Source organism: Streptomyces sp. NPDC001700 (genome assembly GCF_053596435.1).
The window spans coordinates 400,413-490,437 of sequence record NZ_JBSFGE010000006.1 but is presented as its reverse complement, the minus strand read 5'-3'; the positions used below and the strand labels follow the sequence as shown (position 1 = coordinate 490,437).

Genomic DNA, 90,025 nt, shown 5'->3' with positions numbered 1-90,025 from the left:
TGCATTTGGGGGCTCCGGCTTTGGTGGGTGTTGTGGGTCCGGTGTTGGTGTTTCCGGGGCAGGGGTCGCAGTGGGTGGGGATGGGTGCGTCGTTGCTGGATGCGTCGCCGGTGTTCGCGGGGCGGGTGGCGGAGTGTGAGCGGGCTTTGTCGCCGTATGTGGACTGGTCCCTCACCGATGTGCTGCGTGGGACTGGGGGCGACCTGGGGCGGGTGGATGTGGTGCAGCCGGTGTTGTGGGCGGTGATGGTGTCGTTGGCGGCGGTGTGGGCGGGGCATGGGGTGCGGCCTGCTGCGGTGGTGGGTCATAGTCAGGGTGAGATCGCGGCGGCTGTGGTGGCTGGGGCGTTGTCGTTGGAGGATGGCGCGAAGGTGGTGGCGCTGCGTAGTCGGGCGTTGCGTCAGCTGGCCGATGGCGGGGCGATGGCGTCGCTGGGGGTGGGGGAGGAGCAGGTCGGACAGCTGCTGGCCGGGCTTGGTGATCAGGCGGCTGGTGTGGGTGTGGCGGCGGTCAATGGGCCGTCGTCTACGGTGGTTTCGGGTCCGCCGGAGCAGGTGGCCGTTGTGGTGGCCGCCTGCCGGGAGAACGGTGATCGGGCGCGGTTGATCGATGTGGACTATGCCTCGCACGGTCCCCAGGTTGATGAGATCCGCGACGAGCTGATGCGCGTACTGGACGGCGTGACGCCCGTCGCCGCGCCCTCGGACGACGTGGCGTTCTACTCGACGGTGACCGGCGGCCGAGCCGATACGGCCGGGCTGGACGCCGCGTACTGGGTGACGAATCTGCGGGAGCGCGTACGCTTCGCCGACGCGATCGAGGCGCTGTTGGCCGATGGGCACCGGGTGTTTATCGAGGCCAGCACCCATCCCGTGCTCACCGTCGGCATGGAGGAGACCTTCGAGCGGGCGAGCGTCGACGCGGTGACCGTTTCCACGCTGCGCCGTGACCACGGGGGCAGGGCGCAGCTGGTGCGCTCCCTTGCCGAGGCGTTCGTCGCGGGCGTCCCGGTGGACTGGACGGCCCTGTTCCCGGCCGACCCGACACCGCGCACCGTCGACCTGCCCACCTACCCGTTCCAGCACCAGCGCTTCTGGATGGCCGGATCGGGCGGGGCCGGTGACCCCGGTGACCTCGGGCTGGTCTCCGCCGGACACCCGCTGCTGGGCGCCGCGGTCGAGCTGGCCGACGGCAGTACGCACCTGCTCACCGGAAGGATTACGGCCAGGGGCGGCGAGGGTTGGCTCAGCGACCATGTGGTGGCGGGGGCGGTCCTGGCGCCGGGTGCGGCGCTCGTGGAGTGGGCGTTGCGAGCGGCCGACGAGGTCGGCTGCGGCGGGATCGAGGAGCTGGCGCTTCAAGTGCCCCTGGTGTTGCCCGAGTCGGGTGGCTTGCGCGTACAGGTCGTGGTGGGCGAGGCGGCCGAGGACGGACGGCGTGAGGTCCAGGTGTACTCCCGTCCGGGAGACGCCGACTCCGTAGCGGGGTGGATGTGCCACGCGGAGGGCGTACTGAGTCCGCCACGCGAGGACACCGGAGCCACGGCCGAGGGAGTGCACGGCGCGTGGCCCCCGGCAGGCGCCCAGCCGGTGGAACTGGACGGGTTCTACGAGCAGGCCGCGGCGGTGGGATATGCGTACGGGCCTGCCTTCCAGGGGCTGCGTGCGATGTGGCGGGACGGGGCGGATGTCGTCGCCGAGGTGGCCTTGCCCGAGTCGGCGGGGGACGAGGAAGGCTTCGGCATCCACCCGGCGCTGTTGGACGCCGCGCTGCACCCGGCGCTGCTGAGCGCCTCGTCCGAGCGGGACGAGGACGACGACCAGGTGTGGCTGCCGTTCGCCTGGAACGGCGTGTCCTTGTGGGCCACCGGAGCCACCACCGTGCGGGTGCGGATCTCCCGGCAGCAGCATGGCGTGGACGGCGAGCGGGGACTGCGGATGGTGGTGGCCGACGCCACCGGGGAGCCGGTCCTCACGGTGGACTCCCTGGTATCGCGCCCGGCACGGATCGATCAGCTGCAGGCTGCGGGCGCGCGTGGCGTGGACGGGCTGTTCGCGCTGGAGTGGACGCCGTTGCCCGCCGTGCCGGCCACGGCGGATGACGACGGCTGGGTGGTCCTGGGCCTCGACCAGGCGGACGAGAGCGCATCGAGTGCGGTACGGCACCCGGACCTGGAGTCGCTGGTCGCGGCACTCGACACGGACGATCCGGTCCCATCCGTTGCCTTCGCCTGCCTTCCGCACTCCGCTCCCGATGCCGTGTCGGCGACCGATGGTCTGGCCGCTGTCGAACGTGCGCTGGAACTGGTGCAGGGCTGGCTGGCCGAACCGAGGCTGGCCGATGCCCGGTTGGTCGTGGTGACGCGGGGCGCGGTCGCGTGTGCTGAGGACGTGGACGTGGCCGGTGCCGCTGTATGGGGCCTCGTACGCAGTGCGCAGGCGGAAAATCCGCGACGTTTCCTCCTGCTCGACCTCGAGCACGAGGCCGATGTCCTGGCCGATGGTGTGCGGGACGCGGCCGCGTGTGCGGTGGAACGGGACGAACCCCAGCTGGCGGTCCGGGACGGCCAGGTCCTGGTGCCCCGGCTGATGCGGGCCGACACCGACCAGCCGTCGGACGTCGTCCCGGCCGTGCTCGACCCGGAGGGCACGGTGCTCATCACGGGCGGCACCGGCACCCTGGGCGGACTGGTCGCCGAACACCTCGTCCGTACGTGGCAGGTCGGCCACCTACTGCTGGTGAGCCGCCGTGGGCCGGACGCTCCCGGCGCACGGGAGCTGGCCGACCGGCTGGAAGACCTCGGCGCGCGGGTGCGGATCGCCGCCGTAGATGTCACGGATGCGGGCGCGGTGGCGGAGCTGGTGGCGGGGGTCGACGCGGAGCACCCACTGACCGGGGTGATCCACGCCGCCGGTGCCCTGGACGACGCGGTGCTCACCTCGCAGACCTCGGAGCGCCTGGCGCGGGTGTGGGAGGCCAAGGCCACGGCGGCGGCGCATCTGCACGCCGCGACGGCGGATCTGCCACTGGGCCTGTTCGTGATGTTCTCCTCGGCCGCCGGAGTGCTGGGCAGCCCCGGCCAGGCCAACTACGCGGCGGCGAACGCCTACTGTGATGCCCTCGCCGCCCACCGCCGGGCCATGGGCCTTCCGGCGCTGTCGGTGGCATGGGGCCTCTGGGCCGAGTCTTCCGGCCTGACCGGAAAGCTCGCCGAGGTGGACCGGGCCCGCATGTCCCGCTCGGGCATCGCGGCGATGTCCACCCCCAAGGCACTGGCACTGCTGGATGCCGCGTGCCGGGTCCCGGATCCGTTGGTGGTTGCGGTGGATCTTGATGTGGCGGGGGCGGTGGGCGGTGGTGTGCCTGCGGTGTTGCGTGGGTTGGTGGTGGGTCGTGTGCGGCGTCGGGTGGCTGTTGGTGGTGTGTCGGCTGGTGGGTTGGCTGGGCGGTTGGTGGGGCTGGATGAGGGTGGTCGGTTGGATGTGGTGGGTGAGGTGGTGCGGGGTTGCGTGGCGGTGGTGTTGGGGTTTGGTTCGTCGGGTGAGGTGCGGTCGGGGGTGGCGTTCAAGGAGTTGGGTTTTGATTCGTTGACGGCGGTGGAGTTGCGTAACCGTTTGTCGGCGGTGACGGGGTTGCGGTTGCCTGCGACGATGGTGTTCGACTATCCGACACCGCACGCCCTGGCCACCTACCTGTGCACCCGGTTGGGCGGCGAGACGGCCCGACCCACCATGCCTGCTGTGACCTCGGCGGCCACCGACGAGCCGATCGCGATCGTCGCGATGACCTGCCGGTTCCCGGGCGGGGTCACCTCCCCGGAGAGCCTGTGGGACCTGGTGTCCTCGGGCGATGAGGCGATCGGGGAGTTTCCGACCGGCCGGGGCTGGGACCTAGACGGCCTCTTCCACCCGGACCCCGACCACCCCGGCACGTCCTATGCCCGCAAAGGCGGGTTCCTCTACGACGCGGATGCGTTCGACGCGGGGTTCTTCGGTATCAACCCGCGCGAGGCGCTGGCGACGGATCCGCAGCAGCGGTTGTTGCTGGAGGCGGCGTGGGAGGTGGTGGAGCGGGCCGGTATCGACCCGGTGTCGTTGAAGGGCAGCCCGACCGGCGTCTACGCCGGAGTCATGTACCACGACTACGCGGCCGGGCTCAGCGGTGGCGATCCACGGCTGGAGGGCTACGCCATGCTCGCCAGCTCGGGCAGCGTGGTCTCGGGGCGTGTGGCATACACGCTCGGGTTGGAGGGGCCTGCGGTGACGGTGGATACGGCGTGTTCGTCGTCGCTGGTGGCGATGCATCTGGCGGCGCAGGCGTTGCGCCAGGGCGAGTGCAGTCTCGCTCTGGCGGGTGGTGTGACGGTGATGGCCACGCCGGATGTGTTCACCGGCTTCTCGCGCCAGCGCGGCTTGGCTCCCGATGGGCGCTGCAAGCCCTTTGCCGCAGCCGCGGACGGCACCGGCTGGAGTGAGGGCGTCGGGCTGCTGCTTCTGGAGCGGTTGTCGGATGCGCGGCGCAACGGCCACCAGGTGCTGGCGGTGATCCGGGGTTCAGCGGTGAATCAGGATGGTGCGTCGAATGGTCTGACGGCGCCGAACGGTCCGTCACAGCAGCGGGTGATCCGGCAGGCGCTGGCCGGTGCCGGGCTGTCGGCGTCCGAGGTGGACGCGGTCGAGGCACACGGTACGGGAACGACGCTGGGCGACCCGATCGAGGCGCAGGCACTGCTGGCGACGTACGGCCAGGAACGCACCGCCGATCAGCCACTGCTGCTCGGGTCCATCAAGTCGAATATCGGGCATACACAGGCGGCCGCTGGGGTGGCAGGTGTCATCAAGATGGTGCAGGCCATGCGGCATGGCGTACTGCCCGCCTCGCTGCACATCGACGAGCCGACACCCCATGTCGACTGGGCCAGCGGTGCCGTACAGCTGCTGACCGAGCCCATCGAGTGGCCACAGTCCGAGCGTCCCCGCCGTGCCGGAGTGTCCTCCTTCGGCGCCTCCGGTACGAACGCCCACCTCATCCTGGAGCAGGCCCCGGACGCGCCACCTGAGCCGGAACCGGTCCCCGAGCACGGCGATGTCGTGCCCTGGGTGCTGTCCGCGCGCAGTACGGAGGCGCTGCGCGGGCAGGCCGCGTCGCTGGTGGCGCATGTGGCCGAGGACCCCGCATTGAAGTCGGTGGATGTGGGCTGGTCGTTGCTGAGGTCCCGGTCGCTGTTCGAGCAGCGAGCCGTGGTGCTGGGCAGCGAACGGGCGGACATGGTGGCGGCAGTCGAGGCCCTGGCGGCCGGTGCACCGCATCCGGGAGTGGTGGGCCCGCCCTCGGGCGCGGTCCCGTCCGGGAAGACCGTGTGGCTGTTCAGCGGACAGGGCAGCCAGCGCGTGGGGATGGGGGCCGGGCTGTACGACCGGTTCCCCGTCTTGGCCGAAGCCTTCGACGAGGTCTGCACCCTCCTGGACCCGCACCTGGAACACCCACTCCGCGATGTCGTGTTCAACCAGCAGCACGCACAGCTGCTGGACCACACCACCTACGCCCAGGCGGGGCTGTTCGCGCTGCACATCGCCCTGGCCCGGTTGCTGGACTCGCTGGGGCTGCGCCCCGATGTGGTGATCGGCCACTCCATCGGTGAGGTCGCAGCCGCTCATGTGGCCGGTGTCTTCGACCTGCCGGACGCCTGCCGCCTGGTGGCCGCCCGCGCCACGCTGATGGGCGGGCTCCCGGAAGGCGGCGGCATGGCCACCATCGCCGCCACCCCCGACGAACTGGCCGACGATCTCGCCGAACACGGCGGCCAGGTCAGCATCGCCGCCCTCAACACCCCCGGCAACACCGTCATCTCCGGCCCCAGCGAACTGGTCGTCCGGATCAGCGCCGCCTGGGCCGCCAAGGGCCGCAAGACCAAGACCCTGACCGTCAGCCACGCCTTCCACTCCCCGCTGATGGACCCCATCCTGGAACCGTTCACCCAGGCCATCACGGATCTGACCTATCACCGGCCCACCCTCCCGCTGCTCAGCAACCTCACCGGAGAGCTGGCCGACGAGCGCATCGCCACCCCCGGCTACTGGGCCGAACACATCCGCCAGCCCGTCCACTTCCACCCCGCCATCACCCGCATCGCCCCCGAGACAGGCGTCTTCCTGGAACTGGGACCGGACCCGGTCCTGGCCACCGCGACACAACACACCCTCGCCCACGCGACTACGGACACCAGCCCACTGGTGGGGGCCACGCTGACCCGTAAGCAACCCGACGTACGCGCCTTCGGCCACACCCTCGCACGGCTGCACACCGCCGGGGTCGACGTGGACTGGACCAGCTGGTTCCCGACCGACCCCACGCCACGAACGGTGGCCCTGCCGACGTACGCCTTCCAGCGTGAGCGGTACTGGCTGTCCGCTGCCGGTGGAGTCGGAGATGTGGCTGCCGCCGGGTTGCAGCGTGTGGAGCATGCGTTGCTGCCCGCCGCGGTGGGGCTGGCCGACGGCGGGGTGGTGCTCACCGGCCGTATCTCGGCTGCGGGCACCAAGAGCTGGCTGGCCGAACACGTGATGGCCGGGGCGGTGCTGGTGCCCGGTGCGGCGCTCGTGGAATGGGCGCTGCGGGCAGCCGATGAGGCGGGGTGCGGCGGTGTGGAGGAGCTGGCGCTCCAGGTGCCGCTGGTGCTGCCCGCGTCGGGTGGTTTGCGCGTACAGGTGGTGGCGGGCCCGGCCACCGAGGACCGGCGGCGCGATGTGCGCATCTACTCCCGCCCCGGCCGCGATGCCGAACCGGGCGCCGACCCCGGATGGGTGTGCCACGCGGAAGGTGTGCTGAGCCCGCCGTCCGCCGATGGCGAGGCGGAGGAACTGCCCGGGGTGTGGCCTCCGGCGGAGGCGGAGCCGGTGGACGTGACCGGGTTCTACGAGCGCGCGGCGGCGGCCGGATACGCGTACGGCCCGTCCTTCCAGGGCGTACAGGCCGTGTGGCGGGACGGTACGGACGTCCTCGCCGAGGTGGCGCTGCCCGAGGCTGCCGGTGACCGCGACGGCTTCGGCATTCACCCCGCACTGCTGGACGCCGCCCTGCACCCGGCGCTGCTGCTCGACCCGTCCGAGCCGCAACCCGAGCCCGAGCTGGAACGGGACGGCGCCCAGGTGTGGCTGCCGTTCGCCTGGCGGGGCGTGTCGTTGTGGGCGAGTGACGCGACGACCGTACGGGTTCGGCTTTCTCCCCGGTCGCGGCCGTCGGAGGACGGCGCGGAGGAGGAGCGGGGACTACGGGTCGTCGTGGCCGATGCTGTGGGCGTTCCGGTGCTGACGGTCGATGCGCTGGTGATGCGGTCGGCCGACCCGGAACAGCTGCGGGCCGCCGCAGGGCCCGATGTGGACGGACTGTTCACCCTGGACTGGACGCCGCTGCCGACGCCACCGGAAAGCCACGATGCCCAGTCGGAGACCGCCAACTGGGTGGTGCTGGGCCAGGCGGGGGCGGCGGACCCGATCGGGGAGGACACGGTCTGCCATCCGCATCTGGAGTCGCTGATCGCCGCGCTCGATGGTGGGGCGGCCGTTCCCTCGGTGGGCATCGCCGCTCTTTCGGCGCCCTCCCCGGACGGCGACGTGGCGGATGCCGGACTGGCCCTGACCCAAGAGGCGTTGGCGCTGATGCAGGGCTGGTTGGCCGAGCCACGGTTGGCCGATGCCCGGTTGGTGGTCGTCACCCGGGGCGCGGTCGCGGTCCCGGTCGGCGCGTCCGAGGACGAGGGACAGGGCGACGGTGGTGTGAACGCGGCCGGTGCCGCGGTGTGCGGGCTGGTACGCAGTGCGCAGGCGGAGAACCCGGGCCGCTTCCTGCTGCTCGACCTCGATCCTGCTGGTGAGCCGGTCGGTGCGGTCCCCGGCCACAGCGTGGTGGACGGCGTACTGCGGGCCGTTGCGATGGACGAGCCTCAGGTGGCGCTGCGCGCCGGGCGGATCCTGGTGCCGCGCCTGATGCGCGCCGGTGGGGCGAGCAGCGGGGGAGTGGTGGGGCTCGCGGGGCAGCCCGCGTGGCGGCTGGAGCTGACGGGCACGGCGACGCTGGACAACGTGAAACCGGTGCCCTGCCCCGAGGTACTGGAGCCGCTGGGCGCGGGTCAGGTGCGGGTCGAGGTGCACGCGGCGGGCATCAACTTCCGCGACGCCCTGATCAGTCTGGGCATGGTTCCCGGCCAGACCGGGCTGGGCGGCGAGGGCGCCGGAGTGGTGGTCGCGGTCGGGCCGGGAGTGACCCAGGTGACGGTGGGCGACCGGGTCATGGGTGTCTTCGACCGCGCGTTCGGCCCGCTGGCGGTGACGGACGCGCGTATGGTGGCGCCGATTCCCACCGGGTGGAGTTTCCAGCAGGCGGCCGCGGTGCCGGTGGTGTTCCTCACCGCGTGGTACGGGCTGGTGGAGCTGGGCGGCCTCCGCGCGGGCGAGTCGGTGCTGATTCATGCGGCAGCCGGTGGAGTGGGCATGGCGGCGGTGCAGATCGCCCGCCACCTGGACGCCGAGGTCTACGCCACGGCCAGCCCCGGAAAGCACCCGGTGCTGGAAACCATGGGCATCGACGCCGCTCACCGGGCCTCCTCGCGCGACCTGGACTTCGAGCACGCAGTACGGGAGGCAACCGGCGGCCGTGGCGTGGACGTCGTACTGAACAGCCTCGCCGGTCCCTTCGTCGACGCCTCGCTACGGCTGCTGCACAAGGGTGGCCGACTGCTGGAGATGGGCAAGACCGACATCCGTGATCCGGAGCGGATCGCGGCCGACCACCCGGGTGTGCGCTACCAGGTCTACGACCTGATCGGGGACGCCGGACCGGACCGTATCGCCCGGATGCTGGCCGAGTTGGGCGCGCTCTTCACCGCCGGGGTCCTGGAACCGCCGCCGCTGCGGGCCTGGCCGTTGGACCGCGCGCGGGAGGCACTGCGCTACCTCAGCCAGGCCAAGCACACCGGCAAGCTCGTGCTGGACGTCCCGGCCCCCGTCGACCCCGGCGGCACCGTACTGATCACCGGCGGCACCGGCACCCTGGGCGCCCTGGTTGCCGAGCATCTGGTGCGCACGTGGCACATCAGGCATCTGCTGCTGGTCAGCCGCAGTGGCCCCAACGCCCCAGGCGCGAAGGAACTGGCCGCTCGGTTGGGTGAACTGGGCGCGGTGGTACGGATCGAGGCGGCCGATGTCACCGAGGCCGCTGCGGTGGCCGCCCTGGTGGCGGGAGTGGACCCGGAGCACCCACTGACCGGGGTGATCCACGCGGCCGGTGTCCTGGACGACGCGGTGCTCACCTCGCAGACACCCGAGCGACTGGCCCGGGTGTGGTCGGCCAAGGCCCGGGCGGCGGCGCATCTCCACGCGGCGACGGCGGACCTGCGGCTCGGCATGTTCGTGATGTTCTCCTCCGCGTCCGGAGTGATGGGCAGCCCCGGACAGGCCAACTACGCTGCGGCCAACGCCTTTTGCGACGCACTGGCCGCCCGCCGCCGGGCCGAAGGGCTGCCGGGTGTGTCCGTGGCATGGGGGCTGTGGGCCGCGTCCAGTGAGATGACCGGAAACCTCACCGAAGCGGACCTGGCCCGCATGGCCCGCTCCGGTATCGCCGCGATGAGCGGCGACCACGCCCTGGCGCTGCTCGACGCCTCGGTCCAGCACGGCGGCCACCAGCTGATCGCGGCCGATGTGAACACGCGCGTCCTCGCCGCCCAGCCCCCGGACACCCTGCCCGCCGCGCTGCGCGCCCTGGTCGTGGCGGGCGCCGCTGCGGGGCGTACGGCGGGACGGCGTACGGCGGCGGCCGCCGGTGCGCAGCCGGTCGACTGGGCGGGCCGACTGGCGGGAATGTCCGCCGACGAGCGGCATCGGGTGCTGCTCGATCTGGTCCGTGGCCACGCGACCACCGTGCTGGGCCACGCGGACGCGGAAGCGGTCCAGGCGGACACCAGTTTCAAGGATCTGGGCTTCGACTCGCTGACCGCCGTGGAACTGCGCAACCGGCTCGCAGCCGCCACCGGACTGCGGCTGCCCGCCGCCCTCGTCTTCGACTACCCCGAGGCGGCCATCCTGGCCGACTACCTACTGGAACGCCTCGCCCCCGAGGAGGACGGCTCGCGGGCCCGGTCCGGCGCCGACCCGGCACTCGGCGAACTGGCCAAGCTGGAGGCCACGTTGGCCGGTCTCGACGTGGCGGACGGCGAATCCGGGGCGATCACGGCCCGGCTGGAGAGTCTGCTGGCCACATGGAAGGCGACACGGAACCTGGCGGGACGGAATCTGTCGGAGCGGGATTCGACTGCCGCGGAGCGGCTGGAGTCCGCGTCCGCGGCCCAGGTGCTCGACTTCATCGACAACGAACTGGGTGTGTCCTGAATGTGCCGGGCGCGACGACCGCTTAAGGCCGGGTGAAACCTCATGGTGAATGTGAACGTGAACGAAGAGAAGCTGGTCGAGTACCTGAAGCGGGTGTCCGCGGATCTGCACGATACGCGGCTGCGCCTCCGTGAGGTGGAAGAGCGCTCCCAGGAACCGGTGGCCGTGGTGAGCGTCGCGTGCCGCTTCCCGGGCGGGGTGGACACGCCCGAAGCGCTGTGGCGCCTGGTGTCCGAAGGAGTCGACGCGATCGGCGACTTCCCCACCGATCGGGGCTGGGACCTGGAGGGCCTGTACCACCCGGACCCGGACCACCCGGGCACCACCTATGTCCGCCGGGGCGGATTCCTTGCCGACGCCGATCAATTCGACCCCCAGTTCTTCGGCATCAGCCCGCGCGAGGCCCTGGCCACCAGCCCGCAGCAGCGGCTGCTGCTCGAAACCGCATGGGAAGCGTTCGAGAGGGCCGGTATCGATCCCCTTTCGCTGAAGGGCTCCCCCACGGGGGTCTACGCCGGTACGGCCACCACCGGCGGCGCGGCCTCGGGCGGCGACCTTCCGGAGCAGGCATCCGAGGGATACGCGGGCAACGCGCCGAGCCTGCTGTCGGGACGCGTGTCCTACACCTTCGGCCTCGAAGGCCCGGCCGTCACGGTGGAGACGGCGTGCTCGTCCTCGCTGGTGGCCATCCACCTGGCGAGTCAGGCACTGAGGCAGGGCGAATGCACGCTCGCCCTGGCCGGTGGCGTCACGGTGATGGCCACCCCCGAGGTGTTCACCGGATTCTCCCGGCAACGTGGCCTGTCCCCGGACGGCCGGTGCAAGGCGTTCGCCGCCACCGCCGACGGCACGGGGTGGGGTGAAGGCGTCGGCCTGGTGCTGCTGGAACGCCTGTCGGACGCGCGGCGCAACGGTCACCGGGTGATGGCCGTCATCCGGGGTTCGGCCATCAACCAGGACGGCGCCAGCAACGGCTTCACGGCGCCGAACGGCCCGTCGCAGCAGCGCGTCATCCGCCAGGCGCTGACCAGCGCCCAGCTGGCCCCGTCCGAGGTCGACGCCGTCGAGGCCCATGGCACCGGCACCACCCTCGGCGACCCCATCGAGGCGGACGCGCTCATCGCCACCTACGGGCAGGACCGGCCGGAGGGCCGTCCCCTGTGGCTGGGCTCGTTGAAGTCCAACATCGGCCATACGCAGGGCGCGGCGGGCGTGGCCGGTGTGATCAAGATGGTGATGGCGTTACGTCACGAGATGCTGCCCGCGACCCTGCACCTGGACGAGCCGACCCCGCACGTGGAGTGGGATGGGGGCGGCGTACGGCTGCTGACCCAGCCCGTGGAGTGGCCGCGCGGCGACCGGCCACGGCGGGCAGGGGTGTCCTCGTTCGGAATCAGCGGCACCAATGCGCATGTGATCGTGGAGCAGGCTCCGGAGGTGTCTGAGCGGGTTGAGGTGGTTCGGCCTGTTGAGGGTGTGGTGCCGTGGGTGGTGTCGGGGCGGAGTGTGGAGGCGTTGCGGGGTCAGGCGGGGGCGTTGGTGGCGCGGGTGGCTGATGCGGAGTTGATGCCGGTGGATGTGGGTTGGTCGTTGGTTGCGGGGCGGTCGGTGTTTGAGCATCGTGCGGTGGTGGTGGGTGAGGAGCGCGCGGAGCTGGTGGCCGGGGTGGGTGCGTTGGCGGCTGGGGGGTCGCATCCGGGTGTGGTGCATTTGGGGGCTCCGGCTTTGGTGGGTGTTGTGGGTCCGGTGCTGGTGTTTCCAGGGCAGGGGTCCCAGTGGGTGGGGATGGGTGCGTCGTTGTTGGATGCGTCGCCGGTGTTCGCGGGGCGGGTGGCGGAGTGTGAGCGGGCTTTGTCGCCGTATGTGGACTGGTCCCTCACCGATGTACTGCGCGGTTCCGGGGGCGACCTGGGGCGGGTGGATGTGGTGCAGCCGGTGTTGTGGGCGGTGATGGTGTCGTTGGCGGCGGTGTGGGCCGGGCATGGGGTGAAGCCTGCGGCGGTGGTCGGCCACAGTCAGGGCGAGATCGCGGCTGCGGTCGTGGCCGGGGCGCTGTCGTTGGAGGACGGCGCGAAGGTGGTGGCGCTGCGTAGTCGGGCGTTGCGCAGCCTTGCGGGCGGTGGGGCGATGGCGTCGCTGGGTGTGGGGCAGGAGGAGGCCAGTCGGCTGCTGTCGGGGCTGGGTGACCCAGCGGCTGGAGTGGGTGTGGCGGCGGTCAACGGGCCGTCGTCTACGGTGGTTTCGGGTCCCCCGGAGCAGGTGGCCGCTGTGGTGGCCGCCTGTCAGGAGAACGGTGGCCGGGCGCGGCTGATCGACGTGGACTACGCCTCGCATGGTCCCCAGGTCGATGAGATCCGCGACGAGCTGATGCGCGTACTGGACGGTGTCCGCCCGAACGACACGTCTGGAAGCGGCATCACGTTCTACTCCACGGTGACCGGCGGCCGGATCTCCACCAGCGGTTTGGACACTCCGTACTGGGTGACGAATCTGCGGGAGCGCGTACGCTTCGCCGACGCACTCGAAGCGGCGCTGGCCGACGGGCATCGGGTGTTTATCGAGGCCAGCACCCACCCCGTCCTCGCGGTCGGCATGGAGGAGACCTTCGAGCGGGCGAGCGTCGACGCGGTGACCGTCCCGACGCTGCGCCGTGACCACGGGGGCAGGGCGCAGCTGGTGCGCTCCCTTGCCGAGGCGTTCGTCGCGGGCGTCCCGGTGGACTGGACGACCCTGTTCCCGGCCGACCCGACGCCACGGACGGTGGATCTGCCGACGTATGCCTTCCAGCGTCGGCGCTTCTGGGTGGCTGCCGCGAGTGGTCGAGCGGGGGATGTGTCGGCGGCAGGGTTGCAGCGTGTGGAGCACGCCTTGCTGCCCGCTGCGGTCGGACTGCCCGATGGCGGGTTGCTGCTGACCGGCCGGGTCTCCGCCGGAGGTGGCGGCTGGCAGGCCGAGCATGCCGTCGCGGGTGCGGCGTTGCTGCCCGGTGCGGCGCTGGTGGAGTGGGCGTTGCGGGCGGCCGATGAAGCCGGGTGCGGCGGCGTGGAGGAGCTGGCGCTGCAGGTGCCCTTGACCCTGCCCGAGTCGGGTGGCTTGCGCGTACAGGTGGTGGTCGGTGAGGCGGCGGAGGACGGAAGGCGCGACGTACGGGTGTACTCCCGCCCCGACCGCACCACCGAGCCGGGCGCCGACCCCGGGTGGGTGTGCCACGCCGATGGCGTGCTGAGCCCGCCGTCCCCGAGCGGCCCGGCGGAGGAGCTGCCCGGCGCATGGCCTCCGGCGCATGCGAAGCCGCTGGAGGTGGCGGGGTTCTACGATCGCGCGGCGGCGATCGGGTACGCGTACGGCCCGTCCTTCCAGGGGCTTCGGGCGGTGTGGCGCGATGGCCACGATCTGCTGGCCGAGGTGGCGCTGCCCGAGGCAGCCGGGGACCATGACCGCTTCGGTATCCACCCGGCGATCCTCGACGCCGCCCTGCACCCCCTCCTGCTGGCCGACCGGTTCGCCGCCGCCGACGCGGACGACCAGGCGGAGGCCGGGCAGCTGTGGTTGCCGTTCGTCTGGAACGGTGTATCCCTGTGGGCCACGGACGCGACCACGGTCCGCGTGCGGCTCACGCCGCGCCAGGGGAGCGGGGACGGCGAGCGCGGACTACGTCTCCTCGTGGCCGATGCCGGGGGCGCTCCCGTCCTCACGGTGGACTCCCTCACGATGCGTCCGGCCGACGCCGAGCAGCTGCGGTCCGTGGGCAGGCGCGATGCCGTTGGGTTGTTCACCCTCGACTGGACGTCCTTGCCTGAGACCGAGTCGGTCACGGCGGATGACGACGACTGGGTGGTCCTGGACCGACGCGATAGCGCCAGTGGTGCGGTCTGCCACCCGGACCTGACGGCGTTGGCCGCCGCGATGGACGGCGGTACGCCTGCTCCGGCCGTGGCCTTGGCGTATCTCCCCGCCGTGGGTGAGCCCGCCGACGATGACCTCGTGGCGGATGCGGAGCTGGCCGCTGTCGAACATGCGCTGGAACTGGTGCAGGGCTGGCTGGCCGAACCACGCCTGGCTGACGCCCGATTGGCGGTGGTGACGCGGGGTGCGGTCACGGGTGCCGAGGAGGTGGACTTGGCCGGTGCCGCCGTATGGGGCCTGCTGCGGAGTGCCCAGGCGGAGCATCCGGACCGATTCGTCCTCCTGGACACGGACCCGCATGCCCACGCCGAGGCGACCCATCGCAGCGTGGCCGACGCCGTGGCGCGGGCCGTACGGGCTGATGAGCCGCAGGTGGCCATGCGGGACGGACAGTTGCTGGTGCCCCGGCTGGCCGTCGCCCGCGCGGGCGGTGACGAGTCCACCACCGAGCGGCCAGGGGCGTCCGGTGCTCTCGACCCGGACGGGACCGTGCTCATCGTCGGTGGCACGGGCCTGCTGGGCGGACTGGTCGCCGAACACCTCGTCCGTACGTGGCAGGTCGGTTACCTACTGCTGGTGAGCCGCCGTGGGCCGGACGCTCCCGGCGCACGGGAGCTGGCCGACCGGCTGGAAGACCTCGGCGCGCGGGTGCGGATCGCCGCCGTAGATGTCACGGACGCGGGCGCGGTGGCAGAGCTGGTGGCGGGGGTCGATGCGGAACATCCGCTGACCGGGGTCATCCATGCCGCAGGCGTGCTGGACGACGCGGTGGTGACCTCACTGAACCCGCGACAAGTGGCGCGGGTGTGGGCGGCCAAGGCCACGGCGGCGGCGCATCTGCATGCCGCGACAGCGGGTCTGCCGCTGGGCCTGTTCGTGATGTTCTCCTCGGCCGCCGGGGTGGTGGGCAACGCCGGGCAGGCCGGATACGCGGCGGCGAACGCCTACGTCGATGCGCTGGTCGCCCGCCGCCGGGGTCGCGGGCTGCCCGGGCTGTCGGTGGCATGGGGGCTGTGGGAGCAGGCCAGCGCCATGACCGGGCACATGGGCCACATGGATCTGACCCGGCTGCGCGGAATGCGGCCCTTGTCGTCCGAGCGCGGACTCGCGCTGCTGGATGCCGCGTGCCGGGTCCCGGATCCGTTGGTGGTTGCGGTGGATCTTGATGTGGCGGGGGTGGTGGGTGGTGGTGTGCCTGCGGTGTTGCGTGGGTTGGTGGTGGGTCGTGTGCGGCGTCGGGTGGCTGTTGGTGGTGTGTCGGCTGGTGGGTTGGTTGGGAGGTTGGTGGGGTTGGATGAGGGTGGTCGGTTGGATGTGGTGGGTGAGGTGGTGCGGGGTTGTGTGGCGGTGGTGTTGGGGTTTGGTTCGTCGGGTGAGGTGCGGTCGGGGGTGGCGTTCAAGGAGTTGGGTTTTGATTCGTTGACGGCGGTGGAGTTGCGTAATCGTTTGTCGGCGGTGACGGGGTTGCGGTTGCCTGCGACGATGGTGTTCGACTATCCGACACCGCACGCCCTGGCCACCTATCTGTGCACCCGGTTGGTGGGTGAGTCCGCGGTGGCGCGCGGCCCGGCGATGACGGTGGCCGACTCGGGTGAGCCGATCGCGATCGTGGGGATGACCTGCCGGTTCCCCGGTGGCGCGACATCTCCCGAGACGCTGTGGGAGCTGGTCGCCTCGGGGAAGGACGTGATCGGGGAGTTTCCGACCGGCCGGGGCTGGGACCTGGACGGCCTCTTCCACCCGGACCCCGACCACCCCGGCACCAGCTACGCGAACGAGGGCGGCTTCCTCCACGACGCCGACGCGTTCGACGCGGGGTTCTTCGGTATCAACCCGCGCGAGGCGCTGGCGACGGATCCGCAGCAGCGGTTGTTGCTGGAGGCCGCGTGGGAGGTGGTGGAGCGGGCCGGTATCGACCCGGTGTCGTTGAAGGGCAGCCCGACCGGCGTCTACGCCGGGGTCATGTACCACGACTACGCCACCGGACTGAGCAGCGGCGCCGATGCCAAGCTCGAAGGCTACGCGATGCTCGCAGGCTCGGGCAGCGTGGTCTCGGGGCGGGTGGCGTACACGCTCGGGTTGGAAGGTCCGGCGGTGACGGTGGATACGGCGTGTTCGTCGTCGCTGGTGGCGATGCATCTGGCGGCGCAGGCGCTGCGGCAGGGCGAGTGCACGCTCGCTCTGGCGGGTGGTGTGACGGTGATGGCCACGCCGGATGTGTTCACCGGCTTCTCGCGCCAGCGCGGCCTGGCCCCCGATGGGCGCTGCAAGCCCTTCGCCGCAGCCGCTGATGGTACGGGCTGGGGCGAGGGTGTGGGCCTGTTGTTGTTGGAGCGGTTGTCGGATGCGCGGCGCAACGGCCACCAGGTGTTGGCGGTGATCCGGGGTTCGGCGGTGAATCAGGATGGTGCGTCGAACGGGTTGACGGCGCCGAACGGTCCGTCGCAGCAGCGGGTGATCCGGCAGGCGCTGGCCGGTGCGGGCCTGTCGGCCGCCGAGGTGGACGCGGTCGAGGCGCACGGTACGGGGACGACGCTGGGTGACCCGATCGAGGCGCAGGCGCTGCTGGCGACGTACGGCCAGGAACGCACTGCCGATGAGCCGCTGTGGCTGGGGTCGGTGAAGTCGAATATCGGGCATACGCAGGCGGCGGCGGGTGTGGCCGGTGTCATCAAGATGGTGCAGGCCATGCGGCATGGCGTACTGCCCGCCTCGCTGCACATCGACGAGCCGACACCGCATGTCGACTGGGACAGCGGTGCGGTCCGGCTGCTGACCGATTCCGTGGAGTGGCCGCAGGTCGAGCGTCCGCGCCGGGCTGGAGTGTCCTCCTTCGGCGCCTCCGGTACGAACGCCCACGTGATCCTGGAGCAGGCCCCGGACATGCCGCCCGAGGCGGAGCCGGTGCCCGAGCACGGTGGTGCCGTGCCCTGGGTGCTGTCCGCGCGCAGCGCAGAAGCGCTGAGCGGGCAGGCCGGGGCGCTGGTCGCGTGCTTGAAGGGCGCTGAGGTGACGCCGGTGGACGTGGGCTGGTCGCTCGTCAGCACACGGTCGGTGTTCGAGCATCGTGCGGTAGTGGTGGGCGACGACCGCGCCGAGCTGGTGGCGGCGGTCGAGGCCCTGGCAACAGGGGAGTCCCACCCGGATGTGGCGCACACGGGTGCTCCGGCACCGACGGCCGCCATGGGTCCGGTGCTGGTGTTCCCGGGCCAAGGGGCCCAGTGGGCCGGTATGGGGGCCGCGCTGCTCGACACGTCGCCGGTGTTCGCGGGGCGGGTGGCGGAGTGTGAGCGGGCTTTGTCGCCGTACGTCGATTGGTCGCTTACGGATGTGCTGCGTGGTTCCGGGGGCGATCTGGGCCGGGTGGATGTGGTGCAGCCGGTGTTGTGGGCGGTGATGGTGTCCCTGGCGGCGGTGTGGGCCGGGCATGGTGTGAAGCCTGCGGCTGTGGTCGGCCACAGTCAGGGCGAGATCGCGGCTGCGGTCGTGGCCGGGGCGCTGTCGTTGGAGGACGGCGCGAAGGTGGTGGCCCTGCGCAGCCGGGCGTTGCGCCAGCTGGCCGGTGGCGGAGCGATGGCGTCGCTGGGCGTGGGTGAGGAGCAGGCCGGACAGCTGCTGGCCCGGCTCGGTGATCAGGCCGCCGGGGTGGGCGTGGCGGCGGTCAACGGGCCCTCCTCCACGGTTATTTCGGGTCCCCCGGAGCAGGTGGCCGGCGTGGTGGCCGCATGCCAGGAGAACGGCGACCGCGCGCGGCTCATCGACGTGGACTACGCCTCACACGGCCCCCAGATCGACGAGATCCGCGACGAGCTTTTCCACGAACTGGACGGTATCCACCCGAACGACACCCCCGGAACAGGCATCACGTTCTACTCCACGGTGACCGGCGGCCACGCCGCTACCGCGCATCTGGACACCGCGTACTGGGTGACGAATCTGCGGGAGCGCGTACGGTTCGCCGACGCGCTCGAAGCGGCGCTGGCCGACGGGCATCGGGTGTTCATCGAAACCAGCACCCACCCCGTGCTGACCTTCGGCATGCAGGAGACCTTCGAGGGGACCGGCGCGGAGGCCGTCACGGTCCCCACGCTGCGCCGCGATCACGGAGACCGGGCCCAGCTGCTCCGCGCGCTCTCCCAGGCGTTCATCGCCGGAGTCGACGTCGACTGGACGACCCTGTACCCCGCCTCGCCCACGCCCCGGGTCGTGGAGCTGCCCACGTACGCTTTCCAGCGGGAGCGGTATTGGCTGGCGGGCCACAGCGGTCGCGGAGGCGACCCCGCCGACATCGGTCTGGTGTCCGCGCGGCACCCCGTGCTGGCCGCCGCCGTGGAGCTTGCCGATGGCAGCGGCCAGGTGCTGACGGGGCGGCTCTCGGCGCACAGGCAGACGTGGCTCGGTGACCACGTGGTGGCGGACGCGGTACTCGTGCCCGGCGCGGCCCTGGCGGAGTGGGCTCTGCGAGCGGCCGACGAGGTCGGCGCCGGTGGCGTGGAGGAACTGGCGCTCCAGGTCCCGCTGGTGCTGCCCCCGTCCGGTGGGGTGCGGCTTCAAGTGGTCGTCGGCGCGCCCGGGGACGACGGACGACGCGACGTGCGGGTGTACTCGCGGCCCGATGGCGATGCCGACCCCGGTGCCGCGTGGGTGTGCCACGCGGAGGGCGTACTGAGCGCGCCCGTCGACCGCGCCGACGACGCGGCGGTTCTGGGCGGCGCATGGCCCCCGGCGGGCGCGGAGCCGCTGGAGACCGAGGGATTTTACGCACGTGTCGCGGCCTCGGGATATGCGTACGGCCCGTCCTTCCAGGGACTGCGGGCGGTGTGGCGGGACGGCGCGGACGTCCTGGCCGAGGTGGTGCTGCCGGACGCCGCTGGCGAGCACGGTGGTTTCGGCATCCACCCGGCACTCCTCGACGCGGCCCTGCACCCGGCCCTGCTCATCGACCAGCTCGCCACCGGCACGGACACCGAGACCGCCCCCGGCCAGGTGTGGCTGCCGTTCGCGTGGAACGGCGTGCGGCTCTGGGCGGCCGAGGCGACCACGGTCCGGGTCCGGCTCTCCCCCCACGAGCAGTGCGTGGACGGCGAACGCGCGCTGCGCGTGACCGTGGCCGATCCGGTCGGTGTGCCGGTGCTGACCGTGGATTCGGTGGCGATGCGCCCGGCGAGCGTGGACCAGCTGCGGTCGGTGCACACCCGTAGTACGGACAGCCTGTTCACCCTCGACTGGACCTCCCTGCCCCTCACCGTGGGCACTACTGAACCAGCGGGCGACGACAGCCCTTGGGCCGTCCTGGGCGCCGATTCCCCGTACCTCGCCGGACCATGGGCGAACCACCTCGCGGATCTCACCGCGTTGATCGAGGCGCTCGATCGCGGGGAACCGACCCCGCCGGTGGTCTTCGCCGACGTACCGGCCATGGGCATCGGCGACGAGCTGGCGGCCGAGGGTCTGGCCATGACGGAACGGACGCTGGTTCTGCTCCAGGGCTGGCTGGCCGAACCACGGCTGGCCGACGCCCGGTTGGTGGTCGTCACCCACGGCGCGGTCACAGACGGTGAGGACGTGGCTGCCGCCGCCGTGTGGGGCCTGGTACGCAGTGCCCAGTCGGAGAATCCCGGCCGGTTCCTCCTGCTCGACCTCGACCCCCACCACGACACCGATACCGACACCGTTCGGGCTGCCGTCACGCATGCCGTGGAGAGCGACGAACCACAGCTCGCCATCCGCGCGCGGCGGGTCCTGGTGCCCCGCCTCGTCCGGGCCGGTGCGGGTGGCGCGGGGCTTGTGGGCCCGGTGGAGCAACCGGCCGCGTGGCGGTTGGACACCGTCGGCACGGCCACCCTGGACAACGTGGTGCCGGTGCCCTGCCCGGAGGTGCTGGAGCCGCTGGGAACGGGCCAGGTGCGCATCGCCGTCCGCGCGGCCGGTATCAACTTCCGGGACGTCGTGGTGAGCCTGGGCATGGTCCCGGGACAGACCGGGCTGGGTGGCGAAGGTGCCGGTGTGGTAGTGGACATCGGCCCCGGAGTGACCGAAGTCGCGGTGGGAGACGAGGTCATGGGCGTCTTCGACCAGTCCTTCGGCCCGCTGACGGTCACGGACGCACGGCTGGTGGCCCCCGTACCGGCCGGGTGGACCTTCCAGCAGGCGGCCGCCGTACCGGTGGCGTTCCTCACCGCCTGGTACGGGCTCACGGACCTCGCCGGACTCCGGCCGGGGCAGTCGGTGCTGATCCATGCCGCGACGGGTGGTGTGGGGATGGCGGCGGTGCAGATCGCCCGCCACGTGGGTGCGGAGATCTACGCCACGGCGAGTCCCGGCAAGCATGCGGTGCTGGAGGACATGGGCATCGACGCCGCTCACCGGGCCTCGTCGCGCGATCTGGATTTCGAGCAGGTGGTGCGGGAGGCCACTGGTGGCCGTGGCGTGGATGTCGTACTGAACAGCCTGGCCGGGCCCTTCGTGGACGCCTCGCTGCGGCTGCTGGCCGAGGACGGCATGTTGCTGGAGATGGGGAAGACCGACATCCGTGATCCGGAGCAGATCGCGGCGGAGTATCCCGGGGTGCGGTACGAGGCGTACGACCTGATCACGGGTGCCGGGACGGACCGTATCGGCCGGATGCTGAACGAACTCGCAGAGTTGTTCGCGTCGGAGGCTCTGGCGCCGCCGCCGGTCCGGGCATGGCCGTTGTGCCGGGCGCGGGAAGCGCTGCGGTATCTGAGCCAGGCCAAGCACACCGGCAAGCTGGTGCTCGACATCCCGGCCCCGGTGGATCAGGAGGGCACGGTACTCATCACCGGGGGCACCGGAACCCTGGGCGGTCAGGTGGCCGAACACCTCGTCCGCACCTGGGGCGTCCGCCATCTCCTCCTCGTCAGCCGCAGCGGCCCCGACGCGACCGGCGCCAAGGAACTGGCCATCCAGCTGGGCGAGTTGGGCGCCGAGGTACGCATCGCCGCAGCCGATGTGGCCGACCCCGACGCGGTCAACGATCTCGTCGCGGGCATCGACCCCGCGCATCCGCTGACCGGTGTCATCCATGCCGCAGGCGTGCTGGACGACGCCGTCGTCACCTCGCAATCGCCGGAGCGGCTGGCGCGGGTGTGGGGAGCCAAGGCCACCGCCGCGGCCAACCTGCACACCGCCACCGCACTCCTTCCCCTGGCCATGTTCGTGATGTTCTCCTCGGCCGCCGGGGTCATGGGCAGCCCCGGGCAGGCCAACTACGCGGCGGCCAACGCCTTCTGTGATGCCCTCGCCGCCCACCGCCAGGCCGCCGGTCTGCCCGGCGTATCGGTGGCCTGGGGGCTGTGGGCCGAGGCCAGCGGGATGACCGGGCATCTGGCCGAGGCGGACCTGGCCCGGATGGCCCGGTCCGGAATCGCCGCGATGTCCAGCCACCAGGCGCTGCGGCTGCTGGACGCCGCCTGCTGGCACGGCGACCCTCAACCGGCCGCCGTCGACCTCGATGTCCGCGCCCTGTCCGCACAGCCCGCCGACGCGCTCCCGGCCCTGCTGCGCGCCCTCACCAGCGACGCCCGTGGAGCCACAGCACGGCGAACGGCCGCCACCGGCGCGCCCGCCGCAGGACTGGTCGGTCGGCTCACCGCGCTGCCGCCGGCTGAACAACACCGCGAACTGCTCAGCCTGGTACGCACCCAGGCCGCCGCGGTGCTGGGGCACACCGATGCCGGGGCGGTGTCCAGCGACACCCCGTTCAAGGATCTGGGCTTCGACTCGCTGACCGCCGTCGAGCTGCGCAACCGGCTCGCCGCGGCCACCGGGCTGCGGCTGCCCGCCACGTTCATCTTCCGGCATCCGACGCCTGCGGCCATCGCCGACGACCTCCGCACCCAGCTGTGCCCCGTGGCCGCGGACACGTCCGGCCCCGTCTTCGGCGAGCTGGAGAAGCTGGAGGGAGCGATGGCCACGTTCGCCCCCGACGACGAGGCCCGGGGCAGGCTGACGAAGCGCCTGGAGGCCCTGCTGTGGCGGCTCGGCGACGGTGCGCCGGAGGCCGCCAACGCGGTCGGCCACACCGTGGACGACGAGGCCGTGGAAGCCGCGTCGGACGACGAACTGTTCGCGTTCATCGACCGGGAACTGCCTTCTTGACCACGAGTAGCGTGAGTGAGGACTGATGTCGGGTACGGAAGAAAAGCTCCGCCAATACCTGAAGCGGGTCACGGTGGATCTGGGGCAGGCCCGTCAGCGGGTACGGGACCTGGAGGAGCGGTCCCAGGAGCCGGTGGCCTTGGTGAGCATGGCCTGCCGCTATCCCGGCGGGGTGGGCTCGCCCGAGGAATTATGGGAGCTGGTGTCCTCGGGCGGAGACGGGATCGAGGAGTTCCCCACCGACCGTGGCTGGGATCTGGAGGGCCTCTACCACCCGGATCCCGACCACCCCGGTACCAGCTATGTGCGGCACGGTGGATTCCTGCGCGGGGCCGACCGCTTCGACGCCGAGTTCTTCGGCATCAGCCCGCGCGAGGCGCTGGCGATGGATCCGCAGCAGCGGCTGCTGCTGGAAGTGTCGTGGGAACTGCTGGAACGGGCGGGCATCGACCCTGCGTCGCTGAAGGGCAGCCCGACCGGTGTGTACGCCGGGGTGTCCAGCCAGGACTATCTGTCCCGGATGCCACGGATCCCCGAGGGCTTCGAGGGGTACGCCACCACCGGCAGCCTCACCAGCGTGGTGTCCGGCCGGGTGGCGTACACCTTCGGGCTGGAAGGGCCCGCGGTGACCGTGGACACCGCGTGTTCCTCGTCCCTGGTGGCGATGCACCTGGCTTGCCAGGCGCTGCGCCAGGGCGAATGCGAACTGGCGCTCGCGGGCGGGGTCACCGCGCTGACGACCCCGACCGCGTTCGCCGAGTTCTCCCGGCAGCGGGGGCTGGCCCCGGACGGGCGATGCAAGTCCTTCGCGGCGGCCGCCGATGGCACCGGTTTCTCCGAGGGCGTCGGGCTGGTACTGCTGGAGCGGCTGTCGGACGCACGCCGCCACGGCCACCGGGTGCTGGCAGTGATCCGGGGTTCGGCCGTCAACCAGGACGGTGCCAGCAACGGCCTGACCGCGCCCAACGACGTATCGCAGGAGCGCGTGATCCGGCAGGCGCTGGCCAGCGCGCGGCTCGCCCCCGACCAGGTGGACGCGGTGGAGGCGCACGGCACGGGTACGTCGCTCGGCGACCCGATCGAGGCGCACGCGCTGCTGGCCACGTACGGCCGGGACCGACCGGCCGACCGGCCCCTGTGGCTGGGCTCCCTCAAGTCGAACATCGGCCACGCCCAGGCGGCGGCGGGCGTCGCCGGTGTGATCAAGATGGTGATGGCGCTCCGGCAGGAAACGCTGCCGGTCACGCTGCACGTCGACGAGCCGACACCGCACGTGGACTGGGAGGGCGGCGGGGTACGGCTGCTGGCCGAACCGGTGGCGTGGCCGAGGGGCGAGCGTCCGCGCCGCGCGGGAGTCTCCTCCTTCGGCATCAGCGGCACCAACGCCCATCTGATCCTGGAGCAGGCGCCCGAGCTTTCCGAGCCTGCCGCGCAGGCCACATCGGGCGCGATCACCGGCGTCACCGCGTGGGTGCTCTCCGCCCGCAGCCAGCGGGCCCTGCGGGGGCAGGCGGCGGCGCTGGCGGCACGGGTGGCGGAGGACCCACGGCTGCCCGTGGCCGATGTGGGCTGGTCGCTCGTCACCACACGGTCGCGGTTCGACCACCGGGCCGTGGTGCTCGGCGAGGACCGGGATGCGCTGGTGGCGGCCGTCGCGGCGCTCGCCGCCGGAGAAGCGCACCCGGGCGTGGTCCACCCCGGTGTCGCCACCGTGGCGGGCGAGTCCGGGCCGGTGCTGGTGTTTCCGGGGCAGGGTTCGCAGTGGGCGGGCATGGGGGCCGGGCTGCTCGACGCGTCGCCGGTGTTCGCGGGGCGGGTGGCGGAGTGTGAGCGGGCTTTGTCGCCGTACGTCGATTGGTCGCTTACGGATGTGCTGCGCGGCTCGGGGAGCGATCTGGGCCGAGTGGATGTGGTGCAGCCGGTGTTGTGGGCGGTGATGGTGTCCCTGGCGGCGGTGTGGGCCGGGCATGGCGTGAAGCCTGCGGCTGTGGTCGGCCACAGCCAGGGCGAGATCGCGGCGGCAGTGGTGGCCGGGGCGCTGTCCCTGGACGACGGCGCGAAGGTGGTGGCGCTGCGTAGCCGCGCGTTGCGCCGACTGGCGGGAGGCGGGGCGATGGCGTCGCTCGGTCTGGGCCAGGAACAGGTGGCCAAGCTGCTGTCCGGGCTCGGCGACCGGGGTGCCGAGGTCGGGGTGGCGGCCGTCAACGGCCCTTCCTCCACCGTCATTTCAGGACCCCAGGAGCAAGTGGCCGCCGCCGTGGCCGTTTGCCAGGAGAACGGCGACCGGGCGCGGCTCATCGACGTGGACTACGCGTCTCACGGCCCGCAGGTCGACGAGATCGCCGGTGAACTGACCGAGGTTCTGGCCGGGATCCGGCCCAGCGCGTCGAAGGTGGCGTTCTACTCCACGGTCACCGGCGGACGGATCGACACCGCCGCCCTCGACAGCGGCTACTGGGTGACGAATCTGCGGGAGCCCGTACGGTTCGCCGCCGCCATCGAAGCGCTGCTGGCCGATGGCCACCGGGCGTTCATCGAGACCAGCACCCACCCCGTGCTGACCGTCGGCATGCAGGAGACGTTCGAGCACACGGGCATCGAGGCCGTCACCGTGCCCACCCTGCGCCGTGACCACGGGGGCGGGGCGCAGCTGGTCCAGTCCCTCGCCCAGGCGTTCACCGCCGGGGCCGATGTCGACTGGACGACCCTCCACCCGATCGGCCCGGTGGCCCCGCACACCGTCGACCTGCCTACGTACGCCTTCCAGCGGGAGCGGTACTGGCTGCCTGACTCGGTGCCGTCCGACGCGGCGCCGAGGGCGGACGAGGACGAGGCCCGCTTCTGGGCCGCGGTCGACGGCGGGGATCTGCGGGCGCTCTCCGATGCGCTACGGCTCCCCGACGACCCCGGCGCGCGGTCGTCGTGGGACACGGTGCTGCCGGTGCTCTCCGAGTGGCGGCGCGGTCGGCGTGAGCGGTCGGCCGTGGACTCCTGGCGCTACCGCGTCCAGTGGCAGCCCCTCACCGACCTCGCCGACGACGTCCCGGACGGCGCGGGGCGCACCTGGCTCGTCGTCCGACCGGCCGACCGTGCGCATGACTGGGTGACCGCCTGCGTCCAAGCGCTCCGCGCGGGTGGTGGGCAGGTGGACGAGCTGACCGTCGCCGAGGACACCGACCGGGCGCGGCTCGTAGAGCTGCTGCACACCCGGTACGCCGATGAGGCGCCACCGGCCGGTGTCCTGTCGCTGCTGGCACTCGACGAGTCCGTACCCCACCGGGCCGATGGCGTGGCCACCGGCCTGACCGGCACGCTCACCCTGCTGCAGGCCCTGGTGGACGCGGAGGTCACCGTGCCCCTGTGGTGCGCCACCCGTGGGGCGGTATCCGTGGGCGACACCGATCCGGTGATCGCCCCATCCCAGGCCCAGCTCTGGGGGCTCGGCCGGGTCGCCGCGCTCGAACACCCCACCATCTGGGGCGGGTTGATCGACCTCCCCACGAGCCCCGAGGCGGTGGAACCCGGCCGATTGCGCGCCCTGCTCACCGGGGCGCCCGACGAGGACCAGGTGGCGCTGCGCACCTCGGGAGCGTACGGGCGACGGCTGGCCCCCGCGCCGTCCGGCGGCGATGTGCCACCGCGGACCTGGGCGCCGCGGGGCTCCGTGCTCATCACCGGCGACACCACCGGCCCGGCGGCCCATATGGCCCGGTGGGCGGCGGACAACGGCGCGAAGCGCGTGGTGCTCCTGGGGCGTCAGGACGGTGACGTGGCCGCCGAGCTGAAGGCCGAGCTGGACGCGTACGGTGCCGAGCTGACGATCGCGGACTGGGCGCCCGGCGACCGGGCGGGCCTCGTCCGTGTCGTCGACCAGCTGTCGTCGGAGGGCGTCCGGATCGGGACCGTCGTGCACACCGCGGTCTCCGGCGCACTGGCGCCGCTGACGGAGCTGACCCCGGAGCGCCTGACCAAAGAGATCTGCGCCCAACTGGCCTCTTCGGACGCGGACATGGAGGAGTTGTGCGGCCTCGGACCCGAGGACACCGTGATCTACTGCTCCACCGTCGCGACGGCATGGGGCAGCAAGGACCACGGTTCGTACGCCGCCGCCACCGCCCACCTCGACGCACTCGCCCAGCATCGGCGAGCCGAGGGCCGGGCCACGGTCTCGATCGCCTGGGGGCTGTGGGATCTCTCGGACGGCCACAGTGAGCGCTCCAGGCGTCAGGGGCTGTCGCCCCTGGATCCCCGCTGGGCGCTGAACGCCCTGCGGCAGGTGCTCGACCACGACGATCCGCAGATGACGATCGCCGATGTCACCTGGGAACGCTTCGCGCCCCTGTTCACCCTCGCCCGGCCGAGCAGGCTGTTCGACACGGTCCCGGCCGCCCGCCACGCCATCGAGGCCACCCAGGAGTCCGGCGATAGCGAAAGCGGCCCGGAGGGCGCCGCGGCGCTGCGCGAGGAGCTGGCCGCGCTGAGCGAGGACGACCGGACCGGACGGCTGCTCGCCCTGGTACGCGGCCATGTGGCCGCCGTACTGCACTATCCGGCGGCGGAGGCGGTCGACCCGGGACGGCCGTTCAAGGAACTCGGCTTCGACTCGATCGCGGCGGTGGAACTCAGGAACCGGCTGCGCGCCGCCACCGGGCTGAGCCTGCCGACGACGGTGGTCTTCGACTATCCGACACCGGAGACCCTGGCGGGCTGTCTGCTGACCCAGCTGGCCCCGGAGGAGTCCGCCGCCGCCCACCCGGGGCTCGGACATCTCGACGCGCTGGAGGTGGCGCTGGCCGGAATGGCGGCCGAAGACCCGCGGCGCACCGGCCTGGTGAACCGTCTGCAGGGCCTGCTGTGGAAGTACACGGCCACCGCGCAGGAGGAGGAAGGGGCTTCAGGGGAGGACCTCGCCGCCGCCACCGCCGACGAAGTGTTCGCCCTCATCGACCGCGAACTGGGCACCTGAGCCGCCGCCCTCGCGAAGAACCCCCCGTACGGCACACCGTACGGGGGGTGCTTCGCGAGGCCGGGTCATCGAAGGTCAGGGGCCTGCCGGACGGTACGGGCCAGGTCGAGCAGATCCTCCGCCACCCGCCGGGGGTGCTGGGCGTGCAGATCGTGCTCCGAGTCCAGGTATTCGCGCATGGTCGCCCCGCGCAGCGTGGCCGTGGTGGCTTCGATGCGTGAGCGGATGCGGTCCGCCCACTGCCGGTCCGCGCCCTTGGGGATGGCGGGCATCAGCAGGGTGGGCACCGAGATGGCGGCGTACCAGGGGCTCGGCGGCTCGTCCCAGATGCTGCGCAGCATCGACGTGTGCTGTTCCAGGGACATGCGCCGGGACAGCGAACCGTCCGGGTTCTCCCGCATGGTGGCCACGGCCGCTTCGATCGCCGCCGGCGACCAGTCGGGATGGATGGCCCGGAAGTAGTCACTCACGCTCCGCACCGTGGCGCCGTCCAGCGCGGGCGGGCGCAGCGCGCCGCAGAACGCCTCCCACGACGGGAAGGCCTTGGCGGGTTCGAGCCAGCCGCCGTCGACCAGGGCCAGCCCCGCCACCAGCTCGGGATGCTCGGCGGTCAGCCGCACCGACACGTTGCCGCCGTACGAGTGCCCGGCCACCAGCACCTCGGACAGCCCGAGGGCGGCACAGGCCGCCACCAGGTCCGCCACGGCGGTCGGCGTGTCGTACCCCTTCTCCGGGGTGTCGGACTCGCCGTGGCCGCGCAGATCGGCCGCGTACACCGGGTGGCCCGCGGCGGCCAGCTGGTCGGCGACCTCGTCCCACATACGGGCGTTCGAGGCCATGCCATGCACCAGGAGGAATGCGGGGGATGCGGTTCCAGGCCGGTGTCGGAAATGTAATTTCACATCGTCGGTTACGGGCACGGAAAGATCCATGCGGAAATTCTAGCGGGGTCACCGTGGGTGGTTCGAGAACTGCGGTGGCGCAAGTGTCCGCGCATTAGCGGCACTTAAGGATTCTTTCGCGGATGCCAAGACGCCGGGCGGGAGAGGATGGCCCTCCCGCCCGGCGTCGGCGTATCGCGGCGCACGCTATGCCGTGGCGCCGTCCCCGCTGTTGACCGCCGCGTACGCCTCGGCGAGATAGTGGCCGAGCCGGGCGGGGGTGGGATATTCGAGAATGGCGACGAGGGGGATTTCCACGTCGGTCAGCGTCATCAGATTGCGGGTGAGTTCGAGTGCGGTCAGCGAGGTTAGTCCGTTTTCGAGGAAATTGCTGTCGTCCTCGATGGGGGTGGGGGAGAGGATGTCGGCGAGCTGTGTCCGTACGGTCTCCCGCAGGATGGCCTCGCGCTCTTCGGCCGTGGCGATGGCCAGCGCCTGGTGCAGGGCCGTGCCGTCGAGATGGGTCTCGCTCTGTTCCGTGGGCATCGCGGGTCCGTTCGGTTGAGGGTCGGAGGAATCGCCGGAGGCGCTGCCATTGACCGCGGTGAAGGTGTTCATCGTTTCTCCCGCCTGATGGGTGCTTGCTCGATGTCCGCGATGACGACGGACACCGCGTCCTCCACGACCGCCTGCCGCAGCAGGGCGGCCGCCGATCGTGGGGACAGTGCGGACGTTCCGGTGTGCCGTGGCCGCTCGACGGAGCCCCAGCACACCGAGGTCGCCGGGACGCCCCGCGCGCGGCACTCCTGCGCGAGCGCCTGCAGATAGGCGTGGACCGGGGCCTGGTTGCCCAGCCCCGGGCCGGGCAGCACGCCCACGGCCGAGGAACTGAGCACGAAAGCCGACAGGTCGCTCTTCAAGCTGAGTGCGCACAGGTTCCGCGCCCCCGCCACCACCGTCGGCCACGTGTCCTCGATCCGTGCCACGTCCAGCGGCCCGGCCTCCTGGGGCGGTGGCACCGCGAGATGCAGCACCGAGGTCAGCGGTGCGTCGGACGGAAGACCGGCCACGGCGGTGGCGAGCGCGTCCTGATCGGCCGGGTCGACGGTGGCGACGGACACCTGCGTGCCCGAAGCGGCCAGTTCGGCGAGCAGGTCGTCGCCCGGGGGCGTGGTGTCGAGGAGGAGCAGTCGGTCCGCGCCCGCCCCGGCCACCCACCGGGCGGTGTGCGCGCCCAGGGCGGTGGCCGCACCCGTGATCAGCACCGTGCCGCGCGCCGTCCAGGCCCCCGAAGTGGCTGGCCCGGGTGCGTCGCGTACCAGTCGTGGCGTAAAGCAGCAGTCGGCGCGTACGGCCACTTCGCCCTCGCCGTGGAGGCCCGCCAGCACACCCGCCAGCCGCCGTCCCGCCCGCGCGTCGAACCGGTCCGGCAGATCGACCGACCCGCCCCAGCACCGTGGGTGTTCCACCGCGAGGGCGCGGCCCAGACCCCAGAGCTGGGCCTGCTCCGGGCGGGTCACCGGGTCCCCGCGATCGACACCGACCGCCCCGCGCGTGGCCACCCACACCGGGGCCTCGATCCCGGCCCGCTCCACCGCCTCGACCAGCGAGATGGTGGAGGCGAGCGCCGGGCTTCGGCCGTCGTCGGCCGGAGGCCGCGTCTCGTCCAACGCCGACAGCGAGAGCACACCCGCGACGAACCGCCCGGCGGCGGCATCGGATATCCGTGCGGTGAGGACATCGCGGGCCGACGGGCCCTCCGGACCGAGTACGACGACCTCGGCGCCGTGCTCGCGCAGTGTGTCGGTGACGGCCTCGGCGTACGGACCGCCCCCCGACGCGACCAGCCAGGTGCCGGACAGCCCCGGCGCCACCACTTCGGCCATGGCCTGCCAGGCGATCCGGTGCCGCCACTGCCGCTGCCGCCGCCAGGCGGCCAGCGCGGGCAGGATCTCCGCCAGCAGGCCGTGCCGCTCCGCCGGAACGTCGAGGGTACGGGTGAGGGCCGCCACGTCCGTGTGCTCCACCGCGTCCCAGAACTCGGTGTCCACCCAGGTCTCGGTCACGGGTGCGGCACCGGCCCCGGGTTCGTTCTCCAGCCAGAACCGCTCCCGCTGGAAGGCGTACGTGGGCAGCGGGACGGTACGCGGTGGTGTGCTGCCGCCGCCGAGGAGGGCGGCCCAGCCGACCGTGGCGCCGGTGGTGTGCAGCCGCGCCAGAGCGTACGTCAGCTCGCGCACCTCGTCGTCGCCTGCGAAGGGCGACAGCACCAGCGGCGCCACCCCCTCCGGCAGGTCACGCCCGGGCCCCAGCTCCCAGACCACACCGGCGTCGCCCGGGTTCAGGGCCTCGGGACGTGGCCCGGCCGGGTCGCGGTCGCGCTCGCGGTCGTACCAGTAGCCGGGCGTGCTGATCCGCTCATCGACGGGCAGGCCGGTGCGGCCGTCGAGGAGCGGGACCGCTGGGCGGCGGGGGGACACCGCCCCGATGGCCCGGGGGAGCGCGCCGGGCCCGGCCGCGACGAGGCGGCAGGCGTCCGAGAGGTCGAGGACACCGGCCACCTGCGCGGCGGCGATCTCACCGACGGACACCCCGGCCACCGCGTCGGGCCGTACCCCGGCCGCGTCCAGCAGCCGGGCCAGCGCGATGTACAGCGCGAACAGCCCGGCCTCCGAGTCCGGTGGCGGACGTTCCCCCGCCATCCCCAGCAGCGCGCACACCTCGTCGAAGGCGGCGGCGAACACCGGGAACCGGTCGTACAGTTCGCGGCCCGCCGCCGGACACCGGCCGCCCTCGCCGTCGAAGACGAACACGGTCCTGATCGATGAGGCCGCAACCCCGCCACTACGCACCACACCCGGCCCGACCACGGCCGGATGCGGCTCACCGGCCGCCAGCGCCTCCAGACCGGCCCGTAGCCCGTCCGGCTCCTCGCAGACCACGACGGCCCGGTGGTCGAACACCGACCGTGTCGTGGCCAGCGACCACCCCACATCGCGGGGTGAAACACCCGGGCACGCGGCCACCTGGGCGGCCAGAGCCCGCGCCTGGCCCCGTAACGCCGCCGTACCGCGTGCGGACAGCACCCACGGCACCGCTCCGGCGGGCGGAACATCACCACCGGCGGAAACGACCGGGGGCGGCTGCTCCAGGATCAGATGGGCGTTGGTGCCGCTCGCGCTGAAGGAGGACACCCCGGCGCGCCGTGGACCCTCGTCGCGCACCGGCCACGGCGTCCGCTCGGTCAGCAGCCGCACCGCGCCCCTGCGCCAGTCCACCAGCCGGGTGGGCCGGTCGATGTGCAGGGAGCGCGGCAGCACCCCGCGCCGCATGGCCATCACCATCTTGACGACACCGGCCAGCCCGGCGGCGGACTGGGTGTGCCCGATGTTCGACTTCACCGACCCCAGCAGCAGGGGACGGTCGGCGGGACGCTCCTGACCGTAGGTGGCCAGCAGCGCCTGCACCTCGATGGAGTCGCCGAACGCGGTACCGGTGCCATGCGCCTCCACCGCGTCCACATCGGCCGCCGACAGCCCGGCGTTCGCCAGCGCGTCCCGGATCAGCTGCTGCTGGGCCGGGCCGTTCGGCGCGGCCATCCCCGTACTGGCACCGTCCTGGTTGATCGCCGAACCGCGCAGCACCGCCAGCACCTGGTGGCCGTGGCGCCGCGCGTCGGACAGCCGCTCCAGCAGCACCAGACCGGCGCCCTCCCCGTACACCATGCCGTCGGCCGCGTCCGCGAAGGACTTGCACCGCGCGTCGGTGGCCAACTGACTCTGCCCGGAGGGCACCTGGAACACGCTCGGGGTGTACATGAGGGCGGCGCCACCGGCCAGCGCCAGGTCACATTCCCGCTGGCGCAGCGAGTGCGCGGCCAGATGCATCGCCAGCAGCGACGACGAACACGCCGTGTCCAGCGTGACGGCCGCGCCCCGCAGCCCCAGGGTGAACGCGATCCGGCCCGACGCCACGCTTCCGGCGCTGCCGTTGCCCACATGACTCAGCAGATCCTCCGGGATCTCGCTCAGCCGCGCCGCGTAGTCGTGGTACATCACTCCCGTGTACACGCCCGTGGAACTGCCGCGCAGGGTCTGCGGATCGATGCCCGCGCTCTCCGTGGCCTCCCAGGCCAGCTCCAGCAGCATCCGCTGCTGCGGTTCGATGGCCGCGGCCTCACGGGGGCCGATGTCGAAGAACTCCGCGTCGAACGCGGCCGCGTCATAGATGAAGCCACCCGCGCGGACATACGAGGCGCCATGGCGGCCCGGACCGGAGTGGTGGAGCCGCTCCAGATCCCACCCGCGGTCGGTGGGCAGGCCGGAAACGGCGTCCCGTTCGCCGTCCACCAGGTCCCACAGCTGCTCCGGTGTGCGGACGCCACCGGGGAAGCGGCAGGCCATGCCGACGAGCGCGACCGGGTCCTCCCGCTCCGACCGCAGCTCCCGCAGCTGCCGCCGGGTCTCGTGCAGCTCGGCGGTGGTCCACTTGAGGTAGTCGACGAGCTTTTCCTCGTTCGTCATGACAGTCGCCCGGCCACCGTGCTGCGCGGATTCAGATCCACCAGGGCGAGTTCTTCGGGACGCAGCGGCGGCGCGGTGAGTTCCGGCAGCGGCCGGTCCTGCTGCATCAGCGACAGGAAGCGGCTGGACGCCAGCTCGGACTGCGGCGCGGTCAGGCTGATCACATCGGTCACCACGTCGCATACCGCGGAGGCGCGGATCGCCCGGTCGGAGATGAGGTCGGAGAAGCGCTGCCGCGCCACCACCCCACCGGTCAGCCGCGGATCCGTCACATCCGTACGGCAGTTGACGTATTCGACGTCCTTGGACGCGGCCATGATCCACGGGTCGTCCACCACGGCGCTGACCGCCTGCTGCACCCGCCGGGTCCGCGCCGGGTCGTATCCGGAACGCCCCAGCTCCGCGTCGAGCGCGGCGGCACTGCGCGCGGCGGCGCTCATCCCGTGGCCGTAGATCGGGTTGAACGCGGCCAGCGCGTCCCCGAGGACGAGCAGCCCCTCCGGCCAGGTGTCCAGCCGTTCCGGATACAGCCGGCGGTTGGCGCCGACGCGGGACACCGCCACCGACGTCAGCGGCTCGGCCAGGGTGATGAGGTCGGCGACGAGCGGATGGCGCAGCGTCTGCGCGTACGGCAGGAAGTCGTCGTCGTGCGTGGGCAGCCCGGCGCCACGGGTGCAGGACAGGGTCACCATCCAGGTGCCGTCCTCCTGCGGATAGACCACCCCGAAGCGGCCGGGCTCGCGCACCCGGTGGTCGGCGGCCACGTTGACGGCGGGGAATCCGGCGGTGGCCCCCGGCGGCGCCCGGAACACCCGGGTGGCGTACGCGATGCCCGCGTCGACGATGTCCTCCTCGACCGGGGGCAGTTCCAGCGACGACAGCCAGTGCCGCAGCCGGGAGCCGCGCCCCGAGGCGTCGACCACCAGGTCCGCTTCCAGGGTTTCGAGGGCCCCGGTGTCCATGTCCCGCACCCGCACCCCGGCGACCCGCCTGCCGTCTCCGGCCAGGTCGAGGATCTCGGCGCGCGACCGTACGGAGATCCGCCCGGCCGCCAGGATCTGGTCGCGCACGATCCAGTCCAGGAACGGCCGGGTGCACATGATGGCGTACTGCCGCGGGGGAAAGCGATGCTGCCAGCCGTGCGAGGTCAGCGTCACCAGGTCCTCGTGGAACCCGATCCGGCGGGCACCCGCGCCCAGCAGCCGGTCGATGGTGCCCGGCAGCAGTTCGTCGACGATACGGGCGCCACTCGACCACAGCACATGGACGTGGCGCGCCTGGGGCGAGCCCTTGCGGTGGCGGGGGCCGTCGGGCAGCACATCGCGCTCCACGACGGTGACGCTCTCCAGATGGCGGGCGAGCACATGCGCGGCCAACATCCCCGCCCAGCCGCCGCCCAGGACAATTCCGCGCTTCGGTTCGGTCATGGTTCTGCTTTCGTCCCTTCACCACTTACATCGGACTGGGGCTGCCCTTGGCCTGGACCATCCGAGCGAGGTTCTGGGTGACGGCCATGAAGTGCGCGACGCCGGTGAGTTCGGGGCCATCACCCACTTTGGTGTCCGTGATGCCCCAGAACGCCTGGGCGTGATGGACCAGACCGTCATCACCGAGTTCAATGACGCCGATGATGCTGAAGGTCAGTTTCGTGGGCGCGTAGACCGTGACCGTGGTCGGCACCGCCGCCCACCGGCCGTCCATCGAGGTGACCGGGCGGCCCGGCGTCTCGTGCACCCGGCATTCGATGGACCACGCGATGTGTTCGCGCAGCGCTTCCTTCCCGATCAGCGGCGGAGCGCCGACCGGGTCCTCGAAGACGATGTCATCCGAGAACAGGGCGAGTACGTCCTCCACATCACCGGCGTTCATGCGCCGGGCGTACTCCACCGCCATCTTCTTGAGGGTCGCCTCATCGGCCATGAACGCCTCCTGTGCCGTGGTGGTTGTCATTCCGGGATGCCAATGTCGGACCTCCCCCAGAACTTCTGCAGCTCCTGGATGAGGCCTCCGGCCCCCGCGCGCACCATCAGCACGTAATCCCAGGTGATACGCGCGTTTTCGGGGGCGTCGGGCGCCGTCAGCCATCCCCGGTCGGCGAACCCGGGACCCTTCGGGAGGTAGCCCATGGTGGCGGTGACGGGCACCAGCACCCGCGTACCGTCCTGCCCCGCGACGGGCTCCCCGGGGACCTCGGCGATACCCGCCGCGGCCAGCTCCTCGAAGTGCGCCCGCAGCGCGTCCCGTCCGCTCTGCTGGCCCGAGCCGACCGGGTCCTCGAAGGTGACGTCGTCCGCGTACAGCTCCAGAAGGCCGTCCACGTCCGCGGCGTTCAGCCGACGGCTGTGCTCGAGGATGAGCTTCTTCCTGCTTCGTTCGTCAATCAACGTGTGCTCCCATGTGCTCTCCGTCGCTGTCCCCGCGGCCAAGGTCCCGGTCGATGAACCGGAAGATCTCGTCGGTGCTGGCGTCCTGGATGCGGCCGGTCATCGCCGCGCCGTTCTCCGCCACGCCGTCCTGGGCCGCGCCGCCCTCCGCCGGGGCCGGGCCGCCGTGTGGGGCGTCGTGTGGGGCGCTGTGCAGGGCGTCCAGCTTCGACAGCGTGCTCCGCAGGCGCCCGCGGAGCGCGTCCCAAGCGGCCTCGTCCCGGCCGACGCTGAGCAGCGTGCCCTCCAGCCGCTCCAGCTCGCCCAGCACCGGGGCGAGCGGGTCCACGTCCCCGGGCGCCAGCTCGGTGTGCAGATGCGCGGCGAGGGCGGCCGGGTTGGGCTGGTCGAAGATGAGAGTGGTGGCCAGCCGCAGTCCGGTGACGGCCGTCAGCCTGTTGCGCAGCTCGATCGCGGTCAGCGAGTCGAACCCCAGGTCCAGGAAGCCCCGTCCGGCCGGGATCCGGCCGGTGTCGGAGTGGCCGAGCGCCGCCGCCGCGTGCGTGAGCACCAGGTCGAGCAGTACCCGGTGCTGCTCGTCCCGGGGCAGCGCCGCGAGGTGTCCGGCCCAGTCGGCGTGCGCCCGGCCGGTGGCGGCGGTGCGCCGGACCGGACCGCCACCGGTGAGCGCCCGCAGCGGGGAGGGCAGGGTGAGCGCGGGCTGCCCGGTCAGCGCCCGTACGTCCAGATCGATGGCGACGAGATGCGGCGCCCCGTGCCGTACGGCGGCGTCCAGCAGCCCCAGCGCCCGTTCACCGGACAGCGCCCCGATACCCGAGCGGGCCATCCGGGCCCGGTCCGCCTCGTCCAGGTGTCCGGTCATGCCACTGGCGTCGGCCCACAGGCCCCAGGCCACCGACACTCCCGGCAGACCGAGGGCGCGGCGGTGGGCGGCCAGGGCATCGCAGAACGCGTTCGACGCGGCGTAGTTGGACTGCCCCGACGAACCCAGGACGGCCGCCGTCGAGGAGAACATCACGAACAGGGCCAGCGGCAGATCCGCCGTCGCCGTGTGCAGCTGCGCCGCGGCCGTGGCCTTCGGCTCCCACACCCGGGCCAGCCGCTCCGGAGTCTGCGAGGTGAGGACGGCGTCGTCCAGCACACCGGCGGCGTGGACGACACCGGTCAGCGGGTGCGCCGGATCGACCCCGGCGACCAGGCCCGCCACCTCCGCCGGGTCGGTGACATCGGCGGCTACGGTCTGGACTTGGGCGCCCAACTCACCTAGTCGCTCGGCCAGTTCAGGTGCACCGGGAGCGTGCGGGCCGCGTCGGCTGACGAGCAGCAGATGCTTGACACCCCAGGCGCGCACCAGGTGTTCGGCGACCAGGCCGCCCAGCGTGCCCGTACCGCCGGTGATCAGCACGGTGCCGTCCGGGTCGAGGACATCGCCGCCCTCCAGGGCGTCCGCAGGGAACGTGCCGCCGACACCGGCGCGCCCCAGCCGGGGCACCAGGACGCGCCCCGACCGCACCGCCACCTGCGGTTCGTGCAGATCCACCGCCCGGACGACCGCCTCTGCGGCGATGCCGCTGTCGGTACCGGTACCGGGATCGAGGTCGAGGTCGAGGTCGAGGTCGAGGTCGAGCAGGACGAACCGTTCGGGGTTCTCCGACTGGGCGCTGCGGATCAGCCCCCACGCCCCGGCCCCGACCGGATCCACCGTGTTCTCAGCGGCATCGGGCATCGCCACCGCGCCGCGTGTGACGACCACCAGCCGGGCATCGCCCAGCGCGGCCCGCCCCAGCCACCCCTGCACCGTCCCCAGCAGCTCATCCGCCGCCCGCAAGCCCTCGCGGGCGTCGATGACATCCGGTCCGGACGCGTGGCAGGGCGTCAGAACGATCGAGGGAGCGGGCGCACCCGCGTCGATCGCCGCGAGCAGCGCCTCCAGATCCGGGTAGCGCACGACATCCGGACCCGGGCCGCCCGCCGCCACCGAGGCCGCCAGGCCGAGCGGATCGTCGCCCAGCACCACCCATCCGCCATCACCCACCACCGACTCCGCCGAGGGTGCGGTGGCAGGCACGGGCAGCGGCGTCCAGCCCAGCGTGAACAGCCCGTCCACCCCACGTCCGGCCGAGGTCTCCCGCAACCCGTCGGCCCCGGCCGGGCGGGTGACCAGCGAGTCCACCGTCAGCACCGGTGCACCCACCGCGTCGGCCACCGTCAACCGCAGCGCCTGCCGCGCTTCGTCATGAGCCAGCCGGACCCGCACACTGGTCGCCCCGGAGGCCCACAGGGACACGCCCTTCCACGCGAACGGCAACCGCACCCGGTCGTCGTCCTCCTGCCCCTCCGGCCGCTCCATGAGCAGCGACGGTTGCAGCGCCGCGTCCAGCAGCGCCGGGTGGATCCCGAACCCGCTACGGTCCCCTGCGGCCTCGGGCAGGACCACCTCGGCGAGGACGTCCGAGCCATGCCGCCACGCGGCGGTCAGCCCCTGGAATGCCGGTCCGTACCCGTAACCGGCCGCCCTCACCTGCTCGTAGAACCCGTCGATGTCCAGCGGTTCCGCGCCCGCCGGAGGCCATACGCCACCCAGCCCTGCCGCTTGGTCAGGGGTGGCGGCGGGCGGGGCCAGCACACCCGTCGCGTGGCACACCCACTCCGCGAGACCACCCGCGTCCTCGGGGCAGGTGTACGCGGCCACCTCACGCCGCCCGTCCTCCGCCGCGGCGCCCACCACCACCTGGACGCGCAACCCGCCGGACGCGGGCAGCACCAGCGGCCGCTGCAGCGCCAGTTCCTCCACACCGCCGCAGCCCACCTCGTCGGCCGCCCGCAGCGCCCACTCCACCAGCACCGCACCCGGCGCCAGTACCGCACCCGCCACCACATGCTCACCGACCCACGGGTGGCTCCGCGCCGACAGCCGCCCGGTCAGCAGACGCGTGGTGCCATCGGCCACCTCCACGGCCGCGCCCAGCAGCGGATGGCCCGCGGCCACCAGCCCGAGACCGGCCGGATCGCCACCGGGCCCGGACTCGCCGTCGATCCAGTAGCGCTCGCGCTGGAAGGCGTACGTCGGCAGCTCCACGACGCGTGGCGCCGGGTCGGCCGGGAACCAGCGGGACCAGTCCACCTCGACCCCCGCCGTGAAGGCCTGGGCGATGGCGCGGACCAGCTGGGCACGGCCGCCGTGGTCGCGGCGCAGGGTGGGCACCGTGATGGCCCCGACGCCCGCTTCCTCGAAGGACTCCTGCAGGCCGACGGTGAGGACGGGGTGGGTGCTGGCCTCGATGAACACGCGGTGGCCGTCGTCCAGCAAGGCCCGTACGGCATCGGCGAACCGGACCCGCTCGCGCAGGTTCGTCACCCAGTACGCGGTGTCCAAAGCGCTCGTCTCGATGCGGCCACCGGTGACCGCCGAGTAGAACGCCACCCTGGACCGCACCGGCTTGATGCCCGCCAGGACGTCGTTCAGCTCATCGGTGATCTCGTCCACCTGGGGGCCGTGTGAGGCGTAGTCCACGTCGATCAGCCGGGCCCGGTTGCCTGCCTCCTGGCATGTCGCCACGGCGTGGGCGACCTGCTCGGGGGGTCCGGAGACGACGACGGATCCGGGTCCGTTGACGGCGGCCACGCCGACGCCTTCGGCGCGCTCGCCCAGGCCGGTGAGGAAGTGTTCGGCGTGGTCTTGGCTCATGGCGAGGGAGGCCATCGCGCCGCCGCCCGCGAGTTTGCGCAGTGCGCGGCTGCGCTGGGCCACGATCCTGGCGCCTTCGTCCAGTGACAGGGCACCGGCCACCACGGCGGCGGCGATTTCGCCCTGGCTATGGCCGACCACGGCCGCCGGGACCACGCCATAGTCGCTCCACACGGCGGCCAGCGACACCATGACGGCCCACAGGACAGGCTGTACGACGTCGACGCGGCCGAGGTCGGCGGTGTCAGGAGCGCCGCGCAGCACGTCGGTGAGGGACCAGTCCACGTAGGGGGCGAGGGCCTGTTCGCACTCGGCCACGCGGGCGGCGAACACTGGGGAGTCGTCCAGCAGTGCGGCGCCCATTCCGGCCCACTGCGAACCCTGCCCCGGGAACACCAGCACCGGGCCCGCCCCCGACACGGCGGTGGCCGCCGCGCTGCCGGGCTCGACCACTCCGGGATGGGTGTCACCGGCTGCCAGGGCCGTGAGCCCGGCCATCAGCTGGTCGCGGTTCTCGCCCACGACCACCGCGCGGTGGTCGAACACCGACCGGGTGCGGATCAGCGACCAGCCCACCTCGGCAGCCGTTACGTCCGCGTCGGCGGCCACGTGCTCGGCCAGCGCCCGCGCCTGGCCCCGTAACGCCGCGTCGTTGTGCCCCGACTCCACCCACGGCACCACGCCGACGTCACCGGTGTCCGGCTGCCCGACCGCCTGGTCCGCCTCCTGCGGCGCTTCTTCCAGGATCAGATGGGCGTTGGTGCCGCTGATCCCGAAGGAGGACACCCCCGCGCGGCGTGGGCGGTCGTCCGCCACCCAGGTGACCTGCTCGGTCAGCAGCCGCACCTCACCGGCGGTCCAGTCCACATGCGGGGTCGGCGCGTCGATGTGCAGCGACGCGGGCAGCAGCTCATGTCGCATCGCCATCACCATCTTGATGACACTGGCCACCCCGGCGGCGGCCTGCGTGTGCCCGAGGTTCGACTTGACCGAGCCGAGCCACAGCGGCCGCCCGTCCGCCCGGTCCTGTCCGTACGTGGCCAGCAGCGCCTGGGCCTCGATCGGGTCGCCGAGCGTCGTACCGGTGCCATGTGCCTCCACCGCGTCCACCTCGCGGGGCGCCAGCCGGGCGTTGGCGAGCGCCTGCCGGATCACCCGCTGCTGCGACGGCCCGTTCGGCGCGGTCAGCCCATTGCTCGCGCCGTCCTGGTTGACCGCCGAGCCCCGTACGAGCGCCAGCACCCGGTGGCCGTTGCGCCGCGCGTCCGACAGCCGCTCCAGCAGCACCAGTCCGACACCCTCGGAGAAGCCGGTGCCGTCCGCAGCCGCCGCGAACGCCTTGCACCGCCCGTCCGGCGACAGCGCACGCTGACGGGAGAACTCGGTGAAGCCGCCCGGCGTCGCCATCACCGTCACCCCGCCCGCCAGCGCGAGGGTGCATTCGCCCTGCCGCAGCGCCTGCGCCGCCATATGCGTCGCCACCAGTGACGACGAACACGCGGTGTCCACCGTCACCGCCGGTCCCTCCAGACCGAAGGAGTACGACACCCGCCCCGACACCACACTGCCGAGGTTCCCGGTGGCGACATAGCCCGCCGCGTCGCTGGTCGTCTGGCCGATGAGCGACAGATAGTGGTACGAGTCCACCCCCGCGAACACCCCGGTGTCGCTCCCGCTCAGCGCGTCGCGCCCCAGACCGGCGCGCTCGAACGCCTCCCACGCCGTCTCCAGCAGCAACCGCTGCTGTGGGTCCATCGCCGCGGCCTCGCGCGGGCTGATCCCGAAGAAGTCGGCGTCGAAATCGGCCACATCGCGGAGGAAACCGCCCTCGCGGGCGCTGCTCGTCCCGGCGCGCTCGGGGTCCGGGTCGTAGAGGCCGTCCAGATCCCAGCCGCGGTCCTCGGGAAAGGAGGAGATGACGTCCGTACCCTCGCTCACCACCCGCCACAGATCCTCCGGGGACGCCACGTCGCCGGGGAAGTGGCAGGCCATCCCGATGATGGCGATGGGCTCCCGGGCCCGCTCGTCGGCCTCGCGCAACTGCCTTTTGGCCAGGCGGAGATCGGCCGTCGCCCGCTTCAGATAGCTGCGGAGCTTCTCGTCGTCCGTCATGTCACATCAACCCGATCGTCACGGCCGTCTGGATTCATCGGAGGGTGGGAGAGGGAGGTCAGTGGAGACCGTCGTCCACGGGGGCGTTCAGCTCGCTGTCGAGCACCTGGAACAACTCCTCGTCGGTGGCCGACTCCAGATCGCCCTCGTCGGTCTCCTCCTCGGCATCGCCGTCCACCCTGCGCAGCAACTCCCGCAGCCGCTCCGCGATCCGCGCCCGCTGCTCCCGGTCGTCCGCCACCGCGCCCAGGGCCGCGCCGATGGCGTCCAGATCCGCGAGGAGGGAGCCGCCCCGGGCCGTCCCGGCCGGGATCAGCAGCTCGTCCAGGAGCCGGACGACCGAGGTGGGCGTGGGGTGGTCGAAGACCAGAGTGGCGGGCAGCCTCAGCCCGGTGGCGGCGCTCAGGCGGTTCCGCAGCTCGACGGCGGTGAGGGAGTCGAAGCCGAGTTCCCGGAAGTTCTGCGCGGGATGGATGGCCTCCGCCGCGTCGTGGCCCAGCACGGTCGCGGTATGCCCGCGCACCAGTTTGAGGAGCGCCTGCTGCCGATCCTCCGCCGAGAGCGCCGCGAGCGACTGCGCCGGGTCCGTGGCGGACACCCCGGCCGCTGTGGCGGCCGCCTGCGGAGCGCCGCCGCGCACAAGGGTGCGGAAGAGGGCCGGGGGTTCGGTGTCCCGGGCCTGACGGCGCATGGCGGCCAGGTCCAGGCGGATGGGCGCCAGCGTGGGCAGCCCGCTGGCGAGCGCGATGTCGAGCAGCGCGAGGCCCTGCTCGGTCTCCAGCCCCACCATGCCCGCCCGCGCCAGCCGGGCCCGGTCGGCGTCGGTCATGTCCCCGGTCATCCCGGTCGCCTGCTCCCAGTAGCCCCAGGCCAGGGAGGTGGCGGGCAGGCCCTGGGCGTGGCGGTGCTGGGCCAGGGCGTCCAGGAAGGCGTTGGCGGCCGCGTAGTTGCCCTGCCCTGCCGCGCCGAGCAACCCGGCGGCGGCGGAGAACAGCACGAACACCGCCGGAGCCATCTCACGGGTCAGCTCGTGCAGATTCCACGCCGCGTCCGCCTTCGCCCGCAGGACATCGTCCACCTGAGCGGGGGTCAGTGCCTCGACCGTGGCATCGCGCAGCAACCCGGCGGCATGGACCACCGCCGTGAGCCGATGACGCTCGGGAAGGGATGCCAGCAGCTTGGCGAGGGCCGCCCGGTCCGCGGTGTCACACCCGGCGACGGTGACCTGCGCGCCCAGGTCGGCCAGTTCGGCCGCCAGTTCGGGCGCGCCCGGTGCGTCCAGCCCCCGGCGGCTGACCAGCAGCAGCCTCCGTACGCCGTGGCGGGCCACCAGATGGCGGGCGGTGGCGGCCCCCAGGGTGCCGGTGCCACCAGTGATCAGGACGGTGCCCTCCGGGTCGAGGGCCTGGGGAATCGACAGGACGATCTTGCCGATGTGGCGTGCCTGGCTGAAGTGGCGGAACGCCTCGGGAGCCCGGCGGATGTCCCACACCGTGGTCGGCAGAGGGTGCAGTGTGCCGTCCTCGAACAGCACCGACAGATCGGCCAGCATCTGCTGGATACGGTCCGGACCGGCACCGCTGACGAGGTCGAACGCACGGTAGCGGACCCCGGCGTACTCGGCGCCGACCTGGTCGGGATCACGGAGGTCGGTCCTGGCCATGTCGATGAAGCGACCGCCGGGCGCCAGCAGCCGCAGCGACGCGTCCACGAAGTCACCCGCCAGCGCATTGAGCACCACATCGACGGCCCCGGCGGCCTCGCGGACACAGTCCTCGAAGTCGAGCGCGCGGGAGGAGGCGATGTGGCGGTCGTCGAAGCCACGGGCCCGCAGCGCGTGCCACTTGCCGGGGCTCGCGGTGGCGTACACCTCGGCCCCCCAGTGCCGGGCCAGCTGCACGGCCGCCAGACCGACCCCGCCGGTGGCCGCGTGCAGCAGCAGCTTCTCGCCCGAGCGCAGCCCCGCGAGATCGGCCAGCCCGTAGTACGCGGTGAGAAAGGCCGACGGGATGGTCGCCGCCTGCGCGTACGACCAGCCGTCCGGCATCCGGGTGATGAGCCGACTGTCGGTGATGACCAGCGGTCCGGTGCCGTTGAACAGGCCCATGACCCGGTTGCCCACGGCGAACCGGCCGGTGTCCGGGCCCACTTCGACCACCACGCCCGCGCCGTCGCCACCGAGCGGCCGGGGGTCCTCCACCATGCCCAGCGCCACCACGACGTCATGGAAGTTCACCCCGCCCGCGTGCAGCGCCACCCGCACCTCGCCGGGGCCCAGCGGGCGCGTGTTGTCCGGGCAGTCGACCAGGGCGAGATGGTCCAGGCTGCCGTGCCCGGTGAGCCCCAGCCGCCACGCCGCCGGGCCGTCAGGCGGGGTGAGCCGCTTGGCGGCGTCGTCATGGACGAGCCGGGCCACGTACGCCTGGCCACCGCGCAGCGCGATCTGCGGCTCGCCCGAGGCGACCGCGCCCGCCACTGTCTGCGGCGACAGGTCGTGCTCGTCCAGGTCGAGCAGCAGCAGACGGCCGGGGTTCTCCGACTGGGCGCTGCGCACCAGACCCCAGGCGGCGGAAGCGGGCAGGTCGTGGATGTCGTCCTGGCCGTGGGTGGCCACCGCGCGCCGGGTGACGACGGCCAGCCGGGAGCCGGTGAACTCGGGTGCGGCGAGGAAGCCTTGGAGCAGCGCGAGCACGTCTGTGGCGATGCGATGCGTGTGCTCGACCGGGTCGGCGTCCGGGTCGGCGGCCGGGGGAGTGGCGACGGTGGCGAACACGACGTCGGGGGCCGGTGTCCCCTCCGCCGTGGCCGCCCGGATGGCGTCGAGTCCGGGATGACGGGCGGCATCGGGCAGGGCGGCGGCCAGCGGCTCCGCGCCGGATCCGAGGACGGCCGTACGAAGCACCGGCCCGCCCTCGGGCAGGGGCGCCGGTGCCCAGCCGAGCTGGAACAGCGCGTTGCGGCTCGCGGCCCGGGCGCGGCCGAGCTGCCCGTCCTCCGGTGCGGGCCGCAGGATCAGGTCGTCCACGGTCACCACCGGTGTGCCGACCGGGTCGCAGACCCGCAGCGCGAGCCGGTCCGCCGCGGTCGGGGTGATGCGTACGCGCAGGGCGTCGGCACCGGTGGCGCACAGCCGCAGACCGCTCCAGGCGAAGGGGAGGAGGACCTGCCGCGCCTCCTCGGAATCGGGGGCGACGTCCAGGGCGCGGGCGTGGAGGGCGGCGTCGAGCAGGGCCGGGTGGATGCCGTACCCGGTGGCGGAGGCACGGTCGCCCTCGGGCAGCGCCACCTCGGCGTACAGGTGTTCGTCCAGCCGCCACGCGGCTGTGAGCCCCTGGAACGACGGGCCGTAGGCATAGCCGTGGTCGGCGAGCCCGGTGTAGAAGTCCTCCACGGGCAGCGGTGTGGCCCCCGGTGGCGGCCACGCACCGTCGAGCGGCACGACGGGTGCGGTCGCGGGCGAGGGGGCGAGCACACCGGTCGCGTGCCGTGTCCACGCTGCCGTGTCGCCGCTCTCGGCGGCGGGACGGGAATGGATGGTGAGAGGGCGCTCGCCACTGTCGCCGGGGATGCCGATGGCCACTTGGACGTCGACCGCCTCGCCGTCCGGGACGACGAGCGGCGCGGCCAGGGTCAGCTCGGACACGTGGTCGCAGCCGGTCCGGGCGGCGGCGTGCACGGCGAGTTCGGCGAAGGCGGTGCCGGGCAGCAGCACGGTGTCCAGCACCCGGTGGTCGTTCAGCCAGGGGTGGGTCTGCGGGGACAGCCGCCCGGTCAGCAGCTGGGTGCCGCCCTCGGCCACTTCCACGGCTGCGCCGAGCAGCGGATGCCCGGCGGGCACCAGCCCGAGTTCGGCCGGATCGCCACTGGGCCCGCCCCGGCGGTCGAGCCAGTACCGGTCGCGCTGGAAGGCGTACGTCGGCAGGTCGACGACGCGCGGGGCCGGATCGCCGGGGAACCGCCGGGACCAGTCCACCTCGACCCCCGCCGTGAAGGCCTGGGCGATGGCGCGGACCAGCTGGGCACGGCCGCCGTGGTCGCGGCGCAGGGTGGGCACGGTGACGGCCTGGACTCCGGCCTCCTCGAAGGTCTCCTGCAAGCCGACGGTGAGGACGGGGTGGGTGCTGGCCTCGATGAACACGCGGTGGCCGTCGTCCAGCAGGGCCCGTACGGCATCGGCGAACCGCACCCGCTCGCGCAGATTCGTCACCCAGTACGCGGTGTCCAGACGGCTCGTGTCGATCCGGCCGCCGGTGACGGTGGAGTAGAACGCCACCTCCGCCTGGGCCGGTTCGATCCCGGCCAGGAGGTCGGTCAGCTCGTCGGTGATCTCGTCCACTTGGGGGCCGTGTGAGGCGTAGTCCACGTCGATCAGCCGGGCCCGGCTGCCTGCCTCCTGGCATGCCGCCACGGTGTGGGTGACCTGCTCGGGGGGCCCGGACACGACCACGGATCCCGGCCCATTGACTGCTGCCACGCCGACGCCTTCGGCGCGCTCGCCCAGGCCGGTGAGGAAGTGTTCGGCGTGGTCTTGGCTCATGGCGAGGGAGGCCATCGCGCCGCCGCCCGCGAGTTTGCGCAGTGCGCGGCTGCGCAGGGCTACGATCCGGGCGCCTTCGTCCAGTGACAGGGCACCGGCCACCACGGCGGCGGCGATTTCGCCCTGGCTGTGGCCGACCACGGCGGCCGGGACCACGCCGTGGTCGTCCCAGACGGCCGCGAGGGAGACCATGACGGCCCACAGGACAGGCTGTACGACATCGACGCGGCCGAGGTCGGCGGTGTCAGGAGCGCCGCGCAGCACGTCGGTGAGTGACCAGTCCACGTAGGGGGCGAGGGCCTGTTCGCACTCGGCCACGCGGGCGGCGAACATTGGGGAGTCGTCCAGCAGTGCGGCGCCCATTCCGGCCCACTGCGAACCCTGCCCCGGGAACACCAGCACCGGGCCCGCCCCCGACACGGCGGTGGCCGCCGCGCTGCCGGGCTCGACCACTCCGGGATGAGTGTCACCGGCTGTCAGGGCCGTGAGCCCGGCCATCAGCTGGTCGCGGTTCTCGCCCACGACCACCGCGCGGTGGTCGAACACCGACCGGGTGCGGATCAGCGACCAGCCCACCTCGGCAGCCGTTACGTCCTCGTCGGCGGCCACCCGCTCGGCCAGCGCCCGCGCCTGACCCCGTAACGCCTGATCGTTGCGCGCCGACACCACCCACGGCACCACACCGATATCGTCGGGATGCGGTCGCGCGGCGGTGTGTTCCGCCTCCTCGGGGGCCTGCTCAAGGATCAGATGGGCGTTCGTCCCCGAGATGCCGAACGCGGACACCCCGGCCCTGCGCGGCCGTTCCCCCCGTGGCCACCGGACCGGTTCGGTCAGCAGCCGTACGCCCCCCGAGGCCCAGTCCGCATGGGGGGTCGGCTCATCGATGTGCAGCGAGGCGGGCAGCAGTTCATGGCGCATCGCCATCACCATCTTGATGACACTGGCCGTACCTGCGGCGGCCTGGGTGTGGCCCAGGTTCGACTTGATGGAACCCAGCCACAGCGGCCGGTCCTCCGCCCTCCCTCGCCCGTACGTGGCCAGCAGCGCCTGGGCCTCGATCGGGTCGCCGAGCGTCGTACCGGTGCCGTGGCCTTCCACCGCGTCCACCTCGGCGGTGGACAGATGGGCGTTGGCGAGCGCCTGCCGGATCACTCGCTGCTGCGACGGCCCGTTCGGCGCGGTCAGCCCATTGCTCGCGCCATCCTGGTTGACCGCCGAACCACGGATCACCGCCAGCACCCGGTGGTTGCGACGCCGCGCCTCACCCAGGCGCTCCAGTACGACGAGCCCGGCACCCTCGCCCCAGCCGGTGCCATCGGCCGCGGCGGCGAAGGGCTTGCAGCGGCCGTCGGGGGCCATGCCACGCTGGCGGGAGAACTCGATGAATGCCCCCGGAGTGGCCATCACCGCCACGCCACCCGCCAGCGCCGCATCGCATTCGCCCTGGCGCAGCGACTGACAGGCCAGATGGATGGCCACCAGCGACGACGAACACGCCGTGTCCACCGTGACCGCGGGCCCTTCCAGACCCAGGGAGTAGGCCACCCGGCCCGACACCACACTGCCGAGGTTGCCCGCCCCGACGTAGCCCTCGACCTCGCTGGTGATGTTCCCGATGACCGACAGATAGTCGTGGGAACCGATCCCGGCGAACACACCGGTGTTGCTGCCGCTCAAGGTGTCGCGACGGAACCCTGCCCGTTCGAACGCCTCCCACGCCGTTTCGAGGAGCAGCCGCTGCTGGGGGTCCATCGCGACGGCCTCACGCGGGCTGATGTCGAAGAACGCCGCGTCGAACTCGGTCGCGTCGTAACAGAATCCGCCCTGGTCCACATAGGACGTGCCGTAGTGCTCGGGATCCGGATCGAAGAGTTCGCCGAGCCCCCAGCCCCGGTCGGTCGGAAACCCGGAAATGGCGTCATCGCCCTGCTCCACCAGCTGCCAAAGGTCCTCCGGTGACCGCACCCCGCCCGGGAATCGGCACGCCATTCCCACGATGGCGATCGGCTCCGGCTCGGCGGAATCGACCTCGCGCAGACGCTGGCGGGTCTGGCGCAATTCGGCCGTGACCCACTTGAGGTGATCGAGAAGCTTCTCTTCGTTGGACATCTAGCGCAAGCTCCTTGGCGCGGCGCGGAGGGTGGAGTTCATCGGGCTCATGCCTTTCCGAACTCATCGGAAATGAGGTCGAAAATGTCTTCCGCTGTTGCTGTCTCAAGCTCGCTATGGGCCGTGGAACGGTCCGCTTCGCGTTCCGTGTCGCTCCACTTGGCCAGCAGCAGCTGCAGTCGGCCGGTGATCCGGCGCCGCGCCGCCTCGTCCACCGCCGACGGCTCCGACACCGAATCCCACCTGTCGAGGTCCGACAGCAGCCGCCCCTCGGAGGTCACATCCGCATCGACGAGGCACTCGCGCAGGAAGTCCGCCAGCTGATTCGGTGTGGGGTGGTCGAAGATGAGCGTGGGGGGCAGATCGATACCCGTGGCGGCGGTGAGCCGGTTCCCGAATTCGACGGCGGTGAGGGAATCGAACCCCAGCTCCTGGAACGGCTGGGTGGGGGGAATCGCGTCCGTACTGGGGTGGCCGAGGATCGCGGCCGCGTGGGTCAGTAGGTGATGGAGGAGGAGTTGCTGCTGCTGGGCGGGCGTGCTGCCGTTCAGTTGTTGCTGGAGCGAGCCGAAGCCGGACATCGAATCCGGGGCGGTGCCGGCGCCGGACGAAGGGGCGGGCATGAGGCGGCTGAGGAGGGGACTCGGCCGATGCGCCGTAAAACTGGTCGGGAACTTCTGCCAGTCGATATCCGCGACGGTGACGGTGGTGTCGTCGTGGTCGAGGGCGTGCTGAAGCGACGCGACGGCGAGTTCCGGGGCGAGCGGACTCATCCCGCGCCGGTTGTAGTAGTCGACAACGGCCTCGTCGGAGGCCATACCCGCGTCGCTCCAGGGCGCCCAGGCGACGCTGGTGGCGGGGAGCCCTTGGAGACGGCGGTGTTCGGCGAGGGCGTCGAGGTAGGTGTTGGCGGCGGCGTAGGCGGCCTGCCGACTGCCGCCCCAGGAGGCCGCACCGGAGGAGAAGAGAACAAAGGCGCTGAGGTCGTGGTCTTTAGTCAGCTCATGGAGGTGGGTGGCGGCGAGCGCTTTGGGCTGGAGGACCGCGTTGATGTGGGGGAGGTCGCTCTCCGCGAGCGATGTGTTTTCCGCGATGCCCGCGGCGTGGATGACGGTGGTGAGGGGGCGTTCGGCGGGGATGGTGTGGAGGAGGTGGCGAAGGGCGGCGCGGTCGGAGACGTCGCAGGCGGTGATGGTGACCGAGGTCCCCAGAGCGATGAGTTCTTCGCTGAGTTGGGCGGCGCCGGGTGCGTCGGGGCCGGTGCGGCTGGTGAGGTGGAGATGTGGTGCGCCGTTGCGGGCGAGCCAGCGTGCGAGGTGGGCGCCGAGCCCGCCGGTACCGCCGGTGATGAGCGTCGTGCCGGACGGCTGCCAGGGGACCGCCAGGGCGTCGGTGGCGGACGCATGCTCAAGACGGCGCCCCAGGACGGTCGTACGGATCGCCACCTGGTCCTCGGGCTGCCCGGGCGTGAGCAGCCCGGCGATGCGGCCGGGAGTGCGGGCATCGACGGTGTCGGGCAGATCGATCAAACCGCCCCAGAGCTGGGGGTACTCCAGCGCGGCGACCCGGCCGAAACCCCAGGTCTGTGCCTGGAGCGGATGGGGAAGCGCATCGGAGAGCGCGGCCGCCACGGCGCCCTGGGTGAAGCACCACAGGGCTGCGGACCACCGGAGTTCATCGAGGGCCTGGACGAGGGCCGCGGTGGCGGCCAGCCCGGCCGGAACGGCCGGGTGGTCCGGGTGCGCGGCCTCATCGAGGGCGAGGAGGCTCAACACACCGACGGGTGCGGTACGTACGTCTGCGGTACCCGCGAGCTGCTGGACGAGCGCCTCGCGATGAGCGCCAACGGTGTCGATGGCAAGCGTCTCACGCACCGCGCCGTGGTCATCGAGTGCCTGGGCGGCGGTCTGGACGACCGGATGGTCTTCCAGACCGGGCGGCACCAGCAGCAGCCAGGTCCCGGTGAGGACGGGAGTGGCGACGGTGTCGGGCAGCTGCTCCCAGGCGATCCGGTAGCGCCACGAGTCGATGGTGGAGTGCTCCCGGTGCCGTCGACGCCAGGCCGAGAGAAGAGGGAGGGCAGGCAGGAGCGAATCGATACCGGGGTCGTTCTCCGCCAGCTGGAGTGTGTTGGTGAGGGCGTCCACGTCCTGCGCCTCGATGGCGCCCCACAGCTGTGCCTCGACCGGGTCGTGATGCTCACCGCGACCATCGGCACGGTGAGGGGGTGGGGCGAGCCAGAAGCGCTGGCGCTGGAAGGCGTACGTCGGCAATTCGACGAGCCGTGGGGCTGGGGCGGCGGGGAACCAGGGCGCCCAGTCGACGTCGATCCCGGAGGTGTGGAGGCGTGCGAGGGCGTTGGCGAACGCTTGGGTTTCGGGTTGTTTGCGGGTGAGCGTGGCGGCGACCAGGGGGTTGGTGTCCGTAGTCGTGTGGGCGAGGGTGTGTTGTGTGGCGGTGGCGAGGACCGGGTCCGGTCCCAGTTCCAGGAAGACGCCTGTCTCGGGGGCGATGTGGGTGATGGCGGGGTGGAAGTGGACGGGCTGGCGGATGTGTTGGGCCCAGTAGCCGGGGGTGGCGATGCGCTCGTCGGCCAGCTCTCCGGTGAGGTTGCTGAGCAGCGGGAGGGTGGGCCGGTGGTAGGTCAGGTCCGTGATGGCCTGGGTGAATGGGTCCAGGATGGGGTCCATCAGGGGGGAGTGGAAGGCGTGGCTGACGGTCAGGGTCTTGGTCTTGCGGCCCTTGGCGGCCCAGGCTGCGCTGATCTGGGCGACCAGTTCGCTGGGGCCGGAGATGACGGTGTTGCCGGGGGTGTTGAGGGCGGCGATGCTGACGTGGCCGCCGTGTTCGGCGAGTTCGTCGGTTAGTTCGTTGGGGGTGGCGGCGATGGTGGCCATGCCGCCGCCTTCTGGGAGTCCGCCCATGAGGGTGGCGCGTGCTGCGACGAGTCGGCAGGCGTCCGGGAGGTCGAAGACACCGGCCACATGGGCGGCGGCGATTTCGCCGATGGAGTGGCCGATCACCACGTTGGGGCGCAGCCCCTGCGAGTCCAGCAGCCGGGCCAGGGCGATGTGCAGCGCGAACAGCCCCGCCTGGGCGTAGGTGGTGTGGTCCAGTAGCTGTGCGTGCTGCTGGTTGAACACGACATCGCGGAGTGGGTGTTCCAGGTGCGGGTCCAGGAGGGCGCAGACCTCGTCGAAGGCTTCGGCGAAGACGGGGAATCGGTCGTACAACCCCGCGCCCATGCCGGTCCGTTGGCTGCCCTGTCCGCTGAACAGGAACACCGTCTGCCCCGCAGTGCTCGCAGCGCCTCCGGGATGTACGACGGCCTGGTGTGGGGCACCGTTCGCCAGGGCCTGCAAGCCCGCCGCCAGTTCCTCGTGGCTGTCCCCGACGATGATCGCTCGGTGGTCGAAGAGCGAGCGCGTCTTCAGCAGCGACCAGCCCACCTCCACCGGCGATACGTCATCCTCAGCACAGACGTGCTCGGCCAAGACACCCGCCTGCCCTCGAAGGGCCTCCGCACTGTGCGCGGATACAACCCACGGCACGACACCGCCAACCGTGGAAACCGGCGCCACCGGATGGTCAGCCTGCTCCAGGATCAGATGGGCGTTGGTGCCGCTGATACCGAAGGACGACACACCTGCCCGGCGCGGCTGTTCGCCCTCCGGCCACGGAACAGGCTCGGTGAGCAGCTGTACGTCACCCTCGGACCAGTGCACATTGGGCGTCGGCTCGTCGATGTGCAGCGAGGCGGGCAGCAGCCCGTGGCGCATGGCCATCACCATCTTGATGACGCCCGCCACGCCTGCGGCGGCCTGGGTGTGGCCGATGTTGGACTTGATGGAGCCGAGCCACAGCGGTCGGTCGTCCGGCCGGTCCTGTCCGTAGGTGGCCAGCAGCGCCTGGGCCTCGATCGGATCGCCGAGCGTGGTCCCCGTCCCATGCGCCTCGACCGCGTCCACTTCGGACGGCGTGAGGCGGGCGTTGGCGAGCGCCTGCCGGATGACCCGCTGCTGGGACGGCCCGTTCGGCGCCGTCAGACCGTTGCTGGTGCCGTCCTGGTTGACCGCTGAGCCCCGTACGAGCGCCAGCACCCGGTGGCCGTTGCGCCGCGCGTCGGACAGCCGCTCCAGCAGGACGAGGCCCACGCCCTCACCCCACACCATGCCATCGGCGGCCGCGGCGAACGGCTTGCACCGGGCATCAGGGGCCAGACCGCGCTGGCGCGAGAATTCGATGAACGCGCCCGGGGTGGCCATCACCGTCACCCCGCCCGCCAGGGCGAGGGTGCATTCGCCCTGCCGCAGCGCCTGGGCGGCCAGATGCATGGCCACGAGCGACGACGAACAGGCCGTGTCGACGGTGACCGCGGGTCCTTCCAGGCCGAACGAGTACGCCACCCGGCCGGACACCACACTGGCGATGTTGCCCGTGGCGACGTAGCCCTCGACATCGCTTGCCGTATCGCCGGTGAGCGACAGATAGTCCTGGGAGGTCACTCCGGCGAAGACACCGGTATTGCTGCCACTCAGCGCGTCGCGGTCGAGCCCCGCGTTTTCGAAGGTCTCCCACGCGGTTTCGAGGAGCAGTCGCTGCTGGGGGTCCATCGCGACGGCCTCGCGTGGGCTGATGCCGAAGAACGCCGCGTCGAACGCGGGCGCCTCATGGAGAAAGCCACCCTCGCGGACGTAACTCGTACCCGAGTGGTCGGGGTCGGGGTGAAAGAGCGTGTGGAGATCCCAGTGCCGGTCGGTGGGCATCTCCGTGATGGCGTCGCGGTGTGCGACGACCAGCTCCCACAGATCTTTCGGGTTGCGCGTGCCACCGGGATAGCGACAGGCCATTCCGACGATCGCGATGGGCTCGTCGAGCGCGGCCGCGGTGGGTGCGTGGGCCGCGACGGCCGTCCGCTGCCCGGTGATGTCGGCACACAGCTGGGTCGCGAGGGTGTCCGGTGTGGGGTGGTCGAAGATGAGAGAGGGCGGGAGATCGAGGCCCGTGAGGGTGGCGAGCTGGTTGCGGAGTTCGACGGCGGTGAGGGAGTCGAACCCCAGCTCCTGGAACGGCTGGCTGGGCGGAATGGCGTCGGGCCCGGTGTGGCCCAGGATCGCGGCCGCCAGGGACCGGATCTGGTGGAGCAGAAGCTGATGCTGCTGGTCGGGGGTGCTGGAGTCGAGCTGCTGGCGCAGCGGTGTGGCACGCGACGGGGTGCGGCGACGGTCCGCCGGGTGAGCGGTGGGCTCGATCAGGTCGGAGAGCAGCGGACTCGGCCGTTGCGCCGTGAACGTGGCGGGGAACTTCTCCCAGTCGATGTCCGCGATGGTGACGGTTGTGTCGTGGTGGCTGAGCGCGTGGTGGAGGGCTGCGACCGCGAGGTCGGGGCTGAGCGGTGCCAACCCCCGCCGCCCGTAGAACGAGAGCGCCGTTTCGTCGGCGGCCATGCCCGCGTCGCTCCACGGTCCCCAGGCGATGCTGGTGGCGGGGAGCCCTTGGAGACGGCGGTGTTCGGCGAGGGCGTCGAGGTAGGTGTTGGCGGCGGCGTAGGCGGCCTGTCGACTGCCGCCCCAGGAGGCCGCACCGGAGGAGAAGAGGACGAAAGCGCTGAGGCCGAGCCCCTTCGTGAGGTCATGCAGATGCTCGGCTGCCAGGGCCTTCGGCTCCAGCACATGCTGGAGGCGTTCCGGCTGGAGATCGGCGATCAGCTCGGTGTCGGAGGCTCCAGCGGCGTGGATGACGGTGGTGAGGGGGTGTTCGGCGGGGACGGTGTGGAGGAGGTGGCGGAGGGCGGTGCGGTCGGAGACGTCGCAGGCGGTGATGGTGACCGAGGCGCCCAAGACGATGAGTTCTTCGCTGAGTTGGGCGGCGCCGGGTGCGTCGGGGCCGGTGCGGCTGGTGAGGTGGAGATGGGGTGCGCCGTTGCGGGCGAGCCAGCGTGCGAGGTGGGCGCCGAGCCCGCCGGTACCGCCGGTGATGAGTGTCGTGCCGGTCGGCTGCCACGGAAGGCGGTTCGCGGACGATGCGGGAGTGGCGTGGCCGAGGCGGCGGGCGTACGTGCCGGTGGCGCGGATCGCGGCCTGGTCCTCGGGCTGCCCGGGCGCGAGCAGCGCCGCGAGACGGTCGGAGGTGTGGTGATCGATGACGGTCGGGAGGTCGATCAGCCCACCCCAGCGACGGGCGTGTTCCAGCGCGGCCGAGCGGCCGAGCCCCCAGGTCTGCGCCTGGCGCGGACTGGGCAGCGGATCGGCGGGGTGGATGGCGACGGCACCCTGGGTGAGACACCACAGCGGTGCGGCGACCTCGGCGTCCCCGAGAGCCTGGACCAGGGCGGTGGTGGTCACGAGTCCGGAGGGCACGGCAGCGTGGGCCGGATGCGGCTCCTGGGCGAGCGCGAGCAGGCTCACGATTCCCGTCGGCTCGCCGTCGGCGGTGAGCCGGGTGAGTTCTTCCGCCAGCTCAGCGCGATGGGCCTGCCGGGTGTCGAGCGTGTGGGGGAGGGGAGTGGCGCCGTGCGCGGTGAGGGCCTGTACGACGGTCGCCACGGCGGGGTGATCGGCCTGGTCGGACGGGATGAGGAGCAGCCAAGTGCCGGAAAGCGTGGCGGGTACGGCGGGCGCGGAGAGTTGCTTCCACGTCGTCCGGTAGCGCCAAGAGTCGATGACCGCTTGCTCGCGATGCTGCCGCCGCCACGCCGAGAGGGTCGGCAACACGGCGCTCAGCATGGGCTGCTGGTCGGCCGGGGAGTCGATGGTCGCGGCAAGGGATTCCAGATCCTCGCGCTCAACGGCGTCCCAGAACGCCCGATCCGCTTGCGCGGTCTCGGTGACGGGCGTAGCCGTCTCGGAGGAGGCGAGCCAGAAGTGCTGGCGCTGGAAGGCGTAGGTGGGGAGTGCGACGGTGCGTGGCGTCGGAACGGCGGGGAACCACGGTGTCCAGTCGACGTCGATCCCGGCGGTGTGGAGTCGTGCGAGGGCGTTGGCGAGGGCTTGGGTTTCGGGTTGTTTGTGGGTGAGGGTGGAAGTGAGAAGGGGGGTGGGGTGGCTGTGGTGGTGGAGGGTGTGTTGGGTGGCGGTGGTCAGGGCGGGGTCCGGGCCGAGTTCGAGGTACGTACCGGTATGAGGCGCGGTGTGGGTGATGGCTTGGTGGAAGTGGACGGGCTGGCGGATGTGCTGGGCCCAGTACGCGGGGGTGGTGATGTCCTGGTCGGCGGGTAGCCCGGTGAGGTTGCTGAGGAGGGGGATGGCGGGCGGGTGGTAGGTGAGGTTGCTGATGGCCTGGGTGAAGGGTTCGAGGATGGGGTCCATCAGCGGTGAGTGGAAGGCGTGGCTGACGGTGAGCATCCGCGTCTTACGGCCGCGTTCGGCCCAGGCCGTGCTGATCTGCTGGACGAGCGCGATGGGGCCCGAGATGACGGTGTTGGTGGGGGTGTTGAGGGCGGCGATGCTGACCTGGCCGTCGGTGGCGGTGAGATCGTCGGCGAGTTCGTCGGGGGTGGCGGCGATGGTGGCCATGCCGCCGCCTTCTGGGAGTCCGCCCATGAGGGTGGCGCGGGCGGCGACGAGTCGGCAGGCGTCCGGCAGGTCGAAGACACCGGCCACATGGGCGGCGGCGATTTCGCCGATGGAGTGGCCGATGACGGCATCGGGGTGGATGCCGGTGGAGGCCAGGAGCCGGGCAAGAGCGATGTGGAGGGCGAAGAGTCCGGCTTGGGCGTAGGTGGTGTGGTCCAGCAGCTGTGCGTGCTGCTGGTTGAACACGATGTCGCGAAGCGGGTGTTCCAGGTGCGGGTCCAGCAGAGCGCAGACCTCGTCAAAGGCTTCGGCGAAGACCGGGAACCGGTCGTACAACCCCGCGCCCATTCCGGGTCGCTGGCTGCCCTGTCCGCTGAACAGGAACACCGTCTGACCCGGCACGGTGAGGGTGTCCTCGGAGTGTGTCACCCCGGGATGTGGTGCACCGGTCGCCAGGGCCTGCAAGCCCGCCGCCAGTTCCTCGCGGTTCTCGCCGATGATCACGGCTCGGTGGTCGAAGAGCGAGCGGGTCTTCAACAGCGACCAGCCGACCTCCACCGGCGAGACGTCATCGTCGGCGGTCACCCGGTCGAGCAGGGCGCCCGCCTGCCCGCGCAGCGCCTCCGTACTCCGTGCCGACACCATCCATGGCACGACCCCGCCCGCCTCGGCGACCGGCGGTGCGGACTCCGCCGCGTCTTCCGGGGCCTGCTCCACGATCACGTGGGCGTTGGTGCCGCTGATGCCGAACGACGACACTCCTGCTCGGCGTGGATGCTCACCCCGGGACCACGGGACGGGCTCGGCCAGCAGCCGTACCTCACCAGCCGTCCAGTCCACGTTCGCACTCGGCTCATCGATGTGCAGCGAGGCAGGCAGCAGCTCCTGCCGCATCGCCATCACCATCTTGATGACCCCGGCCACGCCTGCGGCGGCCTGGGTGTGGCCGATGTTGGATTTGATGGAGCCGAGCCACAGCGGTCGATCGTGCGGGCGCTCCTGTCCGTAGGTGGCCAGCAGGGCCTGGGCCTCGATCGGGTCGCCGAGCGTGGTCCCCGTCCCATGCCCCTCCACCACATCGACCTCGGCGGGCGAGAGACGGGCGTTGGCGAGCGCCTGGCCGATGACCCGCTGCTGGGAGGGCCCGTTCGGCGCCGTCAGACCGTTGCTGGTGCCGTCCTGGTTGACCGCTGAGCCCCGTACGAGCGCCAGCACCTGGTGGCCGTTGCGACGCGCGTCCGACAGCCGCTCCAGCAGCAGTAGCCCGGCTCCTTCACCCCAGCCCGTGCCGTCGGCCGCCGAGGCGAACGGCTTGCAGCGCCCGTCGACCGCCAGACCGCGCTGGCGGGAGAACTCGATGAAGGTGGTCGGCGTGGCCATCACGGTGACCCCGCCTGCCAGGGCGAGGGTGCATTCGCCCTGCCGTAGCGCCTGCGCCGCCAGATGCATCGCGACCAGCGACGACGAGCACGCCGTGTCCACCGTCACCGCCGGTCCCTCCAGCCCGAAGGTGTACGCCACCCGCCCGGACATCACGCTCGGAGTGCCGCCCGCCAGCAGATAGCCCTCGACCTCCCGGGCCGAAGAACTTCCGCCCGCGCCATAGCCCTGGTAGGTACCGCCCGCGAAGACGCCGGTGTTGCTGCCGCTGAGCGTGTCGCGGTCGAGTCCGGCGTTTTCGAAGGTCTCCCACGCGGTTTCGAGGAGCAGCCGCTGCTGGGGGTCCATGGCGAGCGCTTCGCGCGGGCTGATACCGAAGAACGCCGCGTCGAACGCGGCCGCGTCGTACAGGAAACCGCCCTCGCGCGCATAGCTGGTGCCCAGGCGCTCCGGATCGGGATCGAAGAGCATGTCCAGGTCCCAGTGCCGGTCGGTGGGCATCGCCGCGACGGCGTCCCGGCCCTCGGCGACCAGCTTCCACAGCTCCTCCGGGGAGCGCACTCCGCCGGGGTAGCGGCAGGCCATGCCGATGATCGCGATGGGCTCATTATCGGCGGCCACGGAGGACACATGGGTGCTGACAGCGGCCTGCTGACCGGTGAGTTCGGCGCGCAGATAGGTGGCGAGCGCGCTCGGCGTGGGATGGTCGAAGACGAGGGCGGGGGCGAGTTCCAGACCGGTGGTCGCGGCGAGCTGATTGCGCAGTTCGACGGCGGTGAGCGAGTCGAAGCCGAGTTCCTGGAACGGCTGCGTGGCCGGAACCGCGTCGAGGTCGGGATGGCCGAGGATGGCGGCGGCAAGGGTCTGAATGTGGCGCACCAGGAGTGGCTGCCGCTGGTCCGCCGTGGCGGCGGCGAGCTGCTGCCGCAGCGGAGTGGCCGCGGCGGCGGGTGCTGCGGGGGCCGTGTCCTCCATCGCGGGTGCCATCACGGGGCTGAGGAACGGGCTCGGGCGCTGCGTCGTGAAGGCGCTGCCGAACCTCTCCCAGTCGACATCGGCCACCGTGACCGTGGCATCGCCGTGCGTCAGGGCGTGGTGCAGGGATTTGATGGCGAGATCGGTGGTCAGCGGGGAGAGACCGCGCCGCCTGAGATGGGAGAGCGTGTTCTCATCGGCGGCCATGCCCGCCTCGCTCCACGGTCCCCAGGCGATGCTGGTGGCGGGGAGCCCTTGGGAACGACGGTGTTCGGCGAGGGCGTCGAGGTACGCGTTCGCCGCCGCGTACGCGGCCTGCTGCCCGCTGCCCCAGGTCGCGGCGTTGGACGAGAAGAGCACGAAGGCGTCGAGGTCGAGGTCCCGGGTGATCTCATGCAGATGAGTGGCGGCCAGCGCCTTGGAGTGCAGTACGTACTGCAGCCGCCCGGGAGCCAGCTCGGCGATCGGGCCGAGGTCCATGGTTCCGGCGGTGTGGATGACGGTGGTCAGGGGGTGTTCGGCGGGGATGTAGTCGATGAGGTGCTGCAGCGCGGCGCGGTTTGAGACGTCGCACGCGGTGATGGTGACCGAGGCACCCAAGGCGATGAGGTCTTCGCTGAGCTGGGCAGCTCCGGGCGCGTCGGGACCGGACCGGCTGATGAGGTGGAGACGCGGCGCGCCGTCGCGGGCGAGCCAGCGCGCGATGTGGGCGCCGAGCCCGCCGGTGCCGCCGGTGATGAGCGTCGTACCGGTCGGCCGCCAGGGAACGGGGTTCGCGGACGATGCGGGAATGGCGTGGCCGAGGCGGCGGGCGTACGTGCCAGCGGTACGGATCGCGGCCTGGTCCTCGGGCTGCCCGGGGACCAGCAGGGCGGCCAGCCGGGCGGCGGTGTGGTGGGTCACGGTGGCGGGCATATCGATGAGCCCACCCCACCGTTGCGGGTGTTCGAGGGCGGCGACCCGGCCCAGCCCCCAGACCTGGGCCTGGCCCGGGTGGGGGAGCCGATCCGTACGGCTGGTGGCGACCGCACCTTGTGTGAGGCACCACAGGGGAGCGGTGACACCGGCGTCGCCGAGGGCTTGGATCAGGGTGACGGTGCCGAGGAGCCCGGCAGGGACGGCGGAGTGTTCGGGGTGCGCCGTGGTGTCGAGGGCGAGCAGACTGAGCACACCCGAGACCGGGGCATCCTCGACCAGCCGGGTCAGCCGCTCGGTGAGGGTGTCGCGGTGCTCTGCATGGAGCACCTGGACGGACGCGGTGGCGCCATGCGCCTGAAGCGCCTGGACGACGGTCTGGACCGTGGCGTGGTCCTCCTGGCCGACGGGGACGACCACCAGCCACGTACCACTCAGGGCCGCCGTGGCGGTGTCGGGCAGCTGCTGCCAGGTGGTCCGGTAGCGCCAGGAGTTGATGACGGCCTGCTCGCGGTGCTGACGCCGCCAGGCCGACAGGACGGGGAGCGCGGGCAGCAGCGCGTCGATACCGGGGCTGTCCTTCTCCAACTGCAGTGTGCTCGTGAGGGCATCGACATCCAGCTCTTCGATGGCATGCCACAGCTGCGCCTCGGCCGGGTCCGTCCCCGCAGCGGCGCCGCTGATACGGGCTTCAGGGCGGGCGAGCCAGAACCGCTGGTGCTGGAAGGCGTACGTCGGCAGGGCCACCGTTCGTGGCGTGGGGTCGGCGGGGAACCAGCTGGTCCAGTCCACGTCGATCCCGGAGGTGTGGAGGCGTGCGAGGGCGTTGGCGAACGCTTGGGTTTCGGGTTGTTTGCGGGTGAGCGTGGCGGCGACCAGGGGGTTGGTGTCCGTAGTCGTGTGGGCGAGGGTGTGTTGTGTGGCGGTGGCGAGGACCGGGTCCGGTCCCAGTTCCAGGAAGACGCCTGCTTCGGGGGCGATGTGGGTGATGGCGGGGTGGAAGTGGACGGGCTGGCGGATGTGTTGGGCCCAGTAGCCGGGGGTGGCGATGCGCTCGTCGGCCAGCTCTCCGGTGAGGTTGCTGAGCAGCGGGAGGGTGGGCCGGTGATAGGTCAGGTCCGTGATGGCCTGGGTGAATGGGTCCAGGATGGGGTCCATCAGGGGGGAGTGGAAGGCGTGGCTGACGGTCAGGGTCTTGGTCTTGCGGCCCTTGGCGGCCCAGGCGGCGCTGATCTGGGCGACCAGTTCGCTGGGTCCGGAGATGACGGTGTTGCCGGGGGTGTTGAGGGCGGCGATGCTGACGTGGCCGCCGTGTTCGGCGAGTTCGTCGGGGGTGGCGGCGATGGTGGCCATGCCGCCGCCTTCGGGGAGTCCGCCCATGAGGGTGGCGCGGGCGGCGACGAGTCGGCAGGCGTCCGGGAGGTCGAAGACACCGGCCACATGGGCGGCGGCGATTTCGCCGATGGAGTGGCCGATCACCACGTTGGGGCGCAGCCCCAGCGAGTCCAGCAGCCGGGCCAGGGCGATGTGCAGCGCGAACAGCCCCGCCTGGGCGTAGGTGGTGTGGTCCAGTAGCTGTGCGTGCTGCTGGTTGAACACGACATCGCGGAGTGGGTGTTCCAGGTGCGGGTCCAGGAGGGCGCAGACCTCGTCGAAGGCTTCGGCAAAGACGGGGAATCGGTCGTACAACCCCGCGCCCATGCCGGTCCGTTGGCTGCCCTGCCCGCTGAACAGGAACACCGTCTGCCCCGAAACGCCCGCAGCGCCCCCGGGATGGACGACGGTCGGGTGTGGCGCACCGTTCGCCAGGGCCTCCAAGCCCGCCGCCAGTTCCTCGTGGCCTTCCCCGACGACGACGGCTCGGTGGTCGAAGAGCGAGCGCGTCTTCAGCAGCGACCAGCCCACCTCCACCGGCGATACGTCATCCTCGGCGGTCACCCGGTCGAGCAGGGCGCCTGCCTGCCCGCGCAACGCCTCCGTACTCCGTGCCGATACCACCCACGGCACCACACCGCCCGCCTCGGCGACCGGCGGTGCGGACTCCGCCGCGTCCGGGGCCTGCTCCAGGATCAGATGGGCGTTCGTACCCGAGATGCCGAACGACGACACACCTGCCCGGCGTGGATGCTCGCCCCGAGACCACTCCGCCGCCTCGGTCAGCAGCCGCACCTCACCGGCCGTCCAGTCCACATGCGGGGTCGGCTCATCGATGTGCAGCGAGGCGGGCAGCAGCCCGTGCCGCATCGCCATCACCATCTTGATCACACCCGCGGCACCTGCCGCCATCTGCGCGTGGCCGATGTTGGACTTGATGGAGCCGAGCCACAGCGGTCGGCCCTCCGGCCGGTCCTGTCCGTAGGTGGCCAGCAGCGCCTGGGCCTCGATCGGATCGCCGAGCGTGGTCCCCGTCCCGTGCGCCTCGACCGCGTCCACCTCGGACGGCGTCAGGCGGGCGTTGGCGAGCGCCTGCCGGATGACCCGCTGCTGGGACGGTCCGTTCGGCGCCGTCAGACCATTCGACGCACCGTCCTGGTTGACCGCCGAGCCCCGTACGAGCGCCAGCACATGGTGGCCGTTGCGCCGCGCGTCGGACAGCCGCTCCAGCAGCAGGACGCCGACGCCCTCGGCCATGGTCATGCCGTCGCTGTGCGCGGAGAACGCCTTGGACCTGCCGTCCGGGGCGAGCCCCCGCAGCTCGCTGAAGCCGATGAGACCGGCCGTCGAGGACATCACGGCGACCCCGCCCGCCAGCGCCATATCGCATTCGCCCTGCCGGATCGCCTGGCAGGCGAGATGCAGGGCGACCAGCGACGACGAGCACGCGGTGTCCACCGTCACCGCGGCCCCCTCCAGGCCCAGGGTGTACGCGACCCGCCCGGACACCACGCTCGCGGAGTTGCCGATGGTGAAGTACCCGGCCGAGCCTTCGGGCACCTGGGAAGCGTCCGTGCAGTAGTCGAGGTGGTCGCAGCCGATGAAGGTGCCGGTGAGGCTGGACCGCAGCGATTCCGGATCGATGCCCGCGTGCTCGATGGCCTCCCACGACGCCTCCAGGGCGAGCCGCTGCTGCGGTGCCATGCCCAGGGCCTCGCGCGGACTGATGCCGAAGAACGCGGCGTCGAATCCCGCGGGGTCGTCCAGGAAGCCGCCCTCGCGGCAGTAGCTGGTGCCCGGGTGCTCCGGGTCGGGGTGGAAGAGGGCGTCCAGATCCCAGTCGCGGTCCGTGGGCAGTTCCGTGATGGCGTCCCGCCCGGTGGCGACCAGCTGCCACAGCTCCTCCGGGGAGCGCACCCCGCCCGGGAAACGGCACGACATGCCCACGATGGCGACCGGTTCGTGTCCGGCCGACTCGACATCCTTCAGACGGCGCTGTGTCTGACGCAGGTCCGCCGTCACACGCTTCAGATAGTCGAGAAGCTTCTCTTCATTGTTCGCCATTGCCGGCGCACCCACTTCCCTCGGCGAGAACCCGCGACATCGAACCGCTAGCGGCGACGGCAGTCGTAACTGCCCCGCAACGTTGTTCCGTCGGAGAAGGTGAAGCTGGTGGAGTCCTTGAAATGTCCCGGACCGAGCACCTGGTAATCGTCCACCACGTCCATGTTCACGCCTTCGGTCTTTCCGGTGGCGCTGGGCGTGACCACCTGGCTGAGCGGCCCCTTGAACACCAGGTGGCCGTTCCGCCAGCCGGGCGAGGAGTAATTCGCGGAGGATCCCCAGTTGTCGTGGTACTGGACGATGAACTTTCTGTCCACGGGATCCCAGCCGAACGACGACCGGCCGACCAGATGGCCGGGTTCCATGGTCGCGTCGGTGTAGTAGTAATGCCCGCCCATCACCCGCTTCGTGGTCAGGTGCATCACCGCCGCCTGGCTGCCCGGTGGAGGTGTGTAGTCGCAGGTGTAGGACCCGAGGAGGAAGTCCAGCGCGCGCATCTGGGGCGGTGCGGGCAGCGGGTTCGCGGGACGCGACGGCTTGTCGCCCGCGTCGCCCGCGTCGGGCACGGCGCTCACCGGAGTGACGGCGAACGCCACGAGACCCACGGCGACAAGGCCTGTGTGCACTGCCTTCCGGGTACGCATACGCAACTCCCATCGGTCATTGGGTTGATCGGGCGCTGACCTGCGGCTGAGTCACCTGCAAGCCCTGGAGCGGATACGGCGACCATCATTTGCGCCGTCCCTAAAGGTGCTCTAACGCGTGGCTTGGCGCCGCGCCTCATTAGCCCAGCTTTAGACCGGCCGCCGAGCATGAAGCCGGACGCCGGGACGAAGGAGGATGAGGATGGCGATGAGCGGCTGGCAGGCGCTGGAGAAATACGTCGATCAGGCACCCACCTCGAAGGAGATGATGGGCTGGATCGAACTGATCGTCAGCCAAGGTATTCGCCGGGCGGGCTATTCCGCCGACAGCTGGACCGAGGAGTGGGCCGCCGAACAGTTCCGGGAAACCGGTCTTGAGGACGTCCGGCTGGAGCCGCTGGACACGCCGGTGTGGCGGCCGAGGTCCGCCGCCTTCGAGATCTGGCCCGCCGACCGCCCCGGGGCGGTCACCCGCTTCACCGGACTCGCCCTGCCGTACACCACCCCCACCGAGGGCACCGAAGGGCGGCTGGTGCGGATGGAGGACGGGGAGGTGGGCGGTGGCATCGCCGTCCAGGAGATCGGCTTCACCCAGCTGCCGCAGACGGAGGTGCAGGCCCGGGCCACCGATGCCTACGACCCCGAGGGCGTCTTCCCCGACCTGGTCCAGACCGTGCCGTTCGACCTTCCGCATGTGCTGGACTTCGACATCGCCATCAAGGACGGGGCGACGGCCTACGTCGGGCTGCTCACCGGTCTGCCCTGGGAGACCAGCGACTTCTACTGGCCCTATGACGCCGAGCCGCGCTCGATCCCCGGTATCTGGCTGAGCGGCAGCGACGGTGAACGGGTCCGCGAGCTGATGGCTTCCGGCGCGTGCGAGGGCCGGATCATCTCCGACGCCACCCTCACCGAGGAGACCACCCACAATGTGGTGGGCACCCTGCCCGGCGCCTCGGACCACTGGGTGATCATCGGGTCACACCACGACGGACCGTGGGCCTCGGCGGTGGAGGACGCGTCAGGGGTGGCGCTCGTCCTGGCGCAGGCCAGGTTCTGGGCTTCGGTGCCACAGGAGCTGCGCCCGCACAACATGCTGTTCCTGCTGACGTCGGGCCATATGGCCGGGGCCGCGGGCACCCAGGCGTTCATCGCGGCGCATCCGGAGCTGTTCCCGCAGGTCGTCCTCGAAATGCATCTGGAGCACGCGGCGCGCCAGGCCGTCGTGGTCGACGGCGAGGTCGTGCCCACCGACGATCCGGAGGTGCGCTGGTGGTTCACCACGCAGGCGCCCGCGCTGGAGCGGCTGGTGGCCGATTCGATCGCGGCCGAGGATCTGCGCCGCTCATGGATCCTGTCGCCGACCGCCTTCGCACCGAACCCGGCCACCGACGGCGCGTACTTCTACTACACGGGCGTGCCGCTGGTGCAGCTGATCACCACGCCGATGTACATCTTCGACCCGAGGGACACCCCCGACAAGGTGGACCAGCAGAGCCTGGTGCCGCTGACCATGGGCGCGGCGCGGATCGTCGCCGGGACGCACGGCTGTGAGCCGGACACCCTGCGAGTGCCGATCGAGTCCGCCTGACGGCTGACTGCTGGTGGCTGACGTACGTACGGGAGCGGCCCGCCGGTCTTCCCGGCGGGCCGCCCTCATGATGCCGTCATCACCGGGTGCGCAGCGCGCACGTGGCCTTGGCCGTCTTGCGCGGGTCGCTCTCGGAGCGGGCGGTGAGGACGACCTTGCCGTGCCGGTCGGCCCCGCTCTTCGCGGTCACGGCCACGCCCACGTCGACCGAGGTTCCGGCCTTGGCGGTGGCGAGCTGGTTGGGCAGCCACGCGGACCAGCCACGGCCGGTGGCCGAGGCCGACAGCCGGTAGACGTCCGAGTCCAGACGGGCACCGGCGTTTCCGGCGCGGCCGGTGTTGGCGAGGTCGAAGGTGCAGGTGGCGCGGCCCTTCGAGGGGTTGCCCCGCGCCTCGCCACGGTCCAGGTCGACGCCACGCCGCTGCGGCCCGGAGCCGTCCAGGGAGCGGATGGCGATGGTGTACGAGAGCACCCCGGACCGGTCGCGCTTCAGGTCGAGGACGTAGAAGTGCAGCCGGTTGGCCTTGTCGGTGTACTCGTACTGGCTGCCGGAGTCGGCCCCGGCGTGGAAGAGCGCGTCGCTGAGCTGCCGGTAGTCGCCCATGGTGATCTTCTGCGTGGTGCCGTCGGGGCGCTGGAAGTCCACCATGTCGATGTCCTCGGGGTGGGCGTCGATCACCCAGGCGAACGGGGCCTGATCCTTGTTCTTCGTCTTGCTGATCAGCACGCCGTTGTCCGGGGTGAACGAGTCCATGCCCATGCGGTCCACGACCTCGACGGTGTAGTTGTCGTAGCCACCGCCGTCGCACAGCGGGTCGGTTTTCCGGTCGCAGGACGGCGAGAGGTCGCTGCCCAGGGTGATGTTGACGCCCGCGAGCCCCTGCTCTCCCGGTGGCGCGGAGCGTGCCGTGACCCGGGCGACGGCGAGTCCGGAGTCCTTCAGCGTGTCCCGGTCCAGCCGCAGGACGTTCTTCTCGTCCACGATGCCCAGCTTCAGCTTGTCGCGCAGCACATGCTGGGCGCCCATCGAGCCGCCGGCGGTGGCGGGAATCTGCCACCGGGTGTGCGGGCCGCCGGGGCCGTTGAACGTGCCACGGGAGAGCATGCCCCAGATGCCGGTGTAGGCGCGGCTGAGGGGAGTGCCGTAGGGGTTGTTGTAGTTGTCGCCTATGCCCAGGATGTGGCTGAGTTCATGGGCGTACACGGCCATGCCGGAGCTTTCGGTCTGGAGCGACGAGCCGTCCGTCGCGTTGGGCCAGATACGGGCCGCAGCCTGCCACGACGTCCACGGTACGTAGCGGGTCGCCGCCGCGTTGCTCCCGCTCCCGATGGGAACCGGCGGGCCCCATACGGCCGGTACGTCCTGCCGGTCGGCGAACTTCATCTGCCCGAACTCCTGCCAGGTGGACGACTCGTCCTGCCCGGCGGCGAGGTAGAAGACGAAGTCGAACTTCCCGGTCTCCTCGGCGCCCGCGTCTGCGGTCCAGGCCGCCTTCGCGTCGGCCCGGATGTCCTTGCCACAGGTGTCCCCGGTCGGGCAGGCGCCCGGGTTCATCGAGTCCTCCACCCCGTACTGGTAGGACTTCGACGGCATGCGGTACACGCCGAAGGCCGTCAGGTCGACGCCGATGCGGCCACCGGAGTCCTCCATCCAGTACTCGTTGATGGTGTGGCCGTTGTTGAGTGCGCCGGGCTTGTTGAGGAAGTCCTCGTAGAACTGGGGCAGGCGGTCGCGCGGTATCCCGGAGGCGGACGGCTGCGGGTTGCCGAACAGCGTCGAGCCCGCGGGCTGGCTGACCGTGAACTCCTCGTCCGGGTAGTCGAGGAGCACCAGCGCGCCCTTGAAGGTGCGCTGGGTGGGCTCGACATCGGGGTCGGCCCAGCGGGTGCCGGGGACCGCGCGGTAGTCGGCCCACGTCATGTCGTCGGGGTTGCGCCAGCGCTGCGGGTCGATCGGCTCGACGAGGGGCGGCCGGGCGCTCGGCGTACGGTCGGGGATGGCCCCCGCGGGCCCGGCAGCGACGGCGGCCAGGGCGGCGAAAAGCGTGGCGACGACCGTTAATCGACGGACTCGTCTTCGGCGGAGGAACAAGGCTCACCTCTTGTCCGGGAAGTTTTGCTCAGAATGACCAGCCGTGCGAGGTATGACTACCGCTGCCACGGTAGGCCGGGGCCCGAGGTGACGCCAGAGTGCCGCTGTGGCGTCCGCGAAGGAAACCCGCGTGTGCACACTGCGCCGATGAGCCGCCGATGAGTCATTGACGAGCCGCTGACGAGCCGTTGACGAGCCGGAATCCCACCGCACACGGCTGCGGAGCCACGCCGAAAAGCGCGATAGCGTGTACAGGCCAACGGGAAGGCTGCCGCCGCCTCCTGTATGGCGCGACGTGTGGAAAACCAGTCCAAGGAGCCCTCTTGACCAGCCCAGAACAGCGCATGGCTGACCTGCTCAAGACCTTCGGTGAGCCAGCGGCGTGCACCGCGTACCTGCTGTGCGACCGGCATCCGGCCGACGCCGTGGCGTTCACCGTGGTGAGCAAGGATCTGACCAGCCATGACATGACGTTCGGCCAGCTCCGCGACCGTTCGTCGCGCATGGCGAGTGCCCTGGCCGCCCTGGGTGTCGGGGCCGGTGACCGGGTCGCCACCCTGATGGGCAAGTCCGCCGAACTGCTCATCGTGTCCCTCGCCGTGTGGCGGCTCGGGGCCGTCCAGGTGCCGCTGTTCACCGCGTTCGCCCCGCCTGCCATCGCCTTGCGCACCACCGGCAACGGCACCAAGGCTGTGATCACCGACGCCGACCAGCGCCCGAAGCTGGACCCGGAAGCCGGTTTCCCCGGCGAGCGGCCCTGGCAGATCATCACGACCGGCCCGGCCACCGGCACCGACCTCGCCTTCTCCGAGCTGCTGGAGTCGCACGACCCGCAGCCCGAGCCGGTGGCGGTGGGCGGCGACGCCACCATCGTGGAGCTGTTCACCTCCGGCACGGCGGGCTCCCCGAAGGCCGTGCCGATCCCGCTGAACGCCGTCGCGGGCTTCGCGATGTACCAGGAGTTCGGCCTGGACCACCAGCCCACCGACGTGTTCTGGAACGCCGCCGACCCGGGATGGGCGTACGGCCTGTACTACGCCATCATCGGGCCGCTCGCCCTCGGCCGCCGCAGCCTGCTGTTCAGCAGCCTGTTCTCCGCCGAGGACACCTGGAACGTGCTCTCCCGCTACGGCGTCACCAACTTCACCGCCGGGCCCACCGTCTACCGCAAGCTGCGCGCGTCCGGCGGCGCCCCCGGCGACCTGCGGCTGCGCTGCTGCTCCGCGGCCGGTGAACCGCTGCCCACGGACGTCGTGGACTGGGCGCGGGAGACGCTCGGCGTCCCCGTACGCGACCACTACGGCCTGACCGAGACCGGCATGGTCATCACCCACGCCTGGCATCAGACGCTGCGCACCGACCTCAAGACCGGCTCCATGGGCCGTGCCATGCCCGGTTGGTCGGTGAAGATTCTGCGCGAGGACACCAACTCCGCCGAGGCGGCGACGGGCGTCCCCGGCCGGGTGGCGATCGACATCGCGGGCAGCCCGCTGATGTGGTTCAAGGGCTACCTCGGCTCTCCGGAGCGCACCGCCGAGAAGTTCAGCCCCGACGGGCGGTGGTTCTACACCGGCGACACCGCGGCGCAGGACGAGGAGGGCGATCTGTTCTTCTCCGGGCGCGGCGACGACATCATCCTGATGGCGGGCTACCGCATCGGCCCCTTCGAGGTGGAGAGCGTGCTGCAGGAGCACGACGCCGTGGCGGAGGCGGCCGCGGTGGGCATCCCGCACGACGAGTACGGCGAGGTCATCGAGGCCTTCGTCGTCCTGCGTCCCGGTGCCACGCCCGGCGAGGCGCTCGCCACCGAGCTGCAGCAGATCGTCAGGGACCGGTTCGCCAAGCACGCGTACCCGCGGCGGATCCACTTCGTGGATGAGCTGCCCAAGACGTCCAGCGGCAAGACACAGCGGTTCCTGCTGCGCCCGCAGCCGACCACCGGCCGGGGCCGCTGAGGCAGGGTTCCGTAGCCTGTGGACCCATAGCCTTGGGCCCTGGTCCCCGTGTGCGGCACGGGGCCAGGGCCCAAGGGGTTCTGTGGGGTGCGGTCATCGCCCCGTGGAGCGCGACAGCGCGTCCCGTACCGCCTCCTCCGTACGGCCCACCACCGCGGAACCGTCGTCGGCGGTGATGATCGGCCGCTGGATCAGCTTGGGGTGTTCGGCCAGCGCCGCGATCCAGCGGTCGCGCGCGCTCTCGTCGCGCGGCCAGTCCTTCAGCCCCAGCTCCTTCGCCACGGCTTCCTGCGTCCGCGTGATGTCCCACGGTTCGAGTCCGAGCCGGGCCAGTACGCCGCGGATCTCGTCCTGGCTCGGTACGTCGTCGAGGTAGCGGCGGACGGTGTAACCGGCCCCCTCGGCGTCGAGCACACTGAGCGCGCTGCGGCACTTCGAGCACGCCGGATTGATCCAGATCTCCATGGCGCAACCGTACCGCGAGCCCCCTCCCGCCACGCCCGTCGAATCCCGGTCACGTGGCGCCTGACCAGGGGCCTTTGTCAGTGCCCCATCGTAGAATGGAGGCATTGAAAGAGAGCGTGACCGACCGTCCCAGGAGGATGCCGATGGCCGCTGCCGTAACCCCTCTTCCGGACCTGCCGAGCTTTACGACCCTGCCGAAGAAGCGCATGCCCGCCGGGCGTCCGCGCGAGTGGTACGAGACCCACAACCGCCGGCTGAAGGCCATGCGCCTGGCCATCGCCCTGCTCAACTCCGGTGTGTACCGCCCCGAGCAGGCGCGTAACCGCAAGATACGTGCCACCGCGGTCCGGATCGGTGTGCACCCGCCGTCCAACGCCACGTGTCGCATGGTGCGTTCACTCCTCCACGAGAACGAGCGCTGACCGATCCGGGTCCCCGCCGCGCCCCCTTCACCGGGGCGCGGCGGGGGCTCCCCGTCCCCTCACTCCGATGCGCTCCTCACTCCGCCATCTTCAGGCGTTCGACCTTCGGCAGCAGGAACGCGTAGGTGGCGGCGCCGAGCAGGGCCACACCCCCCGCCAGGGTCAGGGGCAGCATGAACGAGTGGGTGATGCCCTTGAGCACACCGAGCAGCAGCGGGGAGAGGATTCCGGCGATGTTGGCCGCCGTGTTCTGGATCCCGGCGATCGAGCCGACGTGTGCGGCCGTCGGGGCCACGTCGGCGGGCAGTGCCCAGACGCTGGCCGCCGCGAAGGTGGAACAGAAGTAGGAGACCGACAGCGCGGTCAGCGCCGTGCCGACACCCGGTGAGATGACCGCGAGTGCGATCACCGAGGTGCCCAGCAACCCGCCGACCAGCGGGATCTTCCGCGCCTTCGTCCGCTCGGTGCCACGCCGCACCAGCCAGTCGGAGAACAGTCCGCCGCTCCAGCCGCCCAGCATGGACGCGATGCCGGGAATCATGCCGAGGAACCCGAAGGACAGCGCGTCGAGGTGGTATTCGTCCACCAGATACGTCGGGAACCAGGTGATGAAGAAGTACGCGACGAAGTTGACGCAGAAGAAGCCGAGCATCATCGCCCAGATCATCCGGAAGCGGAACAGGTCCCGCCAGCCGATCCGGGCGCTCGCCGCGGCCTCCTCGGCCGTCTCCTGCTCCTGCCCCGACTCGATGTACTCCCGCTCCGCGGCGCCGAGGCTCCGGTGTTCCTCCGGGTCGCGGTAGTAGAGCCACCAGCCCAGCGCCCACAGCACACCGAGACCGCCCGCGATGGCGAACGCCCAGCGCCAGCCGAGACCGGTGACCACCAGGGTGACCAGCGGAATGGACAGGGCGCCGCCGACCGCGTTCCCGTTGTTGAAGGTCGCCGAGGCGAAGCTGCGCTCGGAGGCCGGGAACCAGCGGGAGACCACCTTGGCGCTGGACGGGAAGCTGGGGGCCTCGCCGAGGCCGAGCAGGGCGCGCAGCCCCACCAGGGACGCCACGCCGCGGGCCATGCCCATGGCCGCGGTGGCCAGCCCCCACCACAGGCTGGCGATCGCGAGCATGATGCGCGGGCCGACCTTGTCGGCGAGCCAGCCGCCGGGCATCTGCCCGAAGGCGTACGTCCAGAAGAACGCCGACAGCAGCAGCCCGCCGACCCCGTCGGACAGGCCGAGGTCATCGGTGATGTGCGGCAGCGCGACGCTGAGCGTGGCGCGGTCGATGTAGTTGATGGTGATGCCCGCGAACAGCAGCCCGAGGACGACGAAGCGGACCTTGCCGACGCGTCTCCCCGGTCTCTGGGGTGCGGCGGTGACGGGGGCCTCTACCGAGGTCTTGCCGAGAGCCATGGTGCTCATACCCCCGCGGACGGCCGGACGCCGCCGCTGCCGCTGATGACACCGTTGACCACATTGCGCGGGGCCTCGCCCGACAGCACCCGGTCCACGCTCTCCACCAGCCGCGCCCGGATGGCGTGGTACGCCTCGACCGTCACCCCGGCCGTGTGCGGGGTGAGCAGCACATCGGACCGGCCGCGCAACGGGGAGTCGGCGGGCAGCGGCTCCTCGGCGAACACATCGAGCGCGGCGCCCGCGAGCTGCCCCGAGTCCAGCGCCCTGACCAGCGCGTCCTCGTCCAGTACACCGCCACGTCCGGCGTTGAGGACATAGCCGCCGCGGGGCATCCGGGACAGCAGATCCTCCCCGACGACACCACGGGTGGCCTCGTTCAGCGGCATGTGCAGGGTCAGCACATCGGAGCGGGCGGCGAGGTCGGCCAGGCTCACATACGTACGGTCCGGCTCGGACGGCACCGGGTCGTGCACCAGGACGTCGCTGCCGAACCCGTCGAGGCGGCGCGCGACAGCGCGGCCGATGCTGCCGAACCCGGCGATGCCCACGGTGAGGGCGGACAGATCGCGCCCCCGCAGCCCCTCGGGCCCCCAGCCGCCGTCCTCGATCTTCGCGTGACCGGCCGCGTAGCGGCGCAGGAGGGAGAGCAGGGCGCCCACGGTCCAGTCGGCCACGGCGTCGGTGTTGAAGCCGGGGAGGTTCGCGACCGGTATCGAGCGCTCTGCGGCGGCGTGGTGGTCGACGCCGTCGAAGCCGACGGCCACCGACTGCACGAGGCGGCAGCGCCGCATCCCGTCGAGCAGCTCCGCGGAGATCCTGCGCTCCTTCTCCAGTGGGGCGAGCACCACGGTGGCGTCGGCGAGCGCTTCCCGGTGGTCGTGCGGATCCTCGTCCGGCCCGATCTCGGTGATGCGCAGATCGGGGTGGCCGGGCAGTAGCCGACGCAGCTCGTCGGCGCCGAGATCGTTCAGGTGGTACAGGGTCACGAGATGTTCGGACATCACATGCGGCTCCTGGAGTGATGTTGTGGGGCCCTGGGGGGTGGCATGAGTTTTCGCCACGGTTACGATCGCTGTCAACGGTTAACCGAAAACGGATAACGGTTTTCCGAGTGAGGAGTCAGGCCCATGGACCGCCAGCGCACCGTCGTCACCGCGCTCACCACGCCGTTCACCCCGAGTGGGGATCTCGACCTGGACGCGGCACGCGCCCAGTACGGCTTCGCCGCCCGCACCACCGGACAGCTGCTCGTGGCCGGAACCACCGGAGAGTTCCCCGCGCTGAGCGAGGGCGAACGGCTGCTGCTGGTCGAGACCGCCCTGCAGGAAGCGGGCGCCGATGGCGTGATCGCGCACATCGGCGCCGCCGACGCGCACACCGCCGTCCGGCTCACCCGGGCCGCCGTCGCGGCCGGTGTCCGCCGCATCGCCGCGCTCACCCCGTACTACCTGCCCGCGAGCGCCGATGAACTCGAGACGTACTTCGGCCGCATCCGGCTCGCCGCCCCCGACGCCCAGCTGTACGCGTATCTCTTCCCCGAGCGCAGCGGGCTGACGGTCGGGCCGGTGGAGTTCGGCAAACTGGCCGCCTCCTGCGGGCTGGCCGGGGTCAAGCTCAGCGGCACGCCCTCGACCGAGGTGGCCGCGTACCGCGCCGAACTCCCCGAGGGTTTCGAGGTCTACTCGGGCAACGACCAGCGGCTCGCCGACGTCCTGGCCGCCGGTGGCGCCGGAGTGGTCTCCGGCTGCTCGGCCGCCTTCCCCGAACCCTTCCTCGACCTGGCGTCGGCGCTGCGCGACGACACCACCGACCCGGCCCGGCTCGCCGCCCTCCAGGACCGGGTGGACCATACGGTCGGCCTCCTCGGCCCCAGCATCGGCCGGATCAAGCGCGCCCAGACGGCCCGTGGACTGCCCGCCGGAACCTCCCGGATGACCGTGGGCGACCCGGACCGGACCACCGCCGCCGACATCGAGGAGCTGGCCCACGAGGTGTCCGGCCGCCCGGCCGCCTGAGCCGCCTCGCCGGTCAGCTCGCGGGCAGCGACTGCTCCGCCCAGATGCACTTGCCCGTCGGGGTGAAACGGGTGCCCCAGCGGTGGGAGAGCGCGGACACCAGCTGGAGCCCGCGCCCGCCCTCGTCGGTGTCGGAGGCCCGGCGGATGCGCGGCGTGGTGGGGCTACCGTCCGACACCTCGCAGATCAGGCTGCGGCTGCGCAGCAGGCGCAGCCTGATCGGGCCCTTGGCATGCCGGACCACATTGCCCACCAGCTCGCTGACCAGCAGCTCGGTGGTCATGGCCAGCTCGTCCAGCTGCCACGCCCCGAGCTGGTCGCGCACATGGTGGCGGGCCTCCCCGGCGGCGATCGGCGCGTCCGGCAGCCGCCACGACACGATGTTGTCCGCGGTCATCGAATGTGTCCGGGCCACCAGCAGCGCCGCGTCGTCCTGGGTGCGCGACTGCTCGGGCAGCAGGGCGGCGACGAGGGTGTCGCACAGCCGGTCGAGATGGCCGAGGACACGCCCGTCTTCCCCGTCCACCTCCGGACCGCTGCCGGTGGCGCCCGTACGCGGCAGCAGGTCCGGCGTCCTGGCCAGCGCGCCGGCCAGGGTGCGGGAGAGGTACGCCATGCCGTGGTCGATGTCGCGCGTCGCCGACTCGATCAGCCCGTCCGTGCACAGCACCAGGATGCTGTCCTCCGGCAGCTGCACCTCGATGGTCTCGAACGGCGGGGTCGCGGCGCCGAGCGGCGGGTCGGGCGAGAAACCGGGGGAGTGCACCGTGCCGTCGGGGTGGATGATGGCGGGCGGCAGATGCCCCGCACACGCGAAGGCGCAGACGCTGGTGGTCGGATCGTAGATGGCGTACAGACACGTGGCGTAGAAGTCATCGCCGAGCGCGCCCACGAGATCGTTGAGGTGGGTCAGCAGCTCATCGGGCGGCAGCTCCAGATCGGCCAGCGTGTGCACGGCCGTGCGCAGCCGCCCCATGGTGGCCGCCTCGGACAGCCCATGCCCCATGACGTCGCCGATGACCAGCGCCACCCGCTCCCCGGACAGCGGGATCAGGTCGTACCAGTCGCCACCCACCTCCATGCCCTCCCCGGCGGGCAGATAGCGCGCGGCGGCCGTGACGGCGGGCAGCGCGGGCAGAGTACGGGGAAGCAGCCCGCGCTGCAGCTCCTGGGCGCGGGTGTGCTCGGCGTCGTACAGGCGGGCCCGCTCCAGCGCCTGGGCGACCAGCCCGCTGATCGCGGTCAGCAGCGTGCGTTCCTCCTCGCCGAAGTGGCGCGGCCGGTCGAAGGAGACGACGCAGTAGCCCGCCCGGTGGTCGGAGGCCACCAGGGGGAGGAACGCCCAGGCCTTCTTCTCGCTCAGCGGCAGATAGCCGACCACCTCGGGGAAGCGCTTCGCGTAGTCCTCGGGCGAGGAGATGAAGAGCGGGCTGCGGGACCCGAGGACCTGGGTGACGGGCGAGTTGACAGGGGCGTCCGGCGGCACGGGAACGTTGTCGAGGAAGCTCAGGAACGTGTCCGAATAGCCGGTGGAACCCACCACCCGCAGCCGCTTCTCCTCGATGAGCTGGCAGATCAGCCCGGTCGCCCCGAACGGTGGCAGCACCCGGTCGGCCACCGCCTTCACCACGTCCCGCGTGGTCAGCGCCTCGGCGAACGCGCTGGTCAGCTCGGCGATCCGGGTGGCGCGCTCGGTGGCGGCATGGGCGGCGGCCGAGCGCTCGGCGTCCAGCGCACGGCGGTCGGTGACGTCCGTGATGTGCACCGTCATCCCGTCGGGCACCGGGACCAGCCGGATGTGGTACCAGCGGTTGCTGCGCGGCCAGCGGGCATGGAAGTCGATGGGCGCCCTGGCCGCCGCCGCCCGCCGGAACCGGGGCTCCACGCCGATCGCCCGCGCCCGTGGCAGCTCCCACAGCACCCGGCCGCGCAGCTCCCCGGAGGCCCCGAGGAAACGCTCGGCCTCGACGTTGCCGAATGTGATCCGCCCGTCCTCGTCGACCACCAGGAACCCGTCGCCCATGTACTGGAGGGCGCGGCTGAAGGCGTCCCGCGAGCGGCGGGTCTCGGTGATGTCCCACAGCGTGCCGACCACCCGGTCCGGAACACCGTCCGTCCGGGCGGCCACGGTCCCACGGGCCTGCACCCAGCGGTACGCCCCGCCGGGCTGCCGCACCCGGTATTCGACGCTGTACTCGCTGCGGCCGCGCAGCGATTCGGCGCTGGACACCGCCTGCACCCAGGGCATGTCCTCGGGGTGGATGGCGCCCAGCCAGGTGTTGACCTGGCCGTCGAAGGTGCCGGGCGGGAATCCCAGCAGGGCCTGCGCCTGATCGTCGCAGGTCAGCGTGGCGCCGCGGAGGTCCCACTCCCAGGCGCCGATCCGCGCCGTACGCAGCGCCTGCTGGAGCCAGGGGCCGGACCGGGGCTCCTCCGGCAGCTGGACCCGGCCGGAGTCCGGCGTGGCCGTCGCCAGCAGCCGCAGCCGCTGGGCCAGCCAGCCGGTGACCGTCCGGGCCAGATCGCGCTGGGCCGGGTCCCCCGCCCGAGGTGTGGACGTCAGCACCGACAGCACCGCGAGCGGCGGACCGGAGTTCATCGGCACCGGGATGGCCGCCATGCACACACCGGCCGGGATGCTCCGGGCGAGGGAGCCACGGTCGGCCGGGTCGGCGGCCCACAGGGCGGCGCCACCGTGGAAGGCGGTCATCGGGGCGACCGACTCGCCCCACTCGAGGGTCTGCCACGCCCTGAGCAGCGGACCGCTGAGGCCGCTGGTGGCCACCAGCCGCAGCCCCAGCCCGTCCGGCCTGCGCAGATGTGCCATGCCGCCCAGGCCCTGCAGCCCGGCCACCAGATGGTCGAGCGCCAGCCGCAGCAGCTCCGCGTCGCCCAGGCCGCCACTCGCGGTTTCGAGCAGACCCAGCCGGGCCCGCTCCGCCTCCCTGGCCGGGACGTGTCGTTCGTTTATACCCACGCGATCACCTGCTCGCCGGGTCAGTCTCTCTATAAGAATATGTCCGCATTTTCAAGCGTTTCACCCTCTGTGGCGACATCCATTTCGCCGCAGAGGGAGATCTGCGATGACCCAGCAACTGCCGCCGGCGGTGGTCGACCGTCCGGTCGTCGGCTCGTACGCGACTTACGCCGCCGCCCAGCGCGCGGTCGACTTCCTGTCCGACAACAAGTTCCCCGTCGAGCACACCGCGATCATCGGATCCGACCTGCGCATGGTCGAGACGGTGCTCGGGCGGCTCACCCGTGGCCGGGCCGCGCTCGCCGGGCTGGGCACCGGCGCCTGGTTCGGGCTGCTGATCGGCCTGCTGCTGTCGGTGTTCGCCCAGGGGTCCCACAGTGTGCTCGTGCTGATCCTGAGCGGCATCGTCTACGGAGCGGTCTTCGGCGCCATCGCCGGCTTCGTCGGACACGCCATGACCGGTGGACGCCACGATTTCTCCTCCCGGAGCCAGATCGTGGCCGCCCGCTATGACGTGGTCGCCGACGCCGAGGTCGCCGAGGAGGCGAAGAACATGCTGATCAAACTGGACTGGCGGGAAGGCTGATCGGGGCCACTGTCGTGTACTAATCTCCTTAGCAGTAGAGTGATCGGCATGAACGAGAACGGGCGCGGACGTGTGGGCGGTGTCCTGTTCGTCGTCGCGCTCGCGCTCGGTGTGCTGATGATGCATTCCATGGGGCACCCCGACGGCGGCTCCGGCATGGGCTCGGGCACCTCCGTACATGCCTCCGCACACGCGGCCGGTGGGACACACCAGGCCATGCCGCCCGCCGTGACCTCGCACGACACTCCGTCCGCGCCCATGGCCGGGATGGACATGGCCTCGCTGTGCGTGGCGGTGCTCGGTGCGTGGGTGCTCACGGCCGTGCTGCGGGCCGCCCTCGTACGGCGCCGTGGCCCGCCCCCGCCCCGGTGCGCCCCGGTGGCCGCCGTGCCACGGCCCGTCCCTCCCTCGCCGGTTCATGACCTCACGACCCTGTCGGTCCTACGGATATAGGCCGTACCCCGGCCACTCCGCAGAACGCAGAACACCGACATCACACACGGCATGAGGTACATCGGCATGACCAATCACACGCACGCACCGCACCGCCGCCTGGCGGTGGCGGGCATCGTCGCCACCGGCGCACTGCTGCTCACCGCCTGCGGCGGGAACGACGACATGAAGGGCATGGACCACGGAAGCAAGGACTCGCCCTCCGCCTCCGCGACGAAGGGTGGCTTCAACGACGCGGACGTCTCCTTCGCGCAGATGATGATCCCGCACCACCAGCAGGCGCTGGAGATGGCGAAGCTGGCGGACGGCCGGGCCGGGGACCGGCAGATCGCCTCCCTGGCCGGGAAGATCGAAAAGGCCCAGGACCCCGAGATCACGACCATGAAGTCGTGGCTGAAGGCCTGGGGCAAGCCGGTCTCGCCCTCCTCGGAGAGCATGCCCGGCATGGATCACGGTTCGGGCGGCATGGATGGCATGGGCGGCATGATGTCCCAGAAGGACATGGACCGGCTGGAGACCGCCAAGGGCGCCGACTTCGACCGCGCCTTCGCGCAGATGATGATCGACCACCACAAGGGCGCGATCACCATGGCCGAGGACGAGCGGAAGAGCGGCCGCGATGCCAAGGCCAAGAAGCTCGCCGAGGACGTCATCAAGAATCAGTCCGCCGAGGTGACCACCCTGCGGAAGATCCTCGACCGGCTCTGAGCAGCGGCGCCCCGGGGGTGTCTACATCATCCCCGGGGCGCAGCCGACCACCACGGGAAGCACCGGGAGGGCCGTGGCGGCCGTGGCCACCGCGAGCCGGAGCGCGGGATGCGGGCGGCGGTGCGGGCCCAGCATGCGGTGCAGCCGGATCAGGGCGCCGGGGCCACCGGCGGCGAAGGCCCCCACGGGGGTGCGGCCCGCCGCCATCTCGTACAGCGCCGTGGCGAGCGTCTCGCGGGAGTGGCGGCGCAGCGCGCGGTCGTCCGCCGCCATCTCCAGCAGCATCGCCGTCTGCTCCCGGGCCGCGCGCGCCAGTGGCAGCCACCGGAAGGCCCGGGCGAACGCCTCGGCGGCGGCCAGCACCAGATGGTGGCGGCCCGCGATGTGCGCGCGCTCGTGGTCCAGTACGGCGTCGAGCTGGGCGCCGGACAGCGTACGCAGCGCACCCGTGCTGACCACCACGCGCGGGCAGCGCCCCGGCAGGCAGTACACGGCGGGCAGCTCATGGTCCAGGACGGTGGCGCGCAGCCGCGCCGAGCGCCGGCCGACCAGGTCCAGGACGCCCAGGTGGCGGGAGCGGGCCCGCCGCGCCCGCAGCACCTCGCGGCCGACGCGGGTGAGCGCGAGCAGCGCCACGAGGAGCGGCAGCACGGCGGCGGGGACGCCGAAGGGGCTGGGAACCGGGATGCGGGCGTTCCAGGTCAGCCCGCAGAAGTGGACTAAGCCGGACATTCCCGCGTCAAGGTGTCCGGTCGGAATGGCGAGGTGGTACGCGGCCAGCGCCAGCGCGACCGTGAACGACACGGCCAGCCCCTGCCAGGCGGCCACGGCGAGCGCGGGGGAGCGGTGCGGCCAGGCGCTGCCCAGCAGGGCCCGCGGGGCCAGAGTGCCGACCGCGGCCGCGTAGCAGGCCAGGGCGAGCGCCGGGATCACTCCTGGGTCCGCCGCCCGGCCGCACGCAGCGCCTTGCGCAGCGCGCTGACCTCGTCGGGGCCCATCTGCTCGACGAAATGGGCGAGGGCCGCGGGCCGGTCCTGGCTGGTGCCCAGCGCGTCCTCCATCAGCGCGGCGGAGTACTCCTCACGGCTGCGTACCGGCGAGTACAGCCAGGCGCGGCCCTCTTTGCCGCGCTGCAGCCAGCCCTTGTTGTAGAGGATGGTGGCCACGGTCATCACCGTGGTGTAAGCGACCGGACGCTGTGTGTTGATGTCGTCGACGATCTCCCGGACCGTCGCCGGGCGCCGCCACGTCCACAGACGGTCCATGATCTCCGCTTCGAGATCCCCCAGCCGCCGCATGGACGCTTCCTTCCGCCGTCAGACGCTTACCTCCGTTAGTACGGAGGCCCATAGTAGAGAGCCGTCATCCGGGGAGGGACAGCGGGGGGAATGCCGGGCGGCCACAGAAGATCCCCGAGGAGATCCCCGAGGAGATCCCCGAAGCGATCGCCGACAGGGCGCCGAGAGGCCGCCGATCATGCGGAGCGCCGGATGCTCCGCCCCTGGCCAAAGCCTCAACTGGCCTTGCGCACGATAGGATTGACCGGACGCGTATTCAACCCGGGTAAGGCGAAAGGGAAGTCTGGATGAGTGGTCTGAGCAAGGGACTCGGGAAAATCGAGGTGGCGCTCAAGTGGGACCCCAGCCCCAGCGGTGAGGCGGCCAATGACCTCGACATCGTCGCCGGGGCCTACCGGGCGACCGATCCGTACGGGGAACCCGCGTATCTGGTGCACTTCGACAGCCGGTCGCCCGATGGCGTCATCTACCTCAACCGGGACAGCCGCACCGGCCAGGGGCTGGGCACCGACGAGGCGATGACCCTGGAGTTCGAGCGGCTGTCCGAGGAGTACTCCCGCGTCGTGGTGGGTGTGGCCATCCAGCAGAACAGCGGGCGGAAGACCTTCGGCGATGTCCGGAACACCAGCGTCCGGATTGTCGAGGGATATACCGAGCTGATGGAAGGCGATTTCACCGGTGTCTCCGGAGCCACAGCAGCCACGGTAGCGGAGTTCACCCGGGACGAATCGGGGGAATGGGGAATCCACAGCGCCATCCGCGGATTCACGGTCGACCCGGAAGACTTTACGTCTGTGATGGGTAAGGACTATTCCTGACCGTCCTTGTTCCTGACCGTGGCTGCGTGCTTTCGTCGTTGCCCGGGCGCACCTCGCTACGGGCCGATGTGAATCATTGACGCCCAGAACAGCGGTCTCGCGTAGCGCCGTTCAGCACGCAGCCGCTGGACCGCCCGGTGCAGCGCGCGGGCCGAGCCCGCCGTCGACCGCGCCGCGCCCAGCGCCCCGTAGAGGTCCCGGGCGAGCGGGGGTGTGACCGCGTCCTTCAGCGTCCACAGGCTGCCGATCACATGGCGGTAGCCGCACAGCTGGAACGCCGAGGCGAGCGTGATCACCTCGTCGACCAGCGCGGTGCCGGGCGCGGCGGTGTGGCAGGCGGACAGAAAGGCGAACTCCGCCTCGCCCATCCGCTCGGTGGTCAGATCGTGCACGGTCAGCTCGCCACCGTGCAGCACCAGCCCACCGGCCGACGGATTCTCGGGGTCGTACGAACCGTGGCACGCCAGATGCGCGTACGGATGGGTGCGCAGCGCGGCGAGTACGGCCCCGGGGGTGGCGTCCGCGTCCAGCAGCCGGGACTGCCCGACCGGCAGCCCGGCCACGGCGGCCAGCTCGGCGCCGACCGCGGGCAGCGGCGGAAGGGCGGCCCCGGCCGCGCCGGGCGGTGGCGCGGACACGCCCACGGCGGCCAGTGTCGGTGGCCCGCCCGGCCCTGCCACCCGCTCCCGGGCGTGCAGCAGGGCAGCCAGCGTGGGGGTGTACGAGGACACCACCCGGTCCTGCACATGGCTGCCGTCCGAGGGGCAGCGCGCCGCGTGCAGCGGCAGCAGGGCCAGGGGGCCGGTGGGACACCACCACAGCCGTGGCCACTCCCGCTCCTCGGCCTCCGGACTCACCGGACGGTCCAGCCCGAGCCGGGTGAGCACGGGGCCCGCGATGTGCTTCCACAGCCACTCCAGGGTTTCCTCCATGGCCTGCTCGTGGGTGTCCCCGTCGGTCAGGGCCGAGGCCGAGGACAGCGCCGCGACCGCGGCGTGGAAGCCCTCGGCGCGGCGGCTGACCTCGGCCCGGGTGACCCCGGCGAGCGGAAGCACCTCGACGCCACTCCCACCCTCGGCTTCGGTGTGCAGCAGCAGGGCGTCGCAGCGCAGCTCGGAGACGTTGAGCACCACGACCGGCCCCTGCGCGGCCACCGTGCGCAGCCGCTCCCAGCCGAGCGGCCGGTGGAACCGATCGAAGCCGCCGAGCCCCCGGATCTCCGCCAGCAGGGCGTCGAACTCCGCCGTGAGGGCGGCCCGTTGCTCGGCGGTGCCACGCTCCTCGATCAGCGCGTCGCAGACCCGCTCGAACCGTCCGGCAAGCTCCGGAGCCGCCTCGGCCAGCTCACCGTGGCGGCCGCGCAGCCGCAGCGCCTGGGCGAGCAACACCCCACGGCCCCGTTCCAGCCGTACCAGCGCCTCCTCGGGACGGCCCGCGGTGATCTCGACGGCGGCGGCGACACACGCCAGCGACGGCAGCTCGCGCAGCCGCACCTCCCGGGAGCGCCGGTCCAGCGCCCGGCCGGTGAGCTTGGGCAGCAGATCGTCCAGCGCGAGCCCGAACGCCTCCGTGGCCGTGGGCAGATCACCGCTGTACGCGCCGTTCAGCCCCCACAGAAAGGCCGCCCTCAGCCGGGAGCGGATGTCCTCGCCCGGGGCGAGCGCGGTGGCGCGGAACTGTCCCATGGCGGCGAGCAGGTCCCCCGGGGCGCGTGTCATGTTCGAACGGGCCGTCAGAAGCGCCCCCAGCTCCAGGCTCGCCACCTGCCAGTGCGGACTGGTGGCCGGAACCGCGTCGAGGACCGACCGCAGTATCTCGGCGCCACGGTCGACGTCGGTGATCCGCCCGGTGTGCTTTCCGCGCGCTCCGAGGGCGACCGCCAGCTTGATCCGCATCACGGGGTGGTCGTGCTGATCGGGTGGGGTGGCGGCCACCGCGTGCTCCAAGTGGCGGATGGCCTCGGCCAGTTCCGCGAAGTCTCCGTATGTCTCGAAGCGTGCGTACAGCACGGCGGCCAGATTGGTGAGCGTCTGGCCGTAGTGGGGTGACAGGGGAGCGCTGCCCGCCATCGCGCTCCGGGCGGCCTCGGCCGCGGCGTCGAGGTCGGCTGTTTCCCGGGTGTTGACGAACTGGTCGAGGAGGGCGAGCCCGAGCAGGGAGTACGCCGGACACCGCAGCGCGTCGTCGTCAGCCGTCGCCCGCACGGCCGCCCGCAGGGCGCCGATCGCCTCGGTGAGGTCGCCGAGGTGGCCGGTGGCCTCGAATCGCATGCGCAACAGATTGCCCAGGCTGATCCGGTGGCGTTCGCGCGCGGGGTCGCCACCGGCCGTGGCGGCCAGTGCCTTCCGTACGTCGGCGATGGAGGTCTCCAGATCGCCCGGCGCCCCCGCCACGCTGTACCGGACCATGCGCCCGCCCGGCGTGGCATCGTGGGCCGTGGGGCCGGGTGGCGCCGCTGCGGCCTGCGCCGCGGCCAGTCTGGTCTGTGCCTCCGCCAGCGCGGCCAGCGCCTCGGCGGGCGGCGGCGCGTCGTCGGGGAACGCCGCCACCGCCTGCCGCATCAGCGCGACCGCCGCGGTGAGCAGCGCCTGATCCCCGGTCAGGTCGAAGAGCGTGGCCAGCGTGGAGCCCTCGTTGAAAAGGATCCCCGGCATGTCCTGTCCGGGCGCCATCTCCCGCGTGTGATGGAACATCTCGGCGGCCCGCCACAGCCCGGCCTCGTCCCGGACGGACGCGCCGCGCCGTAACAGCACGACGGCGATCGCGTGCAGCATCTTCCAGGCCGGTGCCACCTGCGCGGCCGTACCGGCCAGCCCCATCCTGAGCGGCCGGGGGAGGGCGGCGGGCCGCAGCGCGTGCACGACCGAGAAGAGGAAGCCCGACGCGAGGCGGTCCTCCCGGGCCTCGCACTCGGGGGCGAGCGGAGCGCGCGCCAGGTGGAAGCAGGCCGCCAGATAGACCGCCTCGATGTCCACCGAGGCCGCCCCGGCCTGCTCGGGCGTCAGACGGTCCCGGGCGCGATCGACGATCCCGGCCATATTGCGCAGGGTCTCCGGAGACAGCACCGACTCCCGGCTGTCGCCGGAGAACAGGAGCCTACGGTCCGGATCGGCCATCGCCTCGCGGATCATGCGGCGTACATTTTCGTCCAGATAGTCCCCCATGGGCGTCATTGTGACGTGGCCCGCCGCCGCGCGTGGGCGGAACGGGGTGATCCGCCGCGTACCGCACCGGGTGTACGTCGCGTCGCCGGATACACCCTGAGAAGGGGGACGGAATCCGTCTGATGTCAGCTCCGGCGTCGGTATCTCATGCCTAGGGTTCTTTCATGGATCTCCGAAAGACCCGGCTGCGCGGGCGTCGGCTGCTCGCGACGGTGGCCGCCGTCGCCGTCCTCGCGGGCGCGGGCACCTGGGCGGCCGCCGCGAACGCCGACGATGGGCCCGCCGTGCACCGTGCGGACCGGGTGCTGGACATGCCGGGGACGCGCCTCGACACCTCGTACTTCACCGCGGGCCAGGGCCGCCGCCCCGCGGTGCTGCTCGCCCATGGCTTCGGGGGCAGCAAGGAGGACGTACGGGAGCAGGCCGAGCAGCTGGCCCGGGACGGTTACGCCGTGCTGACCTGGTCGGCGCGCGGCTTCGGTAAAACGACCGGCAAGATCGGGCTCAACGACCCGGAGCACGAGGTGGCCGACGCCCGGCGGCTGATCGACTGGCTGGCGAAGCGGCCCGAGGTGCGGCTCGACGCCCGGGGTGATCCGCGCGTGGGCGTCGCCGGGGCCTCGTACGGCGGCGCGCTGTCCCTGCTCGCCGCGGGGTACGACCGGCGGGTGGACGCCATCGCGCCCGAGATCACCTACTGGAATCTGGCCGACGCGCTCTTCCCGAACGGCGTCTTCAAGAAGCTGTGGGCCGGGCTCTTCTTCACCACCGGCTCGGCCGACCTCGGAGGCCAGCAAGGAGGCCAGCAAGCAGGCCAGCAGGGAGACCAGGAGGGCCAGGGCTCCGGGGGCGCGCCCGGACCGCAGGGCGGCGGAGGCGGCCAGGGGAGCGGGGGCGGCCAGGCCGCTCCGGGCGTCCCGCCCGCCGAGGGCGGCCGCGACCAGGGCTGCGGACGCTTCGAGAAGCAGCTGTGCGCGATGTACGAGCGCGTCGCGGTCGCCGGAAAGCCGGACGACGCCGCCCGGCGCATGCTGGAGGAGCGCAGCCCGTCCGCCGTGGCCGACCGGATCAAGGTCCCGACGCTGATCTTCCAGGGCCAGTCCGACTCCCTCTTCCCGCTCGGCCAGGCCGATGAGATGGCGAAGGCGGTCAAGGCCAACGGCGCCCCGGTCGACGTCGACTGGACCGACGGGGGCCACGACGGCGGCGACCGCGAGACCGGGCGCGTCCAGTCCCGCACCCGCGACTGGTTCGACCGCTACCTCAAGGGCGACCGGGGCACCGACACCGGGCCCGCCTTCCGCGTCACCCGCACCGGCGGCGTCGACTCCACCGACGGCACCCTCCAGATGCGCGGCGCCACCGGGGAGCGCTACCCCGGTCTGGAGGACGGACAGAAGACCGTGGCGCTGCGCGGCCGCGAGCAGTCGTTCGCGAACCCGCCCGGCGGCGGACCCCCCTCGGTCTCCACGGTGCCGGGCATCGCCGCGCTGTCCCAGGCGTCCTCGTTCGGCATCGGCGTCTCCCTCGACATCCCCGGCCAGTTCGCCCGCTTCGACTCCGCACCGCTGAAGCAGTCCCTGCGGATCACCGGGACGCCCGAGGTGAAGGTCCGGGTGCGGGCGGACAGCGACGACGCCGTGCTGTTCGCCAAGGTGTACGACGTCGGGCCGGACGGACAGCAGACACTGCCCTCCCAGCTCGTCACCCCCGTCCGCGTGACCGGCGCGAAGCAGGGGAAGACCGTCACGCTCCGGCTGCCCGCCGTCGACCACGAGGTGATCGCGGGCCACTCGCTGCGGCTCGTGCTCGCCTCCACCGACCTCGGCTATGCCTCCCCGGACCAGCCCGCCACGTACCGCGTCGCGCTGGAGGGCGACGGCCTCACCGTGCCGACCGCCCCCGGGGTGCACACCGAGCCCGCCTCGCTGCCGTGGTGGGTGTGGGGGCTGCCGCTGGGCGGCGCCGTGGTGGCGCTGGCCCTGCTGCTGACCGGCAGGCGGCCGACGTCCGCGCCGCCGGCCGACCCCGAACTCGCCGACGTACCCCTGCAGATCACCGATCTGAGCAAGCGCTACGCCAAGTCCGCCGACCGGTACGCCGTACGCGACCTCTCCTTCCGCGTCGAGAAGGGGCAGGTGCTCGGGCTGCTCGGGCCGAACGGCGCCGGAAAGACCACCACGCTGCGCATGCTGATGGGGCTCATCAGCCCGGACGGCGGCGAGATCCGCGTCTTCGGCCAGGCCATCAGGCCCGGCGCGCCCGTCCTGTCCCGGGTGGGCGCCTTCGTCGAGGGGGCGGGCTTCCTGCCGCATCTGACCGGACGCGCCAACCTGGAGCTGTACTGGCGCGCCACCGGACGGCCCGCCGAGGACGCGCACCTGGCGGAGGCGCTGGAGATCGCCGGGCTCGGCGACGCGCTGGAGCGCGCGGTACGGACGTACTCCCAGGGCATGCGGCAGCGGCTGGCCATCGCCCAGGCCATGCTGGGCATGCCGGATCTGCTCATCCTGGACGAGCCGACCAACGGCCTCGACCCGCCCCAGATCCGCGAGATGCGCGAGGTGATGATCCGGTACGCGGCCGCAGGGCGCACGGTGATCGTCTCCAGCCATCTCCTGGCCGAGGTCGAACAGTCCTGCACGCATCTGGTCGTCATGGACCGAGGGCGACTGGTGCAGGCGGGTCCGGTGGGCGAGATCACCGGCACCGGGGAGAGCCTGCTGGTCGGCCACGAGGGCGAGCTGAGCGACGCCCTGGTCGACAAGGTGAGCGCCCTGCCCGGCATCACCTCCGCCGCGCGCACCGACGCCGGGCTGCTCGTCCTGGTCGACGGCGCCGCCCCGGCGCGGCTGCTCGCCGAGCTGGTGCGGCTGGAAGTCCCGGTGACCAGCTTCGGGCCCAACCGGCGCCTGGAGGACGCGTTTCTGACGCTGATCGAAGGAGGACCGTCCGCATGAGCAGCTCCGTAACCGACCATGTGACGGAGGCGGCGCCCGGCTACCGGGCGCGCCACACCCTGCCCCTGCGGGTCGAGGCGGTACGGCAGCTGCGCCGTCGCCGCACCCTGGTGATGGGCATGGTGATGGCCGGGCTGCCGTTCGTCCTCGTCGCCGCGTTCGCGATCGGCGGCACACCGGAGGGGCGGAACGGCCGGGTCTCCCTGATGGAAACCGCCACCTCCTCGGGCGCCAACCTCGCGGCCACCGCGCTCTTCGTCTCGGCCGCCTTCCTGCTGGTCGTGCCGGTGGCGCTGTTCTGCGGTGACACGGTGGCCTCGGAGGCCAATTGGTCCTCGCTGCGCTATCTGCTGGCCGCGCCCGTGCCCCGGGCGCGGCTGCTGGCCGGAAAGCTGGCCGTGGCGCTGGCGTTCAGCGCGGCCGCGATGGTGCTGCTGCCGCTGGTGGCGCTGCTGGTGGGCACGGTGGCGTACGGCTGGGGGCCGCTGAGCCTGCCCACCGGTGGCGAGCTGGGAGTGGGGACCGCGCTGGTCCGGCTCGCCCTGGTGGTGGCGTACATCTTCCTGTCCCAGCTGGTCACCGCCGCCCTCGCGTTCTGGCTGTCGACCGTCACCGACGCACCGCTGGGTGCGGTGGGCGGCGCGGTCGGGCTGACCATCGTGGGCAATGTGCTGGACGCCGTCACGGCGCTGGGCTCCTGGCGTGAGTTCCTGCCCGCGCACTGGCAGTTCGCCTGGGCCGACGCACTCCAGCCCCAGCTGGAGTGGGGCGGAATGCTGAAGGGCACGTCGGTTTCCGTGGCGATCGCGCTGGTGCTCTTCGCCCTGGCCTTCCGCGGCTTCGGGCGGAAGGACGTGGTGTCCTAGCCCAGGCTGTGACGGACACCGCCGTGACGGACCCCCGGGTCAGTAGTCCTTGAGCGTCAGCGCGTTGACCACCTGGTAGAAGTGGTCGGTGTACACGTCCTGGTCGCCCTCGTTGACCTCGGCTTCCATCCGCTCCCGGTTGTTCAGGGCCAGGTCCTGGTTGGCGGTCACGAAGTCGCGCAGTTCGCGCTCGTAGGCGGCGAAGGCCGTGGTGTGGTCACCACCCGCGGCCTTCAGCTCGCCCGCCAGGACATACGCCCCGATCAGGGCCATGGAGGTGCCCTGGCCGGAGGCGGGGGAGCCGCAGTAGCCCGCGTCGCCGAGCAGCGCCACCCGGCCACGGGACCAGGAGTCCATGTGGATCTGGGCGATCGCGTCGAAGTGGAAGTCGGGGGCGCCCCACATGTACTCCAGCAGCCGTGGCATCTCCCAGCGCGCGTCCGCGTACACCTCGGCCACCAGCCGCTTGTGCTCCGAGGCGGTCCGGTCGCCCAGCACCCGCGCGGGCGGCTCGTCCGAGTCGAACCCGACATAGACCCGGGCCTCGGTGTTGTCGCGGACGCTCATCACCATCGCGCCCCACGGGCCGTCGCCCTCCATCAGGTAGGCCATCTGCCAGCGGTCGAGGCCGAGATAGTTCGGCACGGTCCACACCGCCAGATAACCGCCCATCGAACGGAGGAAGTTCTCCTCCGGGCCGAAGACGAGCCGACGGGTGCTGGAGTGCACTCCGTCGGCGGCCACTACGAGATCGAAGGTGCGCGACAGACCGCTGCGGAAGGTGACGGCCACCTCGCCGGTGCTCTGGGCGAGTGCGGCGATCGAGTCATCGAAGAGATATTCGATGCCCTTTCCGCCCGCGCCGACGAGAAGCGTCGCCAGATCGTCGCGGAGAATCTCGACGTCGGGGCGGTCGAGCCGACCGCCGCTCGCGGTCCATTCGGTGGTGCTGGACAGTTCCTTTCCGTCGCCGTCCACCGTCGACATACCGCGCAGACCGGTGCTGTGGGCCCGGAGCTCCGCCAGGACCCCCATGCGCTCACACACCTCCAGCGCCGTGCCCCGGACGTCGATGGCCTGCCCGCCGGGCCGCAGCCCCGCGTACCGCTCCACCACGGTGACCTCAAAACCGTAGCGGTTCAGCCAGTACGCCAGAGCCGGTCCGCCCACACTGGCCCCGGAAATCAGGACTCGCATATTCCGCATCGTGAACTCCCTTTCCGTCCCCCGAATCGCTTCTTCTCGTAAGAGTGGGCGAGGCCACCGACACCGCACCGACGCTCCACCGACGCACCGCCTACGCGGCACCGACAGGCCGCCGACAAGGCCGAACGCCGCGCGAACCACCAGAGCGCAGTGATCGATTAATGAGAGTGTTACCTGATGGTGTTGTGCGGTTCTGTTGTCATCGAAGAGACTGGGGCTTCCGACTGGCCCGTACAAAAAGCCGGTTGGTTCGCACTGGTGACGTTCGGTCCTCCCCCCACGATCCGAACAAGGATGGGACCCATGCACACTTCGCTGGAACGCGCTCGCGTGTCCCGCGGCCCGGCAAGAGCGGTAAGCGCCTGTCCCGGGCGGCGCCGGAGACCCTGCTTCTGTGGCAGCGGACCGGCCACGGCCTCCGCGTAGCACCCTCGAAATCCCTCACGCGAAGCCTCACCAACGGCGATTCGCCATTCCATAAGCCCTCTCGGGCAGAGAGACGGCCACGCTCGGCATGCCCCCGCGCGGACGGGATGTCCGCGTGCCCGGCACCGCGCCCAGGTGTCCCGTTCGGTGACGCACGACCTGGCAAGGAAGGAACTCCTCAGGTGCTCATTTCGCACCATCCGCGGTCACTCGAATCATCCGGAGAACCGCCCGAAGGATCGTCCGAAACTGGCGAGTCCGGCACGCCGCCCCAGGCCACCGCCGACGGCCCGAGCGGACATGTGCTGGCGGTCGGCGCGCCCGGCCCGGGAATCGACCGGCTGACCCGGACCCTGGTGTCCGCGGGCCATGAGGTGAGCCACGCCCGGCCCGGCGAAGTCGACCAGCGGCTCCGGCAGACCCCGCCCGACGCGATCGTCGCCCTCGACGGCGGCCACGACGGGCTGGAAGTGATCCGCGAGGTCCGCGCCGCCCCCGCCGGGCGGGCACTGCCCCTGCTCATGGTCGCCACGGACCCCGCGCCCACCGGCGTCGCCGACATGCTGCGCGGTGGCGCCGACGACTGCGTACCGGACACCTCCGACCCCGTCGAGCTGTCCGCCCGTATCGAGGCCAAGCTGCGCCGGGTCCCGGTGCCGGTCGAGAACCTGCTGCTGGACCCGCGGACCGGCCTCTACTCGCAGCCGCACTTCCTCGGCGAACTCGACCGGGAACTCAAGCGCGCCGACGACAGCCGCAGCGGCGGTGTCGTGGCCATGGTCGGCGTCGCCGAGATGGCCGCGCTGGAGGCCCGGCTGGGACCCCGGGTGCGCCGCGAGGTCGCCGAGCGGCTGGCCGGTGTGGCGGAGAAGCTGGGCGGGGTGTGCGACCGGCTCGGCTGGGACGAGGACGGGCGGCTGCTGATGCTGATGCCCGGCGTCGACGAGGACACCGCGCTCCGCGGCCTGCGGAAGTTCGCGAACACCGTGGCCGGGACCCGCTTCGTCGTCGCCGACGAGAACGTCCGGCTGACCCCGGCCATCGGCTGGACCCCGCTCGCCGACTGCCCCGACCGCCACCAGGCCGTGGACCAGGCCCGGGACGCGGTGGCCGAGTCGATCCGCCACCGGGATCTGCGCCCGGTCAAGTACGCGGCCTGGATGCGCGGTACGCCCCGTGGGCGGCGCCGTCTCGCCGTGGCGGTGCGGGCGCTGCTCTCGGCGCTCTCACCCTTATTCGTCCTCGTACTCGGCGTCGCCATCCCCTTCGTGTTCTACCAGCAGATGTACGAACTGGGCTGGGACGTCGGATCGGCCGCCTACTGGGTGGTGGTCGGGGGCCTCATCGTCTCCGCGGTGCTCATCGTGCTGGAATGCCTCTTCTCCCTCGACGCGAAGCCCCGCCCCGAGCGGCCCGCACAGCCGTATCCACCGGCCAGCGCCGTCATCGCCGCCTATCTCCCCAATGAGGCCGCGACCATCGTCGACACCGTCGAATCGTTTCTGCGGCTGGATTACCCCAACGAGCTCGAAATCGTGCTCGCCTACAACACCCCGCATCCCATGCCCGTCGAGGACACCCTCCGGGACATGGCCCGCCGCGATCCGCGTCTGGTGCTGCTGCCGGTGGCAGGTTCCACCTCCAAGGCGCAGAACATCAACGCCGCGGTCACCCGGGTGCGCGGCGACATGGTCGGCATCTTCGACGCCGACCACCACCCGGCCCCCGACGCCTTCCGGCACGCCTGGCACTGGCTGTCCCACGGCTACGACGTGGTCCAGGGCCACTGCGTGATCCGCAACGGTGACAGCTCCTGGGTCGCCAAGCTGGTGGGCGTGGAGTTCGAGGCCATCTACGCCGTCAGCCACCCCGGCCGCACCCGGCTCTACACCTTCGGTGTCTTCGGCGGCTCCAACGGCTTCTGGCGCACCGATCTGCTCGCCCGCACCCGGATGCACGGATCGATGCTCACCGAGGACATCGACGCCACGATGCGCGCGCTCCACGAGGGCGCCAAGATCGCCACCGACCGCACCCTCATCTCCCGCGAGCTGGCCCCCACCACCGTCAAGGCGCTGTGGAACCAGCGGTCGCGCTGGGCGCAGGGCTGGCTGCAGGTCTCGCTCAA

General features: G+C 71.8%; 33 protein-coding genes (1 of these 33 running past the window's edge). 14 read left to right on the top strand and 19 right to left on the bottom strand.

Annotation, left to right across the window (positions count from 1 at the left end; translation table 11 throughout):
* From ACWC5C_RS15290 to ACWC5C_RS15280, 3 genes are all read left to right on the top strand, one after another.
* Positions 1–10,385: SDR family NAD(P)-dependent oxidoreductase (locus tag ACWC5C_RS15290; RefSeq protein WP_450875864.1), on the top strand; the 10,385-nt coding region annotated here is incomplete at its 5' end.
* A 51-nt stretch (positions 10,386–10,436) separates the two neighbouring features.
* The gene (locus ACWC5C_RS15285; protein ID WP_450875863.1) at positions 10,437–22,412 is read left to right on the top strand and encodes an SDR family NAD(P)-dependent oxidoreductase; all 11,976 of its coding nucleotides are present in this window, start codon (positions 10,437–10,439) and stop codon (positions 22,410–22,412) included.
* 25 nt (positions 22,413–22,437) lie between these two features.
* Positions 22,438–27,378, top strand: coding sequence for a type I polyketide synthase (locus ACWC5C_RS15280; RefSeq protein WP_450875862.1), 4,941 nt, complete (start codon positions 22,438–22,440; stop codon positions 27,376–27,378).
* A gap of 65 nt (positions 27,379–27,443) precedes the next feature.
* On the opposite strand, the gene ACWC5C_RS15275 is transcribed toward ACWC5C_RS15280, so the two are convergent.
* From ACWC5C_RS15275 to ACWC5C_RS15230, 10 genes are all read right to left on the bottom strand, one after another.
* Positions 27,444–28,310 (bottom strand): alpha/beta fold hydrolase, encoded by an 867-nt coding sequence (locus ACWC5C_RS15275; RefSeq protein ID WP_450875861.1) that lies wholly within the window; start codon positions 28,308–28,310, stop codon positions 27,444–27,446.
* Positions 28,311–28,466: 156 nt separating this feature from the next.
* Positions 28,467–28,877 (bottom strand): acyl carrier protein, encoded by a 411-nt coding sequence (locus ACWC5C_RS15270; protein WP_450875860.1) that lies wholly within the window; start codon positions 28,875–28,877, stop codon positions 28,467–28,469.
* Complete coding sequence (locus tag ACWC5C_RS15265; RefSeq protein WP_450875859.1) at positions 28,874–32,782, bottom strand: type I polyketide synthase; 3,909 nt, start codon at positions 32,780–32,782, stop codon at positions 28,874–28,876. The genes ACWC5C_RS15270 and ACWC5C_RS15265 overlap by 4 nt, the downstream gene beginning before the upstream one ends.
* Complete coding sequence (locus tag ACWC5C_RS15260) at positions 32,779–34,209, bottom strand: NAD(P)/FAD-dependent oxidoreductase (RefSeq protein ID WP_450875858.1); 1,431 nt, start codon at positions 34,207–34,209, stop codon at positions 32,779–32,781. Before ACWC5C_RS15260 ends, ACWC5C_RS15265 begins: the two co-directional genes overlap by 4 nt.
* 25 nt (positions 34,210–34,234) lie before the next feature.
* Entirely contained in the window at positions 34,235–34,732 is a 498-nt protein-coding gene (locus ACWC5C_RS15255; RefSeq protein WP_385448519.1) for a nuclear transport factor 2 family protein, read from the bottom strand.
* Positions 34,729–35,166, bottom strand: coding sequence for a nuclear transport factor 2 family protein (locus ACWC5C_RS15250; RefSeq protein WP_450875857.1), 438 nt, complete (start codon positions 35,164–35,166; stop codon positions 34,729–34,731). Before ACWC5C_RS15250 ends, ACWC5C_RS15255 begins: the two co-directional genes overlap by 4 nt.
* Positions 35,159–40,966, bottom strand: a complete 5,808-nt coding sequence (locus ACWC5C_RS15245; RefSeq protein ID WP_450875856.1) for an SDR family NAD(P)-dependent oxidoreductase — start codon at positions 40,964–40,966, stop codon at positions 35,159–35,161. The genes ACWC5C_RS15250 and ACWC5C_RS15245 overlap by 8 nt, the downstream gene beginning before the upstream one ends.
* Positions 40,967–41,024: 58 nt before the next feature.
* The gene (locus tag ACWC5C_RS15240; RefSeq protein ID WP_450875855.1) at positions 41,025–47,615 is read right to left on the bottom strand and encodes an SDR family NAD(P)-dependent oxidoreductase; all 6,591 of its coding nucleotides are present in this window, start codon (positions 47,613–47,615) and stop codon (positions 41,025–41,027) included.
* A gap of 47 nt (positions 47,616–47,662) precedes the next feature.
* A complete protein-coding gene (locus tag ACWC5C_RS15235; protein ID WP_450875854.1) occupies positions 47,663–61,837 on the bottom strand; it encodes a type I polyketide synthase in 14,175 nt (4,724 codons plus the stop codon).
* A gap of 47 nt (positions 61,838–61,884) precedes the next feature.
* Positions 61,885–62,463, bottom strand: a complete 579-nt coding sequence (locus tag ACWC5C_RS15230) for a hypothetical protein (protein ID WP_450875853.1) — start codon at positions 62,461–62,463, stop codon at positions 61,885–61,887.
* A 220-nt stretch (positions 62,464–62,683) separates the two neighbouring features.
* Between ACWC5C_RS15230 and ACWC5C_RS15225 the strand changes: the two genes are divergently transcribed.
* Positions 62,684–64,072, top strand: coding sequence for a M28 family metallopeptidase (locus tag ACWC5C_RS15225; RefSeq protein ID WP_450875852.1), 1,389 nt, complete (start codon positions 62,684–62,686; stop codon positions 64,070–64,072).
* A 79-nt stretch (positions 64,073–64,151) separates the two neighbouring features.
* On the opposite strand, the gene ACWC5C_RS15220 is transcribed toward ACWC5C_RS15225, so the two are convergent.
* On the bottom strand, positions 64,152–66,164 hold the full coding sequence (locus ACWC5C_RS15220) for a M6 family metalloprotease domain-containing protein (protein ID WP_450875851.1): 2,013 nt from the start codon (positions 66,162–66,164) through the stop codon (positions 64,152–64,154).
* A gap of 323 nt (positions 66,165–66,487) precedes the next feature.
* Here ACWC5C_RS15220 and ACWC5C_RS15215 point away from each other — a divergent pair, with 323 nt between their 5' ends.
* Complete coding sequence (locus tag ACWC5C_RS15215) at positions 66,488–68,119, top strand: AMP-binding protein (protein WP_450875850.1); 1,632 nt, start codon at positions 66,488–66,490, stop codon at positions 68,117–68,119.
* Positions 68,120–68,212: 93 nt separating this feature from the next.
* Here the strand turns inward: ACWC5C_RS15215 and ACWC5C_RS15210 are convergent, their stop codons facing one another.
* On the bottom strand, positions 68,213–68,584 hold the full coding sequence (locus ACWC5C_RS15210; RefSeq protein ID WP_450875849.1) for an arsenate reductase family protein: 372 nt from the start codon (positions 68,582–68,584) through the stop codon (positions 68,213–68,215).
* Positions 68,585–68,721: 137 nt separating this feature from the next.
* Between ACWC5C_RS15210 and ACWC5C_RS15205 the strand changes: the two genes are divergently transcribed.
* Positions 68,722–69,006 (top strand): hypothetical protein, encoded by a 285-nt coding sequence (locus ACWC5C_RS15205; protein ID WP_385439303.1) that lies wholly within the window; start codon positions 68,722–68,724, stop codon positions 69,004–69,006.
* A gap of 76 nt (positions 69,007–69,082) precedes the next feature.
* On the opposite strand, the gene ACWC5C_RS15200 is transcribed toward ACWC5C_RS15205, so the two are convergent.
* A complete protein-coding gene (locus ACWC5C_RS15200; protein ID WP_450875848.1) occupies positions 69,083–70,426 on the bottom strand; it encodes an MFS transporter in 1,344 nt (447 codons plus the stop codon).
* Entirely contained in the window at positions 70,423–71,421 is a 999-nt protein-coding gene (locus tag ACWC5C_RS15195; RefSeq protein WP_450875847.1) for a 2-hydroxyacid dehydrogenase, read from the bottom strand. Before ACWC5C_RS15195 ends, ACWC5C_RS15200 begins: the two co-directional genes overlap by 4 nt.
* 126 nt (positions 71,422–71,547) lie before the next feature.
* On the opposite strand from ACWC5C_RS15195, the gene ACWC5C_RS15190 reads away from it, so the two are divergent.
* Entirely contained in the window at positions 71,548–72,435 is an 888-nt protein-coding gene (locus ACWC5C_RS15190; RefSeq protein ID WP_450875846.1) for a dihydrodipicolinate synthase family protein, read from the top strand.
* Positions 72,436–72,448: 13 nt separating this feature from the next.
* On the opposite strand, the gene ACWC5C_RS15185 is transcribed toward ACWC5C_RS15190, so the two are convergent.
* The gene (locus ACWC5C_RS15185) at positions 72,449–75,412 is read right to left on the bottom strand and encodes a SpoIIE family protein phosphatase (protein ID WP_450875845.1); all 2,964 of its coding nucleotides are present in this window, start codon (positions 75,410–75,412) and stop codon (positions 72,449–72,451) included.
* A gap of 106 nt (positions 75,413–75,518) precedes the next feature.
* Between ACWC5C_RS15185 and ACWC5C_RS15180 the strand changes: the two genes are divergently transcribed.
* From ACWC5C_RS15180 to ACWC5C_RS15170, 3 genes are all read left to right on the top strand, one after another.
* Entirely contained in the window at positions 75,519–75,998 is a 480-nt protein-coding gene (locus tag ACWC5C_RS15180) for a general stress protein (protein WP_450875844.1), read from the top strand.
* Between the two features lie 48 nt (positions 75,999–76,046).
* The gene (locus ACWC5C_RS15175; RefSeq protein ID WP_450875843.1) at positions 76,047–76,451 is read left to right on the top strand and encodes a hypothetical protein; all 405 of its coding nucleotides are present in this window, start codon (positions 76,047–76,049) and stop codon (positions 76,449–76,451) included.
* Positions 76,452–76,517: 66 nt separating this feature from the next.
* The gene (locus ACWC5C_RS15170) at positions 76,518–77,159 is read left to right on the top strand and encodes a DUF305 domain-containing protein (protein ID WP_450875842.1); all 642 of its coding nucleotides are present in this window, start codon (positions 76,518–76,520) and stop codon (positions 77,157–77,159) included.
* 21 nt (positions 77,160–77,180) lie between these two features.
* On the opposite strand, the gene ACWC5C_RS15165 is transcribed toward ACWC5C_RS15170, so the two are convergent.
* On the bottom strand, positions 77,181–78,092 hold the full coding sequence (locus ACWC5C_RS15165; protein WP_450875841.1) for a M56 family metallopeptidase: 912 nt from the start codon (positions 78,090–78,092) through the stop codon (positions 77,181–77,183).
* A complete protein-coding gene (locus ACWC5C_RS15160) occupies positions 78,089–78,457 on the bottom strand; it encodes a BlaI/MecI/CopY family transcriptional regulator (protein ID WP_385439039.1) in 369 nt (122 codons plus the stop codon). The genes ACWC5C_RS15165 and ACWC5C_RS15160 overlap by 4 nt, the downstream gene beginning before the upstream one ends.
* Positions 78,458–78,744: 287 nt before the next feature.
* Between ACWC5C_RS15160 and ACWC5C_RS15155 the strand changes: the two genes are divergently transcribed.
* Positions 78,745–79,275, top strand: coding sequence for a TerD family protein (locus tag ACWC5C_RS15155; protein WP_450875840.1), 531 nt, complete (start codon positions 78,745–78,747; stop codon positions 79,273–79,275).
* 56 nt (positions 79,276–79,331) lie between these two features.
* Here the strand turns inward: ACWC5C_RS15155 and ACWC5C_RS15150 are convergent, their stop codons facing one another.
* Positions 79,332–82,439: a CHAT domain-containing protein gene (locus ACWC5C_RS15150; protein WP_450875839.1), complete on the bottom strand. Its 3,108-nt coding sequence runs from the start codon at positions 82,437–82,439 to the stop codon at positions 79,332–79,334.
* Positions 82,440–82,603: 164 nt separating this feature from the next.
* On the opposite strand from ACWC5C_RS15150, the gene ACWC5C_RS15145 reads away from it, so the two are divergent.
* Both ACWC5C_RS15145 and ACWC5C_RS15140 read left to right on the top strand, forming a co-directional pair.
* On the top strand, positions 82,604–85,399 hold the full coding sequence (locus ACWC5C_RS15145) for an alpha/beta fold hydrolase (RefSeq protein ID WP_450875838.1): 2,796 nt from the start codon (positions 82,604–82,606) through the stop codon (positions 85,397–85,399).
* Positions 85,396–86,265, top strand: a complete 870-nt coding sequence (locus ACWC5C_RS15140; RefSeq protein ID WP_450875837.1) for an ABC transporter permease — start codon at positions 85,396–85,398, stop codon at positions 86,263–86,265. The genes ACWC5C_RS15145 and ACWC5C_RS15140 overlap by 4 nt, the downstream gene beginning before the upstream one ends.
* Before the next feature lie 39 nt (positions 86,266–86,304).
* On the opposite strand, the gene ACWC5C_RS15135 is transcribed toward ACWC5C_RS15140, so the two are convergent.
* Positions 86,305–87,471 (bottom strand): FAD-dependent monooxygenase, encoded by a 1,167-nt coding sequence (locus ACWC5C_RS15135; protein WP_450875836.1) that lies wholly within the window; start codon positions 87,469–87,471, stop codon positions 86,305–86,307.
* A 608-nt stretch (positions 87,472–88,079) separates the two neighbouring features.
* On the opposite strand from ACWC5C_RS15135, the gene ACWC5C_RS15130 reads away from it, so the two are divergent.
* Positions 88,080–90,025, top strand: the 5' portion of a protein-coding gene (locus ACWC5C_RS15130; protein WP_450875835.1) for a glycosyltransferase. 427 nt of this gene lie beyond the right edge of the window; 1,946 of the gene's 2,373 nt are visible here — the first part of the coding sequence; it begins with the start codon at positions 88,080–88,082; its stop codon lies beyond the right edge, outside the window.

Bases quoted from the DNA above. Each gene is read 5' to 3' on its own strand.
- ACWC5C_RS15280 (WP_450875862.1), top strand. From the start codon at position 22,438: ATGTCGGGTACGGAAGAAAAGCTCCGCCAATACCTGAAGCGGGTCACG.
- ACWC5C_RS15275 (WP_450875861.1), bottom strand. From the start codon at position 28,310: ATGGATCTTTCCGTGCCCGTAACCGACGATGTGAAATTACATTTCCGA.
- ACWC5C_RS15270 (WP_450875860.1), bottom strand. From the start codon at position 28,877: ATGAACACCTTCACCGCGGTCAATGGCAGCGCCTCCGGCGATTCCTCC.
- ACWC5C_RS15265 (WP_450875859.1), bottom strand. From the start codon at position 32,782: ATGACGAACGAGGAAAAGCTCGTCGACTACCTCAAGTGGACCACCGCC.
- ACWC5C_RS15260 (WP_450875858.1), bottom strand. From the start codon at position 34,209: ATGACCGAACCGAAGCGCGGAATTGTCCTGGGCGGCGGCTGGGCGGGG.
- ACWC5C_RS15255 (WP_385448519.1), bottom strand. From the start codon at position 34,732: ATGACAACCACCACGGCACAGGAGGCGTTCATGGCCGATGAGGCGACC.
- ACWC5C_RS15245 (WP_450875856.1), bottom strand. From the start codon at position 40,966: ATGACGGACGACGAGAAGCTCCGCAGCTATCTGAAGCGGGCGACGGCC.
- ACWC5C_RS15240 (WP_450875855.1), bottom strand. From the start codon at position 47,615: ATGTCCAACGAAGAGAAGCTTCTCGATCACCTCAAGTGGGTCACGGCC.
- ACWC5C_RS15235 (WP_450875854.1), bottom strand. From the start codon at position 61,837: ATGGCGAACAATGAAGAGAAGCTTCTCGACTATCTGAAGCGTGTGACG.
- ACWC5C_RS15225 (WP_450875852.1), top strand. From the start codon at position 62,684: ATGGCGATGAGCGGCTGGCAGGCGCTGGAGAAATACGTCGATCAGGCA.
- ACWC5C_RS15210 (WP_450875849.1), bottom strand. From the start codon at position 68,584: ATGGAGATCTGGATCAATCCGGCGTGCTCGAAGTGCCGCAGCGCGCTC.
- ACWC5C_RS15205 (WP_385439303.1), top strand. From the start codon at position 68,722: ATGCCGATGGCCGCTGCCGTAACCCCTCTTCCGGACCTGCCGAGCTTT.
- ACWC5C_RS15200 (WP_450875848.1), bottom strand. From the start codon at position 70,426: ATGAGCACCATGGCTCTCGGCAAGACCTCGGTAGAGGCCCCCGTCACC.
- ACWC5C_RS15195 (WP_450875847.1), bottom strand. From the start codon at position 71,421: ATGTCCGAACATCTCGTGACCCTGTACCACCTGAACGATCTCGGCGCC.
- ACWC5C_RS15190 (WP_450875846.1), top strand. From the start codon at position 71,548: ATGGACCGCCAGCGCACCGTCGTCACCGCGCTCACCACGCCGTTCACC.
- ACWC5C_RS15180 (WP_450875844.1), top strand. From the start codon at position 75,519: ATGACCCAGCAACTGCCGCCGGCGGTGGTCGACCGTCCGGTCGTCGGC.
- ACWC5C_RS15175 (WP_450875843.1), top strand. From the start codon at position 76,047: ATGAACGAGAACGGGCGCGGACGTGTGGGCGGTGTCCTGTTCGTCGTC.
- ACWC5C_RS15170 (WP_450875842.1), top strand. From the start codon at position 76,518: ATGACCAATCACACGCACGCACCGCACCGCCGCCTGGCGGTGGCGGGC.
- ACWC5C_RS15160 (WP_385439039.1), bottom strand. From the start codon at position 78,457: ATGCGGCGGCTGGGGGATCTCGAAGCGGAGATCATGGACCGTCTGTGG.
- ACWC5C_RS15155 (WP_450875840.1), top strand. From the start codon at position 78,745: ATGAGTGGTCTGAGCAAGGGACTCGGGAAAATCGAGGTGGCGCTCAAG.
- ACWC5C_RS15150 (WP_450875839.1), bottom strand. From the start codon at position 82,439: ATGGGGGACTATCTGGACGAAAATGTACGCCGCATGATCCGCGAGGCG.
- ACWC5C_RS15145 (WP_450875838.1), top strand. From the start codon at position 82,604: ATGGATCTCCGAAAGACCCGGCTGCGCGGGCGTCGGCTGCTCGCGACG.
- ACWC5C_RS15140 (WP_450875837.1), top strand. From the start codon at position 85,396: ATGAGCAGCTCCGTAACCGACCATGTGACGGAGGCGGCGCCCGGCTAC.
- ACWC5C_RS15135 (WP_450875836.1), bottom strand. From the start codon at position 87,471: ATGCGGAATATGCGAGTCCTGATTTCCGGGGCCAGTGTGGGCGGACCG.